Raw genomic sequence first — 115,343 nt, forward strand, 5'->3', positions numbered from 1 at the left:
TTAAGCACTCGCGACAAATCAACAAACGGCAATGCAATTTTACTACCAAACACATAAATAAAGACGAATAAAATCGTCCAACAAAATCGTTTCCCAACTTCTGATCGTTTTATCATGTTAATTTCAATAATTTTTCTTTCTCCGGACTTGCAGAATTAGATCTGACGAACTTAAGTTTAGCTCATTGGTAAACTAACTATTTCAAATTAAGAATAACGTATATTTAGTTTGCTGAAATATTCGACGATAATGTTTCTTTCACTACCTGATTATCTTCTTCCAAGCTAGAAACCACAAATACTTAGCCTTTCTCGTTGATAAAGGTCACTAGCTTTGCTTGAAGACTCTCTAACTTATGAACTAGATGAGCATCCCATTCTAAAATGGAGATTGAACAAATACAATATCCTCAAAAGAGACCCCGCTAGGATGCCATCCATACGAGAATTCAGATCTCTCCGTGGTTCATTCGTCTGATCATAAAAGTAGATGTCAAGCTCATTAACTCCAAACTATCGGACAATTTTTATAATATCGTTCTGGGCCATTAAAGCAATACTTTTGGAAGATTAACCGAAAAGATTTGTAAAATGGATTTTTATCTCTAGCCCCTTCTTTTTCTTCTACTTGTTTATTAAAAGTTATTGCAATTGAACCATTAGTCGATTTGCTAACTTAATAAGTTTCAGACCACTTGTTGGTCACCTTTACACAGAATTCCGAACGAGTTCATCCTCATTCATTATAACATATTCTCTATCTGATTTCGTATTTCGCATCCTCTCACTGGAGCTAACTCCTCCATTAAAAACCAGCAAAACTATGTTAGGTTTTGCTGGAACTTGGCAACGTGAAATGACATCATTTCCTCATTTATTTCTAGGGTTATTTTTCTTCTTTTTTCCGATGACCCAATGAAGTTAAACCTGCAAAGAGAGTGGTTAGCCCTGCAAGGTAAAGACCTTTTGAAGGACTCACTCCAGTCTCTGGAAGTGTTACTTTTGATTGACTGTCCTTTTGCGAAGAGAGCATAGACTCCGATGAGATCAAGGAAGTTGATGGATCTGTGAATTCTTTTTGAGAAGGCAAAGCACTTATTGATGCTAACCCACTTGTTGAGATTGAATGCGAAGATAGGCTTGATTGTGAACGACTTTCAGACAATGAAACAGTGACCGTTTGTGAAATCAAAACCGATTCAGATAAAGATTCTGAAGCGGTCTCACTGAGTAAAGTTGACGCTGCTTCTGACTCTGACGCGCTCACCGATTGAGTTTCTGATACAGACTCTGAAGATGACTCACTGAGTGAAGTTGACGCCGCTTCTGACTCTGATGCACTCACGGATTGGGTTTCTGATACAGATTCTGAAGCGGTCTCACTGAGTGAAGTTGACGCCGCTTCTGTTTCTGAAATACTCACGGATTGGAATTCTGAAACGGACTCTGAGGCGGACTCACTGAGTGAAGTTGACGCTTCTTCTGATTCTGAGGTGCTTACTGATTGGGTTTCTGATACAGAACCTGAAACAGACTCACTCAAGGAGATAGAGCTTTCTTCTGACTCTGACGCGCTCACGGATTGAGTTTCTGATACAGATTCTGAAACAGACTCACTCAAGGAAGTTGATGCCTCTTCTGACTCCGAAGTGCTTACTGATTGGGTTTCTGATACAGATTCTGAAGCGGACTCACTGAGTGAAGTTGACGATTCTTCTGACTCCGAGGTGCTTACTGATTGGGTTTCTGATACAGATTCTGAAACAGACTCACTCAAGGAAGTTGACGCTTCTTCTGATTCTGAAGTGCTTACAGATTGAGTTTCTGACGCAGACTCTGAAACCGATTCGCTCAAGGAGCTAGATGTTTCTTCAGACTCTGATGTGCTTACGGATTGAGTTTCTGACACAGACTCTGAAGATGACTCACTCAAGGAAATAGAGCTTTCTTCTGACTCTGAAGTGCTTACTGATTGGGTTTCTGATACAGATTCTGAAACAGACTCACTCAAGGAGATAGAGCTTTCTTCTGACCCTGATGCACTCACGGATTGGAATTCTGATACAGAACCTGAAACAGACTCACTCAAGGAGATAGAGGCTGCTTCTGACTCTGATGCACTCACGGATTGGGTTTCTGATACAGAACCTGAAACAGACTCACTCAAGGAAGTTGACGCTTCTTCTGATTCTGAAGTGCTTACTGATTGGGTTTCTGACACAGATTCTGAAACAGACTCACTCAGTGAAGTTGACGTCTCTTCTGATTCTGAAGTGCTTACTGATTGGGTTTCTGATACAGATTCTGAAACAGACTCACTCAGTGAAGTTGACGTCTCTTCTGATTCTGAAGTGCTCACGGATTGAGTTTCTGATACAGAACCTGAAACAGACTCACTCAAGGAAGTTGATGTCTCTTCTGACTCTGAGGTGCTTACTGATTGGGTTTCTGATATAGATTCTGAAACAGACTCACTCAAGGAAGTTGATGCCTCTTCTGACTCTGAAGTGCTTACTGATTGGGTTTCTGATACAGATTCTGAAACAGACTCACTCAGTGAAGTTGACGTTTCTTCTGACTCTGAGGTGCTTACTGATTGGGTTTCTGACACAGACTCTGAAGATGACTCACTCAAGGAAATAGAGCTTTCTTCTGACCCTGATGCACTCACGGATTGGAATTCTGATACAGAACCTGAAGCGGACTCACTCAGTGAAGTTGACGTTTCTTCTGACTCTGATGCACTCACCGATTGGGTTTCTGATACAGATTCTGAAATAGACTCACTCAAGGAAGTTGATGCCTCTTCTGACTCTGAAGTGCTTACTGATTGGGTTTCTGATACAGATTCTGAAACAGACTCACTCAGTGAAGTTGACGTTTCTTCTGACTCTGATGCACTCACGGATTGGAATTCTGATACAGAACCTTGAGCGGACTCACTGAGTGAAGTTGACGTTTCTTCTGACTCTGACGCACTCACGGATTGGAATTCTGATACAGATTCTGAAACAGACTCACTCAAGGAAGTTGATGCCTCTTCTGACTCTGAAGTGCTTACTGATTGGGTTTCTGATACAGATTCTGAAACAGACTCACTCAGTGAAGTTGACGTTTCTTCTGACTCTGATGCACTCACGGATTGGAATTCTGATACAGAACCTGAAGCGGACTCACTGAGTGAAGTTGACGATTCTTCTGATTCTGAAGTGCTCACGGATTGGGTTTCTGATACAGATTCTGAAGATGACTCACTCAAGGAAATAGAGCTTTCTTCTGACTCTGATGCACTCACTGATTGGAATTCTGAAACGGACTCTGAAAGCGATGAGGAGGCCTCTTCTGAAAAAGAGATTGATTCTTCTTCTGATTCGCTGATAGATACTGAATTAGAAAGACCGACACTTGCAGAGATAGCACTCGAGTTAGACAGTGAATCACTGAATCCCTCAGACAAACTCTTCAACTCAGATATTTCCTTTGACTCAGACCCCAATCTAGATGTACTTTCAACCTCTGACAGACTTGAAGAAACACTCAAAGAAAGTGAGCGAATTCGTGGATCTTCTGTCAAAGGAACAGTTACAGTATTTGTCGTATTATCTTTGAAAACAACTGTAACTTCTCCAGTTGCTGAAACTGAGTAGGACTTAAAATCCTTAGAAGATATGAGACGGGGATTCACAGCCTTAAACTTTTCCCACACTTGTTCTTTTTCTGCATCAGTCAATTGAGAGAGATCAGATACTTGCGTGTTTGACTTCACTGCAACAATTGGATTTCGAATCCCGTCATTTTGTGGCAATACTTTAATTCGGAAAGAACGGTCTATAAACTGGTTGTGAGCGTTGGTAAAACGAACTGTAATCGTATATGTTTTCCCGGGTTCCACAACCTCTGTATCTCCCACTTTCCCCTCAATCAGCATGGGAGCAAAGGGGGTTTTCAAAGTCGCATTCGGCACCAAGACACCATCTACCCGCTCACTATTTGGAGCATAACCCATAAAAGTTAGGATAACACCACCATTTCGCTCTCGGACAATATACTGGAGTCTCACTGGATCTGAATTATAGGCAGTGATGAGATGGTTATTTTCAGGTCCACTCATAACGAATGGGGCTCGCAACATTTGATCAGAGCCTATTGCATTCCCATTTCGAGGATCACGTTTTCCTGAAGTGGTACGTAGGACAAGATTGATCAGTCGGTTTCGGGCTGTCTTAGCTTGGTCAACTACTTGGTTTCCCTCAGCTGAAGGATTTGCTAATTGATGACGAATAGCATCCAAGGCCTGCTTCCCAAGGAACACAGTCTCCTTTCCATCTTCTAGAGCTTTAGCTTGGTCAATATACCTATAAATATCCTGTGCTAACTTATAGAGTCGTTCCTCTTGCTGATCCAATTGGATAAAAGAAGGTTCCGTTAAAACCAGTTCTGATAAAGAGGTTGAATTTATTGAAGTAGAAGCTTCTGAACTATCCATTGAAGTAATCTCAGAAACAGGGGTTCCTACTGATGAAGAGAAGCTTTCTTGACTTGTCAAGGAGTTGATTTTTTCACTAGTTAATGAATTGCCAGCAATCCCTATAACTAAGCTATCTTTTCCAATTAGACCTATTTCTGAATCCAACTCTGAGCCAAAGCTTTGTTTGTCTTCTTGATCCGCAAAAGTAGGTTGAGCAAGCGATACCGCTCCAAGCAGTGCACCTGTTGCAATCAGCCCCCTCGTGAGAGCCAATTGACTTGATCTGGAAAAGGACAAGGGCGGAGCTCCTTCTTTCCCTCTCCGTTGGAAGAAAGTAATATTTGAGCACGCAACACGCATCCAGTTTTTCCCAGTTTTGACTAATTTAAATCGTGTAATCCGCTCTCCCTTCCAAGACTTTCCATTCATCCTCTTAAATAACACATTTTTCTCCCTAAAAATTATTCTCTTTTGATTATACAGGATTATTGATCATTTTCAATATATTTGACTATTCTTTCATACTTAGTTTTCACTAGAAAAAAAGCAAATCTCTTTCGAGACTTGCTTTCACTTATTTTTAAATCCTAAGTTCATCTATATGACAGCAATGGAATGAGTTTGATAGATTAATTCTCATCCTTTTTCTTACGACGACCCAAGGCAGCAATACCTGCAAGAAGCGCAGATGCTCCTGCTGCAAACATACCTGTTGACGTTGCTGTTCCTGTTTCTGGAAGAATTCCTTCTGACCCTCTATATTTTTGGGAAGAGCTTGACGATTCAGATTGTGATCTAGTCTGACTCATTGACCCTAAATAAGAAGCTGACGTACTTGTTGACGTCGTTGTCGATTCAGAACTTGATGCACTTACTGAAGTCGTTGTCGATCTTGACACAGACTCTGAAACCGATTCGCTCAAGGAGCTAGATGTTTCTTCAGACTCTGATGTGCTCATGGATTGAGTTTCTGACACAGATTCTGAAACAGACTCACTGAGTGAAGTTGACGCTTCTTCTGATTCTGAAGTGCTTACGGATTGAGTTTCTGACACAGACTCTGAAACCGATTCGCTCAAGGAGCTAGATGTTTCTTCAGACTCTGATGTGCTCATGGATTGAGTTTCTGACACAGATTCTGAAACAGACTCACTCAAGGAAGTTGACGCTTCTTCTGATTCTGAAGTGCTTACGGATTGAGTTTCTGACACAGACTCTGAAACAGACTCACTCAAGGAAGTTGACGCTTCTTCTGATTCTGAAGTGCTTACGGATTGAGTTTCTGACACAGACTCTGAAACCGATTCGCTCAAGGAGCTAGATGTTTCTTCAGACTCTGATGTGCTCATGGATTGAGTTTCTGACACAGATTCTGAAACAGACTCACTGAGTGAAGTTGACGCTTCTTCTGACTCTGAGGTGCTTACTGATTGGGTTTCTGACACAGATTCTGAAACAGACTCACTGAGTGAAGTAGATGTTTCTTCAGACTCTGATGTGCTCATGGATTGAGTTTCTGACACAGATTCTGAAACAGACTCACTCAAGGAGCTAGATGTTTCTTCAGACTCTGATGTGCTCATGGATTGAGTTTCTGACACAGATTCTGAAACAGACTCACTGAGTGAAGTTGACGCTTCTTCTGACTCTGAGGTGCTTACTGATTGGGTTTCTGACACAGATTCTGAAACAGACTCACTGAGTGAAGTAGATGTTTCTTCAGACTCTGATGTGCTCATGGATTGAGTTTCTGACACAGATTCTGAAACAGACTCACTCAAGGAAGTTGACGCTTCTTCTGATTCTGAAGTGCTTACGGATTGAGTTTCTGACACAGACTCTGAAACCGATTCGCTCAAGGAGCTAGATGTTTCTTCAGACTCTGATGTGCTCATGGATTGAGTTTCTGACACAGATTCTGAAACAGACTCACTCAAGGAAGTTGACGCTTCTTCTGATTCTGAAGTGCTTACGGATTGAGTTTCTGACACAGACTCTGAAACAGACTCACTCAAGGAAGTTGACGCTTCTTCTGATTCTGAAGTGCTTACGGATTGAGTTTCTGACACAGACTCTGAAACCGATTCGCTCAAGGAGCTAGATGTTTCTTCAGACTCTGATGTGCTCATGGATTGGGTTTCTGATACAGACTCACTGAGTGAAGTTGACGTTTCTTCAGACTCTGATGTGCTCATGGATTGAGACTCTGAAACCGACTCGCTCAAGGAGCTAGATGTTTCTTCAGACTCTGATGCGCTCATGGATTGAGACTCTGAAACCGATTCACTCAAGGAGCTAGATGTTTCTTCTGATTCTGAAGTGCTCACGGATTGGGTTTCTGATACAGACTCACTGAGTGAAGTTGACGTTTCTTCAGACTCTGATGTGCTCATGGATTGAGACTCTGAAACGGACTCTGAGGCGGACTCACTGAGTGAAGTCGATGTTTCTTCAGACTCTGATGTACTCATGGATTGAGACTCTGAAACCGACTCTGAGGCGGACTCACTGAGTGAAGTCGATGTTTCTTCAGACTCTGATGTACTCATGGATTGAGACTCTGAAACCGACTCGCTCAAGGAGCTAGATGTTTCTTCAGACTCTGATGCGCTCATGGATTGAGACTCTGAAACCGATTCGCTCAAGGAGCTAGATGTTTCTTCAGACTCTGATGTGCTCATGGATTGGGATTCTGAAACCGATTCGCTCAAGGAGCTAGATGTTTCTTCAGACTCTGATGTGCTCATGGATTGAGACTCTGAAACCGACTCTGAGGCGGACTCACTCAAGGAAGTTGACGCTTCTTCTGACTCTGAAGTGCTCACGGATTGGGTTTCTGATACAGATTCTGAAGCGGACACACTGGTTGACTCAGACACTGAGACTGATTCGGACGTGCTTGTTGACTCAGATGTTGAAACTGATTCCGATACGCTTATTGACTCAGATGTTGAAACCGATTCCGATACACTTATTGACTCAGATGTTGAAACTGATTCCGATACACTTATTGACTCAGATGTTGAAACTGATTCCGATACACTTGTTGACTCAGATGTCGAAACTGATTCAGACGCACTTGTTGACTCAGATGTCGAAACTGATTCTGATTCGCTTGTTGACTCAGATGTTGAAACTGATTCCGATACACTTGTTGACTCAGATGTCGAAACTGATTCCGATACGCTTGTTGACTCAGATGTCGAAACTGATTCTGATTCGCTTGTTGACTCAGATGTCGAAACTGATTCCGATACGCTTGTTGACTCAGATGTCGAAACTGATTCTGATTCGCTTGTTGACTCAGATACTGAAACTGATTCTGATTCGCTTGTTGACTCAGATGTCGAAACTGATTCAGACGCACTTGTTGACTCAGATGTCGAAACTGATTCTGATTCGCTTGTTGACTCAGATGTTGAAACTGATTCCGATACACTTGTTGACTCAGATGTCGAAACTGATTCTGATTCGCTTGTTGACTCAGATGTTGAAACTGATTCCGATACACTTGTTGACTCAGATGTCGAAACTGATTCAGACTCACTTGTTGACTCAGATGTCGAAACTGATTCTGATTCGCTTGTTGACTCAGATGTTGAAACTGATTCAGACGCACTTGTTGACTCAGATGTCGAAACTGATTCTGATTCGCTTGTTGACTCAGACGCTGAGACTGATTCGGACGTGCTTGTTGACTCAGACGCTGAAACTGATTCTGATTCGCTTGTTGACTCAGATGTTGAAACTGATTCCGATACACTTGTTGACTCAGATGTCGAAACTGATTCAGACGCACTTGTTGACTCAGATGTCGAAACTGATTCTGATTCGCTTGTTGACTCAGATGTCGAAACTGATTCTGATTCGCTTGTTGACTCAGATGTCGAAACTGATTCCGATACGCTTGTTGACTCAGATGTCGAAACTGATTCTGATTCGCTTGTTGACTCAGATACTGAAACTGATTCTGATTCGCTTGTTGACTCAGACGCTGAGACTGATTCGGACGTGCTTGTTGACTCAGACGCTGAAACTGATTCTGATTCGCTTGTTGACTCAGATGTCGAAACTGATTCCGATTCGCTTGTTGACTCAGATACTGAAACTGAAACCGACTCACTCAAAGATGTAGAAGCCTCTTCCGACTCTGAGGTGCTCACGGATTGGGATTCTGAAACGGACTCTGAGGCGGACTCACTGAGTGAAGTCGATGCTTCTTCTGATTCTGAGGCGCTCATAGATTGGGAGTCAGATACTGAAACCGACTCACTCAAAGATGTAGAAGCCTCTTCCGACTCTGAGGTGCTCACGGATTGGGATTCTGAAACGGACTCTGAGGCGGACTCACTGAGTGAAGTTGATGCTTCTTCTGATTCTGAGGCGCTCATAGATTGGGAGTCAGATACTGAAATCGTCCCAATAACTACGCTATCTGCTTCAGCAAGAGCATCTTTGCCGAGTTCAGATGTTGTTGCCGTTTTAGCATCTGCTTCATCAGCTTGTGCTGCTGTCGTCACTACTGCACCCCCAAGAATCGCACCAGTTGCTAAGATCCCCTTCAACAAAGTCCGACTTGGAGTTGCTGTCGTTTCCTCAGAGACTTCTGCTACAACCAGTTCTTCAACCTGACCACGGACAACTTTAAAGAGGCCCAAATTGGAAGTTGCTGCACGAAGCCAGTTTTTTCCAGATTTGATTAATTTAAATCGAGTCACACGATCGGTTTCACGAAATGACCCATTAGAACGTTTAAAAAACATTTGTTCTCCTTATTATTCAGTTTAACATTAACATTATACATTATTATACCCTAGTTTTAAAATAATTTAATTTTAAAAATTCGAATTTATTAGTCAATTAGTTTTCATCTTTGATATGATTTATATTGATATTCTTATACTTGATGATTTTTCCATTAAAAAGATAAAATGGAACACCTGCTTGAACCACACTGTAAAAGTTAATTAATATGTTTCATGTAACTGCATGATTAGATCTTTCTTTTGTATTTTGAAAACAGAAATATTTTATGACTATGAAAAGACAGTCTATTACCTTGACCACTTGGTAAAAGCCGTTATGGGCTTTATTGGCTATTACGACAAAAAACAAATTAAGGTCAAGCTAAAAGGACTTAGTCCTGTACAACACAGAACTAAATCCTTTCCTAAAATTATTTGTCTAACTGTTTGAGCCCAGTACATTATTATGGAATTTTCTGATAATTATCTGATTTTTTCCAACATACTCTCAATATGTTGGATGGATTTTTCGCGTCCAAGCAAGTAGATGGTATCTGGCAATTCAGGACCATGCATTTCACCTGAAACGGCAATACGGATTGGCATAAAGAGGTTCTTACCTTTGATACCAGTTTCTTTTTGAACCGCTTTGATTTGTGGGAAGATATTTTCAGCCACAAACTCATCGTCTGACATGGCTTCAAGTTTTGCCTTGAAGGCTTCAAGAACAGTTGGAACGGTTTCACCAGCCATGACTTCTCGCTCAGCTTCCGTCAATTCTGGGAAGTCTGAGAAGAAGAGGTCCGTCAATGGAACGATTTCATCCACTGACTTCATTTGTGGTTTGTAGAGTTCCACCAATTTCTCAGCCTTGTCTGTCAAACGTCCTGCTGCTTCGAGGAATGGTTTTGCCAATTCAAAAATGGTCTCAAGATCTGCATTCTTGATATACTCATTGCTCATCCAGTCCATTTTCTTTTGGTCGAAGGCTGCTGGAGACTTGCTGAGACGGTTTTCATCAAAGAGTTTAATCAGTTCTTCGCGAGAGAAGATTTCGTCTTCCCCACCAGGGTTCCAACCAAGAAGAGCGATAAAGTTAAAGACTGCTTCTGGAAGGTAGCCTTTCTTCCGGTAATCTTCAATAAATTGAAGGGTATTAGTGTCGCGTTTAGACAACTTCTTACCAGTTTCAGAGTTGATGATTAAGGTCATGTGACCAAACTCTGGCGCTTCCCAACCAAGAGCTTCATAGACCATGAGCTGTTTTGGTGTGTTGGCAATGTGGTCATCTCCACGGATAACGTGAGAGATTTGCATATCGTGGTCATCGATGACAACGGCAAAGTTGTAGGTTGGATAACCATCTTTCTTTTGGATAACCCAGTCCCCACCGATATTGCCACCTTCGAATTCGATATCGCCTTTGACCATATCATGCCACTTGTAGATACCAGACTCATTCACTACCAAACGAACCGTCGGGATGATGCCCGCTGCTTCACGTTCTGCAACGTAAGCTGCTTTTTCTTCTTCGCTCATGCCAAGGTATTCGTTGATGTAGCGAGGTGTTTCACCGGTCGCTTCTTGACGTTCACGTTCTCTTGCCAACTCTTCTTCTGTAACATAAGATTTGTAGGCTTTTCCTTCGGCTAGCAATTGGTCAATGTATTTTTGATAGAGTTCCAAGCGCTCTGATTGGCGGTAGTTTTCATGCGTCTCTGGACTTTCGTCCCAGTCCATGCCCAACCAACGAAGGTTTTCAAGCTGTGAACGTTCTCCGTCTTCGACGTGACGCTTACGGTCCGTATCCTCGATACGGATAATAAAGGTTCCACCATGGTGGCGTGCATACAAGTAGTTAAACAATGCTGTACGGGCATTTCCGATGTGTAGTAGTCCTGTTGGACTTGGTGCATAACGCACACGAATATCTTTTGCCATATTTCTCTCCTCTTATCTTGTTCGCTATTTCTAGCTCATTTTTCAATCGTTCCTATTATACCACAAAGAGAGCAGGACTGAAATGAATAAGTGACCTTTCTAGTTTTTCTTCCTATATACATGAAAAAAGCCAGAACAAATGCTCTGACTGATATCCAATCTATTTGTATCTTAGTTGAGTCTTTCTTCCAATTCAAAGTCGATTGGCAGGGTTTGTAAAAAGTGCTCTAACTCACGTTCCCAGTAGAACCATTCGTGCTTACCTGGGCTGTGGGTATAGGTGACATCCAAACCTAACTTTTCTAGTTCCTTGACTTCAAAATTATTGGCCTCATAAAGGAAATCCTGCTCCCCACACCAGATCCAGAGTTTGGTCTTCTTATCTGAAAACTTCTTGGCAGCAGTCTCTAGCGAGTAGGGACTGGTCGTCCAATCCTCAATCTCTCCAAAGATCCCCTTCCAAAAAGCTGGTTGTTCCAAGTCATTGTTTTCAAAATCCCGATCGTGGAAACTCAGAGCACCGGAAAAACTAGCCGCATGGGAGAAACGATTTGTCTTGAGAGCCAAGAGCATTGATCCATAGCCACCCATGGATAGACCAGCAATAAAGGTCTTCTCCCGTTTCTTGGTCATATTAGGGAAGAAGCGAGAAAGAGTCTCTGGCAATTCCTCCGCAATAGCTGTGTAATAATTGTAGCCATACTGGGTGTCTGTGTAAAAGCCATTATTGGTATTAGGCAGGACCACGATCAGATTGGTATTTCGCAAAATGCGCTCCACATTGGTCCGCTTCAACCAAGAGTGGTGGTTGCCATTCATCCCGTGTAAGAGATAGAGAACCGGAATATCCGTATCCGCTGGATCTTCCACGCGCGATGCATCGGGATAAAGGACGGACACGCCCCACTCCATCTTCAAGGCTTCTGAATAATACTCAATCTGCATAACTGCCATTTGCTTCCCTCTTTCTACTGTTAAAAACACTCGGCAAGCCTCGGGCAGCCAAGCGTTTCCATTTCTTCTATTATTTCACTTCCATCACGACTGGTAGGATGGCTGGACGGCGTTTGGTTTGTTCAAATAAGAACTTAGACAAGTTGTCGCGTACCAAACCTTTTAACTCACCCCAGTCAAAGCTGTCTTGTGTCAAATAGTCTTCAACGCTTTGGTTGACCAATTCGCAACTTTCACGAAGAATATCCCGACTCTTCTTGACATAGACAAAACCACGGGTGTGCACGCGCGCTTTGGAAATAATCTTCTTCTCTTTGCGATTTACCGTGATCGCCACGATAAAGATCCCGTCTTCTGACAAGACCTTGCGGTCACGAAGGACAATATTGCCCACATCACCAATGGCATTCCCATCGATCATGACATCTCCAGCTGAGACGCTACCGGCAGGGACGAAGTCCCCCTTTTCGTACTCCATCACAGTTCCGCGTTTTGGAATAAAGATATTTTCAGGCAAGATACCAACTTCCATCGCTACCCGCGCATGGGCATCCAATTCGCGGTATTCCCCTTGGATCGGGAAGAGGTATTTAGGACGAAGAAGGTTGATCATCAACTGCAAGTCCCGTGCGTTTCCGTGACCAGATACGCGCAAGCTTGACGTGATCAATTTTACAATGCCACCTGCTTGGTAGATCATGTTTTCCACACGAGCCACCACAGCTTCTTTAGCAATAGATGGTGTTGTGACGACGTAGACCAAGTCCCCATCTTTGATTTCCACATAACGGTGACGGCCAATAGACATCTTGCGCAAACCGTTGATCGGCTCACCCATCCGGCCTGTTTCCAAAATGATCAATTCATGATCCTCAAAACGGCTCATTTCTTTTGGCTTGATCAAGAGTTTTTCGTTGGCAAGAGACAATTTGTTCAAGCGAATAGCTGTGCGGACGATGTTTTCCACATCAAACCCTGTCAAGACCACTCGACGGCCAGTCTCAGCTGCAGCATCAAAGACCTGCTGGATCCGAGAAAGGTTGCTGGCTACTGCCGCTACGATGACACGACCATCCCAGTCTGCGATCGTATCTAAGATGGCATCGCCTACTTCTTGCTCACTGGCAACTTGAATATTACTATCCGCATTGGCCGAATCACTCAAGAGAGCAAGGACGCCTTCGCGTCCAATCTCAGCTAGACGAGCAAAGTCTGTCGCATATGACTCGCTGGCAGTCTGGTCAAATTTAAAGTCTCCTGTATAGACGATATTGCCCTCAGGAGTGCCAATCACAATCCCGATACTTTCAGGGATCGAGTGAGTGGTTTGAAAGAAAGAGACGACGGCATCACCAAAATCAATCTCAGAATTCTGATCGATGACATGAAAGTCGTTGAATTTCTTCACACTGTCATTGCTTTTTACAAAGAGTTTAGCCAACTCAATGGTCAACTCGGTTCCGAATACAGGGACTTTCGCTTCCGCCAAAAGATAAGGCAAGGCCCCAATCGCATCTGCGTGACCATGGGTCAAGAAAACACCCGCAATGCGGTCCTTATTTTCAAATAGATAATCCATGTTGGGGATAACGACATCCACCCCAAGTTGCTCATTTTCTGGATACTTCAGACCTGCATCCAAGACAAAAATCGAATCGTTCACTTCGGCAACGTAGAGATTTTTCCCATTTTCTCGAACACCGCCAAGAGTGACTAATTTAATACTACTCACTGTTGTCTCCTTTAGTGTGATTATTTTAATACTTACGGTCCTTGGTCGCCCAAGTCGAATTACAGCTTTGCAAATACTTGCATATCTACTCTATTATACAATTTTTTTCTCTTTTTTTCAAAAAGCTTTCCACAGCAAAAAAGTCCTCTCATCTGAAGTAGATGAGAGGACTTCTAGGCGCCTATTTTTAGGGGGAAAAGACCCTAAAGATGGTAATCTCCCCGTTTATTTTCAATGATCCGCATGGCTGCCTTAATCACATGAAACTTGCCTAACAACTCCTCTAGGCGCTTACTATTTCGCTCGCTCAATTGGCCGTTCTTGACCGCTTGGGACAGGCGATAAAATTCATCCAAGTCCTCCCCAATGTTTTCAAACAGCTCTTTGGCTTCCTTGAGTCGGTAGCGATTGACTAGGTGGTTCACATCTTTTTTGAAGGAAGCGACATTGTTTTCGTGAATGTCCGTATAGGCTTCCTCTTCTTCCTTAGATTCTTGGTAATTAACCGCCTTAAAACAGGTGATAAACTCCCGACTTTTGATATTGCAGACAAAGATGACGCCATCACTGGCTACATAGGCTTCTGTGTTGGCGGGTTGAACCACATTACTATCATAAGGAGAGAGGGAGGAGAGGTGTTGGTTGATCCACTTATTCAAGTGCTGATCATCTACGCCAAAGCGCTCAAAAGCTCTTTGCCGAAAATGGTCCCGACAACTATATTCTTGCGCATACGACAATCCCATACTCTCACCTCCTCCTGAGTATCTTATAAAAATGGCCTCCAGTCTTACGGGACTAGAGGCCTGGTCTGCTTCACTGACTTGGTGCAATTAACCTTTTGGCTAACAAAACAATGTTTATGATGTTGATTTCATTTAATAGTATTTGTGTAAAATACCAGAGGTTTTCTTTGCTATCCTAAATCCAAATGATTAGTTTTCGACTGGACGCATTGAAGTTTGAAAACCTTTACAAAAAGCTTCTACCTACTATTTCCACGTTTTCTTATGTCTCCGGACAAACTAAGCAGGTTTGCCCGACCGTCCAACCGATCCGACACACACGACATGACTGCTCTTTTACGATAAGAGCATGAACAGATATCAGCAAAACAGGCCTAAAACGAAGTAACCTAAATTTTAACTCGATAAGGCATTGGTATCAATCCCTTCTTCATCTTTCTAACTATATTATACTCAGCTACCTAAGTAATTGCAAGCGATTTCAGCTGAAACTAGTTCCTATTTTATGCGGTTTTATAAATGATTTAAGGAAAAGAGGCTGGGACAAAAGTCCTAGCCTCTCAATTATTTTTGGATTGTCGAGCAAGACGCAGTGGTTGAGTGGGCTCTACTACGCTGATTTCACCAGCTTTTACAGCCCTACTCAACTGTGCGGAGGTGGGACGACGAAGCGCCATGAACAATATTGCTTCTGTCCTACTCCCTATTTTCACTTTGCATTTTACGGGCTTTGTATCTTAGTCTTTCTCAAACAATTGATAATAGTCTGCGATGGTCATTTGGGCTTTTTCTTCTTGATTGAGGTCTTGGACGATGTGTCCGTCTTTCATGACAATCAAACGATTTCCATATTTCAAAGCATCTTCCATATGGTGGGTGATCATAAGAGCTGTGAGGGCATCTTGTTTCACAAACTCATCCGTTAAGGTCATGAGCGCCTGACTGGTTTTTGGATCCAAGGCAGCAGTGTGTTCATCTAAAAGCAAGAGTTCTGGACGTTTCAGTGTCGCCATCAACAGGCTCAAGGCTTGTCGTTGCCCCCCTGATAGAAACTCAACGGCTGTGTCGATATGATGTTCCAAACCATTGCCGATCTTAGCAAGGACTGTTTGAAACTCTTCTTTATAGCTGGCTAAGTGACGCGGAATCAAGCCACGTTTTTCTCCGCGAAACTTCGCTACCAAGAGGTTTTCCGCAACCGTCATGCGAGGCGCTGTCCCCATTTTAGGATCTTGAAAGACCCGCGATAGGTACTTGGCTCTCTTTTCAGGAGAATAGTTGGTTACATCTTCCCCCAAAATATAAATCTTCCCACTGCTCACCGGAAGCGTCCCAGCAATGGTATTAAAGAGGGTTGATTTTCCGGCTCCATTGCCCCCCAAAATCGTGATAAAATCATGCTCTCGAATTTCCAAGGAGACATCATCCAGAATGACTTTTTCTTCGTTCATCCCATTGCTCACGGCTTTGGTTACATTTTTTAATTCTACAATTGCTGTCATTTACTGAGTTTCGCTCCTTTCATAATTTTTCCCTTAAAGGTTGGAATCATCAAGCAGATAGCTAAGATCAAAGCACTGAAGATTCGAATATAGCTGGTATTGATGCCAAGCGCAATCACGGCCCAAATCAAAAATTGGTAGGCGATCGATCCGATCGCAATACTGAGCAAGCGCTCTGTCAAAGTGACATTTGAAAAGAGCACCTCTCCAATAATGAGGCTGGCAAGCCCAATAACAATGACACCAATCCCACGTGAAGCATCCGCATAGCCTTCTTGCTGGGCCATCAGTGCACCAGAAAGAGCAATAATCCCATTTGAAATGACCAAGCCCATCAATTCCATCCGGTCGGTGTTGATCCCAAAGCTCTTGGCCATATCTGGATTGTCCCCTGTCGCAATATAGGCTTGACCCAAGCGTGTATCCAAGAAGAAGATCAAACCAAGGATCACAAGCGTTACGAAAATCAAGCCAATCAGAATCTCATTGAACCCACTGGCAAAAGGAAGAAATTCCTGAATTTTTTTATAGCCCAGAAGTCCCAAATTAGCCCGCTGCATGACAAAGAGAATGACCGAGTTACAAGATGTCATCACGAGGATCCCTGACAAGAGTGTCGGGATTCTCCCTTTTGTGTAGAGAAGGCCCGTCGCAAGTCCCGCCAAGCACCCTGCTCCAATAGCAGCCAGCGTTGCAAGGAGTGGATTGACCCCTTTGGTAATCAAGGTCACCGCCACCGCTCCTCCAAGCGGGAAGGACCCTTCTGTCGTCATATCTGGAAAATCTAGAATTCGGAACGTCATAAAGATTCCTAACCCTAAAATGGCCCAAATCAAACCTTGTGAAACAATTGAATTAATCATAGTTTCTCCCTTCGATAATAGTAGTTTAATTGTATCATAAATATGGAAGAGAACCTATAGGAAATTCACAATATTTCTTGGATCACCAGCTTTTTAAAAATAAAACGGAACCCTCCTGATTATATGGAGCAGGAGGGTTCTATAAGCTTTTATAATTATGCAAAAAAGAAACCTGTGTTTGTTTCACAAGTCTGGTCTTACTAGGGTAACTGACGACAATAAGGGTGTGAAGTACTATCACTCCAAACCCTACTGTATCCCAATTCAAAGTGGATTCATTCCCCTTGTTGCCGGCAGTTTGAAAGATCAAATTGCTTTACTAGTATACTGTTTTCTCTACTTCAAGTCAATGGAATTTTACTGAAACTAGTAACCGAATGAAATGAATATATAGAATTTTACTGAAACTTTTTCATCACATTTATGCATGTTTTTCTAAGTTTCCAATACCAAACAAAGAGGCCTTGCTCTTTCGAGCAAAGCCTCTTCCTGTTGGATCTAAAATTGTCACCTCATCATCAAGTTTGTCGATGTCACCTCAATTTTAGTCTTCGCGTTTTTTGCGTTTTACAAGTCCCGCAAGGCCAACCATACCAAGTGCAGCACCTAACAATGCAGCAGATGCTGATTGTTCTTCACCAGTTTCAGGAAGTGCTGGAGCTGGAGGAGTTGTAGGTGTTGGTGGCGTTGGTGGTGTTGGTGGTGTTGGTGGTGTTGGCGGTGTTGGCGGTGTTGTTGGTGGCGTTGTCGGCGGTGTATTCGGTGGTGTTGTTGGTGGTGTATTTGGCGGTGTTGTTGGCGGAATAACAGTGTTGTTAAACTCTGTATCTTCTGGCAACTGAGTAATAGCCGTCAATACTTTACCGTCTTTGTTAATCATAATACCCACAGTGGCAACCATCTTATCGTATTCGATGCTAGAATCTTTGCCACGGATTTCTTCTACATGGTAGAGATGAGTTCCTTCTTCACCACGTTTGAATTCAAGATTTGAGAAAGTGATCTTACCAGCCGCATCATTGGTTACGGTTTCGATCACATTTCCTTTTTCGTCCTTAAGAACGAAACTGAATTCACCAGCCTTCAATGCACGACCTTCCAATTTCTTAGTGAATTGGAATTGAACCTTAACTGGAATGTTGACTACACGTTTTTCAGTTGGTTTTTCTGGTTTTTCTACAGTCTTCTTAGTTGGATCGTATTGGTGTACGATTTGTGAAGCTGTATTTTCAATGTCCACACCATCTTGAGCAGATTGTATAATTTCTGCAGGAATTTCAAACTTGTAGTAACGTCCAAAGGCCAACTTAGTTGTGTCGATCACTTGTGTATTTTCTGCGTCTCCAAGTGACTTAGTCAAGTCTGCTTTAGATGTTGCAGTAATCACACCGTTTTCAACCTTGATATCAAACTTAGCTGTTACATCTTCTCCTGTTACAGAGTCGTATGCCTTAATATCAGCTCCGTTGACAGTCAAGTTCGCACTATCATATTTATCTGTAACACCAACAGATTGAATATTGTGTGCTTCAGTGAATTTAGTTGTATCCAACCATACTTGGTAGTATACTTTATCACCTTTCTTGAGTGTCTTCGTATTGATATTTTGAGCTTCGTTGTTATCAGTCTTATCAACGTAAGGATTTGCATTTGTGTCCGCAACCTTATCCTTCAACTCTTTATCATCGTCGAGAAGTTTCACACCTGTAAGATCGAATTTAGATTCGTTCAAGATGTATTTCTCTGGATTGAATTCTGGAGTTTCAGGTGGGCGAACAGTGTTATTGAATTCTTTGTCTGATGGATCCGTTACCTTAGTAAGGAGAGCTTTCGCTGTTCCATCATGAGAAACCTCAACTGTTACAACTGCTTTCATAGTGTCATAAGTAACGGTTGTATCAGTTCCTTTGACTTCTTCTACAGTGTAGTTGTAAGTTCCTTCTTGACCTTTCTTGAATTCAAGAGCTGAGAACTTAACGTTACCAGATGCATCGTTCTTCACAGTTTCAAGAGTCTTACCATCTTTATCCTTAAGAACAAAGCTGAATTCGTTAGCTTTAAGCTCACGGCCTTCCAAACGTTTCGTGAAGTTGAATTCTACTGAAACAGGGATGTTCACAACACGTTTTTCAGTTGGTTTGTTTGGTTTCTTCACTGTCTTGCTTGTTGGATCGTATTGGTGAACGATTTGAGCTGCAGTGTTTTCAATATCCGCACCACCCTTAACAGTATCTTTCACTGTTGCTGGGATGTCGAACTTGTAGTAACGTCCAAACGCAAACTTAGTTGTGTCGATCACTGGAGTATTTTCTGCATCTCCAAGTGACTTAGTCAAGTCCGCTTTAGAAGTTGCAGAGATCACACCGTTTTCAACCTTGATATCAAATTTAGCAGTCACATCTTCGCCTGTTACAGAGTCGTAAGCTTTGATGTTTGCAACATTGATGTCAAGTTTGTCTTCTTCGTAGTCATCAGTAACACCAACAGATTGGATGTTGTGCGCTTCAGTAAACTTAGTTGTATCCAACCATACTTGGTAAACAACCTTATCGCCACGTTTCACAGTCTTAGTATTGATGTTTGCTGCTTCATTATTGTCAGCCTTATCAGCGTAAGGATTTGCGTTTGTTTCCGCAACCTTGTCTGCCAATTCTTTATCATCATCAAGAAGTGATTTACCAGTAAGGTCGAATTTCTCAGCGTTCAAGATGTATTTCTCTGGGTTGAACTCTGGAGTTTCTGGAGGAGTCACCTTGTTGTTAAATTCTTTATCCGCAATGTCGCCAACTTTCGCGATCAGAACTTTAGCTTTTCCGTCGTGTGAAACTGTGACTGTTACATTCGCTTTCATAGTGTCGTATGTAACGGTTGCGTCTGTTCCTTTAACTTCTTCTACTGTGTAGTTGTGTACGCCTTCTTGACCTTTCTTGAACTCAAGTTTAGAGAACTTAACGTTACCATCTTTATCGTTCTTCACAGTTTCAAGAGTATTACCTTTTGAATCTTTAAGAACGAAGCTGAATTCATTGGCTTTAAGCTCACGACCTTCCATACGTTTAGTAAAGTTGAATTCTACTTCAACTGGAACGCTGTTGACACGTTTTTCAGTTGGTTTTTCAGGTTTTTCAACTTTCTTAGTAGTTGGGTTGTAGTAGTTAACAACTTGAGCCGCAGTATTTTCGATGTCTACTCCACCTGCAACGTCAGCTTTCACTGTAGCTGGGATATCAAACTTGTAGTAACGTCCGAATTCGAATTTATTTGTGTCAATCACTTGTGTGTTTTCCGCATCGCCAAGTGACTTCGTGAAGCCATCTTTAAGGGTTGCAGTAATCACACCGTTGTTCACAGCGATATCGAATTTAGCTGTTACATCCGCACCAGTCTTACCGTCATAAGCTTTGATTTCTGAACCATCAACATCAACTTTAGCCTCATCGTAGTCATCTGAGATTCCTACTGATTGGATATGGTCTTTGTTGTTTGCGTCAAATTTAGTTGTATCCAACCATACTTGGTAAACAAGTTTTTGACCTGGTTTAACTGATTTAGTGTTGATATTCGCTGCTTCGTTATTAGATGCATCGTCCGCATATGGGTTCGCATTGGTATCTGCGTACTTGTCTGCCAACTCTTTATCATCATCTAATAATGAAGTTCCAGTCAAATCAAATTCTTTTTCGTTTAGAACATATTTTTCTGGATTGAATTCTGGAGTTTCTGGAGGTGTTACACGGTTGTTAAATTCTTTATCCGCAATGTCGCCTACAGTCGCGATAAGTACTTTAGCTGTACCATCGTGTTTCACTGTGACTGTTACATTCGCTTTCATGGTGTCGTATGTAACGGTTGCGTCTGTGCCTTTAACTTCTTCTACTGTGTAGTTGTGAACGCCTTCTTGGCCTTTCTTGAACTCAAGTTTAGAGAACTTAACGTTACCATCTTTATCGTTCTTCACAGTTTCAACTTCTTTACCAGTTGAATCTTTAAGTACGAAGCTGAATTCGTTAGCTTTAAGCTCACGGCCTTCCAAGCGTTTAGTGAAGTTGAATCCTACCTCAACTGGTACGTTGTTTACACGTTTTTCAGTTGGTTTGCTTGGTTTTTCAACTTTCTTAGTTGTTGGGTTGTAGTAGTTGACTACTTGAGCCGCAGTGTTTTCAATGTCTACACCACCAGGTACATCAGCTTTCACTGTTGTTGGGATGTCGAACTTGTAGTAACGTCCGAATTCGAATTTAGTTGTGTCGATCACTTGTGTGTTTTCCGCATCGCCAAGTGACTTCGTGAAGCCAGCTTTCAAGTTCGCAGTGATCACACCGTTGTTCACAGTGATATCGAATTTATCTGTTACTTCTGCGCCTGTTACAGAGTCGTAAGCTTTGATGTCAGCTGCATTAAGATTTAATTTCGCTTCATCGTAGTTATCAGAGATTCCTACTGTTTGGATGTTGTCCTTGTTAGCTGCGTCGAATTTAGTTGTATCCAACCATACTTGGTAAACCAACTTGTCGCCACGTTTCACAGTCTTGGTATTCAAGTTTTCTGCTTCGTTGTTTGATGCATCGTCCGCATATGGGTTCGCATTGGTATCTGCGTACTTGTCTGCCAACTCTTTGTCATCATCAACGAGCTTATCACCAGTGATATCGTATTTCTCTTTAGAAACAACGTATTTCTCTGGTTGGAACTTAGGTTCTTCTGGTGGAGTTACTGTATTGTTGAACTCTTTATCAGCAATATCTCCGACCTTAGCAACTAAAGCTTTAGCTGTACCATCATGAGAAACAGTGACTGTTACAACAGCTTTCATATTGTCATATGTAACGGTTGAGTCTGTACCAGCAACTTCTACTACTTTGTAACGGTAAACTCCGATATCATTGTTTGTGTATTTAAGGCTAGTGAATTTAACCTTACCATCCTTATCATTGGTTGCTGTTTCAAGAACATTGAATTCATCATCGTCTAACAATTGGAAAGTAAACTCATTCGCTTTCAATTGACGACCAGCAAGAGCTTTCTTGAAGTCAAGTTCAATTTGAATTGGTACGTTGTTGACACGTTTTTCAGTTGGTTTGCTTGGTTTTTCAACTTTCTTAGTAGTTGGGTTGTAGTAGTTGACTACTTGAGCCGCAGTATTTTCGATGTCTACACCACCAGGTACATCAGCTTTCACTGTTGTTGGGATGTCGAACTTGTAGTAACGTCCGAAGGCAAATTTAGTTGTGTCGATGACTTGTGTGTTTTCTGCATCGCCAAGTGACTTCGTGAAGCCATCTTTAAGGGTTGCAGTGATCACACCGTTGTTCACAGTGATATCGAATTTATCTGTTACTTCTGCGCCTGTTACTGAGTCGTAAGCTTTGATCTTAGTAGAATCAAGATCCAACTTAGTTTCATCGTAGTCATCTGAGATTCCTACTGATTGGATGTTGTCCTTGTTAGCTGCGTCGAATTTAGTTGTATCCAACCATACTTGGTAAACTAATTTTGATCCACGTTCAACAGTCTTAGTATTTAAGTTTTCCACTTCATTATTGATGGTATTGTCCGCATATGGGTTCGCATTGGTATCTGCGTACTTGTCTGCTAACTCTTTATCATCATCAACGAGTTTGTCACCAGTGATATCGTATTTCTCTTTAGAAACAACGTATTTCTCTGGTTGGAACTTAGGTTCTTCTGGAGGTGTTACACGGTTGTTAAATTCTTTATCAGCAGCGTCTGTTACGTTGGCAACGATGGCTTTCGCTGTACCATCGTGTGAAACAACCACTTTAACAGTTGCAACCATTGTATCGTAGTTGACAGTTGCATCTGTACCAGGAGTTTCTTCAACTGTGTAGTTGTAAGTCTTACCAAGGTCATCGCGACCGAATTCAAGAGTCTTGAAGACGATCTTACCAGCAGCGTCATTCTTCACGCGTTCAACTTCAACGCCGTCTTTCTTCAATACGAATTCGAATTCGTTGGCCTGAAGTTCACGACCTTCCAAACGTTTCGTGAAGTTCATTTCCACTGGAACTGGAACGCTATTGACACGTTTTTGTGTTGGTTTTTCAGGCTTTTCAACCGTCTTGCTTACTGGGTTGTAAACATGAACGGTTTGGTTGGCTGTATTTTCAATATCAGCACCAGCTTTAACAGATTCTTTCACAGTTGCTGGGATATCAAATTTATAGTAACGTCCGAATTCGAACTTAGTGGTGTCGATAACAGGAGCATTGACTTTATCTTTGATAAATGCTTCTTTAGAAGTTGCAGTGATTGTACCGTTTTCAACTTTGATGTCGAATTTATTGGTTACTTCTGCACCAGTTACTGAATCATATGCTTTGATATCAGCTGCATTGACGTCCAATTTATCAGCGTCATATGTATCCGATACACCAACGTATTGGATGTTGTTTGCTTCAGTGAATTTAGTCGTATCTAGCCATACTTGGTAAACCAATTTAGAACCACGTTTAACTGTCTTAGTATTCAAGTTTTCTGGTTCATTGTTGGTTGTCTTGTCTACATATGGATCTGCATTTGTTTCAGTGTATTCATTTGTCAACTCATCGTCGTCGTTCATCAACTTGTTGCCAGTGATGTCATATTTCTCTTTAGAAACGACAAATTTTTCTGGTTGGAATTTAGGAGTTTCTGGAGGAGTGACTTTGTTGTTGAATTCAGTATCTTCTTGAGTGTCAGTTGATTCACCAGCAGCATTCTTACCGCCTGTTGAAGCAATGTCTGTAACAGTTGTTAAGGTATGACCATTCTTAGCAACTTTTACACGGACAAATGCTTTCATGGTATCGTATGTCATACCAAATTCTTTATCTGCATCAGCTGGGATAACTTCCTCAACAGAGTATGAGTGAGTACCAATTTTAGTATTGTCATATGACAATTCAGTAAAGGTCACATTTCCTTCTGCATCATTCTTAACTGTTTCAATAACCTTACCATCTTGATCTTTGAGAACAAAACTGAATTCACCAGCTTTTAACTTACGACCGGCTAATTTTTTAGTAAAGTCAAATCTTGTAACAACTGGAGCAACAACATAGTTGTTAAATTCTGTATCTGCCGGCATTGTAACATTAGCAGTCAGGATCCCTGTTGAAGCATTCTTGGTTACGTTCACTGTTACAACTGCATTCATATCATCGTAGTCGATGTTTCTATCTGTTCCAGCTACTTCACGTACAGTGTATGTGTGAGAACCTTCTTTATCGTATGAAATCGCATCAAATTGAATAGTTCCATCAGCCGCATTTTTCTTGGTTTGAATGATATTGCCATTTTCAAGCAATTCGAATGTGAAGGCATCCTTTGTAAGCTCTTTACCTTCCAATTTCTTAGTAAACTTGAATTGGGCTTGTGTAGCAGCAGGCGTGAAGGTGTTGTTGAACTCTGTATCTGAAGGAAGTGTGTTGGTTGCTTTCAGAACGTGACCCTCTTTCGTAACAGTGATCGTTACTTCAGCTTTCATCGTATCATATTGCATACCTGCTTCAGAACCTTGAACTTCTTCTACAGTATACTTGTGAGTACCAACTTGAGTATTATCAAAGGTCAAGTCATCAAAGGCAATAACACCTGCTTTGGTATTAGTCTTAGTTTGAAGGGTCTTACCATCTGAATCTTTCAATACAAATGTAAATTCGCCTTCTTTCAACTCACGCCCTGCAAGAGCCTTGCTGAAGTCAAACTTGGTCTTAACTGGAGCTACGACATAGTTGTTGAAGACTTTGTCATCAGCTTTTGAGGCAAATCCACCACTACCACTATATTTAACAGAAGCTTCTAAATCACCGTTAGAATTTTCAGTTACATTAACAGTCATCGTAACTGTCATTTCATCGTAATCGACGTTTGTATCTGAACCTGCAGTTTCAGTGATTGTGTATGTGTAAGTACCAACTTTGTTAAATGATAATTTGCTAAATGTAGCTTTACCGTCGGCTTTATTCGTTACAGTTTCTTCATAGGCAGGAAGTGATTTGTTTGATTGGTTTTCTTTAATCTTGAAGGTGAATTCACCGTCAACTAGCACCCGTCCTTCCAGTTGTTTTTCAACTTCTGGAGTGACTTCGACTGGTTTTTGTTTCACATAGTAGTAGATTGGTTGTTTATACGGTGTCAAAGAGTTGAGCAAGTCAACGTTGGTACCGATACCATTTACTCCACGAACCAATTGTTCGTTTGGAGAAAGGTGGCCGATATTATCTCCCAAGAATGGTACGAATACTGTTTTCTTAGGTGTATACCCAGCAGCTGTTTGGAAGTCAAATGGAACTTCTTTACCGTTTGGATAGTTTACACCTTTACTATCTGTGAAAGCAATTGTGTTAAGAGGTGATTTCTTAACAACTAAATCTTCTTTATTGTAATCACCTGGTTTAATAGGTTTAGTTTCCGCCAGCAACATATAGCCATCTGTGTCTAATGTACCATCAGAACGTTTACTTTGTTGTTTTGGATCTAGTAAGTAAACACGAACGACTACAGTTCCATCCTCATCTACGATTTCTTTGATCCGTTTAATTCCTGCACGCTCAGCGTCCATGAATTTGGTACCAACAGTATAAGGACGACTCACATAGCCTGATTGATCGTTTGCATCGGCTGTTTGATACAACTTGTAGCCAGCAAATTGACGTTCACCAGATGCTGTGAAGTTTTGTCCTTCCATAGCTTTAAGAGTATATCTAGCTAAGTCTACTTCATTACCATTTGGCACATAGTCTTGAACAGTCTTATCTGTTTTATTGGCGTTGAATGTTGGGTTATTTTCATCAACTACGCGATAGTAAGTTGTCTTTTCAACTGCTACTGGAATCTTGGCATTGGTATCTGTAATCGTACGGCCATTATAAGCAGGCTCTACAACGTTAATGATATCCGTTGATGTACGAGCAGCATAAACAGCATCGTATAATTTTTTCTCATCTGGAGTAAGATTGTGCCCAGGAGCTACTAAAGCTTGGATACTTGCTCCAACTTCATAACCCAATTGAATAAATGGTTGGTTCGTTTTACCAGGTCCAGCTCCTAAACCTTTATCGAAATCAACTTGCCAAGTTAATTCTCCATTAGAGGCTGCTTTGGTAGTTGTGAATTTCTGAATTCCGCTAGAAGCAGTAATCGTTCTGGTTTCTACTACATTGCCAGTGTTTTTATCGATCAATTCAACAGTCGTGTCTGTCGAAGCATCAAATCTCTTATACGCACGCGCATAGTAGTTTGTATGATACCGTTCGTTAAAGCGAGTAAGATCTACAATACTGTATGTATACCAATCTCCTTCTTTAGCTGAGTATCCAGCTGGTACAGATTGAGAGCTCACAGTTGCACCGTTCGCATCAAACATGCTTGGAGTTGCAGTTTCACCTGGTTTTAAATAGGTAGTCACTTCCACTGGAGTTCCATTATGATCATACACAGCACGACGGCTACGTCGGCTATGACTTGTTACCAAGGCTCCAGCGTTCGTCAAATCAGTTGCTGCACGATCAAGTGATGCACTACGCTCTTCAGCTGCTTCTCTATTTACCTGCACACCTCGCTCTGCACCAATGATCGGAGCTACTGGATTTACAGTAGCTGAAATAGCCGTAGGTGCTTCTGAGCTTTCACTTGCAGGTGATGTTTCTGAGTTTTCAACTCGCAGAGCGAGTGCAGTAGGTTGTGCTGGAGTAACCACTGGTGTGGAGACCAGCTTAGGGCTTGATTCTTTTTTCTTCTCGACAGGTTTGCTTGTTTCTAATGGTGCTGTCGACTTTGGAGCTTCTTCAGATTTTTTAGTTTCAGCTTTTTCTTCTTTTTTAGTCTCAGCTGGGACTTCCTTGTCTTCTGAAGCAGCTGATTTTTCAATCCCTTCAGCCTTTTCAGTTGATGGAGCTGGTGCTTCTGAAGTTGTAGCAGAATTAGAAAGGTCTACTTTTGGCGCTGGTGCTCCCTCACCATATGCCTTAGAAGCAACTGGTACTTCTGCTTGACTTGATTCTGTTGCAGCAGGTTGTGCTCCTGAAGTCGCCGTTCCTGCAGATTCAGAGGCTACTGTTGCCTCATCTGCTGATGCAGATTGAGCTCCTGCAGCAAAAAGTGCTGTTCCTAAAAGAACTGAACAAACCCCAACGCTATATTTTCGCAATGAAAAGCGCTGGCGCTTATTAAATATATCCTTCATTTATAGGATCTCCTTTTTCATATTTCATGATTCCATGATACCAGTAAAATTGTAACACCGTTGACATATAGAGTCAATCTGTTGAAAATAAATCGTAATATTCTTGTTAAAATGTTATTTTATTCCACTAATTTTTTAATGTTTTTTGCTAAATTGTCACATTTTTTCCTATTTGGTTCACTTTTTTTATACTATAAAAAAGAAGAGTACAGGAAACAAAGATCGTTCTCTCTTCCTATTCTCTTCTATATGATCATTTTACTTCTGAGATCAATCCGGTATCCACATCATACACAGCTCCTGAGATAACGACATCTTCTGGAATCAAAGGAGAAGCCTTGAGAAGCCTCATATCTTCACGGACACTCTCTTCAATATTTTGAAAGGGTAGGAAATCACGATCTCCCACATCTACTCCCAGTTCTTTCTTTAGATGCTGCCGGAAGCCTTCGTTCTCAAAGGTCTGAGCGCCACAGTCTGTATGGTGCAAAACTACAATTTCACGGGTCCCCATCTGCTGCTGAGAGATGACCAAAGACCGGATCATATCCTCTGTCACGCGCCCTCCAGCATTCCGCAAAATATGGGCATCTCCAAGAGCCAGACCTAGTGCAGGTGCCACGTGAAGGCGGGAATCCATACAGGTCACGATGGCGACTTGTGTTTTGGGCTTAATCGGAAGACGGAGGTCTCCATGTAGCGCCACATAAGCTTGGTTGGCTGTTAAAAAATTATCAAAATAAGACATGGTCTCTCCTTTATTCCTTTGAAATTCAAATCATCTATTATTTTACCATATCCGATCCTTTCTGTCAGGGGATACCTCCTGTCATCTGTCACATCTGAAAAAAAGTCTTAAACTTCCCGTTTAAGACTTTTCTACTATTAAAATACTTTCTTCAAGACTTCAGCTAGTGTACTCACACCGACCACCTGGATTCCTGATGGTGTCGTGATCCCCGTCAGAGAATTTTTCGGAACATAAATCTTGGTAAAACCAAGTTTAGCAGCTTCATTGATTCGTTGCTCGATCCGGTTGACCCGGCGAACTTCTCCTGTCAAGCCCAACTCTCCGACGAAACATTCCTGCGGGTTGGTTGGCTTGTCCTTGTAGCTCGAGGCAATGGCTACGGCTACTGCCAGGTCAATGGCAGGCTCATCCAATTTGACACCACCTGCTGATTTGAGGTAGGCATCCTGATTTTGGAGGAGCAAACCTGCACGTTTCTCCAAAACAGCCATAATCAAACTAGCCCGATTAAAATCAAGACCTGTCGTCGTCCGCTTGGCATTTCCAAACATAGTTGGTGTCACCAAGGCCTGTACTTCTGCAAGAATCGGACGAGTCCCCTCCATGGTCACTACGATTGACGAACCAGTGGCACCGTCTAAACGCTCTTCTAGGAAAACTTGACTCGGATTGAGCACCTCAACCAAGCCACTCGACTGCATCTCGAAGATCCCGATCTCATTGGTCGAGCCAAAGCGGTTCTTGACTGCTCTTAGAATCCGGAAGGTATGATGGCGTTCGCCCTCAAAGTAGAGCACCGTATCCACCATGTGTTCCAGCATCCGAGGACCCGCCAAGGTTCCTTCCTTGGTCACATGACCGACGATAAAGATGGCGATGTTATTGGTCTTGGCCAGTTGCATGAGCTCAGCCGTTACCTCACGCACCTGAGAAACCGATCCTTGTACCCCTGAAATCTCAGGAGACATAATGGTCTGGATCGAGTCAATGATGAGGAAGTTAGGCTGGATGCGCTCCACTTCTGCTCGCACGCTCTGCATATTAGTCTCAGCATAGAGATAAAACTCACTGTCGATATCTCCCAAGCGCTCTGCCCGAAGTTTGATCTGCTGGGCCGACTCCTCTCCACTAACGTAAAGAACTGTTCCCACTTGGGATAACTGGGTTGATACTTGAAGGAGCAGGGTCGATTTCCCAATCCCAGGATCTCCCCCAATGAGGACCAGACTTCCTGGGACGGCACCACCTCCAAGGACGCGGTTGAATTCTTCCATCTCCGTCTTGGTCCGGTGAACATTGATAGAGGTCACGTCCGCCAATTTCATGGGTTTGGTCTTTTCACCTGTCAAGGACACACGCGCATTTTTGACTTCTGCAACTTCGACTTCCTCCACAAAGGAAGACCAAGAACCACAGTTAGGACAGCGCCCTAGGTATTTGGGTGAATTGTAGGCACAATTTTGACAAATAAATGTCGTTTTTTTCTTTGCGATGATAAACCTCTTTCTAAATCTCTATCTCACACTCAATCACTTGGCAAAAATCAATCTTCTCGTCTGGTACAAATTGGCGCATGAGCATTCGATGAGTGACAACAACGACTGTCTGATAGTCTCGATACTTGCGCATAGATTTTAGAAACCGAGACCTCATTTCCTCAGCTGTCTCATATTGAACAGGAGAATTTGGGAGCAACTCCCCCTTGTTTTCTAAAAACAGACATCTAGCTGTTTCAAAGTTCTCTATACCTGTTTCATAAACCTGCCATTCATGCAATAATGGCTCTACCCTCAAAGGAAGGCCAGTAGCACAGGATACATAAAAAGCCGTTTCTAAAGCTCGCGTCACTGCAGAAGACACCAGGATATCAGCTGAGCCAAACAAAGGATTTTTGCAAAGTTCCTGAGCTTGTTGTCTTCCTTTCTCAGATAAGGGTGCCAAATCTATCCCGAATCCAGTATAGGAACGCTCCTCTAACTCACGGTAATCTGGCTCCCCATGACGGACAAAGATAATCTTCATCTTAGTGCCCTGTCGACCCAAATCCACCAGTCCGCACGCCATCCGCCTCATCTCCATCTGCAATTAAGAAAGGAGCAAAGACAGCCTGAACCACACGTTCGCCAACTTCAAGGACGACTTCCTGGTCAGTAATATTTTTCATCTGAGCAAAGATATGTCCTTCATTTCCTGGATTGCCGTAGTAGTCTCCATCGATAACCCCAACAGAATTGATCAAGACCAGGCCTTTTTTGCGAGGGTTAGAGGAACGGTCATAGAGATAGAGCACCTCAGTCGGTTGCATATAGGCCTTGACCCCAGTTGGGACTAGGACGATTTCCCCAGGAGCAATCACCGTGCGTTCTGCCACCTTTAAGTCGTAACCAGCTGCGTGGGCTGTCTCTCTTTTTGGCAGCAAGTCCTGATTGGTATAGCTTGATACAAGTTCAAATCCACGAATTTTTGTCATCTTCATTCCTCTTTTATCTAAATAGTTTCCATCTCTTCTATTATACCATCACTTTGCCCTAACGTCTCCTCAATTCTACTATTCGTAATTTTTAAATATTCTTTATGAAATTCAATAAAATTTCCTCTAAAATTATGGCAGTCAAAATATAATGATTAAAATCTGGAATTTATGATGAAATCCACCAATTTTTACTTGAAGTACCTCATAAATTTTGCTATAATTCCCTGTGTAGAGGATAGTTTTGTAATCAAAATATTTCGCTCTATTAGAAAATGATCCAATGGAGGTTGTGTCTCAACACTCAATTTTGATTGAAAACAGATATGGTATAAAGTATCCATATCATTAAAAGTAATCAGATATTGATGTTTAGGCACCTGTATTTTTATGAAAAGGGAAGATAAGATGAAGCAGAAAACTGGAAATATTAAAATTTTCTCATTTGTCCTTTGTTTAGTGGCCATGCTTTTCGCTTTAGGTCTAAATCGCACTTCAGCAGAAACTCCTGGAGTGACCGTTAGCGGAAAATTGGTCGATACGATCAAAAATATCAAAGTTACCAATAATGAAGGTGGCAACCTTGATTGGGAATTAGGACAATGGGCAACATTCCGTATCAATGCTGAGTTCGACTTGGCTGGTAAGGATGTCAAAGCAGGTGACACAACGGATATCACTGTTCCAGATGCTTTGATTATTACATCACAAAGCTTTGATATCAAAACTACTACTAAGCCTGAACAAGTCATCGCTCATGCAACCGTGGATAAGGATAATAAAAAGATTTCATTAACTTATACGGATTATGCGGAGAAACATTCAGATACACATGGTAATTTTTATTTCTATGCTCGTATCGACTTCAAGAAGCACCCTCAACAAGGAGAAATTCCGGTTGAAGTGACGGTTAACAACAAAACAACTATTGCGGGTAAAGTTACCTTTAAAGGTGTTGGTGATGGTGATCCAAACCTTTTAAAGAAAACAAGTTGGGTTCACTCAGATGACCCTAAGACTATTTCCTATACCATTTCTGTGAACCAACTAAAGCAAAATATTAAAGAGGTTACAGTAGAAGACACATTGCAATTTACCAATGCTTCTTACGTTAAAGATAGTTTTCGTGTGACAAAAGGTGAGATGTCTTATGTCGATGGTGAATGGCAATTTAATAATACTAAGGATGTAACCAATGAACATCCTGTAACTGTTGGTGAAAATGGTCAATCATTTGTTGTGAATCTTGGAGATATTAGTGAGACGGATCAATACCGTATTACGTATGATGTTCATTTAAATTACTCACCAGCTGATGGCGAAATTTTAAATAACCAAGCTACCTTAAAAGGGAAAGATATAGAAACTAAAGTAGCCCTCAACAAAGCTGCCGTTCAAATTGCTGGTGGTTCTGGTGTTGGTTATGTCTTTACCATTCATATTCATAAAGTAGATGATGCTAACCAACCACTTGCTGGAGCTAAATTTAAAGTGCTACGTCAAGCCAACAACCAAGTAATCGGTGAATATGTGACAGATAAAGATGGGAATATCACAGTCAATGGTCTTTTAAAAGATAAATATATCTTAACGGAAACTGAGGCCCCTACAGGTTATACGATCAAAATTGCTGAAACTGTCGTAAATGCTGAAGATTTTGGTGAGGACCATAAGGTCACGAAGACTATCATCAATCCAAAAGAGCAGACAACGACAACGACTACTACAACTACTACAACCGAAGAACCTACAACTACTTCAACCACTACAACTGAAGAGCCTACGACCACTTCAACTACAACGACCGAAGAACCTACAACTACTTCAACTACAACAACAACTGAAGAACCTACGACTACTTCAACTACAACAACAACTGAAGAACCTACGACCACTTCAACTACAACTACAACAACTGAAGAGCCTACAACCACTTCAACAACCACTACAACTGAAGAGCCTACAACTACTTCAACTACTACGACCGAAGAGCCTACGACTACTTCAACTACTACAACAACTGAAGAACCTACAACTACAACAACTACAACGACTGAAGAACCTACAACTACAACAACTACAACGACTCCAGAAAAACCAGAAGTACCAAGAGTACCAGGAGATGGAGAAGGTAAATGGCGTCCTCGTACTAAATCATCCACAACTACAACTCCAGAAACACCTACAAATAGTAGTGAAGAAACAACCACACCAGAAAATGGTAGAGGTCACAAAACACTTCTTCCAAGTACAGGTGAAGTTGTCGCAACTGGCCTTGTATTCTCAGGAGTACTTGTCTTATCAGGAGCCGTCATCCTGAAACGCAAGATTTCTAATAACTAATCAGTCACATTTGCGTATCATACAAAAAGGATAGCATCCAATTGGATGCTATCCTTTTTTGTATTTATAACAATCTTTGATACTTTCGCATATCCTATCGTCCTTCGTTACTTCTGCTTCGTCTCATTTGAATGACCAAGTAAGTAATTGAAACAATCGATAGTAACGCACCAAGAATGACTCCTTTTTGTCTAAAGACGAATTCGACCTTATGATTTCCTTTTGAGATCGGAAACGCTAAGAAAGCATTCCAAGCTTTTGACGTTTGAACAAATTTCCCATCCACTTTTACTTTCCATCCATCACTGTATGGAATTGAAGTCATCATATATTTACTATTGTCTGTAATGGATACCTTACCTACAATATGAGTATTTGAGAACTTCGTAACTTTTAATCCTTGTTTCTTCCGATTCTCCAATACTTGTTCAATTTGATCAACATCTGCACGATAAACGCCTGCGTTACTCATATCAATTTGATCTGTTCTAAATCTAAATTCAATAACAGTTTCCTTATTTTCTGTTTGATCTGTTAACTGCCAAATTTGTCTTTGCGTAAATGATTTATTATTTGTTAACCATTTACCATTGAGCAAGACAGAATAGTCTTGTTTATGTGTTAAAGACACAGGAGTGAAAAAGTAATAGGTATAATTTGTACGAGGAGTGATTCTATAGCGAATAATAGCTTCCTTTGAAGAATCCGCTCTCTTGTAGATAGCTTCCCCAGTTTCCTTATTGACCTTTTCTTCAATAACATTTTCTGTTTCAATTGCGTTAAATGCCAAAGGTTTAAAGTACTCAATCGTATCGTTTTTAGCTTTTTGATGCCCCTCCATTGAATTCAGAATAATATTTTGGTTGGCAAAAGCATTATTGACACCAAATTTAATATTTCTCACAAGAACATTTGTACCATATGCAAGCGGGAAAGATTTAGGATTTTTATAGACAACATAACGTTTATCTTCATAGACTTTTTCTGTGAAATAGCGTTTCAAATCGAATCGGTCCGTAAATCGATAAAAGTACATCTTATCTGGATTATCTTCCATCTCTTTTGGATCAAAATTTTTGACACTCATAAAGTAACGTACACCATATAAGGCATCTGTCAATGGGGTTCCATTTGAATACTGGGTTGACGCATTGACTCCAAGATCCCCCATAAAAGCAAAGTGGTCCATGGTGCTTCGTTCCAAACTCGAACTAAACGTACTCAAGCCTGGATAAGAAATCAACGAAGGTACTGTTCTAGAATAACCAAAATCCGAAGCAATTCGATAGAATTTTTGATCTGAATTTTCTTGAATATTATCTGTCACACGTTTGACTGATACAGTCGCATCTGAAAACTTATTAACATTATCATACCCTAGAGTAACTTGTGACAAGTAGGCATTATAACCAAACTCCAAAATCGATACAAGGGAAACAATCACCACAGCAAAACGGGATAGTTTGAAATTCAAGATGAGCAAGACAATCAAATAGGCGATCACTGTGAGACTGACTTGGGTGAGTAGATAACCTGCTTTCAGTAACAGAAAGGCAATCACTATAAAGACCGAAGTTACACCAATTAGAATCATCTTCTCACGCTGACTCTTCTGAGATTTTGTCCAATAGGCGTAAAAACCGAGGCCTCCTAGAACCACCAAAACCAAGAGAGGAAGAAACACATTTTTTGAGAAATAGTTCGTGATTGCTTCTGGTTGTACTTTAGCGATAAAGGTGTAGCTCTTCGATTGAATATAACATACAGAAAGAGCCAACCCGATTCCAATCCCAAGATTCGTCCATTTAGAGACAACTGGTCTTTCCTTCACTGCTTGGTAAGCCAGTAGTAACATGAAGAATGAGAACAACCAAGAAAAACGGAAGAAAAAGCCGGCTGGGTTTTGACCCATGTGCCAGATCTTACTTACAAACTCATTAACGAATGACGTCAAGAAGACAAGAGTAACAATCCCAGCAGCCCATTTCTTAACTTTGGAAACATTCTTAGAGAGGAAGTAGAAAATGAAGCCTAGAAAACCAAGTGCCCCAATATAGATATTTGGTAAGTTTGGTCCTGCAGACCAACCAGACGTCGTATCAAAACCACCAATGACCATCTTAGCAAGAATATCTAAGGGGTTGATTTGGAAAGCAAAAGAGAAGGTCATCCCTCCACCAATCTGTCCCTTACTTTCCAACAGGTTAAAGAAGACAGGTAGCAAAAGGACTGCTGCTGTTCCAATCCCGATAATCGAATAAATGACAGCTTGTAATAAAGGTGAGATATAATTTTTTAGTTTTGTCTTTAGATCACCTTCGACCATCAATCTAGGAGATACATAGAAACAGGCATACAAGGCAACAAAAATCGAAATCATGTAACCCATGTAAAATTGGAGTAAGACAGCTAGTCCCAAGACAAAGGAATAGCGATAGGGAGCTTCTCCGTCTAACAATTGTTCCAAGTACACAATCACAATTGGTAGCATGATCATGGCATCATAGAAAATGACATTCATCTGGTAGGAAACCAACATCCCTGACAAGGCATAAGCTGTCGAGAACAGTGGAACCATCCATTTTCTAGACTCCAAACCTTTGTAACGTTTGATCAAGAGGAATGCAAAGGATAGACCGATTGCCCCGTAGCGGAGCCAAATAGTAAGAAAGACTGCTGCTCCGAAATATTTGAGGGGCATTAGGATATAGATGAGGTTAAAGGGGCTCATTAGATAGTATCCAAGCACCCCAATCATATCTCCACCAAGAGACTTAGTGAAAGAATAACTCAAACTAGATAGGTCTCCCGTCAAGATCGCATTTTTTAGCAAGCCAAAGAAACTGATATATTGCTGACCAAAGTCAACAGCCATCAGACTCTTACTTCCAAACGGGTACATCCCCATGAAAGCCCAAACTACTAACATAATAGTCATTGGGGCTAACGCACTCAAGGCATAGAGAATTTTTTTGGGATTTTTCTTCAAAAACTCTTGCCAGCGCATAAACCAGATTAACATATTCTCTCCTTTATCCAATATTATTTTCTTTTGCTTGTTCGATATTGGTATCCTCAATGATAAAGTGAGGACGACGTTTTACCTCATAATAGATTTTTCCAATATATTCTCCAAGAATACCAATGAAAATCAATTGAACACCACTAAATAGAATGATGGCCGCAATGGTTGTAAAATAACCACTGACATAGTTACTTGCTGATAGTATGTATTTCATCAATTCAAAAACAAGATACAAAAGAGCAAGTCCTAAACAGATGAAACCAAATTGAATACAAACACGAAGGGGACGATCATTAAATGAAACAATCCCTTGAATAGCATAGTTCAATGATTTCTTAAAACCAAACTTACTTTTCCCTGCCTTGCGGATTTCGTTTTTATAAGGTATTACCTTCTCCTTGAATCCAATCCATTCATACAACCCTTTGTTGAAACGATTGTATTCGGGCATCGATACAAAGGCATTTATCGCTTTACGACTTAGCAATCTCAGCTCTGATTTTCCATCTGTCAGTTTAACGTCCATTGAACGGTTTGACAAGAAATAGAAGAGGCGTGCAAAGGTACTTCCAATATAGGACTCCCCCTCTCGCGTTCGTTGCCCACTGACAATATCATATCCTTCATTATATGCCTCTAAAAAGAGGGGAATCAGATAAGGTGGATGTTGGAGATCTCCATCCATAACCATGACAGCATCACCGCTCGCATATTTAAAACCAGCTAATATACCACTTTCACGGCCAAAATTACGACTAAATCGAATATATTTCACGCGTGGATTCTCTTTTGCAATGGCTGTAATTAGTTCATAGGTTTGGTCACTACTGCCATCATCGATATACAGAAGTTCATAGTCCGAGAGTTCCTTTCCCAGCATCTGTTCCAATTGTGCTGACATGGCTTCATGTGTCTGAGAAAGAACCAACTCCTCATTAAACAAAGTAATGAGTATCGAAAGTTTCATCTTTTCCTCCATTTCATTCCTTCCCAAAAAAGAGAGAGCTTTCGCTCTCTCCTTTATACGGAAACTCTTTTTTTATTATTTAGAGATTTTACGTTTTAATACTACTGCACCTGACAAGACAAGTACTCCTGAGAATACAAGGCCAGTTGCTACAACTTCACCAGTACTTGGAAGAAGTGATTTGCGACCTCCACCATTTTCTGGTGTGGTTGCTTCTTCACTACTATTTGTAGGTGTTTCTGGAGTTGTTGTTGTGGTTGATTTACGAGGACCAAAAGTACCATCTCCACCACCTGGGTATTCTGGAGTTGTAGTTGTATCATCTGGAGTTGGTACTTCTGGAGTTGTAGTTGTTGTTGTTGTTTCTTCAGAAGTTACTGTAGTAGCTTCAGTTGTTACTGTAGTTTCTTCTGTTGTTTCAGAAGTTTCTCCTGTAGTAGCTTCAGTTGTTACTGTAGTTTCTTCTGGAGTTGTAGTAGTCGTTGGCGCTTCTGTTGTTGTTGTAGTTGTGGTTGGCGCTTCAGTCGTTGTTGTAGTTGTGGTTGGCGCTTCTGTTGTTGTTGTGGTTGTTGTTGGTTCTTCTGTTGTTGTAGTAGTTGTAGTTGTTGTTGGTTCTTCAGTTGTTGTTGTAGTTGTGGTTGTTGTTGGTTCTTCTGTTGTTGTAGTAGTTGTAGTTGTTGTTGGTTCTTCAGTTGTTGTTGTAGTTGTGGTTGTTGTTGGTTCTTCTGTTGTTGTTGTAGTTGTAGTTGTTGTTGGTTCTTCAGTTGTTGTTGTAGTTGTGGTTGTTGTTGGTTCTTCTGTTGTTGTAGTTGTGGTTGTTGTTGGCTCTTCAGTCGTTGTTGTAGTTGTGGTTGTTGTTGGCTCTTCAGTCGTTGTTGTAGTTGTGGTTGTTGTTGGCTCTTCAGTCGTTGTTGTAGTTGTAGTTGTTGTTGGCTCTTCAGTCGTTGTTGTAGTGGTTGTTGTTGGTTCTTCTGTTGTTGTTGTAGTTGTGGTTGTTGTTGGTTCTTCTGTTGTTGTTGTAGTTGTGGTTGTTGTTGGTTCTTCTGTTGTTGTTGTAGTTGTAGTTGTTGTTGGTTCTTCTGTTGTTGTTGTAGTTGTGGTTGTTGTTGGTTCTTCTGTTGTTGTTGTAGTTGTGGTTGTTGTTGGCTCTTCTGTTGTTGTAGTTGTGGTTGTTGTAGTGGTTGTGGTTGTTGTTGTAGTTGTTTTTTGGTCTGTAATAGTTTTAGCAACTGGAGCTTTTGGTGTTGTGAATTCACCAGCTTCAACTACAGTATCAGCTGCCAACTCATAACCTTCTGGAGCTTGGATTTCTTTGATGATGTATTTATCACGCAAGATGTTCTTAACAGTGAATTCACCATTAGCATCTGATTCAAACTCACCAATGATATCTTGGTTAGTTTCACGGATAACTTGGAATTTCGCACCTTTAAGTGGAGCACCGTTTTCGCCTACTTTTTTCACTTTAATGCTAAATTCGTAACCGATACCAGCACCACCAGCGATTTGGATGTTGACTCCATTTTTTGAAGGAGGAGCTTGGAACCCGTCACCTGAAAGTTGCGCTTCATTTTTAATTCTTTCCCCATCAACAGCAGTATAGTTTACATCAGCAACATACTCTACTGAGAAGTGATCAGTTTTACCAATGTTACCCAAGTTGATAGTGAATGAAGTATCTGTTGCATTTATTGTATAGTTAGAAGTAACATCTTGTTGGTTTTTAAGTTCCCATTTACCGCCAGCGTATTCCCAAGTACCTTTGAGGATTCTGAAACTTCCTTTACGGTAAGTAATTCCTTTTGATTGAAGTGTATCTGTAAGAACCGCATTTCTGATTTCCATATTTGTTCTGTTAATAGCAATACGGTAACCTAATTCTTTATTGTTGTTACCAGTCCAACCTGATTTAAGGGCTGGGTAAGTTTTACCATCGCCGATAACTTTACTTTCTACCTCACCAGTGAATTTTACATCACCGTTAACAGTAACCTTAACTGGTGCTTTACCATCGTTAGGGAATTTATCTTTGTTAACTGCTGCGTAGAAGAAGAATGAACCTGAAACGTCATTTTTCGTTTCAACGAATTTTGTGAATGTCAAGACAATCTTACCAGTTTTTGCGTCAACTACTGCATCGGCAATCTTTTTACCAGTGATTGTGTCGTTGATTTCAAAATTCTGAGACTTGATGTCGATAGGTGCAGAAATTGTAACTTCTGTCGTATCACCTGCTTTGACACCTTTTCCTTCTAACGCAAATTTTGCGTTAAGACGGAAAGTATCATAGCGGTCGAGTGGCTCTGTTAACTCGCCACCACTGGCATTTTGGATCTTGACCTCCGTGATGACGTCAACATTTTTGGACGTGGCTGCACTTACGTTGGTCGTAAATACGCCGAAAGAAATTATCAATAATGAGAAAATCATTGATAAACTAGCCGCTAACTTTTTCATATTTCCTTTACCTCCTCGGTTTTTCTAATTAGCTTCTCTAAATATAGCACAACATAGTAGAAATAGCAATAGTTCTATTCAATATTTTTTACATTTTTGTGTTAATTTTTTAAAGCGGGCCATTTTCTTGAGAAATACCATCTTTTTCACCTATTTTTCCTTACTTTTATTTTTTGAACAACTGCAATTAATTCAGATTCTCTTGTAACTGTTATGCATCATTCGGATCAACTTTCTTCTATTATAATGATCATGCTTATTTTAATCATTCATGCTTGAACCAGACGTGCGGATACCTTTCGGAGATTTAAGCATCCTTTTATGCTAGCAGCAATGAGCACCTTCCTAACCCTACTGGTCCGCTCTATTCTTCTGATCAAAAAAAACGCACACATCATAAATGTGTGCGCCTTTATAATAGAAGACTTTTAGTCTCAGTCGATGAATGACTTCTCGTTTCTCTTAGAAATTCAACTCTAGCAGAACGGTTTTTAAAGCCTTACTTTACTTCTTTTTCTAACACCAGGACATCCTTGCTAGATAGAGAGCTTTCTTGATAGCCAGCCTCTTTGTAAAGTTTAAGAGTTGCTGTTTCAGAGTAGCCATGTTTTTCATCTTGCATTTCTCTAGGTACGACGACATAGTCAATTTTTGGATCAAGTGCTTTGTTGTTGTGATAGAAGATATCGTACAATTCTTGGTGTTTTCGTAGACCTGGGGTATATCCTCCTGCTGCTAACACAGAAGCATCTGCTGGTATTGAATCCAAAGTGGACTGAAGACCATCAAAATGATCTTTCCGATCATGATAATACTTCATCTCAAAGTTCCAGTTTCGAGTGAAACTATAGAGGATTGTCCCTGAGAAAACTAGGGAAGCAGCAACAAGAGCAAGCAAGACTTTCTCTCCAACCACTCGATGCCTGCTCAATTGGTCTACCGCAAGGATAGCCATGATAAATAGGAGCGTACCCGATCCATAGCTATATTGGAAACCGATGTCAAACTGATATTGCCAGTCCGTCAGTAGGTTGACTGCCAATAAAGGAATCAGGAGGAAGTAGGTAGAGAAACGTCTTTGAACGAGGGGTAGAAAACCTAAAGGGAATAAGATTAAAAAGATATATCCCATTTTCTTGCCCGTGAAAAGACTTCCGATAATATAGAGTGGATTTAGGAAGATATTTTTCAACACCATCGGCAAGCCGTGCTCCCCTTCCAATAATAAGTGTCCGTAACGCGAAACCATGGCTCCTTCACCATATTTAGCTAGAAGGAACAAAGCAAGGCTAAAGTAGAGGACTGGCAAAGCAAGGGTTCCTGCATAGAGCCATTTTTTGAAGGTGGCCGACAAGGTGAAACGTTTTTGGAAAGCAAAATAGAGTCCTAATGCCAGAACGTAGAGTGTCGCGTCCTCTTTGACAAATAGAATCAACAAGACAAATAGAATGGATCTCCAACGCCACTCAGAGATAAGGGCATAGAATAGCCATAAAATCAACGGCGGCAAGAAACAGTTCTCATGCAGGTGGTAAGCACCACTCGTGGTCATTACCGGAGTAAGGAAGAAGAGAGCGATAATGAAAGGATTGAGAAGTTTTGGTAGCTGTAATTTCTTCAAAATGAGGCATAGAGGGATAACAGCTGAGAAGACAATGAGGACTTGCATCACTTCCAAAGTTTCTACATAAGGGAATAACATGTAGAAGGGAAGAATGAGATAATAAATTGGAGAAATGTGGACTGCCATATGTGATAAGGCCTTATCTCTCTCAAGTGTCGTAATCTGAGTAAAGTCCGTTTTCATTCTTTCAAACATCTGGGAAAATATTCCAATGTCGAATGTCGATACTGAATTTGCCTTTACTTTGTAGTACATTACAGCAGACAAGTAGAGGACGTAACAGAGCCCACCAATCAAGGCGACAAGGGTGAGGCGTTTCACCCACACCGCATTGATCTTTTCCACTGCCAATCTATTAATCAACAAACCGATGAGAATGGCAATAAAAACAGAAACTAAGACCGGCCAAATCAACATTGAGAATTTTGATTCAGCAATGTTAAATGAGTGAATCCCTAGGGCATCGTTTTTAAAATCGCTACTCGCTTGGATCAGCAACTTAGGAAATGATAACAAAAGCCCCAAGGGGTAGATCATCGCAAGCCTTACTTTTTCCAAATGGAAGAGTAAGAACAAGGCCACTGATATCATTACCAAGCCCAAAGATAGGAAAAAGGTTGGACTTTTGAGAATGGCCATAAACAAGATTAAAGCTGACAGGATGATATTAGCCTGCCGGATATTTAAAAACTTTTTATATTCAAGAAGGAACCATAGGATTAGGTAACTAACCACCAATCCAATCACTGTAGTAGTGACTCCTACTGCTCCTAACTTAAGAAATAATACTTCAGTCGAAAATCGAAGTAGATTGACTAAAACAACGACTAAATAAGATCCTAATAGTAACCATAGATAATTTATGTTTACGAAATTTTTTATTTTTTTCATTTAAACCTCCCGTAATTACAAAATATTTTACCACAAATTAGTGAGTTTGCCTACCTGAATATAATTGGAGGAGATAAAATTTCCGAGTAGATTATTTTCTTTTAAAATGATTTATAAACCTAATTCTTACCAAATAAGTTTCTATAATCAGATAAAATCGCTTCTTTCACCTCCATGATGAATCCTGTATCACCATCATTAACCACCACTGAGGTAATGACATCATAGAAATTAGTGGAGAATCTTACAATCATTACGACATAGTCACGGGCACTCGCGTTGATATTGTGAAAAGGGAGGAACTCTCAATTTCCAACGTTAACTCCCAGTTCCTTTTTTAGATATTGACGAAATCCTTTGTTTTCAAAGGTTTGAGCTCTACAACCTGTGTAGTGCAAGACCACGATTTCTAGAGTCCCCATCTGTTGCCGAGAGATGACCAAGGATCCAATCATCCCCTCTGTTACGCGCCAGCCGCATAAACTCTACCATTTTGAAAGCAATTCCTGAATGGGATAGATTGATACAAGTTCGAATCCACGAATTTCAGTCATCCTCATTTCTTTTTTCATTACGAGTGATAAACATACAAAAAGCTCCTGGAACAAGGAGCCTTTTACTGAAAAATATATGGAAAATAGTAAACTTTAGCAACTAAAGGTGGGAGATCTTTGTTGATGAGTGTAGTTTGCGTATTTCTCCTAAAAAAACCTAAAGATCTTACAATTCTTGCAAGAGATAGCGAAACAGTTCTAAATTCCCTTTTTCTTCATTGACCAAATATTCTGGATGCCACTGCAAGCCCATAATCCGATGACCGTCTACTGCTTCAATGGCTTCGATAGTCTGATCGCGTGGATCAAAGGCGGTCGCACGGAAATTTGGCGCGAGATCCTTGATACTTTGACGGTGCACGGAATTGATCCGACTGGCCTGTCCAAAGAGTTGCTCCACCACACTACCTTTTTTAGTCTGGATAGAATGAGAAGTCCCAAACGGAAGTCCTTGCCAATGCCCTTCAATCTCTTGGTTGAGTGTCCCTCCAAAAGCTACATTGATCAACTGAACTCCACGGCAAATTCCTAGAACCGGTTTGTTTTGGCGTACTGCTTCCTTCAGTAGGGCTAGCTCAAATTGATCGCGTTCGATATTGTAATCATCGCTCTCGATGGTTTTTTCTTCGCCATAGAGGCTAGGATCGACATTTTGGCCACCACTTAAGATCAATTTGTCAATCGTTTCAACATAGTCCTTAACCAAGGAAGGATCTCCCATCGGAATAACCATAGGAAGCCCACCTGCTTGACGGATCCCTTCTGCAAATTGACTAGACACGGAGGAATGAAGGTTTTTCCCTTCCGGGTCCACCGGACAGAGATTAGCAGATACTCCAACAATTGTTCTACACATATTCATTTCTCCTTCATTTTAATTACTACTTATCTTACCACCCATTCATGATCATGTCTAATATGTATTTTTTAAAACCGTGATAGATTTTATTTATCACCCTCACCTTCCTCACAAAACAATTGATGATCATACAAGTTTTTTTACCTATATTATGTTAAAATAGAGAGGAAAATAGAATCGTCCTTCAAGGCACACATTAGGCCGTTTCGAAGGTGCAAGCGCTAGATTCCTAGCCTTGTTGAAAAAATAGACATAGAAATGGAAGATACAATGGAAAAACAAACCGTTGCAGTATTGGGTCCTGGTTCATGGGGAACAGCCCTTTCACAAGTCCTCAATGATAACGGCCATGAAGTCCGTCTCTGGGGAAATATCCAAGAACAAATAGATGAAATCAATACCGCTCATACCAATCAACGCTATTTCAAAGACATCGTTATTAGCGAAGAGATTACTGCTACGACCGATCTGAAAGCAGCTTTGGACGGTGTGGATGCTATCCTTTTTGTCGTTCCTACCAAGGTGACCCGCTTGGTCGCAAAACAAGTCGCCGAAACACTGGATCACCCTGTCACAGTCATGCACGCTTCTAAAGGGCTCGAGCCTGGTACACACGATCGGATTTCTCAAATCCTTGAAGAAGAAATTCCTGCTTCTCTTCGCAGTGAAGTAGTGGTCGTTTCTGGACCGAGTCACGCAGAGGAGACCATCATACGGGACATCACCCTCATTACAGCAGCTTCAAAAGATTTAGAAGCTGCACGCTATGTTCAAGAACTCTTTAGCAATCACTACTTCCGTCTCTATACCAATACAGATGTTATCGGAGTGGAAACTGCTGGGGCCTTGAAGAATATCATCGCAGTCGGTGCTGGAGCCTTGCACGGTCTTGGTTATGGTGACAATGCCAAAGCAGCCATCATCACACGCGGTCTTGCTGAAATCACGCGTCTTGGCGTTAAGCTCGGAGCTAGCCCATTGACCTATAGCGGTTTGTCTGGAGTCGGTGACTTGATCGTTACCGGAACTTCTGTTCACTCTCGCAACTGGCGAGCCGGGGATGCTCTCGGACGTGGCGAAAAATTGGAAGATATTGAGGCCAACATGGGCATGATCATTGAAGGGATCTCTACGACCAAAGTCGCCCATGAGCTGGCCCAAGAATTGGATGTCTATATGCCGATTACACAGGCCATTTACCAAGTCATCTACGAAGGAAAAGATATCCGCGAAGCTATCCACCACATGATGAGCAACGAATTTAAAGAAGAAAACGAGTGGAAATAAGTCAACCACCCTATCATCAATCCTACCTTTTAGAAAGGAAACTATATGACTAAAGTTAGAAAAGCAGTCATTCCTGCGGCTGGTTTGGGGACACGCTTCCTCCCAGCTACCAAAGCTTTGGCAAAGGAAATGTTGCCAATCGTTGACAAACCTACGATCCAATTCATCGTTGAGGAAGCCCTTAAATCCGGTATTGAAGACATTCTCGTTGTCACTGGTAAATCAAAACGTTCGATCGAAGACCACTTCGACTCAAACTTCGAACTAGAGTATAACCTGAAGGAAAAAGGGAAAGATGATCTTTTAAAACTGGTCGATGAAACTACTGGGATGCGTCTCCACTTCATTCGTCAAAAACATCCTCGTGGACTTGGAGATGCAGTTTTACAAGCTAAAGCTTTTGTTGGAAATGAACCATTCGTCGTGATGCTTGGAGATGACCTCATGGATATCACGGATGATAGAGCCACCACTCTCACCAAGCAATTGATGAATGACTATGACGACACACATGCTTCAACCATTGCAGTCATGAAAGTTCCTCATGAAGATGTTTCTGCTTACGGAGTGATCGCCCCTCAAGGAGAAGGCATCAACGGGCTATACAGTGTTGAAACTTTTGTTGAAAAGCCAGCACCTGAGGAGGCACCGAGCGATCTTGCTATCATCGGGCGTTACCTCTTGACGCCTGAGATCTTTGATATTCTTGAAAATCAAGAACCAGGCGCTGGAAACGAAATTCAATTGACGGATGCGATTGACACCCTCAATAAAACACAACGCGTCTTCGCCCGCGAATTTAAGGGACAGCGCTACGATGTTGGAGACAAGTTTGGCTTTATGAAAACCTCGATCGATTATGCCTTGAAACACCCTCAAGTCAAAAATGATCTTAAACAATATATTATCGAACTCGGAAAAAAATTAGAAGCAGAAAAAACTGTAGACTAATAAAAGGAAGAGAGATTTCATTCTCACTTCCTTTTTTTGTTGCATGTTATAAACTGAATCGTTTAATGGTTTCTACGTTTTTTAATGTTGTATCCAAATCCAAAAAGTGTCAACAGAACTCCGCCTACCATCGTCGCGATTGAAATACTTTGTCCGGTGGATGGCAATTTCTTATCATTTTTCTTTTCTTCAATTTTTGCTGCAGACTTATAAACTACACCATAAGTTGAAAAATGAGAGGTTGTAAATGTTACGGCTGACTTATCTTCATTTAGTTGGAATTGGAAGGATTCTAATTGGCCATTTTCACCGATACCATAAACTGCTTCTACTTCTTTTTGGCTATTTACTGGAATTGTCACAACAGTTGGACTAATTTGATGTATTGGATTGTTTTGGTTCGATAATTGAATATTATATGCCTCGTACTCTTTATCGGCTAGTGCTTTGATATCTTTCAAAACTTCAACAAGGAGACTATAACCACCTTGAGCAAAATCAGGGTTTTGCAAGACGATACCTGTTGCCTGGTCTACCAAAATATATGAATTGGTTGGTAAAACTGGGCGACCAACGGTACTTACGCTATTACTGTTTGTAGGAACAATAGTAGTTGTATTATTTGGTGTTGTTCCTTCCTGGCTTGCCTCGGTACTTGGCTCTGTGCTTGCTGTCGTTTCTTCCTGACTTGCCTCAGTACTTGACTCTGTGCTTGATGTTGTTTCTTCCTGGCTTGCCTCAGTACTTGGCTCTGTGCTTGATGTTGTTTCTTCCTGGCTTGCCTCAGTACTTGGCTCTGTGCTTGATGTCGTTTCTTCCTTGCTTAACTCAGTACTTGGCTCTGTGCTTGCTGTCGTTTCTTCCTTGCTTGACTCAGTACTTGGCTCTGTGCTTGATGTTGTTTCTTCCTGGCTTGACTCAGTACTTGGCTCTGTGCTTGATGTTGTTTCTTCCTTGCTTGACTCAGTACTTGGCTCTGTGCTTGATGTTGTTTCTTCCTGGCTTGACTCAGTACTTGGCTCTGTGCTTGATGTCGTTTCTTCCTGGCTTGACTCAGTACTTGGCTCTGTGCTTGATGTTGTTTCTTCCTTGCTTGCCTCAGTACTTGACTCAGTTGGATCCTTGTAGTCGTCTGGTAAAGATGCACGATATGGATCATCTGTACGACCTGCTTCTTTAAGAGTTGCAGATAATTCAGACTCATATTGCTTGAATTGTTTGAAGAGACGTTCAGAGCGAGCTAAAGCATCCTCAGTTACCTGATCTTCAGTCGCTTTTGCAGCAGCTTCATCAGCTTTCAAGGTCGCATATTTGCTATCACTAACCTTCTGTTCAATGATCAATTGTTCTTCGAGAGCTTTCCAGTGATTTTGAATCGATTTCCCAAAGAGATCTTGATTATTGATGGCCATTTGGTCAATGTGCCAAACTGTCCAATACCATGAATTCGGATCATAGGTAGCAGTTTGAGGTTTGAAAGCCTTATAGGTATCTTTTACATTTCCATAGAATGGAACATAAGGAGTGTTTCGAGATGGTCCCATACCAAGCCATACAGTTCCACCAAATGATTTTGGAAGGTTTGGATTGATTTGATAGACATGGGCATCGATGACGTTTTCGTTTCCTAAAGCATACTTATATTGGTCTTTCCGAACAGTATCGTTGCTACCATCGTCACCTTGTTTCTTAACACCGATTTGATCATCTGGTACAAAGCGTCCATTCAAGTGTTCAAAACGGTTCCGTTGCAAGGCAAAAGCATCTTCTAAGGTATATTTTTTATTTGGATCGGTTGGTGTGCGGAAGAGTTCGTATTCATCATCTTCATAAGTTACTTTTGCATTTGGGTCCAAAAGAGTGATTCCTGCATAAGTACGTGAACGGTCACCTTCGGCATATTTTTCTGGCCCATAAGATTTAGCAATATGAAAGTTCCCATCTTTATCGGTCTTGTAGTTTCCAGATTCTTTGGCTACTTTTTCGACATCTTTCGAAGCGATCACATTTTCCTTGTCATTCAAATCAACATGACCAAGGTAGTAGGTATTTGCGAAGACAGCATATTTGTCTTCTGGGACTTTTACCGCTACATATTGGTGACCGGAAAGAATTTCCATATACCAGGTTTCATTTTGGTCTGCAAAAACGACAACATTTCCTTCTGCTGACCCTTTTTCTTCAATAACTTTAGCTAAAAATTCAACCCCTTCACGAGCAGACTTAACACGTGGTAATACCACGTCCAACATAGCAGCTTCTGGAATCCCATTTTCTGTTAATGGGTCAGTCTTCAAGACTTTTTTGTTTGGAATTGCTGTAACAGTTGAGGTCATAGAGACGCCGGCTTCGTTAAATCCGTGTTCACCAAAAGCACCATTACTACCATCTCCACGAGCAGAGTCATAAGTTGCTGTATATTTCATTTCACTAGTAGCATGTGGATAGGTAAAACCATTGGATTCATCTTCCAGTTGGTCCCCTTCCTTATAATTCTTCGCACCAACAACCACATAGTTCTTGTTGTGCTTGCCACCATTTGGATAGTAAGGGTAGTCTTCTGTCCGACCAAAGAGAGTGGTACCATCCTTAGTCAATTGCCGACCAATGATAAAACCACAACAGGCTTGAACAGCTTGAACTGGTAGGAGCAAAAACGTCATTGCTACCAACGAAAGTTTAAACAACCATTTTTTCATGGCAAATCTCCTTTTTGAATGTCCCTTTTATAAAAAGGGACTACTCCTTATTTTTTATACTCCTAGTCTACCTCTTTTTATTTATTTTTGCAAACGCTTACCAGACTTGTTTTTATTCTATTTTTTCCTAAATTATCTTTCTATTCACTCATTTCTATGAAAATTATATATATTTATTGAGATTTCAAACAATTTTCTGTTAGTTTACGATTGCGCTACATTTTTTAGGAAAAAAGGGAGGCTGGGACAAAAGTCCTAGCCTCTCAATTATTTTTGGATTGTCGAGCAAGACGCAGTGGTTGAGTGGGCTCTACTACGCTGATTTCATCAGCTTTTACAGCCCTACTCAACTTGTGCGGAGGTGGGACGACGAAATCGAATTCTAACGAATTACCGATTTCTGTCCCACTCTCTCTTAAAATAGATTCAAGATTTTACCTAAGAAATAAAGCAAAAGTAAGAGATAAGATAGGGCTGCACTCATCTGATAGGTTCGGTTCATAAAGCGAGCTTCCCCTCTTACTGGAAAGACATAAGCCAACATCACCCCAGCTACTAAGCCACCGATGTGCCCCGCCATACTGATTCTTGGCATGAAGCTAAAGATCAGATTGACCAGAATCAAGCTGGTATAGGACTGACTCAAATGGCGAATATAAGGACTTTGGACAATAAAGCGCAAAGCACCAATGGTCCCAAAAAGTCCAAAGAGGGCTGTAGAAGCACCTGCTGCAATCACATCTGGCGTAAAAATCGCTACAAAGACATTGCCCATCATGCCTGATAAGAGATAAATAGATAAGAAAGCCTTCGATCCAAAGAGATCTTCTGCCAAACGTCCCAAGTAATAGAGGGTGATCATATTGAGCACAAAATGTTCTAGGCCAATATGAACAAAAGTAGCTGTCACTATTCGCCATAACTGGCTAGGATCAGCTCTCACAACCTCTCCAATAATACCACCGCTATAGTAAATAGCAGCACTTGTTTGGTAGTTGGCTCCAAATCGGATAAACATGGAAAGAAAGACTGCCGTTGTCACTAACAATAAGAGGCTAGTCACAGGATAACGACGATCAAAAAGTAACTTCATAGACTAGCACCTCCTGAACTGCCTGATCAAAAGCATCTGGTTGGAACTCCTTCTGCTGGATGGAATAAATCGTACTAACCGTTTTTCCATCAAAATCTGCTAAATAACGATCGTAATAGCCACCACCATAGCCAATTCTGTAGCCTTTTGATTGGAAGACCAAGCCCGGTACATGAATCAGATCAATCTCTGACTGATCCACAAGCTTCTCCGTTTCATTGGGCTCCAGCAAACCAAAGCCTGTCTTTTCCAAAATATTAGGATCGTATTCCACAAATACCATCCGTCCGTGTGGATAGGTACGGGGAACACAGACGCGTTTTCCAAGTTGAAGAGCGGCTTGAATCAAGCTAGCTGTGGAAACTTCATGCTCAAAGGACAGATAGGTCGCAAGGGTCTTTGCCTCCTGAAAGGCTGGAAGCTCCAAGAGGCGTTGAGTAAGCTGTTCATCTGCTTGAGTTTTCACGGATTTTGGCAGCTGTTTCATGGCTGCTATGGTTTCTTTTCGTAGTGTTTTCTTCATTCCCTACTCCTTTTGTCTAGCTTTCATTGTACCATTTTTTATGAAACATCCGAACATTTTGCACACGAGAACATAAAAATTCAACTCCAGACGGAGTTGAATCAATTCCTTATTGGTTGGCCTTCATTTTCAAAAATTTACCAATGTTTTCCACAGCAAAGGGAAGGGCAGCCTCATTTGGGCTCATCTTCGGATGGTGCAGGGCATAAGGGGTATCAATCCCCAACCAGAACATGACGCCAGGAACCTTGCTCAAGAGAAAGCCAAAATCTTCTCCTGTCATCGCTGGCAGGATATCAATCAGGTGTACGTCTTCCTCAGCTGTGAAAAAGTCCATGAGTTCTTTAGCCAATTCTGGTTGGTTTTCCACAGGCAAGTAACCTCCTTGCTTGAGTTCCAGATCCAATTTTACATCAAAAGCAGCTGCTACCCCTTCTGCGATGGCTTTGACTCGTTTTTGAGTCAGAAGGTTCATCTCCATGGTCAAGGTCCGGATGGTCCCATGAAGGAAGGCGGTCTCAGCAATCACATTATTGGTGGTTCCTGCATGCATGGAACCAAAAGTGACCACTGCCCCTTCAATCGGATCGACATTTCGACTCACAACCGATTGGACTTGGGTAATGAAGTAAGAGGCTGCTACTAGCGCATCATTGGCTTCATGTGGAAAGGCGGCATGCCCTCCCTTTCCTGTAAAGGTAATCTTGACTTCACAGGTTCCTGCAAAAAGGGTACCGGTATTGGTCGCAATGTCTCCCACTTTCAAATCAGGGCGTACATGCAGACCATAGAATTCATCAGGGATCCAGTCGCCAAAAGCATTGTCCTTATACATGAGCATCCCACCAGCCTCATTTTCTTCAGCTGGTTGGAAGAGAAAGAGTAGGTTATTTTTTGGTTGCACTTGAACCAGTTGATCCAAAAGCCCAAGGGCCGTCGTCATGTGCATATCATGACCACAAGCATGCATCCGTCCTTCATGCTTAGACGTAAAATCAAGGCCCGTTTGTTCCACAATCGGTAAGCCATCGATATCCGTCCGCCAACCAATAGTTTTTTCGGGTGCAGACCCATGGAGATAAACTAGGATCCCGGTCCGCCAAGTCCGTTGCTCAACAAAATCCTTGCCCGCTGTGATCTCTGCGATTCGCTCTAAGAGGTAGGTTTGGGTTTCAAATTCTTCCAATCCAATTTCAGGGATTTGGTGCAAATCACGTCTGATTTTAATTAAGTCCAATGCCATAGTTGTCTTCTTTCTATTAGAATAGAGGCCTTACGGCCTCTTAGATTAGATACAAAATTATCTTTCGAGACTTTCCTTAGGAGATTACGGACGTCAGCGAACTTCTTCAAAGTTCCATGACTAATTTTTGAGCCTACAGTCTCAAAAATTCCGAACGCCTGAAGCTACTGAGCTGCAGGCGTTTTTATCACAGCGGAAAGTCTCCTTTGTATGCTCAATCGGCTTGTAAAGTAAGTAATTATTTCAATTTTATTTCTGAGCTTATGCGCTTATCACGCAGTAAAAAATAGTTTACTTAAAAGATTAGAAGCCCATTTTCTATCTATTTATTTTTTATTACAAGTTACGCAAAGCGTCTTCCAAGGCTGTTTTTTGTTGTGTTTTTTCGTCAATTTCCTTGATGACGCGAGCTGGAACACCAGCTACAACCACATTTTCAGGGACATCTTGAGTAACGATCGCTCCAGCGGCAACGACTGAACCATTACCAACTTGAACCCCCTCAATCACAACTGCATTGGCACCAACCAAGACATTATCACCAATCCGAACAGGCTCAGCAGAAGCTGGCTCAATGACACCCGCAAGAACGGCCCCCGCACCGATGTGGCTATTTTTACCAACTGTTGCACGACCACCAAGGATAGCCCCCATATCAATCATGGTTCCTGCACCGATTTCAGCGCCAATATTGATGACAGCCCCCATCATCACAACAGCATTGTCTTCGATGGTCACTTGGTCACGGATAATGGCACCTGGTTCGATACGCGCATTCAGGTAGCGCTTATCCAGCAATGGGACAGCTGAATTACGGCCATCTTGTTCTACCACATAATCCTTGTTCTCTGTCAAGTTGGCAAGAAGGGGCTCGATATCTTTCCAGTCACCGAACATAACATTGCCAAGCTTGGTAACAGAAGCGGGAACAGCTGTTGCCAATTCCCCTTCAAAAGTTACTTTCACATTAGTTTTCTTTTCTGCATTTCCAATAAAAGCGATAATTTCTTGTGCAGACATTTTTTGTGCCGTCATAAGATTCTCCATTCATTTCAATTAAAGGTATCCATATTATACCACAATCCTAGGGAGATGAACACTTAAGGCGATGCGGAGGGAGATGAACACTTAAGGCGATGCGGAGGTAGCTGGATCTTCCAGACAGGTCATTTCACTGATGGTCCGATGACTTCCAAAGTGAATCGTAACTTAACGCGCATCAGAAAGTTCATAGTAAAAGATTAAGAAGAACTCTGAGCTCATCATGTGTGACCAGGAAACACGGTTGGGAATTCCGACTGTATTCACAAGATCTGAATAGCTCGTTCCTATTTTAATATTGGAAAAATCCTCTCTATTTAAACCGCCATTTTTATTGGCTAATCGTTCACTGTTTAAGTTCTCAACATCAAGAGAAGATAAACGATTTCCGATGGCATTTAAATTCAAAACTGTTACGGAAGAGGGACAGGTTTTCATCCTATCAGACAGGGAGTCCCATACATTTTTTCTCGGCCCTTGAACTCTTGTTTCTCTCAATGAAACTAGATCAAATCGAGTAGGTTCGACCCTGGTGGACCGAAGCTTCCTTGATATTCATCCCTCGATCTGCCAATGATTTCTCCCTTCTTATACCAACACCAATTTCTTACCTTTTTTCTTCAATTCCATCACTACTTCTGCCTGGCTTGGTATTTGGTAAGTGGCTAGAAAACCTTCTTCTCCATCCAGCAATTCCCCCCAGACTAAGCGTTGTGGAGTTCCCAATTTATTGATTAGATGGGCTAATTCTGTACCTTTATTTTCTTTTTCAGTAGTGATTTCTTTCTCACTGCTTGCCTTCTCGTTTGCATCCAACAAATTCGTCGCATCTACCATCGTCAAGCGATACCCCTGATCTTTCTCTTGTTCAAACCACAAGGTCACACTTTTCTTCCCATGAACTGTTTGCTTAGCTGCATAAGTCAAGACGAGAATGGTTTTATCCCCTTTAGCTGTCTTTGTATAGCGAACTTTTTGAGCTTTTCCCCATTCCGTCACAACAGTTTCCAAGCGTGTTCCCAGTTGCTGACTCTGCTTAAGACGGACTTTCAAATTCGCCACAGCTTCGATGGTCCATTTAAACTGCTTGATTTCTTGTTCCTTGCTGACCAAATTCTGGTAATCCTTTGGCTGGAAATGAGTAAGCGTTTGGTCTTCCTTGGTATCGGTTCCCTGCTCTTGCACCTGGATCCTTGCAATCGCAAGTAACAACCCTAAAACAAAACACAAAAACGGTAGCAAGAGTTCTTTTCGATTCTTTTTCATCCACTCGATCATTTGCTTCACCCCTTCTTCGTCAAACGATACTGACCACTCTGGTCACGTTCAAAGGTCAAAGAGACCAGTCCATCTGTCACCTGATAAGACAAGGCTAAGACTTGCTTGTCCTTTGTAGAGGTCAAACTAAGAGAATTGGGAAGTCCTGATTTGTTCAAGACTTCTTCTACTGACGTTCCCTTTTCCTTTTTTCCATCCAAAGGCTTATAGTCAGTAAAATCTGCCAATTTTAAATTCTTTTTGCTCTGATAGTGAGCCGACTTGGGCGCAAAGCCTTGAATCGAGCTCACATAGAAGGCATCACCCTGCTTCTGAAATTCTATGGTATAGGGATAGAGCCCCTTCACAGGAGTCCCATAACCTAGCTGGACTTGCGCTCCAAAACTCGTATCTTCTTGTGTAAAACTCGCTGCTTTTCCAAATTTTTTAACGAATGCAGATAAAGTCACCCAACTATTTTGTGTCTTTCCTTCTTCCCTTCCAAGCTCCAATGACAGCAAGTCTTCCAACGTCGGGTCTTTGGAAGAAGAAGCAACAAATCGCTGGCTGTCTTCTTGCATTCGAGATAGGCTCAGCAAACGGTCTTTTGGTAAGGTTTTAACCGGATGAATCATAAACACCAAGCAAGCCCCAACGACAAAAGCTAACAAAGCATTTGCAGCTTTTTGTAGGATCCGCTTATGATTTTCTATCCACTGTTTCATTTCTTCCATCCTTTATGCTCTTTCTATTCAAACTCCTTCTATTGTATAGAAAATTAGGGTATTTGTCTTGTCTTATCCGAATTATCCGAAAGAAAGAGGCGCTTGCCTCTTTCTTTTATTCATTAATTTAGTAGCTGTCTTTACTGCTCAAAAGGAAATCTCCATTTGCTTGTCGAATAAAGGTTAAGTCCACATAGTCCCCGTTTTTCTTTTGGAAGTCCATGACCATTTCCACCTTGTCTGAATCATCAGATGAACGAATGCTCATAGCAACACCATCACTGTATTTTCCCAAAAGTTCTTTGTAAGAAGTCCCCCCAGTACCGGTTTCACTATCTCCAACTTTGAATCCATCTGCAAAGTTATCCTCAACCGTAAGATTTTTCCCAAATTGATTAAATTCAAATTTGACAAGCTGTAATTCTTTTCCTTTCTTAGAATAGGTCGCTTTGACCTCTTTATTATATGAGTTATCATCCCAGAATAATTTCAATTCTCCGTTATCAAATTGAACAGAGCTAGCTTTCCCATAAGCATCGACTGTTCCCTCAGGAGTCTCGCCATCATCCTTTCCAGTCAAAAACTGAAGCTGCTCGATATCAGATTGTTTCCAGTTGAAATCTGCTTCCGCACCATCTGCGGTCAATTGATCCAAATCGATATTGGAAGAAGAACCAGAACGGTAGCCTGACCAAGAAGCCTGTTTTCCTGACAAAGAGGTGCTAGGTCTGGCATGACCAATCAAATAGCCACTGACTCCACCGATAAGGAGCCCCACTAATATCCCAAGAGCAAAACGAATAGCCTTCTTGTCTGCAGTATCCATCGGTTTTCCAACAGGAGAAAAAGGAACTTGTGGAATAGGTGTTTCAGGAACAGGTACTGTTTGCGGACCAACTTGTCCAGCTACCATGTTTTGAGGAGCTTGAGGCGCAGGCTGGAATGGAGGAGTAGGTTGGTGGACAGCAATTACATCTGGATTTTCTCCTACAGTCGCTTCATCTGCTTTTGGATGCTCCATAGTTTCTGATATAGCTGGCTCGTTTGCTTCTTCTTTCATTGCTTTCGTCTCCGTCACTGAAAGGCCACTAGCTTCTGGGACTACCAAGTCTTCGGCTTCTTCTTTTGGAACAAAGGCTGGCGCAGCCACATCAAAATGCGGTATCCCATCCACCAGATTGTCGTTTATAAATTTTTCTTGATCTTTCTCTGACATTTCAGGCTCTCCTTTTTATTCTTCTCTTCTACTATAACATAAAACTAACCTAAGACCAACTCCAATCTATATGGACCAAAAAAACGACCTCTTGCGAGATCGTTTTGTCTATTGATTAAAGACGAGCGTTGAGTTCTGCTCCAAGTTCTTCAAATCCTGGTTTACCAAGAAGAGCAAACATATTTTTCTTGTAGGCTTCAACACCTGGTTGGTCAAATGGGTTGATCGCGTTCAAGTAACCTGAAAGGGCGATGGCCAATTCGAAGAAGTAGATGGCATAACCAAGAGTGAAGGCATCTTGCTCAGGAAGAATCACGTACATGTTTGGCACGTCACCGTCAGTATGGGCAAGGAGAACTCCGTCAGTTGCTTTTTTGTTTACGAAGTCAACGTCTTTTCCTTGAAGGTAACCAAGTCCGTCAAGGTCTTCTTCCAAGGTAGGGATGATCACGTTCTTACGTGGTTTGTCAACGCGGACAACTGTTTCAAACATGATACGAGTTCCTTCTTGGATAAATTGACCCAATGAGTGCAAGTCAGTTGAGAAGTTAGCTGAAGTTGGGTAAATACCTTTTTGGTCTTTCCCTTCTGACTCACCAGCCAATTGTTTCCACCATTCTGAGAAGTATTGAAGAGATGGTTCGTAGTTGACCAAGATTTCAGTTGCATAACCTTTACGGTAAAGGATGTTACGAACAGCTGCATATTGGTAAGCTTCATTTTCAGAAAGTTTGTCTGAAGTGTATTCTTTACGGGCTGCATTCGCACCTTCCATAAGGGCTTTGATATCAGCACCTGATGCAGCAATTGGAAGCAATCCAACTGGTGTCAAGACTGAGAAGCGTCCACCGATATCATCTGGAACTACAAATGTTTCCCAACCATTGGCATCTGCTTCCACTTTTACAGCACCTTTGGCACGGTCAGTTGTCGCATAGATCCGTTTGTTGGCTTCTTCTTGACCATATTTCTTCACCAAGAGTTCTTTGAAGACACGGAAAGCGATGGCTGGTTCAGTTGTTGTACCAGATTTAGAAATCACGTTGACTGAGAAGTCTTTGTCTGAAACATACTCTACCAAGTCAGCAAGGTAAGTAGATGAGATTGAATTTCCAGCATAAAGGATTTGTGGAGCTTTGCGTTCTTCTTTTGTTTGCAAGTTTGCAAAGTGGTGGTTCAAGAAGTCAATAGCAGCTTTCGCTCCAAGGTATGATCCACCGATACCGATAACGACCAAAACATCGCTGTCTGATTTGATTTGTTCAGCAGCTTTCAAGATGCGGTCAAATTCTTCACGGTCATAATTTTCAGGAAGGTCCAACCAACCTAGGAAGTCACTACCAGCACCTGTTCCTTTACGGATCAATTCATCAGCTGCAGTCACTTGTGGTTGCATATATTCCACTTCATGTGGGGCAACAAATTTACCCAAAACTTTTGAGTAGTCAAATTTAATATGAGACATGTTATTCCTCCAATATTTCTTCTCCTCTATGATATCGCTTTACAGGGATTTAATCAAGGGAAACCATCCTATAAAACGTTTTCATTTGCTAATTTTTTTATTTTCACAAATCAAGCAACGACGCAATAGCAATCGTTTGCATATTTGCACTATTTTTGGCTGGAAAATTCAAAAAGAAGCTTCTCACGAAACTCTATTTTTTCTCTTTTATTCTTTGAATATAAACGTAATTTCTACATGACTCTGGTGAGTGATAGCCCTCACGTCGCTTCGCTCCTCAGGATCAATATCTCTAAGCTCGGTTGCGCCTTATAGGCTAATTTCATGTTACGCTATAGCCCTCACGTCGCTTCGCTCCTCAGGATCAATATCTCTAAGTTCGGTTGCGCCTTACAGGCTAATTTCATGTTACGCTATAGCCCTCACGTCGCTTTGCTCCTCAGGATCAATATCTCTAAACTCATCTGCGACTTCCAGGCTAATTTCATGTTACGCTATAGTCCTCACGTCGCTTTGCTCCTCAGGATCAATATCTCTAAGTTCGGTTGCGCCTTACTGGCTAATTTCATTTTACGCTATAGCCCTCACGTCGCTTCGCTCCTCAGGATCAATATCTCTAAGCTCGGTTTCGCCTTACAGGCTAATTTCATTTTACGCTATAGCCCTCACGTCGCTTCGCTCCTCAGGATCAATATCTCTAAGTTCGGTTGCGCCTTACTGGCTAATTTCATTTTACGCTATAGCCCTCACGTCGCTTCGCTCCTCAGGATCAATATCTCTAAGCTCGGTTTCGCCTTACAGGCTTACCTCACTAAGAGCTATAGAAAAAAGAGCACACAGTTCACTTCGCTTAGGGCTGCTGGATTCCTCCCCTGACCCGCTTCACGCAGAACTGTTGCTCCGATAGGTATTATATCATAATTTGTTCGATTTGCAAAGGTCCGGTTTTTATTCTTGTGTTTCGGCCTTGGCTGCGAGTTTGGCTTGTTTTTTTCGTTCTCGACCTTGGCGGAAGAAGGTCTGCATGATGGCTGCACATTCTGCTTCCAAGATTCCTGTTTCTACTTCGACTCGGTGATTGAGGCGTTCATCTGCCAAAATGTCGTAGAGACTACCTGCTCCACCGAACTTCTGATTGGTCGCCCCGTAAATCACCTGGGGAATCCGAGCTAGACCAATGGCACCACTACACATGACACAGGGCTCAATCGTGACAAAAAGCGTCGTATCCAGCAGGCGCCAGCTATTTTCACGCTGATTGGCCTCCTCGATCGCCATGATTTCCGCATGCATGACCGCCCGCTGCAGCTCCTCACGCGCATTATGTCCACGCCCGATAATCTGACCATCCTTGACCAAGACACAGCCAATCGGTATTTCATCATTGGCGAGGGCAATCTCCGCCTCCTTCAGGGCTTCCCTCATAAACATCGCTTTTTCCTCTATCGTGTAGTCCATCTCTTCCTTCTTCCTTTTAGTTTCTTTGTTCATTATACCATAGGCAGCTTACGACTCACAAAAAAAGCCGCCGATTGGGCGACTCTTATGGGAGATTATTATGAAAAAGTTTAGGAGGTTTAAACAAAGTTAGGAGGTCTTTGTTTATGCTTCTAGTATAGCTGGCCTATCTTAAATAAAGCTTAAGTTCTCTGAGTATTGATGATTTTGGAAATATCACCACTTAGAATCTCAAAAATATCTGACAAATTGCTGGCTTACTACTATCCGCTTTGTCGCAGAACCAACTATTGTGGCATCGCTCATCCTTTACGTAACTCAAGGATTTGGTCATAGCGCTCTTCTTCATCAATATGATGGGCTATTTCTAGTACCGTGATCGGCAAAGAAAAGATTAGGTCTCTAACCAGACGACTATTTTTTTCGTCCAAAGCTGATGTCACTTCGTCCGCTAATAAAATATCCTTCTCGCGTAAGAGAAAACGAGCCAACTCTAATCTGACACGCTGACCTCCTGAAATGTTTTCACCATTATTATGAATTTCTACATTCAAAATATCCTGAAATTCATCTATTAAGCCAACTTGGTCCAATACCTCCAATAATTCATGGTCCTGAAAAGGCTGACCAAAAGTTAGATTATAGCGGATAGTATCGTTAAACAGGAAGGGATGCTGGCTAATTAAACCGATATTCCCTTGGAAATGACTCGTTATTTGATTTCCATCATACTGAACGAAAATGTCACCCTCATCACATACTTCTTCTCCTAAAATCAAGCGAAAAAGAGTCGTCTTTCCAGACCCGCTCGGTCCTTTGATTAAGACCTTCTGACCTACTGAAATCGTCGCCGTCAAATCAGAAAAAAGCTGACGTTCAGCAAAACTTTTTGAAATATGATTTAAGCGCAACGATTCGAGATTTTCAACAAATTGATCCTTTGTCTCTTCGAAATCAGGTTCTTCCTCGATAATCTTAAACAGGCGGTTCGCAGTCGGCAAGGCACCTTGGAGATTGGCTGCACTGTACATCAGAGTTTGGATCGGTTCTACCAGCATCCCCGCAGCAACATACATAGAGATGAGGCTTGTAATAGAAATAGAATTTCCCTGTAAACTCAAATAAAAGCCTAAAGCAAGAGGAACAACCTGACTAAAAAAGACCATAAATCCATTAAAGAAAAAAATAATATTATGTGTGAAACAAAATCTTTGGATGGCTTTTTGATATTCTCCGTTTAAATCATTCACGCGCTCTTCATTCAGCCTCATGGCCTGATTAATCCGTAAGGTTTGGCTGCCTTGCATACTATCCGAGACAAGCCCATGTAATTTCGTTCTAAGCTTGGACCAGCTGTCTCCCGAATCTTGTAAACGACGATTCATGATGAACTGAGGAATAGGTCTCATAATCGTAAAAATGACAAAAATAAGTCCTAAGAGAAAATTTTGTGAAACAATATAAATGGCTGTAACAAGGGCGACAAATCCCCAACTCACCATAACATTTATATTTTCCAAATAATTATCGCCCACATATTCCATATCTTGAGTTAGCAGACTAACTTTTTCATCATTGGAAAATTTAGGATTCAATATGACTTTCTTAAATAAAAGGGCACGGACACTTTTGTTGATTTCTCTTCGGAATATATTGTGCGAATAGTTTGAAAACAGCATCAGACTATAAATAACAAGATAGACAGACAAACCAAATAAAACAAAATTGAGAATTTTTCCATAAGAAAGGCCGTCTTGATCTAACTTCAAGGCCTTCGTTAAAATCAGAGGTTGCGCCAACACCAAACCACTATTCACAATACGCCCTAAAAAAATAGGAAAAAGATACTTCTTATCAATGTACTTATAAATATTTCTCATAATTATCATCCATCAAAATAGAGGGCTAGCACAACCCTCTTCTCTAATTTATTTAAATGTGTGACTTAACCTACAGTAAATATACACCGATAGAAATATTAAATCAAGCAATATTCAGCAGATTAGAAAAGTTCCAACTTTTAATATTTTGGAAAAGGTTATCCTATAAAAGCTGCAATTTCGCCAACTTCTTGAGCAATATAGGTGGCGCCGGCTTCTTCCAATTCTTCCCTGCTTCCAAAGCCATAAAGGACACCGATAGAATCAAGCTTTTGCGCTTGAGCGCCAAGCACATCGTGCTCCCTGTCTCCAATCATGATGGTATGCGCCAAATCTGTAATCCCATTTTGCTCCAAGGCATACTGGATAACATCGCTTTTTTTACTACGTTTTCTATCCATGGTCGCACCAGCGACAAAGTCAAAATAATCATACAAACCAAAGTGTTTGAGAATTTGAATGGAAAATTCTTCAGGCTTTGACGTAGCTACAATCAACTGTTTGCCAGCCTGCTTGAGAGAAGCCAGCAAGTCAGGAACGCCTAGATAGACCTCATTTTCATAAAGGCCTTTTTCGGAAAAATACTCATGATAGTAGTCAATGGCCTTTAAACATTCTTCCTTAGAAAATCCATAAAAGCGCTCAAAAGACTCCTGCAAGGGCGGACCGATGAAAACTCTCAATGCTTTCTTGTCTGGCACTTGAATCCCATATTTTCCTAAGGCATAGGCCACCGAGTTGGTAATCCCTAGTTCTGAATTGGTCAAGGTGCCGTCTAGGTCAAATAAAATCGTTTGATACATTTTTTCCTCTTTCTGCTTTCAAAAAGAGGCTGGGACAAAAGTCCTAGCCTCTCAATTGTCTTTGGATTGTCGAGCAAGACGCAGTGGTTGAGTGGGCTCTACTACGCTGATTTCATCAGCTTTTACAGCCCTACTCAACTGTGCGGAGGTGGGACGATGAAATCGAATTCTAACGAATGACCGATTTCTGTCCCACTCTCTTATCTTCATTTGCTTATAAACTAGACCACACACTTTCAAGGATATTGGTTTGGTCACGATCTGGTCCGACTGAGAAGGTTGAAATGCGCACACCAACTAATTCACCGACACGGCGGACATAGTTGCGGGCATTTTCTGGAAGCTCATCCAAGTGGCGGACACCTGTGATGTCTTCTGACCAGCCTGGTAATTCTTCATAGATTGGTTTGCAACGTTTGAGTTGCTCCAAGCTTGCTGGGTAGTGGTCGATGCGTTCCCCATCCAAGTCGTAGGCTACACAGATTTTCACTGTATCCAAGCCGGACAGAACGTCGATCGAGTTCAAGCTAAGGTTGGTAATTCCTGACACGCGACGGCTATGGCGCATGACAACTGAGTCAAACCAACCAACACGACGAGGACGACCGGTTGTTGTCCCATACTCATGGCCGACTTCACGGATCCGATCACCCACTTCATCGAAGAGTTCCGTAGGGAATGGGCCATCACCAACACGGCTAGTGTAGGCTTTACATACACCGACAACCTTGTCGATCTTGCTTGGGCCGACACCTGATCCGATGGTCACCCCACCTGCGACTGGGTTTGAAGAGGTTACAAATGGATAGGTTCCTTGGTCGATATCCAACATAACCCCTTGGGCTCCTTCAAAGAGCACGCGCTTGCCGTTATCCAAAGCATCGTTCAAGATAACAGAAGTATCGGTTACATATTGTTTGATTTGTTGACCATATTCATAGTATTCTTCAAAGATATCGTCAAATGACAGAGCCTCTGCATCATAGAGTTTGGTAAATTGACGGTTCTTTTCTTCCAAGTTGATGCGAAGACGTTCTGCGAAGACTTCGCGATCCAAGAGATCCGCAATCCGGATTCCCACACGAGCTGCTTTGTCCATGTAGGCTGGGCCAATCCCTTTAATCGTAGTCCCAATTTTGTTGTCTCCTTTAGATTCTTCTTGGAGACGGTCCAATTCAATATGGTAAGGGAGGATGACATGGGCACGGTCAGAGATTCGAAGGCTGTCCGTTGATACTCCTTCGTCATGGAGATAAGCTAACTCTTTAACCAACGATTTAGGGTTGATCACCACGCCGTTTCCGATGACAGAGATCTTTTCAGGGAAGAAGATACCAGAAGGAATCAAGTGCAACTTGAACTTTTTGCCGTCGATTACGATGGTGTGCCCGGCATTGTCCCCACCTTGGTAGCGAGCAATGACTTCTGCATTGGCTGATAGGAAGTCTGTAATCTTCCCTTTTCCTTCATCACCCCATTGGGTTCCTACTACAACAACTGATGTCATAATTCTTTTTCATATACCATAGATAGTATGCTATCTATGCCTTTCTTCAAACTAAGGGCAGGAGTCTCACCTGCAAGTTTGTCTTACACTCTATTATAAGCAATTTTTAATGTTTTTTCAAGATCCACTCGGCTATCGTTTATTTTTCTCCTTTCTTTTTAAACCAACTTCTCTATGAAACTCGTCTTTTACTTGGAAATTGCTTCTTTCTAGAAATAACGTTCGGAATTTTCTTTTCTTCTCGTCCTTCTTCTGAAACGACTGATTTTCAGAATTCTCCTTGTCCCCACTTTGCTTGATTTGTGCTAAAATAGTAGGTATGGACAAAATTATTAAAACTATCTCAGAAAGTGGTGCTTTTCGTGCCTATGTACTAGACAGTACAGAAACTGTACGAACAGCCCAAGAAAAACATCATACACAAGCTAGCTCCACGGTCGCACTTGGCCGTACCCTCATTGCCAGCCAAATCTTGGCGGCAAACGAGAAAGGAGATACTAAAATTACGGTCAAAGTCCTTGGAACTAGCTCACTCGGAGCCATCATCACTGTGGCAGATACCAAGGGAAATGTTAAAGGCTACGTGCAAAATCCTGGAGTGGATATTAAAAAGACTGCGACTGGTGAAGTTCTGGTGGGACCATTTGTCGGAAACGGAGAATTCTTGGTTATCACAGATTATGGTACGGGAAATCCTTATAACTCCATGACCCCTCTTGTAACCGGTGAAATCGGAGAAGACCTGGCCTTTTATCTGACGGAAAGCCAACAAACACCATCTGCAGTTGGACTCAATGTTCTTTTGGATGACGAAGATAAGGTTAAAGTGGCTGGTGGCTTCTTGCTCCAGGTCTTGCCCAATGCTAAGGAAGAAGAAATTGCGCGCTTTGAAAAACGTATCCAAGAAATGCCTGCCATCTCCACACTTTTGGAATCTGAAGACCATATTGAAGCTCTTCTTGCCGCTATCTATGGGGATGAACCTTTCAAACGTCTCTCTGAAGAAGAACTTCGCTTCCAGTGCGACTGTAGCCGTGAGCGTTTCTTGAACGCTTTAGCAAGTCTGCCAGCTAGTGATCTAAAAGAGATGAAAGATGAAGATCACGGTGCAGAGATTACCTGCCAATTTTGCCAAACCCACTACCACTTTGACGAAAATGACTTGGAGGAACTCATTCGTGACAAATCTTAATACGCCATTTATGATCGGGGATGTCGAAATCCCTAACCGTACTGTCCTAGCCCCAATGGCTGGAGTAACCAACTCGGCTTTCCGGACCATTGCAAAAGAACTGGGAGCAGGGCTCGTTGTGATGGAAATGGTCTCTGACAAGGGAATCCAGTACAACAATGAAAAGACACTGCATATGCTCCATATCGATGAAGGCGAAAATCCTGTATCGATCCAACTCTTTGGAAGCGACGAAGACAGCCTCGCACGCGCAGCTGAATTTATCCAAGAAAATACCAAGACCGATATCGTCGATATCAACATGGGCTGCCCGGTAAATAAAATCGTAAAAAACGAGGCCGGTGCTATGTGGCTCAAGGATCCAGATAAGATTTACTCCATCATCAACAAGGTTCAGTCTGTCCTTGATATCCCTCTGACTGTCAAAATGCGGACAGGTTGGTCGGACCCTTCTCTAGCAGTGGAGAATGCTCTCGCTGCTGAAGCCGCAGGTGTCTCTGCCCTCGCCATGCATGGACGAACTCGGGAGCAAATGTATACGGGGCATGCGGATCTTGAGACCCTTCACAAGGTTGCACAGGCCCTAACTAAGATTCCATTTATCGCAAACGGAGATATCCGTACAGTTCAAGACGCCAAACAACGGATCGAAGAAGTCGGTGCCGATGCTGTCATGATTGGTCGCGCTGCTATGGGCAATCCTTATCTCTTCAACCAAATCAATCACTACTTTGAAACAGGAGAAATCCTGCCTGATTTGACCTTCGAAGACAAGATGAAGATTGCTTACGAACACTTGAAACGCTTGATCGATCTCAAAGGTGAGCACATTGCCGTTCGTGAATTCCGTGGCCTTGCCCCTCACTACCTCCGTGGTACCTCAGGTGCAGCCAAACTCCGTGGAGCCATCTCCCAAGCCAGCACCCTGGCAGAGATTGAAGAACTCTTACAATTAAACGCATAGACATACAACAAGAGGCTGGACATAAAGTGTCCAGCCTCTTATATATGATAGTTATAACTGCAAGACGCAGTGGTTGAGTGGGCTCTACTACACTGATTTCATCAGCTTTTACAGCCCTACTCAACTGTGCGGAGGTGGGACGACGAAATCGAATTCTAACGAATGACCGATTTCTGTCCCACTCTCTATTTTTATAAATTCTCTGTTTGCAGTCCGAGTTGTTTGACTCTAGCGGTGTAGTAAGTCATGATCAAAAAGAGGTTGGCTGTGATCAGCCAGATGGACCATTGGTGGATGAAATGCATGAGGATGGCCACGCTAATCGCTCCCGCGACAAAACTTCCAACGACAATCCCGTAATTCATGGCCTGACGCCGATACTCGACCAAATCCCCTTCCCCGCGAATGATTCGGTACAAAGCCGTCAGCATCTTGCGATAATTTCCGGAAGTCATAAAGATCACATAAGGGTGATTTTCGATCAAGCTCCCTGTAAAGGTCAACATCATCATTCCCGTTCCAAAAGCTATAAAGGGAACTTCTACAGGTGGTATGACAGACACCAAGGGAATCAGAAGTGTCACCACAAACAAAGGAATCAACATCTTGGTTCGCCAAAAGGCTGTCTTGCGATATTCTTTGATATGGAGGGCAACTACAAAGCCGATGGAAAAGAATAAAATAGATGAAAAACGCATGATGGTATTTTCGACACGGGGATCGTGCCAATCAGCGATGAGAAGCAGTAGGTTCCCAGTTTGGGTCGCGACTAAACTTCGGTAGTGCATATGGCAAAAGACATCTAGACCTCCACCGATAAAACCAAGTAGAGCTCCCATCAGTCGTGTATTTTGTGGTAAGATGATTTTTTCTTCCATAGTCGTATCCCTTTTGATTTCAATTATTTTTATTATACCACTTTGCACACAAGTGGAGCAGGAAAAATCAAAAAAGCCCTCCATTTACTATAAGTAAAGGAGGACTGGTAGAATAACCCCCTACTCAATCTACTGCTTTAAGCGATAGGTCTTGCGTGGTTTTTTCTTAGGAACCCGCTTGACGCCCACTTCTTCGACGAATTCTCCGAATTTCACGAGGAAGTTATTGCTAACGATGGGACGTCCCGGATTGATCAGATTGACCAATTCGGTTGCTTCATAAACGGTGAAAGGCTCTTCTAACAGATAGAGGAAGGTTGGATTCCAGTCCAAACGCCCCTGAATCCGCTTGATCGATTCTTGAATAATCTGGTAGTGGTCAAAGGCAAAATCAGAAGCAACTAAAGGTTCTCCACCGAGCAAACACTGGGACTTTTTGAAATCGACATCGAGAAAAATGACTTCCTTGGCATCGTCACCCGCATGGGCTAAGTCTACTGCTTCTGCTGGCAGGTAGACCAGATGGGCGATGGTAATGACCCAGCCTCTGGGGTCCCGCCCAGGGGTAGAAACCGTCAAGAGTTGCTCCACCTTATTAACTGGAAGATCGAGCCCGACTTCTTCTTTCACTTCTCGAATGCAAGCATGGGTCGCATCTTCATTCTTGTTCACAAAGCCCCCCACCAAGGCCAGGCGGTGTTGATAAGGGTGGGCCTTGCGGCGAATGGCTAAGAGCTTGAGCTTGTCTTCAACAAAACAGTAAGCCACCATGTCCGCTGTGACACTTGGAGTCTCATAAGTCGGTAAGTCTTGCTCCTTGTACCACTTGAGAAAGTCTGCTTCACTTGCGACCGTCTCAAAATACTCTTTCTCCGTCATTCCTGCTGGAATCAAGAGATTGGTCATTTAGGCCACCTCCTTCTTGAGGGCTTTGGTCCATTGGTACCAGCCCACTAAACTATTGAGCGTGTAAACCCAGTACATCCCTTGAATGTGAAGGCTCTGATCCCACCAGAGATAGATACTAAAGACGTTGGTCGCAATCCAGAAGATCCATTGCTCCCGGTAAAGGCGGGTCATCAGGAGCTGGCCAACCCCATTAGTCGCATCGGTAATACTATCACGGAAAGGGCGAGCGCTATGGATGCTCTGATACGCGAAGCCCATACCGATCCAAATCACAGCACACAAGGCTAAGTAGCGCATCCACTCAATCAAGTTCAATTTCTTGGCTTCAAAGTGAGATTCTTCGGCCTTACCTTGATCATTAATCCGATTAGAGAGCCAGACATAGAGACCGATCGGTTGCATGATGAAGAAATAAAGAGTTGTCAGAACTTCCCCGTAGAAGTTTTTATTGAGGGCTAAAACGAGGTAGATAGCGGAATTCACTGCTCCAAAGAGGTAGTTACTGGCACGTCCTTCGGCAACCAGGATAACACAGACAATGCCTGTCCAAGAGGCAAACAATCCTAGCCAATCATGCTGTCCTGTACGATTGGTCCATTCTAAGAGGAAGGGAACGCTGGAAAGAAGCAGGAGATAAATCCATTGAAAGGCTGTGCGCCCTACAAAAAGGTCCTTCCATAGGAGTTTCATAATATTGACAAAGCCTTGCTTTTTCGCTTCTCGGTGAACATTTCTAAAGTCTTGGATAAAGGTTGTGAATTTTTCAGATAGATTTTTCATAAGCTGCTCCTTAGTCGGCTTGGTAAATGGCATCGATAACGTTCTTGGCTTCTTCGTAGTTGCCGAGGTAGTCTGATGCGAGGAAAGTGGTTGGAATGTTTCCTAGGTACTGCTGGCGCAATTGGTCTAGGTAATTTGAAAAGCTGGTGCGGATCTCTTCATCGGCCATGGTCATGTCTCGGAATCCATCATTGACATAAGAACCGATCGGCTGTACAAATAGGATCAAATCCCATTTTTCTTTGGACAGAATACTGACAAAGAGGTTGTCAAAGGTATCAGTCATGCTGGTATCCTGGCCTTCGACTTCCATATAGTAGTCGTAGTATCCCTTGGTCACCAGGGAATTGGTATCTGCGATGACAAGGCCTCGATTGGCACTACTATCGATGAGCTTGGATGTTTGATCATACTGTCCTAAGAGGAGGTAATAGTAATCTTTTGGTGTGAGCTCATCATCCCGAACATTGTTCTTGATCTGGTATTCACGGGCATACTCAAGACTAACAGGCGCATCGTAAAAGCGAGCCAAGTCCTTTGCAAGGGTTGTTTTCCCGTTGCTGGCACTCCCCATGATCAAGACTTTTTTCGTGAACTGGCGTCGGAAGGGCTGAGCGATGTATTTCCAGTATTTGCTTGGATTTTCCCGGATCATGGTAGCAGAAATCCCGAAGCGACGCTCCTCTAAGTGAACTTCAAATCCTCTCGCTTCCAACTCTTCCCTGTAAGCTTTCTCCCCTACATAAAAGATCAACTCTTCTGTCTCTGTTTGATACTGGATGGTGTCAAGGGCTGTTTGTAACCAAGGTTCCCAACCCAAGGGATAACGAGGAAGTTCCGTCTCATCTAGCTTATAGACTTGAGTCAATTCATCATTTGAGAAGGCCTCACGAATATACCGGAAACGTTTTTGTAAGGTCAAGCCCACTTCTTCGCCTCGGTCCCCTTCATAACCAGATACGATGACACGAACACGATCACACTGACGCTTGGCCCGTTGGATCAGGTCAATATGCCCTTGATGAAGAGGAGCAAAGGTTCCAAAAACCAGGGCAATTCTTTCTTTTTTCATACGAACTCCTTTTTATAATTTTTTATAAATAGATTTTCTTTATGTTTTTATTATAAACTATATTTTATATCTGTCAATAGTTTTTTATAAAAAAATATATTTTTCTTTAAACCAATAAAAAAAGATCTGAAAAGATAAGATGACCCTTTCAAATCTTTCGAATATTATTCACGAGTGAGGGAGTGGCTGACACCGTCTTTAAGAACCGTCACACTGGATACAGAGCCATCTTTTCCAACTACAATATCCAGAGTCGCTGCAGAGCCATCTCCTGCCGAGAGATTAGCATGGTAATGGCCGTCATCCAAGGTATAGTTATAACCGCTGACGCCATAAGCTACGGGTTGACCCCCAGGCAGTTGGATAGTCACTTGACCACCTTTGCCAATAGTCACACCTGTGTCGCGTTTGTCAGACCAATTCCCTCTGCGCGGAGAAGTCCCCTCGCCACGGAATAGACCCCTTGTATTGGGCATTCTCCGTAGCAGAGGATTGTTGCTTAGCATAGGTATGACCTTCTTCTAGGCTTGGCAATTTTCCCTTAGCTGTTTTTGCTGGAGCAGCTACATCTTTTGTTTCCGATGCTCCTGGTGTCTCTGCTTTTGCTGGAGCAGGAGTTTGACTAGCTGCATCCCGGTTGGTCTTGCTACCAACGCTATGGTTTTCTTCTGATTTGCTATCAGAGGACGAAGAGGCAATCGGATCCTTACTAGTAATTACTTTTTTCTTAGAAGAGGAGCTGGTTTGTTTGACTTGACTGGTCTTTGAACTGCTCGCTTCTGAAGTTTTTTCTTCTTTATTCCCGCCACAAGCCCCTAGGAAAAGAGTAGCTGTCAGGGCCAGGGCTGCTAAGGAAATGATTTTTTTGTTTTTCATAACAGAACCTCTATTTGTAATATTTGTAATATTTTGTAACACTATTGTAACACTGCTATGTGAGGCTGTCAATAGTTTCTCAAATAAAAAAGTGAAAGTTGTAAGAAGTTTTAGGTAAGTTCCTACACTTTAGCAGAAAATAAGTCGGACAAACTGTCCAGCTTTTCTTATTTATACACTTCTTGATAGAATTCGATTTTATCCCCTTTTTTGACGGTGGTTTCAGTGGCACCTTTTGGAGCCATTTCACCATTGATCTTGTACATCCAGTAAAGGCCTTTGGATTCATCTTGGCTGTGACCGTCAATCGAGGTGATCAGGCCATTTTTTTCTTCAATCTTGTAGTTGGCTTTGAGCACTTTCATAAGGTTGCTCTCTTCTGCCACTTTCAAGGTTTTTGATTGCGCTTTCTGACCTTCTGGCGTCACACTAATCGTAATCGAAATTTCGTTTTTCTTGGCAACTTCTTTGCTAGAAGCAGTTGTTTGATTGTTTGTACTATGAGACGGAGCGCAACTCGCTAAAAGAAGAGCTGCAAGTAAGGTCATCAAGCTAGAAATGGTTTTTTTCAACATAAAATCTCCTAAAGATTTGATAGATAATGGGATAGAAAATGATCGTCGATAGAGCATGGGCAAGGTTAAAACTAAAACCATTGACCAAAGCATAGGTCCACCAAGGAATATGGTACATCAAGGCATAAACACTATCGATCAAGACCCCATAAGCAAAGGACAGTAGGCCCACAAAAAGGACCTGAAGGACAAAAGGCAACCACTTGTAACTGATGCGCCAAATGACCATCAAACAGCCAAAGGCGACAATCTGAAAGAACACAATCAGGCTCATCCCCAGGAAAAAGGCGGAGACAGACATGGTGATCATCATCACAAGAAAAGCAAAGCTATACCCTTCAAACATCACCAATAGAAAAAAGATGGCCGAAATAGGTTGGACATTTGGAAAAGGGGCAAAAGCCTGACGTAGAGCGACACAAAGGGCCGCCAAAAGCGAAATACGGGTTAATCGCTGAAGCGTCATGACGTCCTCCTAGACAATCTCAAACTTGATCGTTCCAGCTGTCGTTCCAACCTTGATCGTTTGCCCTTCTTGGGCTTGCCCTTTCAGCAATAGCTCTGCTAGTTGATCCTCCACTTCGGTCTGCAAGACACGACGGAGTGGGCGAGCTCCCATTTCTGGATCGTACCCTTTGGTTGCTAGCAACTTGAGCGCTGAAGGCTGGAATTTGAGGGTCATGCCTTGTTCAGCCAAGGTCGCGATGAGCGGTTTGACCATGACTTTCACCACCTGCTGCATGTCCTCGCTTGAGAGACTATGGAAGACCACCTTTTCATCAATCCGGTTGATAAACTCTGGACGATAGGTCTTCTTCAACTCTTCAAACATGCGTTTTTCCATATTGGCTTGGTCAAAGCGAATATCTTTGGCACCAAAGCCAACGGTCTTATCATCCCGAAGGGCTGTTGCTCCCAGGTTTGAGGTCATGATGATAATGGTATTGGAGAAGTCAATCTTCCGGCCTTTGCTATCGGTTAAGACTCCGTCATCCAAGACTTGCAAAAGGACATTGAAAATATCTGGGTGGGCTTTTTCCACCTCATCAAATAAGAGAACTGAATATGGTTTGTTGCGGACTTTCTCGGTCAACTCGCCTCCTTCTTCGTAGCCCACATAGCCTGGAGGAGCTCCGTTGAGGCGACTGGCCGCGAATTTTTCCATGTACTCACTCATATCAAAACGGATGAGGGCCGATTCATCATCAAACAGAACTTCCGCCAAAGCTTTGGCTAACTCTGTTTTTCCGACACCGGTAGGTCCTAGGAACATGAAAGAACCGATCGGACGTTTATTGCTACGGATACCTGATTGATTGCGTCGAATAGCCCGACTGATACTTGAAACGGCTTGGTCTTGACCAATCACGCGCTTGTGCAATTCTGCTTCTAAGTTTAGGTACTTCTTGGCATCGGTTTGGGTCAGTTTTTGAGTTGGAATACCAGATAATTGGCTCAAGGTCACCAAGACATCTTGGTCAGTGACTTCTTTTTTGTAGACAATGGGAGCGGCCTCTACTTCTAAGAGCTGGGCTGCTTTCTTCCACTTGCCATCCATCAAGGCCCGATCCAAGGCGGTCAACTCTTCTTTTACGTGACCATTGGAATCTCGGTTTTGTACAGTAGCTGCCGCTTCATCCAAGAGATCAATGGCTGAATCTGGCAATTGACGGCTGGTCAAATAGCGGTGGGCATATTTGACAGCTGTTTCGATCGCTTCATCGGTAATGGTCACATGATGGTGGTCCTGGTAGGTCTCTTTCAAGCCTTGGAGAATTTGGATGCTATCTGCAACACTTGGCTCTTCAATGGTGACTTTCGCAAAACGCCGAGAAAGGGCTGCATCTTTTTCGATATGCTTTTGGTACTCATCTTGTGTCGTTGCTCCAACTGTACGCAAGGTTCCTCGTGCCAGGGCTGGTTTTAGAATATTGGCTGCGTCTAAGGTCGAATCAATACCGGATCCTGACCCCATAATGGTATGCAGTTCATCGATAAAGAGAATCACGTGACCGTCTTCTTCGATGTCCTGGATGATATTGTTCATCCGTTCTTCAAAGTCCCCACGGAAGCGCGTCCCTGCAACGACATTCATGAGATCCAATTCAAGAACACGCATCTGTGCGATTTCAGCTGGAACATTGCCACTAGCGACCCGCTGGGCCAGACCTAATGCAAGGGCGGTTTTTCCGACCCCTGCCTCTCCCACCAATACAGGATTGTTCTTCGTCTTGCGGCTGAGGATTTGGATCATGCGTGAAATCTCTGCATCCCGACCAATCACAGGCTCAAGCTGGCCTGCACGCGCCATTTCCGTCAAATCACGGGTATAATCTTCAAGACCTCCACTGGTGCTTGGGGGCATGCCCATCATATTTCCCATGGTTTGGCGGTTAGGATTTTGGGCCCGATAAAGGCTCCGAATGGCTTTGATATCATTCTTGTCCCAGCCTGCCTTGTCTTCTAAATTCTTGCGAAGAGAGGCAATAGGAACTCCCTTGTCTTGCTCTGTAAAGGCAAAGCCGGCAAACTCCATGACTTGGCTCGCTAAGGTCCCACGGTCTGCTAGAAGAGAGAGGAGCACATGCTCTGTTCCCAAGGTCTTGGCATGAAGAACCTGGGCAATCTCCCTTGCGTGCTTCATAATGGCTTCCATCCGATAAGAAAATGGGAAGATTTCATACCGATTGTCGCTTTGAAAAGCTTGGCCTGTGATATGCTCCGCTGCATCCTGAAACTCATCGATCTGCATAGGATAATCGTTCAGTACAGAACCTGCCACGCTATAGGGATTATTGGCCATAGCCGTCAAGAGATGCCAAGTATCTAAGGTGTTCCCCTGATAGTGCCCTGCTAGTATTTGGGCCGCTTCTATACTTTCTAACAGTGCTGTTGAATAGTTCATCTAGTCGGTATTTCCTTTTCTATCTACTTGTTGAATGATTTTTTTCAGCATCGTTGCTCGTAGGATGAGAGCATCTCGACCTAGGACCTCATCGGAAGTTGTCGCAAGCAAGAGCTGAGTCTCACGTTTTGTCAATAATTTTTCTTCATAGAGCATCTGGAGGATATCATTAAAGACCTGCTGGCTGATGGCCTCTCCAATATTGGCTGCCAAGCCTTGGAGCATCTGATGGTGATCTGAAAACTGGACCTTGCCAATGCGGATATAGCCACCCCCACCGCGCTTACTTTCTACAATATACCCTCGGCTTTCGGTAAAGCGGGTCTTAATGACATAGTTAATCTGACTGGGTACAACCTGAAAGACATCGGCTAACTCACTTCTTTTGAGCTCTGCCATGCCAGCTTGAGCCAGCAAGGCCTTGATATAAGCTTCAATGCTATCAGATGTGTTCTTATTTGCCATGATGCTCCTTTCTGACTTGTTTTTTTCTAGATGGATGCTCTGCTCTTTGGTCCATAAAAAATGGCCTTGGAGTGTTCCTTCTCATCATTGACCTTATTTGACTATTATACAATTTTTACGGCTGTAAATAAAGCAAAGACTCTATGGAAATAGGAATCTCTTAAGGAAAGGAGAAAAATAAGGGAGTAGGAAAGAACTCCTAAAATTGAAAACGGTTGAAAAAGTTCCCAAAACCTTTTCAATTTTCCCACCCTACATAACTTCAACAGTCTGAGAGACTGTTGAAGATTGAGAATGAAGAAAATATTGTTTCCGCCACCATAGGTCGTCTTTGGAACTTGGAAGGTGTACATAAACTTAGGAAACTTGCTTCGCAAGCCCTATCTGCCACCTCATAAGCAGTACTTTGAGCACTCAATCATTGCGTCATACAGTTATTTCTATCAAACAGTGAAGGCTGGACAGTTTTTGTCCAGCCTTCACTATCATGCATTTTCGGTTCTTGGTCATCCACTGCTTTGCGATTTTTTGGCAGCTAGTCCTCGTTCATCACTTGGACTGTCAGATCTGGAATAAAACCGACCAGGCTTCCCTGATCTGGATGCAACAATTTGACCTTAAAGTCATAGACATCGTTCGCTTTTCCAACAAAATCAAGAGTTGGGACTTGGACGGTTTTTTCCGTTTCGCCGTCTGCGAACTCAAGGGTGACGTTGGTATCTTTGTAGACCTTGCCATGAACCCCTGTTCCTGGTTCTGTGATCAATTTAAGACTGGCACTTCCTTTATAGCCACCTTTTCTCTTGACGACGATTTGCGCTGGGTCGCCTTTTTTAACATCTAGGGTTGGCTGAACAAACTCAAAGAGACCCTTTTCTTGGTTATTGAGGGCATAAATCCCTTCCGTTGCGATCGCATCTCCCTTGCTATTGACCAAGGTCAAGGTGTGAGATCCTGCTGCCAAGTCCGGTGTTTCATAGACCTTTTGGCTACGTTTGCGGGTTGGGCTTTGGGTATTGACCATCGCTAGCTTTTGGCCATCGACATAGATATCCATTTCCCCATGACCAGGGTCGACGGTTGCGACCACATAGGCCTTGGTGCCCTCAAACTGATAGGTTACGGAAGCTCCCTTTTCCTTGGTCCACATAGAGGTGCCTCGAACGCCTTCTCCCTCTTCATTCCATTGGCCATTGGCCCGCTCAGCTGTCCGGTCAGAATAATAGGTCAAACCAAGCGGATAGCCATCGGTTTCTTCAATGCTAGCTGGCGTCTTATAGACAGAGACTCCGTTCAAGATTGGAGTAGCTTGGGCATCGGTGATGGACACCCGGATATAGCGACTATCAACCGGTTGCCCTTTGATCAAACGGCGGTATCCTACGGTTGAGCCAGCCCCATAAGGAACCCATTGGCCATTCACTGCCACATCAATGGTGAAAGCAGAAATCCGTTGGCCTTTCTCGATCGTTTCCTTGAGCTCTACCACATCAAAGTGTTGCTCTTTCCCAAGATCGAGGACAAAAGAACCGTTCTTGGCATCATCAGCGGGGGCCCAACTGGTCTTTTCATCGCCATCTGTCAAACTGCTGGCCTTGTAGAGCGGATTGCATCGTGTCGATTCAGCTTCGACCAAAGCTCCTGCCGCATAGTCCACACTGTAGAGTTGGTCCAAGGTCTGACGGAATTCTTTCAAACGGGTCACATCGGCATCCGCAAATTTCCCATCTTGATTGGGTGGAATATTGAGCAAAAGCGGGGTTCCACGGCCGACCGATTTGAAGTAAATGTCCATCAATTCGCGCAAGGACTTAGGCTCTTGATTGTCATGGTAGAACCAGCCGGAGCGAATAGAGACATCGGCTTCTCCCACTGAGTATTGCTTCCCTTCCGGATCCCCGTGATTGAGGTAGCTATTAGATGGATTGTTGCGGATCTTATCTGGATTGACCTTTTGCCAAACCGGATCTCCGGCAATCCCCTTTTCATTTCCAATCCAACGAACATTGGTCGGCTCAGCAGAGAAGATAGCAATATCCCCTTGGGCCTTGCGAATGGCCTCAAACCACTTGTCAAAGGTATAGGTGACTTTTTGAGCCCCATCGCCACGCGCTCCATCCATCCAGACTTCTACGAACTTACCCTTGTTCCCATATTTTGGATCTTCAAGGATTTCCTTAAGCTGGTTGAGATAGTATTCGTTGTATTGGTCCTCTGTATCCACATGGTAGAGTGGGCTGTGAGCATCCCAAGGCGAGAGGTAGACCCCCATGCCCATGTCATACTTGCTGGCAGAAGCAGAAACCTCGGCTAGGACATCACCTTTTCCATCCTTCCAACCACTTTTGGCAATGGTATGGTCGGTGTATTTGGAAGGGTACAAGAGGAAGCCATCGTGGTGCTTGACAACCATGATCGTCCGTTTAAAGCCAGTATCCTTCAGGATTTTGATCCACTGATCGGTATCCAGATGCTCTGGATAAAAATAATAAGGATCTTCTTGCCCATCTCCCCACTCACGATCGTAGTAAGTATTCATCCCAAAGTGGATGAAAGCCGCTAGTTCTTCGCGGTGGTATTGCATTTGGGCCTTGCTTGGAAGCGGTCCGTAATCCGCAATCTCAGACTCCTCATCTAGAGAAGCGACTGGTTGGGTTGCTTCTGTCCCTTGGCCAACTGTGCGATTTTCTTTCTCACTAGTAGCTGGTGAGGGCTGTTCTGATTCTTCTTGGTGCTCGTTCATAGTTTTCTCCTCCTTTCCTTGATGATCGACATCGCTCGTTTCAACCCGTTCTTCACGTGGTTCACTATTCTCAGCTTATTCCTCTGCGTAACTGGTAGTGACACCTAAAAAACAAGTCGCTACGACTACCGAGCAGACGCCTACTGAGAGTTTACGAATGCCAATCTTATCAAATAATCTTTTTCTCATATTCTATTCCTTTATGTCACCAGGTAAAGAGGGTGGGGCTTCCCCATCCTCCTTCTTTTACCTGTGAACTTTTCACCGTTTTTTGCTAGTTTCTCTAGCTGTTTTACTTGGCCTTATTGGCTCTTTTTTTCTGATCGTCCAGCACAGCACTGGCAAGGCCCGCCGCTAGGATTCCAGCAACGAGGCTTGCGACACTTTCTTCCGTTCCCGTATTTGGTAATCTACCTTCGGAAACTGGAGCAGCTGAAACTGCTGGTGTTTGAGCTGTTTTCTCGACTTCCTTCCCTACTGCATCCGTCCCTTCCTGGCGTACCGCTTTGACCTCAAGAGATGTTTGAGGAGTTGCGGTAGCTACTGGTCCTTCTGAGACATGAGGACGCTCTGGGTCCGGAAGCGGTTGTGGATCTGGTTGTGGCTCTGGCTGTGGCTCTGGTTGTGGAGTGTCTGGAAGTACTTCTTTTGTGCCCACCTCTGTGATTTCTGCCACTGGATCTAGCTCTACAAAGGCATCCAGTTCCTTCCGGCTTTCCACACCATTTTCTTGAGAGACTTCCACCAAGCGCAATTTGCGGCCTTTTTGACCTTCTTGAACCACACGTTTCTCACCTTTTGGAAGTTCCACATTTGGACGTTCTAAGCGTTCAAAGTCCATCTCTTCTGGCTCAATCACCAACTCTGGTTTGGTATGGACCAGATTCTTAACTCCTTCTTCAGGAATGGCCGAGCCTGTAGGTGCTTTTGCGGATAGAGAAAGTTGATATACTTTTTCAAGCTTGCCATCTTCTGAGACAACCTTGACAAGAACCGGAGCATTGGCACTTTTAGCATCGATGACCGTAACGGCTGTTCCATTCTTGCCTTGTGCTGAAACGATTGGATGGTCTCCCTCATACTCTAGATGATAATCTGTCACATCCGGTTTAAAACCTTCTAGGTCTTTGCCATTCACTTGGATCGTGACATCAGTTGTTGCCTGGGCCTCTTCTGTTGGGGCATAGGCACTCAATTCAACGATTCCAATTCCTTTTAGATGTTCATCACGGACCATTCTTAAACGGATGGCTTTGGTTCTGGTTTCGTTGAAGCTGAGGTTAGAGATATAACCAGGTTCAAAGGCATAATCCAAACTATACGGGATTTCTTCCCAGTTAGAGGCCTGGTTAAATGGATGATCTGGAAGATTTTTCAGATTGCCATAATCATCTGGGACATCAAAGTCTGGACCAATGTAGCGTTCAAGAACCGTTTTCGTTGGCAGACCTGTTTCCTGATCTGCAAAAAAGTCGACCGCTACTTTATTGACCAAGCGCTCTGTTACTTGACCATTTTTCTTGAAGATGAGACCAGCAAACACTTCTGTTTGATCCGGCTCTCTCTTCCAGTTGGTCCAACGGTAGTACTCGTTGTAGCCACCATCATTGATGTAATCGATATAGTCGATTTGATTTGGATCGAGATCGTTTGTTTCACTAGCAAATGCTCTGGTATCCTCTGCATTGTAGTCACGGTTCACAGATAGGATTTCTCCTGTCTTTTCGGACACACGGAGGGTCAGCTGAGCTGTCAAATCATAGCCGAGGACTTTTCCTTCTAACGTGAAGCTGCCTTCATGAGAAAGTGCATCAGCTGGGATAGCCTGCCAGTCCACCGTAAGTTCCTTGCGTTCGTAACCTGTGTCCCCTTTGAAGTAGACACCTATGGTAGATGGTAGAACCAGATCTTGACCGACTTTCACAAAGCGGCTACCTGCTTCCACTGCTACTGGAGCAGCTTGTTTCAGTTTTTCTGCATCGCTTGTGAGATGGAGGCGGTATTCTTGTAAGATGGTGCCGTCTTCCGCTTTATGGATGACACGGATTGGCTCCCCTTCATGGACGCTTGGGACAACCGTTGCAAGGCCGTGATGGCTGGCTGTCGCTTCCACTTGTGGATAAGCCCGATCACGCGCATCGATGTAGTAATCGGTCACACTTGGGTTGACACCTGGCAATACATCGCCATTGACGCGAATGGTCACCTGGCTCTTTTCTTCTGCCGCAACCTTATTGGCAAAGATCTGAATCTCTGAAATAGAGCTTCCACGTTTGCCTTCTGGCGTCTTCATACGGATACGAACAGCATAGGTGTAGACTTTATCAAAACTGAAATGATTCATCTTACCAGCTGCTACCGGTTCTTCAACGGTTAGGTTGCTGACTTCTTTCCAGTTAGCTGGATTGTTAAATGGATGGTCTGTTTCGTCTTTAACACGATTTGGATTGTTTGGAACCGTTGGGATTTGTTCCCCTGTATAGTACTCAATCACATACTCACTTGGAGCGCCAACGCCGTGGTCTTCATGGAAACCAACATGGAGGTTGTCCACTGCTCGCTTAGTCAAGATACCAGAATCCCCAAACAAGATACCGACAGAATCTTCCGCATTATCACGGCCCCAGTTGGTCCAACGGTTAGCTGGAGCATCGGTAAAGGAGATGACCTTATCATTGACCTTAGCAACTGGATCCGCATCGTTAGAGTCACTTGCAAAGGCGAGTGGCAAGACTGATCCTGTCCATTGCTCTGCTACATTGGCTCCCTTGACTGTGGTGCTAGAAACACGAATATGAAGACGGGTTGGAAGGTTGGTTCCTTCTACACGACCGGCTAGGACAACTTCTCCTTCTTGGGCCAAGAGTTGCGGATCGACCGCATCCCAGGCCACCTTGGCAGCATAGGTCTTGCCATTGGAGTGATAAGTCCGCACGCTTTCTGGAAGGGCTGGTTTTTCACCAACTGGCGTTGTCGTGCTGACTTCTTCTACAGCGATAATGCCTTCAACCGTTACTTGAGCTTGGGCTTCTTTTTCCACACCCTCTACATGACCTGTGACTGTAAAGCTATGATAATCCTTGACTTGATCTGCGGTTACGGCATCCCAGGTCACACGTTTTTCTTTCGGGAATCCCTTATCATACTCGACCAAGACGGTCTCTGGAAGAGCTGGCAAAACGTTTCGATCGGTGCTGATCCGTACAGGACGCACCTTGACAACTGTCTTTTCTTCTGGATTTGGCGTGATGGTAAAGGTTAATTCCCCTGTTTGTCCTTGGAAGCTAGCTTGTAAATGAATCAATCCTGCTTCCCGTAGTTCCAAACCTTTCTTGCTTGCGACCGCTTTTCCTTGACTACCAGCTCTTGTCTTCACATCGATTTGATCTGCTTTGAAACTTGCCTGGCTACCATCTTGGTAATGGGCAATGACTTCAAGTGGTACCGTTTGGTCTTCCTTGAGTTCCTGTCCTTCTGGCAGACGCAATTCTAGGCGCTGGATCTGTGGACTTTCTTCTTGGAATTGGACAGCATAGGTCTGGACAGCTCCCGTATCCTGAGCAGTCACAAAGATTTGAGCCTTCAAACCATTTTCACGGCTAGCTTGTAGGACCGTCACTTGGGCATTTTCTGCACTTGCTGTGACTTGACCAGGCTCTTGCCCATAAGCCAGCGGACGGAAAATAGTATGATTGCCACTACCAAATTTTGGAAGGGCTACCCCATCTAGCTGCACAGTTGGTTTCTTAGCCTTGCTGACTATTCCACCTGCAACTACTAGCGTCGCTTGGACGGCTTCCCCATTGCCTAGGAGACCTGTCGCCTTCAAGCGAGCACCTGGTGTGGACAACTGATCTTCTTGACCAGCTTCCAAGGTCCATTGATCAACTTCATAGCTAACTGTTCGGCCATCTGTGAAGACCAATTGCACAGTCTTATCCACTGTCGCTAGATCTGCTCCCTGTGGGATTTGTTTGATAACTGGAAGGACTTGCTCCACACCGATCACATCGACCAGAGCTTCGACCGTCCGTCCTTGAACATGACCTGTCACCCGGACTTGGCCAGCACGACTATAGTCTGCTGCATCCCATTCAACGGCTTCTTCTTGGGCCTTGCCATCACTATAAACAACAGATACGTGACTTGGAAGTTCAGGATTTTGTCCCAAGTACACTTGAGTTCGAACCGGTTCGACTCCCAAGACAGAGCGTTCTTCCTGGTCCTTCTTACCAGTAAAGAGGCTGACTTGGTCTGACTGCAAGCGGTCTGAGTCTGCATACAGGGTAAAGGCACCTGCTTGCTCAGTCGATTTGACAATGACAACCCCTTTGCCGTTAAAGGCCCGACGTTGCCATGAGCCATCTTCCTGCGCTTTGTAGCGTTCCCGGCTGGCTTGTTCCCCATTATCGACACCGACAATTTGACCTTGTCCATGCAGATGGAAATGCACCAAGTTATTGGCAGTTGGGACCACACGACCTTCTTCATCAACGATTTCGTAGGTAATATAGCTCAAATCCTTACCGTCCGCTGCAATCGCGTGTTCTTCTTTCAACAAACGAACACCCGCAGGCTTGCCGGCTGTTTCGACTTGATCTTTCGCGATCACTTCTCCTGCTTCGTTGCGCGCAATAGCTTCCACTTTGCCGGGTACATAAGGGACCAACCACTCTAGATAGAGTTCATCCGGATTTGCCCCTTCTTGGTAGGTCCGGCCATCAGCTGTGGTCTTCTTGGTAAAGGTCTTGACTCCTTGTGATTCCCCATTGACAATCAGTTCCACACTGTGGGCATTGGAGAAGGTTCGAACAGGGATCCGTCCTTCTTCATCCATGACACGATTGGCTAATTCTGGATTGTCCCAGTTCCAATGTGGTAAGAGATGGACCATTGGATGTTTCTCGGCCGATACCCATTGACTTTGGTAAAGGTAAAAATCATTCTTCGGAAGGCCGGCAGTATCGACAATACCAAAATAAGAACTTTTCACAGGTGTGTCATTTTGGTTGTGCCATGGGGTTGGCTCACCGATATAGTCGGTACCTGTCCAGATAAATTGACCTGCATAGCCGGCATGATCGCGGTCAAAGGTCCAAGAGGCTGTCGCTGTCCGACCCCAACCAACCCGGTCATTGCCGTAGTCTGATTGTTCATAGTGGCGATCTTCTTGGTTGCTTCCGACCCATTCTCTTTCAGGGTGGTAGTAAGAGCCCCGTGTCCGCGTTGCAGAAGAGGTTTCAGAACCATAAATGAGCCAGTTTGGATGTTTAGCGCGTAGGCTTTCATAGTTGGCCTCTGAATAGTTAAATCCAACCGCATCGAGCTCTGCTGCTACTTTTTCATGGCCTCCTGAGCCATCGCCAAAGCGGAATTTATCAGCTCCCATGGTGACATAGCGGGTTGCATCCACGTCTTTGATGGTCTTGACCAACCGACGAACAGTTGCGACAGATTTGTCTGATCCATCTGCTTCACCGACTTCGTTACCGATTGACCACATCACAATAGAAGGATTGTTCTTACCCCGCTCTACCATGGTCCGTAGATCGTAATCTGACCAAGTATCGCCTTTACGAGCTTCTGGGTGTGTTGCATCCTTTTCAAAGAATCGACCGTAATCGTATTGCTTCTTGCCACCATACCAGGTATCAAAGGCTTCTTCTTGGACCATCAAGCCCAACTCAGCCGCAATTTGCAGAGTTTGTTCACTGGCTGGGTTGTGGGTCGTCCGGATGGCATTGACCCCCATGTCCTTCATCTGTTTGAGACGGCGGTATTCAGCCTTGTAATTTTCCTCAGCTCCAAGTGCCCCGTGGTCATGGTGAAGGGAAACACCGTGGAATTTCGTAGCCGCTCCGTTAAGGAAGAAGCCACCTTCTGGTGTCCAGTTGAGATAGCGATAACCAAAGCGTTCCTTTTGCACATCGACCAATTGCGAATCCCGATAGACCCGTGTATACAAAGTATAAAGGGCTGGGTTATTTGTTTTGACATCCCAGAGGGTTGGTTTTTCAACATGCAGGGTATGAGACAGGTTGATCTCTTGACCTGCTAGAACAGCTTGTGCTTCACTGCGTGTTTTTTCGCTCACCACTTGGCCATTTTGATCGACAATTTCATATTCCGCATAAATACTATGGGCTTGATCATCCTGGTTGACAATGCGACTCTTCACCACTGTATCTACTGCCCCATTTTGCTGTTTTTCCAACTGAGGGGTCGTAATCGTAGTCCCATACTGCGCTAAATGAACCTTGTCCGTTACACTCAGCTTAACATCCCGGTAAATCCCGCTACCAGAATACCAACGGCTACTTGGTTGTTGATTGACCACATGAACGGCGATGGTATTCTCGCTTCCATCCGCATTCAAATAAGAAGTAATATCATAAGAAAAGGCATTGTAGCCATTTGGATAATGACCGACGAATTGTCCGTTTACATAGACTTTGGAATCCATGTAAACCCCGCCAAATTCCAAGCGGACCTTCTTATCTAGATCTTTGTCGTCCAAACGGAAGGTCTTTCGATACCAAGCATCCCCTCCGTTTAATTGCCCCCCTTCATTTTGAGCAGGAGAGTTGTGATCGAAATCAAAGAAAATAGACCAATCATGAGGAAGATCTAATTTTTTCCAATCCTTGACATCCACTTGACGCCCTTCTGCACCAGGAGCTGCATTTAATTTAAAATACCAATCTTTATTAAAATCACGTTCTCGATCTTGCACAATATCCTCCGCTACACGATTTTGATCTGGAGCAGCTGTTGCTTCCGTTCCTGTAGCACGCTCAGATGAAGTAGAAACAGGCTGGCCTTCGCCTTGAGGCGCTGGCTTTTCCTCAGCTCTGGTAGGGGTGATGACAGCTGGAGCTTCTGAAACCCTTGCACCAGCTCCAGGAACTTCCGCTTCTGAATTTTCCGTCACAACACTTGGTGTCTCAATCGAAGTCGGTTCACTTTCGAGGGCTGGCTTTTCTTCCGCATGGACCCTTGAAAGACCCAAGGCAGAAATCCCAATCACAACAGAACAAGCTCCAACTGAGAGCTTACGAATACTAAAAACAGGACGCTTTTCAAAAAAAGACTTTCCCATAAAAACCTCCTCTTAGGATTAACCATTCAATTTGTAAGCGCTTTCTTATGCCTGCGAACGCTTACAGAAAATCACATATTAACTATACCAAAAAAATAGGAGCGATAGGCCTCGATTTCGCTCCAACTATAGTTAGATTAAGAACTCCTTTAATTAGTGGAAATCTCCTACGAAGCAAAAAAATAGAAGCCAACGGCTTCTATTTTTTTTATGATCTTATAATCCTGGTTCTTGACCAAGTTCAGCAGCCACCATCCAAATGTTCTTTTCAAGTTCTGCTTTAGCCCCAACAAAGATATCGTTGGTTACATCGTCGCCTTCAGCGTCAGTAACATCCAAAGCTTTTTGGTAAAGGCCGTCAAGGTAATGGAAGATTTCAAGAACACGAGTCAAGCTTTCTTCTACATTTTTTGTAAATGTTCCACGGCGTTCTTCAATATTGCTGTGTTCCAAAAATTCAGTCATGCTAGAATATGGCGCACCACCAAGAGTGATCAAGCGTTCGCTCACTTCATCCAAGGTTGCATCCAAGCTGTCCATGTATTCGTCCATTTTTGGATGCCATACCATAAAGCCACGTCCACGCATGTACCAGTGTACTTGGTGAAGAGCAATGTGAGCCACGTAGAGATCTGCTACCACTTGGTTCAAGAGGGCTTTTGTTTCTGGAAGAGTTTCTTTATTAGAAGGCGCAAAAGTTGCTACATCAGTAGCTGCTTCATGTTTCATAGTTGTCATGTTATTTCTCCTTTTTATAATGATTCTAATTAACTATGTCTTTATTATATGCTTCCTCCATCAGAAAGTCAAGATAAAAGATTTAAAAAGATCATTCCAAAGCTGGAATTGTTGCCAATTGAAAGAAGATACGATAGAATAAAGAAGACTAATCGAAAGGCATTACCAATGAAATATATATTTACCTTCCTGATCTCTATGGTTCCCCTCGTTGAGTTGCGTGGAGCCATCCCTTTTGCCATTGCAAATGGCATTCCCTTATGGACAGCACTCCTGATCGGAGTGATCGGAAATCTTCTCCCCGTCCCTCTGATCTTCTTTTTCGCCCGCCATATTCTCACCTGGGGCGCAAAAAAACCAGTCTTCGGAGGTTTTTTTAGCTGGTGTCTAAATAAGGGGCATAGAGGCGGACAAAAATTAGAGAAAGCTGCGGGAGATAAAGGTATTTTCTGGGCCTTGTTGCTTTTCGTTGGAATTCCTCTTCCCGGAACTGGAGCCTGGACTGGTGCCCTTGCTGCTTCCATCCTTGACTGGGACTTCAAACGCAGTAGTCTTGCTGTCATGCTAGGGGTAATCCTAGCCGGCCTCATCATGGGAACCCTTTCCCTACTTTTAGGAATCGATACCTTCGCACATTAACCAAAAGACTGAAGCAACGGCTTCAGTTTTTACTTACAAAAAAGAAGTTTCCGTTCCTCTAAGAGTATAGACAAACTGTTTTTTTCAAATCTAATAAATTCTATAAAACAAAAAAATTTATTTATTAGAATTACTCAGTCATCTACTAAAACTTTCCGCTGTGAGAAAAGTGCTAGAAACTATCATGTTTCTAGCACTCGGGAGTTTTGGAAGTAAAACAGTTCGGGGAACTGTTTTAGCATGAGCCTAAAATTTGAAAAGCGAATGGATTCAAAACGAATTGAACACGGGCTGCGGATCGTGTCAAAAAGATAAGTCTTCCTAGAATCTAAAGATTCTGCATCAAACTTCCTATTTTGACTTTATCCGCGAACGCCCTTTGTATCTTAATTTAGTCATGGAACTTCTTTGAAGTTCGCTTACGTCCGTACTCACCTAAGGAAAGTTATTTAGATGAATTTATCTTACAAAAAAGAGGTTTCCTTCGAAACCTCTTTTTTTATTCTTAGTTGTTAAGAGCTGCTGCCATTGTAGCTGCAACTTCTGCTTCAAAGTCATTTGAAGCTTTTTCAATACCTTCACCAACTTCAAAACGAACGAATTCGATAACTGAAGCATTTACTGATTCAAGGTAAGCTTCCACTGTCTTGCTGTCATCCATGATGTACACTTGTGCAAGAAGAGTGTAGGCTTGGTCAACCTTCGTGTTGTCCAAGAAGAAGCGATCCATTTTACCTGGGATGATTTTATCCCAGATTTTTTCTGGTTTACCTTCAGCTGCCAATTCCGCTTTGATATCTTCTTCAGCTTGAGCAACTACTTCATCAGTCAATTGTGCTTTTGAACCGAATTTCAAGTGTGGAAGAGCTGGTTTACCAACCATTGCACGGCTTTCGTTGTCTTGGTCGATGACGTGGTTCAATTGTGCCAATTCATCTTTCACGAATTGCTCATCCAATTCTTTATATGAAAGAACAGTTGGTTTCATTGCAGCGATGTGCATTGAAATTTGTTTAGCAAGTGCCTCGTCTCCACCTTCGATCACAGAGATAACACCGATACGTCCACCGTTGTGTTGGTATGCACCGAAGTGTTGTGCATCTGTTTTTTCAAGCAAAGCAAAACGACGGAATGAAATCTTTTCACCGATTGTAGCTGTTGCAGATACGTATGCAGCTTCAAGAGTTTCACCTGAAGGCATTGTCAAAGCAAGAGCTTCTTCGTTGTTAGCTGGTTTACCTTCAGCGATCACTTTCGCTGTTGCATTTACCAATTCAACGAATTGAGCGTTTTTCGCAACGAAGTCAGTTTCAGCATTCACTTCAACAACTGCTGCAACGTTACCATTGACATAAACACCAGTCAAACCTTCAGCGGCAACACGGTCAGCTTTTTTAGCTGCTTTAGCCATACCTTTTTCGCGAAGCAATTCGATCGCTTTTTCGATATCACCTTCAACTTCAACCAATGCTTTTTTAGCGTCCATGACACCAGCACCAGATTTTTCACGCAATTCTTTTACAAGCTTAGCTGTAATTTCTGCCATTTTTGTTCTCCTATATTTTTTTAATAAAATAAGAGGGTAGGGCTGAGCCCTGCCCTCTTAGGTTTCGTTACGTATTGAATAGAATTAAGCGTTGTCGCCTTCTACAACTTCAACGATTTCTTCGATTGAATCAGCTTGACCTTCAGTAGCTACCAATTCAGCTTCTACTGTTGCAACACTGTCTTCACCTTGACGACCTTCGATAACAGCATCAGCCATTTTCGCAGTGATCAATTTAACAGCGCGGATAGCGTCATCGTTCGCTGGGATGATAACATCGATATCATCTGGGTCAGTGTTTGTGTCGACCATCGCAACAACTGGGATACCCAATTTTTTAGCTTCTTTAACAGCGATTTGTTCTTTATGTGGATCCACAACGTACATTACGTCTGGGATACGGGGCATATCTTCGATACCGCCCAAGAATTTTTCAAGACGAGCGCGTTGTTTGTTCAACAATGCAACTTCTTTCTTAGGAAGAACTTCGAAAGTCCCATCTTCTTCCATGCGTTTGATTTCTTTCAAACGAGCGATACGTTTTTGGATTGTTCCCCAGTTAGTAAGGGTACCACCCAACCAACGGTGGTTGATGAAGTATTGACCTGCACGAACAGCTTCTTCTGCAACAGCATCAGCAGCTTGTTTCTTAGTACCTACGAACAAGATCACTGCATCATTTGCAGCAGCATCACGCATGAAGTCGTATGCTTGGTCTGCATATTTTACAGTTTGTTGCAAGTCGATAACGTGGATTCCGTTACGTTCTGTGAAGATGTATTTAGCCATCTTAGGGTTCCAGCGACGAGTTTGGTGACCAAAGTGTACACCAGCCTCAAGAAGTTGTTTCATTGAAATTACTGCCATGAGTATTTCTCCTTTTTTGTTTTTTTCTCCTCTCTCAGACGTCAACTTGCAACACAACCACAAGGGCAACGGTGCCACAATGGATCCGAGATGAGTATTTGCTGTCTTAGACAACTCTATAAGTATAGCAGAAATCACTAGAATTCGCAAGTTATTTGAGAGATTTTTTCACTATTCTCGATCTACAATAATTTGAAGCAAAAAGTTTTTCTTGACCTATCTTGGTTTTTAGGTTACAATATTATATGTTATGGCGGTATAGCCAAGTGGTAAGGCACGGCTCTGCAAAAGCTTGATCGTCGGTTCAAATCCGTCTACCGCCTTGATAATAAAATTTTTTATCATCTTTTATCTTTTAAAAATTCCCCTAGCAATAGGGGTTTTTTGTTGCACTTCGGGTTCTTTCCTAATGATGGATTTTCTAAAACTCTCCTTTTCTATGCCAAGCACACCTTAAAAAATCCTAACAAATACTCTAATAAACCAAGGTTCCCCTCAAAATGATAAAATCGTAATTGTCCTATCTGCTGCAACTATCAAGTACTTAAAAGTTATTTCCGATCTGAAATAACATCGAAGAAATGAACCCTCCAAGTTTTTCTTGGAGGGTTCTCGCTTTCTTACAATTCAGCAATTTGGTTCAAGTTTACTTCTGCAACCGTATCGTTACCGAACATAGAAATGACCATTTTCACCTTGTTGTTATCAATTTCAGTGATCTTACCAGTATAGTCTGTGAAAGCACCGTCGATGATGCGAACTGTATCGCCCACCTTGACATCCAAATCAAACTCTTGAACGGTTTGACCCATAGAGAGCAAGATGTCATGATTTCTTCTTCCAACAATGGAGTTGGTTTTGAACGGTTCCCGTGGGATCCAACGAAACCAGTAACGTTCGGTGTATTCCGAACAACAAACCAAGCTTCATCTGTCATGACCATTTCTACCAAGACATAACCTGGGAAGCGGTTTTCTTCGATTTCTTTTGTTTTACCGTTTTTCTCAACTTGTACGGTTTGAGTCGGAATCTCTACGCGCAAGATGTTTTCTAACATATTGTAAGTTTGCGCACGTTGCAAAAGATTCTCTTTTACCTTGTTTTCATATCCTGAGTAGGTTTGTAATACAAACCAGCCTTTATCAAAACTGTCCATTTGGGCATCCTTTCTTTCTGTTTAGCCTGCTCGAGCTTTTGTGAACACACTAAAAAAAGCCTCTTGGCTTTCCTTTTCCTAGCTTCATTATACCACATTTTGCAGGAATGCAAAGAGGTTTGCTGATTTATTTTTTAGAAAAGAGCACAAAAGTGGGAGTGCGAAAGAATTCCAAGAAATTTAAAGAGGTTGAAGAGGTTGAAAAGCGAACAAAGACTTAGGATACTTGCTTCGCAAGTTTTATCCGCCACCTCAAAGCAGTGCTTTGAGCAATCAGCCACTGCGTCTTGTAGTTATTCCTATCAAACATCAAAGGCTGGACAGTTTTTGCCCAGCCTCATGGCTTCTTTTCTTAAAAGAAATTGATCATGTGCAATAGGCCACGTGCAATGACTTTGTCGAATAAATAAATCAATGCAACAAAGAAAGCGGTGTACTCAATCACTGAGATAAAGTTTTTCCATCTTTCCTTGCGATTTGGCCAAGTTGTATTTTTTAGTAAGACGAAAATATCTTTAATGAATTTCACAACTCTCTCCTATCGTGTTTCTTTATGGATGGTATATTTGCTGCAATGTTTGCAGAATTTATTAACTTCTAAACGTGTTGGTTTTGGCGTCCCACTCAACTTAATGGAGTAATTGCGTGACCCACAAACCGTACACGCTAGACTTGCTTTTTTTAATGCCATAACGCCTCCGTTCACCTCATTATAGCAAGTTTTCCACGTTTTGACAAGGACAGAAAACCTTCTGTCAAGAAAAAAGTAAATCTAAAGCGTTATCACTCAGGTTTTCACTTCATTTTTGGTAAAATAAAATAAAAGGAGACGAATATGAAAAGTGATAACCTAAAAGAAAGTAGAAATATCGAAGACCGTCGAGGGCAAAGCTACTCCCAGTCTTCCGGTAACAGTAACCTTGGCGGGGGCATTTTACAAATTTTGCTATCGCCCGGAAGCTTCAAGAGTAAAATCATCATCATCCTTCTCATGGTTCTTCTAGGAGGGGGAGCTAGCCTTGGGGGTCTCTTTGGAAATGGGACTTCTTCTCAGCCTTACCAGTCCACCCAAGTCACGCGCACCAACAAGACCCATGTAGACGATGCAGATGCCCAGTTCGTCAGCAAAGTCCTTGGGACAACAGAAGATCATTGGCACAAGGTCTTTCAAGCCGAAGGACGGACCTACCAAGAGCCTAAGCTAGTCTTCTATACCGGACGGACAAAGACAGGCTGTGGGGTTGGGCAAGCATCGGCTGGTCCCTTCTACTGTCCAACCGACAAGAAAATTTATTTGGACATGAGCTTCTATAAGGAATTGACAACTAAATACAAGGCCAGCGGGGACTTTGCCATGGCCTACGTCATCGCCCACGAAGTCGGCCACCACGTACAAAATGAGCTGGGAATCCTTGGCAAATACCATCGTATGCAGCAAGGACTTTCTGAAAAGGAACGAAATGCCATCAGCGTTCGCATCGAGCTGCAAGCCGACTATCTAGCAGGTGTCTGGGCCCGTTCCATTCAAGACCGAAACCTTCTAGATATCGGTGATATCGAAGAAGCCATGAATGCGGCCCATGCGGTCGGTGACGACACTCTCCAGGAGCAAGCTTACGGCTACTCGGTGCCAGATAGCTTTACCCACGGGACCTCAGAGCAACGCATGCGCTGGTTCAAACGGGGCTACCAGTACGGAGATTTGCAACACGGCGATACCTTTAGCTTGTCAGATAGTGAACTTTAAATACAAAACGATTCAGAAGAAGTTCTGAATCGTTTTTTTGATTAGAAACCAAGCCAGCCTTTGAAGGTATCCCAAGCGTTTTTCGCTTTTCCTGGGATATCGGCTTCGTCGATTGCTTTTTTCGCATCATCGACCATATTCGATGCCTTCTCTTTGACATCCTCAAAGAAACCTTTGTCTTCTTTGCTATCTGTTTCTGTCGTTTCTTCTCCGACTGGCGCAATACCATTTTCAGCATAGGAGTTCTTCACCGAGTCAAACTGAGTACCGTCTGTATAAGGCAGGACACTGCTTGCGACATTACGAAAGATCTCCGACGCCGTCCCAGCACTACTATCGGTTAGGTAATGACCTTCATCGGTCGTTGGGAAACCAAGCCATTGACTGATGACAACATCTGGCGTGTAGCCGATTACCCATTGGTCTCCAGAGAGATCCTTGTTAAAGCTGGTCTCTGTCGTACCAGTTTTCCCTGCCATAGTATAACCATATGGTGCAGCGTTGACCCCTGTACCATTACTGAAGGTCCCCAGCATCATATTGGTCATCTTATCCGTTGTGGATCCACTAAGCACCCGTGTTGATTTCTGACTGTGACTCTTGACCACTTGTCCACTTGCATTTTCAATCTTGGTAATGAGATGGGCATCATTCATGACCCCACCATTGGCGAAGGTCCCATAAGCTTGTGCCATCTGCATTGGATTGGTTGTCACACCGGCTCCCAAGGCAACGGCAAGCGACTTGTCCACCTTGTCCATGTTGAGCCCGAATTTTTTCCCGTATTCAAAGACCGTATCGAGACCCAATTCATTCGCCGTTGCTACGGCTGGAAGGTTAAGGGATTCTGCCAAAGCCTGGTACATCGGTACCGTTGGGCTCGACTGGATCCCCGCATAGTTATTAACCTCATAGCTTCCATATTGGGTGGTACTATTGTCCAATTCCTTATTGGTCGACCAACCTTCAGCAACAGCTGGGCTATAGACGACTAAAGGTTTGATGGTTGATCCCGGACTACGGGCAGCCTGGGTAGCGTAGTTGTAGGTACGGAAACCTGGATTTTGATCGCTTCCGACACGCCCTACGAGAGCCCGAACCCCTCCGGTTTTAGGATCGAGGGCGACACTACCAGATTCTGCGCGCGTGCCGTCTTCCGCTACTGGGAAGAGGGCCGTATTGTCATAGATCACCTGCATGCTTGCTTGGTAATTCTGATCCAGCTCGGTGTAGATCCGGTAGCCATTTTTGACAATGTCTTCTTCGGTCAAGCCGTATTTATTGACCGCTTCATTGATAACCGCATCAAAATAGGATGGGTAGCGGTAATCCTCCGACTTGCCTTCATAGGCATCGACCAGCTGGCCATGGATATCGACAGCAGCAGACTGATCAGCTGTTTTCTGGTCAATATAGCCAGCTGCCACCATATTTTGGAGGACAGTATTGCGGCGATTGGTCGCATTCTCTACCGAATAGAGCGGATTATAGATTTCAGGCCCCTTGAGCATACCGGCGAGTACCGCGGACTGATCCAGGCTTAATTGACTAGCTGAAACCCCAAAATACTTCTTGGAAGCATCCTCAATTCCCCAAACCCCATTTCCAAAATAGGCATTGTTGAGGTACATGGTGAGGATCTCTTTTTTACTGTATTTCTTATTGATTTCAAGCGCTAGGAAGAATTCCTTGGCCTTGCGTTCCACCGTCTGATCCTGAGACAGATAAGCATTCTTGGCTAGCTGCTGGGTGATAGTCGAACCACCACCTGAGCGACCCAGGGTCAAAATCGCTAAGAAGAAGCGACCATAGTTGATCCCGTTATTCTTGTAAAAGCTCCGGTCCTCTGTTGCGACCACGGCATTTTGCAGATTCTCACTAATGGCATCGAGTTCGACATAGGTTCCTTTTTGCCCGGTCAAACTTCCCGCCTGGTCCCCATTCTTATCATAGATAATGGTGGTCGCCTTCAGTGCACTCTGCAAATCCTTGACGTTGGTCGTCTTAGCGAGGTAGAAGAGATAGCCCCCTGTCAAGAGGCTAAAGCCTAGCCCAATGATCAGGAGAATCTTGGTCAAATGGAAGCGGCGCCAAAAACGACGGAAGGGGTGCTGAGAGAGGGGCTTGCTTTTGTGCTTGCCTGAGCGACTATAGGTTGGCTCTACTGTCTCTTCCTGTAGTTCTGTTTCTGGCACTTCTTCTGCCACCGCTTTTGGGGGATGATCCTTTCTAAAAAAAGTGATCAGGTTTTCAAATAATTCTTTTATTCTATTCATATCTGTTATTTTAACACCTTATCCTTGTCCTAGCAAGAAAAGATCGCTCATTCCCTTCTCCCATTTAGTTTTCTTTAAGCTTAGATTTTGCTACAATAGGGTCATGAACTATCAATTTACCATCCCACAATCCTTTCCCCAGATGACTGTGAAAGAGCTGCTTGAGGACTACTTCCTCATTCCCCGTAAGATCCGGCATTTTTTACGAACCAAGAAGCACGTCTTGGTCAATGGCGAGACCATCAACTGGCAGAGCCCCGTTCAAAAAGGAGACCAGATCCAGCTGATCTTTGACACAGATGATTACCCTGAAAAAGAGCTCCCAGCCGGAGATCCGAGTCTGGTTGAAGAACTCTATCAGGATGAGCATGTCATCATCGTTAATAAGCCTGAAGGCATGAAAACCCATGCCAATGAGCCGACAGAAATTGCTCTTCTCAACCATGTTTCCAGCTATGTTGGATCCACCTGCTACGTCGTGCACCGCCTAGACAAGGAAACCAGCGGGGCGATTTTATTTGCCAAAAATCCTTTTATCCTGCCCATTCTCAACCGCATTTTGGAAGATAAAAACATCCAACGCGAGTACTGGGCCTTGATCCAAGGTAGCTTAGCACAAAAAACCATCGTCTACAAGGATAAAATCGGACGCGATCGCCACGATCGGCGCAAGCGCCTGGTCGATCCACGCAAGGGGCAGTATGCAGAAACCCAGGTGACGCAACTGAAAAAAATCGGGCGAAACAGCCTGGTCAAATGCCAGCTCAAGACGGGGCGTACCCATCAGATCCGGGTTCATCTATCCCATCATGGGCACCCGATTGTCGGGGATCCTCTCTATAACCCTGCACGCGGAGAACGACTCATGCTCCATGCTCACCGCTTGACCTTTACCAATCCATTAACCCTTGAAACCATCCAAGTCGAAGCCCCTTCCAAGAGTTTTGAAGAAGGGTTGAAAGATTGAAAAAAAGAAGCCATAGGGCTTCTTTGGAGAATGTAAACAAACCGTTGTTATAGACAATCTAATAACTTCCATTAAGACAAAAAATTTTATTGCTTAGAGTTATTCAATCATCTTCTGAAACTTTCCGCCGTGAGAAAAGTGCTAGAAACAATAGTGTTTCTAGCACTCGGAATTATTGAGACCTTAGGCTCAATAATTAGTCATGGAACTTCTTTGAAGTTCGCTGACGTCCGTACTCACCTAAGGAAAGTTTTTAGAATGACTTTGTCTTCATTCAAAAAAGAAGCCACAGGCTTCTTTTTTTATTATTGATAGCGAGGGGTTGCAAATCCACGAATATTGCCATGGCCGATCCGGTAGGTATTGCGACGGACTTGGTTGTTGGAGTTTCCTTCAATGGTATGAATGATCCCATTTGAGACGCTTTCGACAATTCCGATGTGATCCGCAAAGCCGTTATTTGGCTGGCTATTTTGATCCCAGTTAAAGGTGATGATATCCCCTGCTTTTGGTGTAGAGGCACCATTTTCATTCCAAATGCCCAAGCGTTTGAAGATCTGAATGTGACGTTCAACTCCACATTCACGACCAATCAAACCGCTCAAACCTTCCCGCTGGAAGACTGTTGTGACAAAGATATCACACCAATCATCGGTCGTTTTCACTGCATACCCCACTGGAAGTGGTTTGACACTGTTATAATCATTAACCAATTGATGGTGAGTCGGTACCGCCACGAACGCCAACTAGACTAGTCACGCCCGTAAGACACGGTCCCGTTGCCCATTCGGCACACGAGGACTAAAAGCAGTTTGATCTGCTGTTACACGAGGATGGAGGGCTGTTTGACCAAGGTTAAATCCTTCAACACCACCATCGACATAATCTACATAGACGTGAGTGGTGTAGTTTCCCTGTTGATACTGGTGATTGGCTGTAGAAACTTGCACTTCTGTGTGCATACCAGAAGGTGCTGTTGCATACCAGAAAAGATTTTCTTGATGTGCTTTAGACCAGACAGCAACACGGATATTCTTAATCCGGCGTCCCTGAGGCGCTTGATCCACCGTTACCGTATAGGTTCCAGCACCAGAATTAACATTCTTGATCCCTGTTTGTGTCTTTGTCTTAGCATTTCGGAATTCGACTTCTGTAGTCGTTGTTCCAACACCCACACGAGAGCCATCATTTTGGATGTAGTAGAGGTGGATATGGTACTTACCAGTAGAGTTCTTATGATCGCTCGCTTTGATGGATACCTTGTAGTCTCCATTTGATTGGCGAGTCGCTTCATACCAGCGAATATCGTCTTGACCGTCCTTATCAGACCAAGTTGGGACTTGGACTGTTCGCACACCTTTAGGGCTGTAGACATCCTTAATGATGACGTCAAAAGTCCCCGTATCCTTGTTGTTGTTTTGAATAATAAGATTGCCAGTTGGACGAGATTGATTTTTGAAATCAATAAAGGCTTTTTTGACAAACTTGTTTTGACCCTTGGCATCCACATAGAAAACTTGCGCTTCATACTTGCCATCGGCATTTTCGTGATCACTAGCTTTCGCAGTCACTGTGTAGGAACCATCTGCTTGGCGAGTCGGAGTGTACCAGACAATGTCTTTCATGCCATTCGCATGAGACCAGAATGGAATCTTCACTTCCTTATAGCCATCGAAACCTTGAAGATTCTTGGCAGTAATCGTGAAGGTGCCCTCTTTTTCTGATTTTTTTATGGTCAAATCAGCAGATGGTTTGGGAGCTGTATAATCAACAAAGGCCTTTTTCACAAACTTGTTTCGACCTTGGGCGTCCACATAGAAGACTTGCGCCTCATACTTGCCATCAGCGTTTTCGTGGTCATTTGCTTTCGCAGTTACAGTGTATGAACCATCTGCTTGACGCGTCGGAGTGTACCAGACAATGTCTTTCATACCATTGGCATGAGACCAGAATGGAATCTTCACTTCTTTATAACCATCGAATCCTTGGAGATTCTTAGCGGTGATTGTGAAGGTACCCTCTTTTTCTGATTTCGTAATGATCAGATCAGCAGATGGTTTGGGAGCTGTATAATCAATAAAGGCCTTTTTCACAAACTTGTTTTGACCTTGAGCATCTACATAGAAAACTTGCGCCTCGTACTTGCCATCAGCATTTTCGTGAGCACTCGCTTTAGCTGTTACGGTATATGAACCATCTGCTTGACGAGTCGGAGTGTACCAGACAATGTCTTTCATGCCATTGGCATGAGACCAGAATGGAATCTTCACTTCTTTATAACCATCGAATCCTTGGAGATTCTTAGCTGTGATAGTAAAAGTACCTTCTTCTGACTCTGATTTTTTAATATTCAAATCTGCAGAAACCGGAGAATCCTGTTGAGGGACACTCTCATTTCTCGCTTCTACCACCCGTGCCCGTGCGCCATAGGGAGCGCGACTAGCTCCCACAGCAGGTGCTGGATTCTCTGATACAACCTTGTCGCTAGTTCCCTTATCAAAAGACGGGTTATTGCCAACAGTCGGTGTGACAGGTGCTGTCTCTGTTACAACAGATTTTTCTGTCTGAACTGCTTGATCAGTTTTCACCCCATCGGTTGCAATATTCTGAGTTTCTGATACCGTTGTTGTTTTCAAAACGACAGCTGAAGTATTTTCTGAGGTTTGATCGGCTGCGACTTGCTCATCTGCCTTGACCTGTTGTGTCGAAAAGGCTAATAAAACCGCTGCCCCAGCATAAACAATAAGATCTTTCTTTTTCATTTAACTTCCCTTACATTTTTTTATACGGATTCTACCCACATAGTAGTATTATAGCACAAATCGCCAGATCACGAAACAACTTCATTAGAAGATTTTATCCTGTTTTTAAAGAAAACAGAAGGCCAGATTGGCCTTCTGATTAGCTTATGCAAAAATAGAGAAGAAAGGTGCTCCGAGCTTGTTATCCATTGGGTCTTTACTCTTAATAGAGTGGAGATAATTGATCGAATACCAGCCGTTGTTGCCACTATTATATGGATCACGGACATAGGTTCTACCATTATCATAGCCATGCAAGACCAACTCATGGGTATAAGGATCACTGGTGAATTGGCTATTGCCTACCGCAGCAAGTACATGCTTGCCAGCCATGAGGGCTTCTGCAATACCTCCAGCTCCATTAACCAATTGGCTCTTCAAGCCCCAGTCACGAGTGGCAGCTACAATCCCATCAGAATCTGTTCCTGCTTCACCTTTGTTGAATGAATCAGTATTGTTGTAGAGATAATCAGCTACTGTTGTTGGCAAAATAGTTCTACCAAGGATATCTGTGAAAGTCATAGCAAGAGAGGTTGGTACACAACCTGACTGATCGACATTGCTCACACCGTAATATTTCCCAGCCCAACGAGGATCCCGTTGAGAATAATAGGTTGTTCGTGGATTCACCTTTTGATTTCGTGGAGACAAGGCAGTTTGACCGAGGTTAAAGCCTTCAACTCCCCCATCTTTGTAGTCCACATAGACGTGAGTAGTAAAGTTGCCTGCTTCATTACCGTGATTATTAGCAGAGACTGTGATCTCTGTGTGCATACCTGTCGGCGTTGCAGAATACCAGTAAAGATTTTCTTGATGAGCTTTAGACCAAGCGGCGACACGAATGTTCTTAATCTGACGCCCCTGAGGGGCTTGATCTACAGCTACTGTATAAGTCCCGTTCGTTGCATTGACATTCTTGATAGAAACTTGCGTCTTGGTCATGGCATTTCGGAACTCCACGTCTGTAGTCGTGGTACCAATACCAATCCGAGAACCATCATTTTGAATGTAGTAAAGGTGAACATGGTACTTACCAGTAGAGTTCTTGTGATCGCTCGCTTTGATGGATACCTTATAATCTCCGTTCGCTTGACGAGTCGCTTCGTACCAGCGGAGATCATCCTGTCCATCCTTATCCGACCAAGTAGGGACTTGAACAGTCCGTACGCCTTTAGGACTATAGACATCCTTGATGACGACGTCAAAAGTACCCGTATCCTTATTGTTGTTTTGGATCAAGAGAGTGCCGGTTGGACGAGATTGATTTTTGTAATCAATAAAGGCTTTCTTGACAAACTTGTTTTGGCCTTGAGCATCCACATAGAAGACCTGCGCTTCGTACTGACCATCAGCATTTTCGTGGTCACTGGCTTTGGCTGTTACGGTATAAGAACCATCTGCTTGACGAGTCGGAGTGTACCAGATAATGTCTTTCATCCCATTGGCTTGAGACCAGAATGGAATCTTCACTTCTTTGTAGCCATCGAAACCTTGAAGGTTCTTAGCCGTGATGGTGAAGGTACCATCTTTTTCTGATTTTGTAATGATCAGATCAGCAGATGGTTTAGAAGCTGTGTAATCGATAAAGGCCTTTTTCACAAACTTGTTTTTGCCTTGAGCATCTACATAGAAGACCTGTGCTTCGTACTTGCCATCGGTATTTTCGTGGTCACTGGCTTTGGCTGTTACGGTATATGAACCGTCTGCTTGACGAATCGGAGTGTACCAGATGATATCCTTCATCCCATTGGCATGAGACCAGAATGGAATCTTCACTTCTTTGTAGCCTTCGAAACCTTGAAGATTTTTAGCCGTAATGGTAAAGGTACCGTCTTTTTCTGATTTTACAATAGTCAGATCCGCTGCAACAGCGTTGGCCAGTTTTGTCGCTGTATAATCGGTAAAAGCCTTTTTCACAAATTTGTTTTGACCTTGGGCATCTACATAGAAGACTTGCGCTTCGTACTTGCCATCAGCATTTTCATGATCACTGGCTTTGGCTGTTACGGTATAAGAACCATCTGCTTGACGAGTCGGAGTGTACCAGATAATGTCTTTCATCCCATTGGCTTGAGACCAGAATGGAATCTTCACTTCTTTGTAGCCATCGAAACCTTGAAGGTTCTTAGCCGTGATGGTGAAGGTACCGTTTTTTTCTGATTTTACAATAGTCAGATCCGCTGAAACCGGAGTCTGATTTTTCTTTCCAATGGCTACTGTCGTCGTTGTTCCACCCACACCCGTCAATTGTCCATTATTCTGAACATAGTACAGGTGGACATTGTAAAGACCGGTTGAGTTTTTATGGTCCGCTGCTTTTACATTGACGGTATAGGTCCCGTTTGCTTGACGGTTGGCTGTATACCAAACAAGGTCATCTTGACCACCTGTTTCTGACCAGATTGGGACAGAAACTGTTCGAACTCCATTTGGCGCCTTAACATTTGAGATGACAACGTCAAAGCGTCCCGCCATGGTATCGTTATTGACAATGTTAATTTTCCCACTTAAGCTACCTTCTGTCGGGTCTGCGGCAGGTTTTGCGTTCGCTGTGAAGCGACCTGTATAGTCCACACTGTGGTCAAATAGGTGTTTTCCTGGAAGCAATTCCGCTTGAGAAGTGAACTGCCACGCGCCAGCTTTCCCATTGTAACGCAAGCTTTTCGCATCGTTTACAGACAGTTTTGGAGAAGGGTATTGGGCAACCCAGAAATTCTGAAGACCAAATTGAGCGGTGTTGACAGGACCTTTCTTGCGAAGGTTGTTTTCATCCAACCAGCTAGCACTTGTGTAGAACATCAAGTTAGTGTAGCCATTTTTACGCATTTCGTCAGCCCAGGCTTGGGTGTTGCGGTTAATGTTTGGCTGCATCTTGGCATCCTCAAAGTCATTGACCATGAGGGTATTCTTTGGCAAACTCAAACGTTGTGCAGCTGCAATATAGAACCGCGCTTCTGCACGCGCTGCTTCCTCAGAAGTATAGCGTGAGAAGTGGTAGGTCGATACTTGTAGACCCGCAGCTTGTGCATTACGAATTTGGTTCTCCGCATTTGGGTTCTTGTACCAAGTGTCTTCTGTCAATTTGACAACGACACCGCCCACGCCTTTATTAGCTAGGGTACGGTAGTCTCCAATACTAATGTCTCCGTTATGGCTACTCACATCAACGAATGATTTTGGCTGAACCGCCACATCTGTTGAACGACCAGCTGGAGCGTGAGCGCCTGTGTTAAAGAAGGTCGTGCTTCCTGAATCAGACGGAAGAGGAGTTTCTTCTTTCTCAGTAGTCGATGCATCTGTAGCCTTTTCTACAGATGGGGTCCCACTTTCTGAAGCTGCGGCCTTGCTCACAGGTGCCACAGCTGGTTCGGTCACATTTGCTGGTGCTGCATAGTTGCTTGCGACAGGTGCTACTGACTTTTCAGCAACGGCTACTTCTGGCGCTTTTTCAGCTTGGACTTGGTTGCCTTCAGTAGTAGTGGCCTCATTTGAAACCAGCTCATCTGCACTGACTCCCTGAGCAGATACAGCCATCAAGACTGCCGCTCCGGCATAAAAAATAAGATCTTTCTTTTTCATATAAACTTCCCTTTATACAAATTTTATACGTTAATCATTTTACCACACGGTTTCAGCGATGAAAAGTTTCATAAGGTAATTTTTTAAAATTAGTGATATTTTTTTGAAAAACTAAAAAAGAAGTCCGTCTGACTTCTTTTGATCTTATGATAAATGTTTTAAGGCTGTCTTTAAGTAGTGACCATCTCTGATTTCCTGACCAACACGCTTGGCATTGTCCACCAAGGTTTGGTAATCAGCGTCTGAAAGATTGTCGATTGTCTCCTTCAAATCATGGAGCGACTCTACTGCAATCCCACAGCCCTTCTCAAGCACAAAATGAGACAAGGCTGACTGTTTCCAAACCACAAGTGGGAATCCTGAGGCCAAGTACAGTGATGCTTTATGAGAGTTGTTATAGCGAAGGTACTCGCCAAAGACACCACTACAGGTTTCAGCACTATCACCATCCCAGACAAGTCCAAAACCACCCTCAAGGGCCGCAGGAAGCTTATCCGGTAGAAAGGAACCAAAGTAAGTTTCATTCTCTAAAGCTCTACTCTCATCAAAACCAACACCATAGAGATTATAGGCAGGTTCTGCAGGAAGAGCATAGAGATAACCAGCTTTTTCTTGTGCCAAATTACCAGCCACAATAATTGGCTGATTCTTAGTTAGACCAGTCTTCTCTTGGAAATTTGGAATCAAATAGTCGAAAATGCCAAGGCTAACAATCTTATCTTCCGCTATCCCTTTATCCACCAAGATAGATTTCATAACTGGATTGTGAGCGATGATCCCATCAGCTGCTTTGAGAAAACTTGCTTCTTGAAGGTACATCCGAATTCTGTGTTTTAAAGGCAGTGAAGTCATGTTGGCATGGCGAAGCACTTCTAGGTCATGAATCAAAAGATAGACTTTAATCCCTCTTATTTGCGCTTTTTTGACCAAATGGGTGGAGAAAAAGCTATGGTGAAGCATTGGAAACTGGATCAACAACTCATCTCCTTGCTTTAGTTGATCCAAGGCTTGTCCAAAAGCTTTTGCCTTATGGCGTTGAGCCGCAAGGGTACTCATCTGATACCAATTGTCGACGGAAAGGACCAAGGGATGATAGCCTTCTTCTTTCACAATACTTTCTACGTCATTGCGTGCTTTATTTCCCGCGTTCTTTGCGTTGACATCATGCAGGAATTCTTCTTTTAAGTAGTATTTCATAGATTATGGTTTCTTTCAATCAAACTCATTTGCTACGACTTCCAAAGCTCGCTCAATAACCACGTGCATGTCGTAGTATTTGTAGTCCGCCAAACGTCCACAGAAGATAACCTTATCATTTTTGGCTGCTTCTTCTTGGTACTTAGCAAACATGGCGTTGTTCTTTTCATCATTGATTGGGTAGTATGGTTCATCCCCACGTTTCCAATCAGCTGGGTATTCACGTGTGATAACTGTCTTAGGTTGTGTACCATACTCGAAGTGCTTGTGCTCAATGATCCGAGTATAAGAAATCTCACGCTCTGTGTAGTTGACCACCGCATTCCCTTGATGGTTTTCCTCATCCAAGACTTCGTGTTCAAAACGCAGGCTACGGTACTCCAACTCACCGTGTTTGTAGTCAAAGTACTGGTCAATCATTCCTGTAAAGACAACTTTATCAGCTGAAGCTTCAAGCTCTTCACGATTGGCAAAGAAATCAACCCCAAGTTCTACTTCTACATCACCCAGCATGTTTTCAATGATGACGTTGTAACCACCGATTGGAATTCCTTGGTAACGGTCATTAAAGTAGTTGTTATCAAAGGTCAAACGAACTGGGAGACGTTTGATGATAAATGGTGGAAGGTCTGTTGCAGAACGTCCCCATTGTTTTTCTGTATAGCCCTTGATCAATTTTTCATAGATATCTGGACCGATCAACTTGATGGCTTGTTCTTCCAGGTTTTTTGGCTCAACATCTTTCATATCAGCCGTTTGATCAGCAATCTTGTCCTTGACTTCTTGAGGAGTCTTGGTTCCCCACATAGCGTAGAAGGTATTCATGTTAAAGGGAAGATTGTAAAGACTGCCCTTATAGTTAGCTACTGGTGAGTTGATATAGTTGTTGAATTCAGCGAACTGGTTGACATAGTCCCACACTTTTTTGTTAGACGTATGGAAAATGTGGGCACCATACTTGTGAACATTGATACCTTCAACCTCTTCACAGTAGATATTCCCACCGATGTGATCCCGCTTGTCAATCACTTTTACTTTTTTACCACGTTTTGTAGCTTCATGTGCGAAGATGGCTCCAGACAAACCAGCACCAACAATCAGATAATCGTACATAGTAGACTCCATTATTTTTCTATTTTAAAATATATCTAAACTCTTAGCCGTTTCGTTAGACTCGTAGCTATAGATTAGACCTTCAAATTCCCCCAATTTCCTCACTATAAGAGAGAGAATTGACCGGCTTTTTCTTGACAACTTCTGTTGCAAAGAGTGTGAACATAAAGATGTTATAAGTCGGTACAAACCAAAATGCTTCAATCATACAGTTAATCGCAATGAGGGACAAAATTGCAACAAATAAATAACGTCCCTTCTTGAATTCATATTTTGAAACAATGACATAAATACCGACTAATAAAGCAACCGGTACGATACCATATGTAAATAGCATCTGAACATAAGACGAATCGACATAATTATAATTGAGGACAGACTCCGTGCTTCCTCCGGATCCGATAAACTGAACCCCTCTTGTTCCAAACCAATTCAAAGGGTATAAATTAAAAGCATTTTTACCTAAGGCTAACCGACCAGTGATGAATTGATTAATTTGGACATAAAGTGGAGATGACCAAGAGAAATGATAGGTTAAATAGATCATTCCGGTTGAAAAAAGGATGACCGAATAGGGTAATAAATGATACAACTTCAGTTTTTTCTCTTTTGTTAAATAGAAAAAGAGAAAAACTAAGACCGAAACCAAAAGCGAGACCGCATTCATACGAGCATCACAGAACTTCATAATAAATAAAGCTAAGAGCACGCCACTCAGAGATCGTAAGCCAATATATCGATCTTTTAGCAAATAGGAGATCGCAACATAGAGGTAGAAACAATGGGCAGCGAAATCTGTTGGATAGATAAAACCAAATGAATTACGGATAACGGCACCGCGACTATATTGTAAATTGGGGACAACCTTTAACAGTGACAATAGAAATACCGTAAGAACAATCGTACCTGCAACAAATACGTAACTCTTTAAAATAACTTTCCTATCTGCATTAACCAGCAAAACCATTAAGAGAGAATAAACTAAAAAATTTAATTTATCTGTCTTAAAATAAACCATGACCGCTACCAACAATAACATAGTAGATAAAATGAGATAATGATAGGGAATCGTAATTTTGTTAAAAAAACGAAGCAACAATAGAGCTACAACCACTATGAGCGAGCTAGCACCAACATGCAAAAAGCCCTTATTTAACATCGTAGTGGATATTGTATTGAAGAAGATCACAATCGAGACGACAACAGCAACTAGTAGATCGTCAAATTTCATTTTTATCATCAATTTACCTGATAAAGAATTTTTAAAGAGAACTTCGTTTTATCCAGATTTGAATGCCTGCTTAGGAAGCGCCTTCGCTATAACATTCCCATCTGAACATCATTGTTGACCTAAAAATTCATATCCTTCCTTTCTACTCTCTACTATTTATTTAAAAATTGTTGTTTTAATTCTTTCACATCTACCACTCTCAGAGATAGGATAGCGATCAGATAAATGATCCCACCAAGCACCGCATACACGAGTACATTCAGGGTAGGGGTGAAATGTAGAAACGGTTTTACAAGTTGCAAGAGGCCATACATCAGAGCAGATGCGAACATAATTTTTGTCATCGCACCGATAATTGGAACTTCCTTGAGGTAATGACGGGTATAGTAGAGTTGAATCAGCCATACTAAGGATTCTGTTAAGACGGATACAATGGCTGCGCCAATAAAACCAAAATGGGGTAAGAAGAGCAGGTTCAACCCGACACTGACGATAGCAGGAATCGTGGTGGACAGCATAAATTCTTTGTTCTTATCATGCGGGATGAGAATTTGAATCCCCATGATATTGGTCCATCCGATGAAGAACATACGGAAGATCATGATAGCGATGGCATAGCGAGCATCTTGGAAATCCTTCCCTAAGAAGAATCGAACAAAGTCATCGTTTACAATCAGCATGCCGGCAATAATCGGGAAAATGACCAAATTATAGATCAAAAAGGACATTTGGTGCATCTTATTGACAGCCTTGTGATCTCCTGAAGCCAAAAGACTCGCCACGCGCGGAAGCATGACACTTCCTAAAGACGTCACAAGGGTCAGCAAAATATTAACCAATTTCAAGGCCTGATCATAAATCCCCACATCCTTTGTAGAGGCGAGAGCCCCCAGCATGGTTCGATCCAAGGTGACATAGAGGGAAATGGCAATCTGCGGTAAAAAGAGCAGAATGACCGGTTTTAAGTGCACCCGTGCATAAGCCAAATCAAAATGGGCTTTCCCAATGAACTCCCGAGCAGGTAGCCACATACTCAGCTGACCTAAGAGCTCAAAGATGGTGAGTAAGAATACATAGAGATACAAATCATTGGCAGATTTGACAAACAAGAAGATGGAGATGACTCCAACCAGTTTGACCGTGATATTCCGAACCGTAATCTTACGGAAGTCCTCTAACCCCTGAAAGAGCCAGGAGATGTCGAGCCCCTTTGAAACCAAACTGAGCCCTAAGATATAGGCCACAGGGTTTTGCATGGAAGGAAGCGCCAAGCACAGCAAGACATAAAGCAGGATGGACACAAAGGTCGCTCCTAACTGAAGGGTATAAATCCCCCAGAAATTCTTTTGGATGTCTTTGCGGTGTCCTGAGATCTCCTTGGTTCCGTAGTTAGCCACTCCTAGCGTCGCCAAAAGGATAAAATAGGTGACGATGGAGTTGAAATAGCCATAGGTCCCTAAGTCATTTGAACTAAAGACCCGTGTCACATAAGGGGTGGTGATAATCGGCAAGATAATCACCAGCAACTGGTAGGAGAGATTATAGGCGTAATTTTTTAGCACTTTCATGATTGGCTACAATCCCCACTTAAAGACCGTTTTAAACGGTGTGATCAAATCTGTCGCAAAAGCTCGGTGAATATCTGGAATGGTTTGAACTTCTCCATCAACGTGAATAATGTTTTTCAAACGGCTTTGGACCCGACGATTAGCCAGCATCTCTACAGCCCGCTCGAAATCTTCACGACCTGAGCGAGAAGACCCTACAAAGGTCAATCCCTTTTCAAGAACATCTCTTGTATTAACTGCGACCCGGTTATCACTAACCCCCATCAACATCACGGTTCCTTGAGGCTTGATATGATCGATAATGTCATTGATGGCTGGTTCACTTCCTTGGCCACCAGTACACTCAAAGGCGTGATCAAACCGTTGATCGTCTGTCAACTCGCTGGTTAAAATGGCCTGATGGATAAAATTAAACAATTGCAGTTTATCACTGTTGCGCCCTACGACTGTAATCTTCAACTCTGGGTAAAGATAGTGCAAAGAAGTCGCAACCACATATGAAAGACTCCCATCTCCTAAAATCAAAACAGACTCTCTTCGTTGATGGGCAATGAGATCAAAGCGATGAATGGCATGCATGGCAACACTACTAAATTCCGCTAAGGCTGTCACAGGGCCCCGAACTTCCTCTGGATAAGCCACTACACGATCCAGTGGCAAGGCAACGACTTCTTGCATAAAACCATTAAAGCCACTAGACAAGAAGTGCGTCCCCTCCAAATAATTTTCAAAGAATACACCCTCTGTTTGATGAGGAGGTTGATTGGGAACCATAGCCACAATCTGTCCTGGTTGATAGGTTCCCGTAGGATCCGCTACCACGATACCAGACGACTCATGGATCAGGGCCATGGGTAATTTCTTTTTAAGCACCTTAGGATCCCGTTTCCCTTGATAGTAACGTTGGTCCGCATGACAAATAGCCATGTAATAAGGGCGTATTAACACCTTGTCTCCACGGCTCATGTCTTCTTCTTGGTATTTGATGGTAATATTTTTCGGCTGGGTCAGCTGAAAGATTTGGTTCAACATATTAATTGTCCTCAATCATACCGCGTGCAATTTTCAAATCTGTAATCGTCGTAATTTTAATATTGGAATATTCCCCTTTAGCAAGAGCAACTTTTTTACCATTGATGACAAAGATCTTGCAGGCATCTGTCAAGACTTCTTTTTGTTGGTCACTTAAATCATGATACAAGGCAAGAAAGTCTTTCATTTTGAAGGTTTGAGGGGTTTGACCCTGATAGAGATATTGGCGCTCTGGGATATCCGTGATAAAGGTATTATCCAAGCTTTGAACAATGGTATCGGTCGCTTCGACCACTGTATCTACAACATCATGGTTCTTGGCCAGTTCAATGTTTTCTTGGATAGTTTTTAGGCTAACAAAAGGACGAACCGAATCATGGGTGACGATAATGTCCTCATCTGTCAAAGGCTGCACCTCATCGATAGCCAGGATGATATTTTCGATGGTAGAGTTGCGGTCACTTCCTCCCTCTACAACCAAGATCCGGTCCTTATAAGAAGACAAGTACTTGTCTACCAGATCTTCCGTATAGGTCACCCAGTCCGGATGAATCCCCAATACAATCTTTTGAATCTCATGGACCAATAAGAACTTCTCAACCGTGTGGATTAAAATAGGACGTCCACCCAAATCCAAAAATTGTTTGGGCATATCCGTAATCCCCATCCGTGAGCCTGTTCCTCCTGCTAAAATCCCTGCATAAATCATCCTAAACCTCCTGATGTTGTCTCTTTTTCCTTCTCTAGAACATGGCTATTTAGCAATCTAGCCTAGTTTTGCTCTCACCTTTTGATACAAATGTGGAGAAAGGAGCAAAAGAAGGTATTTGAGTTTATTTTTTCTTGTAATATGTAAATTGATTAGAATATCTTTCCAATAGCGACGATACTCTTTGCGAATTTTGTTAACCTGATCATACATATGAGAACCCAGCATAGCATGGACCACATGCAAGCCATTAAAGACATAGCGGGCATTGACCGCTTTTTTCATTTCCGGATCATCAGGATAGTCTCTCTCGACATAGGCTCTGTTCCATTCCATGGCCTTGTAGAAATCCAAGAGCCGATCGCTATACTTCGAATTGACTGTACTACCCGCTCTTCGATAGTATTTATAAAGATTAAGATTGCTTACAGCAATCTCCTTACAAGCTGCAATATGCTCATAGGCAATGGCCAAATCTTCATAAATCATTCCTTCTGGATAGGGATGTTGGAGTAAGATCTCTTTCTTGTAGAGTTTTCCTCCTGAATGAGTCCCAACGTGGTGACCATAGAACATTTCTATCAGAGCTGTATGGCGGTCTAATTTCCTAGCGCTCTTTTCATTTAGATCTCCTGAAAAATCTTTGTCCTCATAACTTCTGACTTCAATGACCGGGGTCGATACGAGGTCAACATTATACTGGTCTTTCAATCCCATTAAATATTCAACAGTTCTACGATCATAATAATCATCTGAATCTAGAAGCATGATCCAATCAGCTGTTGCCACTCTTACACCGTTGTTGCGGGCATAAGATATTCCCCCATTTTGAAGATGGAGCACTCGAATACGGTCATCTTCCTGAGCATACTGGTCACAAATTTCTCCTGAACGATCGGTTGATCCATCATCGACCAGGATGATTTCAATATTTGAATAGGTCTGTTGTCTAAGACTACCGACACTATACTGTAAATACTCCTCGACATTATAGACCGGTATGACAATCGAAACCTTTTCCATTATGCTAATCCCTTCATGATAATTTCTACAATCTGTTGACAAGCTGTTCCATCCCCATAAGGATTACTTGCCTGGCTCATCTTCTCGTATTCATCTTGGTCTTCCAGAAGGAGCTTGAAGTTGCGATAGATGTTTTCTTCTTCTGTTCCGACCAATTTCAAAGTCCCTGCAGCCACACCTTCTGGACGCTCTGTCGTATCACGCATGACAAGGACAGGTTTTCCTAAGGAAGGCGCTTCTTCTTGGACGCCACCTGAGTCCGTCAAGATCATATAGCTTTGGTTCATGAAATTATGAAAATCAATCACTTCCAAGGGCTCAATGATTTTCATTCGCTCATTCTCTCCAAAAATCTTGCTAGCCAATTCTCTGACCTTTGGATTTTTGTGGATGGGATAGACCACCTTTACATCTTCAAACTCATCCAAAATCCGGTTGACCGCACGGAACATGTGCTCCATAGGTTCTCCAAGGTTTTCGCGACGGTGGGCCGTCAACATGATGAGCTTGCTCCCTTTTGCCCACTCCAATATAGGGTGGTCGTAGTCTTCTTTTACCGTTGTTTTTAAGGCATCAATAACAGTATTTCCTGTAACGAAAATATTGGTCCGTCCTTCTTTTTGAAGATTCTCTTTTGAAACCTGGGTTGGAGCAAAATTGTAATCTGCCACTATGGAAGTAGCTTGACGGTTAAACTCTTCAGGATATGGGCTTTGAAGATTGTAAGTCCGAAGACCTGCTTCCACATGCCCCACTTTGATGCCCATATAAAAGGCCGCCAAAGCTGTTGCAAAGGTGGTTGTGGTATCCCCATGGACGAGGACAATATCAGGTTTTTCCTCTTCTAATACCGGTTGGATTTTTTCCAAGATAGAGGTCGTAATGGTAAATAATGTTTGATTGGCCTTCATAATGCCTAGATTATAGTCTGGAACAACACGAAAAACGTCTAACACTTGGTCCAGCATTTCCTTGTGCTGCCCCGTTACACAGACTACGGTTTCAATGGTATCGTGTTGTTTGAGTTCATTGACCAAAGGACACATTTTAATGGCTTCTGGACGCGTCCCAAACACCAACATTACTTTTTTCATTTTGAACCCTTCCTCATGAATTGGTAAAAGTTGCGATAGTTGTCTAAAAAGATCGGATAGCTATACTTGCTTTCATAATCTCTCTTTGCTTGAGCAGCTAAAGAGGCTCTTTTCTCAGGATCCCCTGCTAATTGTTTAATTGCTTGAGCTAAGGCTTGCGGATCCTCAGCTGGGACGAGGAGCCCATTCTCAGAATTCACTACTTCGTTCACACCTGGAATATCTGTTGCAATCATGGTTTTGCCGTTCATAAAGGCCTCGATTGCAACCAATCCAAATCCTTCAAAAATCGATGGAAGAACACAAAAGTCAAAGCTATTGATACACTCTACCACGTCGCTCCGATAACCTAAAAAATGAATTCTTTCTTCCAAATCCAGCTCCTTGGTTTGATTTATCAAATCATTTTTCAATTCTCCATCACCGATAAGAAACAAGGATACACTTGGATTTGTCACTAGTGACATAGCTTCGATCAGATAGGGTAACCCTTTTTGTTCGGACAGGCGAGCGATACATCCTATTTTGATACCGTCACACTGAGTAATTTCATTTACTGTATGCTCACTTTGTTTCATTTTTACTCCATTATAAATCACAATAGAGTTTTTTGACCTCACATCATTAAGGATATTTTCCTGGACAGCTTGACTGACAGCAACCGTTCGAGCCTTTCCTAGGGCGAATTTATAAAGTGGTAATTTATCCTTGAAAACATTATGAGCTGTATAGACATGGAGCAAGTTCGGATGGCGCATCTGCAGCAAACGAATATAGAAAGCAGCCATCCGGTGATGGGTGTGGACAAGAGTAATCTCATTTTCTTTGATGATCTTGGAGAGACTAGCAAGGATCTTGAGCACCGTAGCTGGCTGTTTGCTATCGATGTCTAGAATCCGATGGTGTTGAATCCCATTCTCTGCTAGTTTTTCTTCCCACAATCCACCAGTTGATGCGACATGAACCTGATCAAATTCATCCTTGAGGTCTGTCGCCAACTGATAGACAATACGTTCCGCTCCACCGATATCCATGGTCCGCGAAATGTGAAGAATATTATTTTTTTGCTTTCCGTTTTTCATGTACTACTCTCTTAATAAAAGTGGCATTTCCTACAAAATAACGCTTAAAGAGCCGTTTGGGTTCGTTGGCCACACGGAACAACCATTCCAGATTGGCTTTTTGCATCCACATAGGTGCCCGCTTGATATGACCTGAGAGGACATCAAAGCTTCCTCCCACTCCCATAAAGACAGAATTGACGCCATTGTCCATAAACTTCTGGATCAAGTACTCCTTTTTAGGAGAGGTGATGCCGACAAAGACAAAATCTGGCTTCTTCTCACGAATATCTTCTTGAATAGCCTCCTCCTCTTCAGCAGAGAAATAGCCATTGCGATGGCCCACTACTCGGAGATTCTGATAATCCTTTTTAAAGATAGTTAGCATATCTGTCAATACTTCCTCTTTTGCACCGAAGAAGTAGACAGAGTAGCCTTTTTCATTGGCTAAATGGAGCAATTCCTGCATCAAATCAATGCCTGCCACGCGCTCTGGCACAGCATAACCCAAATAGCGCGCTGCGAGAACAACAGAAGCACCATCTGCATTAATGATTTCAGATTCATTGACAATCTTCTTGATGGCCTCATCTGTCGCACATTGATTGAGCTTATCTGCGTTGACTCCCATCAAATGGAGTGGTTTTTTATCTCGTACAAATTCTTCTGTAGCAGCAACGGTTTCTGCCATTGTTAAAGGGTCAATTCTGACCCCCATCATCGTAAAACTTTTCAAGCTTATTCTCCCCACGTGGATTCAAAGTGACCTTTTTGCTCTGATTCTTCTGGCAACTTCATATAATCGCCATAGATCTTTGTCAGATAAGCATCCGGATCAGCATGACCACTGATTTTAATAGTTTCAAAATCAAGGAGTTGTGGCTCCCCAAATACCTCTTTGTAGGCCAATTCTCTCTCGCGATAGGATCCTAAGACATTTCCCACGAGATCACTTGTCTCAAAGTCATATTTTTTAATCGTATTTTGTAACTTTTGATTGATTTTTTCAGTATTTAGTAATTTGTCTAGGTGAAGGATCTTAGAAACCTTCACAATTGAATTTTCAAAGAAACCTCGGTCGCGATTGTGCAATCGATTGATGACAGATATTTTGGAAAGGGCACGGTAATACTTAATTTTATTGGTGTGCAAGAAATAGTGGAAGCCATCTGATGGGTAACCATCTAAAGGAAACACATCGATAAAAGGACTACACACAACCCCACCAAATTCAATTTGAAGCGAGGTATCCATGATGGATGTATTGCCTAAATTATCATCATGGATTCTCAAGATGACATTGCTCGGTAATTCATTTTGGCAAATTTCCAGAAACTTTTCATAGTCTTTTCTAGGCATGCCCAAATCCATATCATCATCCCAAGGGATAAAGCCCTTGTGACGAATAGCTCCCAATAAAGTGCCCCCTAAAGCATAGTATCGAAGATTGTGTTTTGTGCAAATCTCAATATACTTTTCTAATAAGGATAGTTCTCCTAATTGAATCTGTCTAACTTTACTCACAGCCTACTTCGCTCCTTCTTTTCTAAGTACAACCTTCACGGTCTTGAGCAGGATCTGAATATCTCTCCAGATCGTCCAATCATCCATGTATGCAACGTCGAGTTTGACCACTTCGTCAAAGTCTGTAATCTCACTGCGTCCGCTCACTTGCCAAAGGCCTGTAATCCCTGGCTTGAAACTGAGTCTACGTTTTTGGGCTGGCGTATAGTCTTGGTATTCATCTACCGTTGGAGGACGAGTTCCGACTAGACTCATGTCACCGATCAGAACATTGTAAAATTGTGGCAATTCATCAAGACTGGTCTTACGGATAAAGCGTCCGATCGGTGTTACCCGTGGATCGTTTTCCATCTTAAACATCCCACCTGTCATGGTGTTTTGCGCCATCAGATCTTTTTTAATCTCTTCGGCATCCACGCGCATGGAGCGGAATTTATAGAAGTTAAAATACCGTCCGTTCTTTCCGACCCGCTTCTGTACAAAGAAGGCAGGACCGCCATCTTTGCGGATTAGAGGGACCAAAACGATACTCACTAGTCCACAAATCAAGAGGCCAAAGAAAGCTCCTGCAATGTCCAAGAGACGTTTGGCAAATACGTGGCTCGGTTTGTAAAAATTGGTTGAGAAAGTTACGACGCTTAGTCCCCCGACTTCTCGAACCCGTTTATTGCCTAAGGAAGCGAAGTTAAAGGCATTGAGATTGACCGACACATCGATCCCCATACTCTCAAACTCCGAGACGAAGTCACTTATATTATAGTCCTCACTTGGCAGATTGATAAAGACTTCATCCACCACTTCCTTGGTCACAAAGTTCATCATTTGATCCGGCTGCACCACCCTGACACCTGAATGAGCAAAATCCGTATTGTCCATGACAGTGACACCGATTAGATCTCCATGATAGAGGTTGGGTGAATGCAAGATATCAAATACTTTTTCCATCCGACTGGTCGCTGTGATCAAGAAGATCTTTCTCGAACTTTTCCGCCGTGGTGAAACAGATTTCCGGTATCTCTTAAGCAAGAGATCCATGGCATAGACGGCAAAGGTATTAAAAAGAAAGAAGTAGATCATCCCCCGTCGAGAGATAGAAAAGACCCCATCGAGCATAAAAGAGGTAAAGGTGATCCCAACAGCGAAAAATACATTGTATTTCAAGACCTGAAAGAGCTCATCTAGGTAACCCCTACTGTAAAAACGATAGGAGACATTGCTAATGTAAAAGGCTACAAAGTGCAAAAGATAGAGCACCGCGATCGTCTGTGGCGTGTATTCTGCATTCTTAAAAAAGCTCACAATGTAAGCTGAAAATAGGACAGCCAAACTTTGAAAGAGAACAATCGTTAATTTTTCCAGTTCAATTCTTTCTTCTCCCATTTTCCCTCGATCCTATTCTTTACTTTTTCCCATATTCCCCGTAAGATCCATATCCACCATACGAACCATACTCGGTAGCTTTAATGTTAAATTTATTGAGCACTACTCCTAAGAAAGGGGTGCCTGTTTGTTCTAATTGTTCCTTCGCCTTTTGGACAGCCTTGCGTCCATTGGCACCAGATTCCGTGATCAAGACGGTTCCATCACAGCGTTGAGCGATAATCGCCGCATCGATCACGATTCCGATTGGAGGTGTATCGACAATGATGTAGTCAAAATGCTCACGTAGGGCATCCATCATCACGGTGAAGTTCTTACTTTGCAAGAGACCCGTTGGGTTTGGCGCGACCTGTCCAGATTCGATGATATCCAAATTTGGAAAATCAGTAGGATATAAAATTTGGTTCAATTGGCTACGACCAGATAAGAAGTCAGTCAATCCTTGGATCTTATCACGGCTACGGAAAACCCCTGTCATGACAGAGTTCCGGATATCGCAGTCGACTAAGAGAGTCTTATAACCCGCACGCGCAAAGGCAACGGCCAAGTTGGTTGAAGTGGTTGATTTTCCTTCGTTTTCTTGAACAGATGAGACAGCGATGACTTTCAGATTCACACCACTCAATTGGATATTCGTCGCAAGAGCATTGAAATACTCCTCTGCCTTATGGATTTCTTGTAGTTTATTTTTTGAAATTTCTAATGTATTCATGCGTTCCTCGGTCTACAATTTCTTAATATCTGGCACAATACCAAGTAAGGTGAAGCCCATCAATTCTTCGATATCCTCTGGTCTCTTGACACGATCGTCCAAGACTTCTACTACGACCATGAGAACCACCATCAAGCCAGCTCCAGCAATAAAGCCAAGAAGGACATTGCGTCGGATATTTGGTGAAGAAGGTGATTGAGGCACTTCTGCTTCATCCAAAGTCGTAACATCTGACACCTTGGTCACAGAGATGATCTTTGCTGCTACATTTCGAAGGCCATTGGCAATGCGGGTACTTCTTTTGGATCTCCATCCTTAGCCGTGATGGAAAGGATACGAGTATCTGTCGGAACGGATACACTGATCTTTTTCGACAGCTCAGCTGGTGTCAGATCGAGTTTCAATTCTTCGATGGCTTGACTCAATACATTTTGAGAAAGGATGATCTCACGGTAGTCTTTAACCAAGTAAGAACCCGCCTGCAAATCCGAGTTTGTCAAGGCATTGTTGTCTTGGTTTTGACGACTGACCACATAGATCCGGCTAGTACTTTGGTATTCTTTCTTGGCTAAAAAGGCACTATAGCCAAATGCTGCGATGGCAAAGACAAGAGCGACCAAAACGATTGAGAACTTGCGTTTCCATAGGGTCTTCAGCATAGAGAAAACATCAATTTCCACTGCTTGATTTTCTTGATTGTTCATTTCCTAATTACTCCTTCGTGTGGATCTCTCCACCTGTTTCATGGTTAGATTAATTCATCCGCTAACAAGAGTTCTTGATTGCTGACAAAGAGAGCTTGTGCTCTTTGTTCTCCGTATTCTTCCTTGATCAAGCGATAGGCTTCTGCCATATAAGGCGGTCGTTTATCTACATTGTGCATATCACTGGCAACAAAGTGTACCAAGTCTTTTTCTAAGAAGTACCGAGCTCGTTTTTTGAGTTGTTTTTGTTCATCCCCAAAGAGGCGAGGCTTGAGAACACTAGAACTATTGATCTGCATGTAGCAGCCCATGTTAATCATCTCTTGCACGCGCTCCTCATTTTTCTCCAAGCACTTGTAGCGCTCGATATGGGCCACCACTGGTGTCACACCTAGATGGAGCAAGCGGTCCAAAGCGGTATGAATCTCCTTGTAAGGTGTTCCCATGCTGAATTCGATCAGAGCAAAGCGCGTATCTGCCAAACGTGGAATGATCTTTTCTTCCAGTTTTTTCAAGACATCATTGGTAAAGTAGATCTCTGCCCCATAATGAATCGTTAAATCTGGCGCGACCTCTGCCGCAATTTTTTTCACTTCTTGAAAATTTTCAGAAATCTTTTCTTCGGGAGTTTCAAACATCCCCTTGCGGCGATGAGAAGTGGAGATAATGGTCCGTACCCCTTGGCGATAGCTTTCTTCCAATAAGGCACGCGTATCTTCTCTTGTCTTTGGTCCATCATCCACATCAAAGACGATGTGCGAGTGGATATCAATCATTTTTCTTTTCCTTCCATTACTTTTTGAATGGTTTCCTTAGCCTTGGTCAAGCTGGCTTGATCCAACTCCATGACATAGAGGTTGTAACCAGGCATGGCATAAGATGGTAAGTTGGTGCGTCCTTGACCGGTGATCGCTTGAGAAGTCACCTCATAAGAGCCACCCGTTTCTAGCTGGGTATTGATCAAGTTCATCATAGTCGGCAACTGCATGTTGGTTTGGACAGAATTTTGGAGATTTCCGATAATCTCATTGTAGTTGCTTAAAACCTTAGTAGAGGTCAACTTTTTGATAATAGCTGCAATGACTTTTTCTTGGTTTTTCCCACGGTCATTGTCGCCACCTTGAAGAGAGTAGCGTTCGCGAACAAAACCGAGGGCTTGCTCCGAATTCAAATGGACCTTGCCAACTGGGAAATGGAACTTGCCATGAAGGCTCGTGAATTCCTGGTCATTTTCCACATCGATTCCCCCTAGAAGGTCAATCAACTTGAGGAAGGAGGTGAAATTGAGACGAACGTAGTAGTTGAGCTTGATATCATAGAGATTCTCAAGGGTATGGATAGAAGCATCCACTCCGTAGATCCCCGCATGGGTCAACTTATCATTTTGGTTATTACCACCATCTGCAATCGGTACATAGGCATCCCGTGGTGTCGTTGTTAATAGGACTTGCTTGGTCTTCCGATTGACCGTCATGATGATATTGACATCTGAACGAGAAACCGAGGTTACCGGACCATAGGTATCGATCCCGCTGACATAGATGTTAAAGACATCCGCATTGGCAGACACCTTGCTCGTCGCTGCCACTTCTTTTCGGATCTTGTAGGAATAGATTTTCTTCAACTTCTTCGCATAGTCTGCATCTTCTGCGGCAATGGTATCCTCAAAGGTACTGTTGAGGACCATAGCAGAGGCATTCCCTTCCTGCAGTCTCTTATAGGCATCTAGATAAGTCGGTGCATCCACTACAGAAATTTCCTGACCCTTGGTCTTTTTGATGTTATCCAAGAGGGCAGTAAGATTGGCTTCGTTATTGTTGCCCTTTGGTGCCACCACTTCCTTGATTTCTTTGATATCTTTGATGTCACTGTCTTTCTTGACATAGACAGCCATCTCAAACTCTGTATAGTTAGAGTGGCCATTGACATTACTGGTCAGATTCAAAAGCTGTTGACTAGCAAACAAAACTCCTGAACTAGCCAATAAGCCGACAAG

The 115,343-nt window shown here is 42.8% G+C and carries 73 protein-coding genes, 1 tRNA gene, 1 other RNA gene and 7 pseudogenes (2 of these 82 cut by a window edge); 11 read left to right on the forward strand and 71 right to left on the reverse strand.

Annotation, left to right across the window (positions count from 1 at the left end; all coding sequences use genetic code 11):
• From secY2 to AB4X21_RS09240, 3 genes are all read right to left on the reverse strand, one after another.
• Nucleotides 1-116 carry the start of an accessory Sec system protein translocase subunit SecY2 gene (secY2, locus tag AB4X21_RS09230; RefSeq protein WP_003012481.1) on the reverse strand. 1,099 nt of this gene lie to the left of the window's left edge, so the window shows 116 of its 1,215 coding nt (coding positions 1-116); it begins with the start codon at nt 114-116; its stop codon lies off the left edge, out of view.
• A gap of 769 nt (nt 117-885) precedes the next feature.
• A complete protein-coding gene (locus AB4X21_RS09235) occupies nt 886-4,896 on the reverse strand; it encodes an LPXTG cell wall anchor domain-containing protein (protein WP_369087888.1) in 4,011 nt (1,336 codons plus the stop codon).
• A gap of 200 nt (nt 4,897-5,096) precedes the next feature.
• The gene (locus tag AB4X21_RS09240) at nt 5,097-7,346 is read right to left on the reverse strand and encodes an LPXTG cell wall anchor domain-containing protein (RefSeq protein WP_369088381.1); all 2,250 of its coding nucleotides are present in this window, start codon (nt 7,344-7,346) and stop codon (nt 5,097-5,099) included.
• A 16-nt stretch (nt 7,347-7,362) separates the two neighbouring features.
• On the opposite strand from AB4X21_RS09240, the gene AB4X21_RS09245 reads away from it, so the two are divergent.
• Nucleotides 7,363-9,099 (forward strand): hypothetical protein, encoded by a 1,737-nt coding sequence (locus AB4X21_RS09245; protein ID WP_369088386.1) that lies wholly within the window; start codon nt 7,363-7,365, stop codon nt 9,097-9,099.
• Here the strand turns inward: AB4X21_RS09245 and AB4X21_RS09250 are convergent.
• Nucleotides 9,045-9,230: pseudogene (locus AB4X21_RS09250) on the reverse strand (KxYKxGKxW signal peptide domain-containing protein); the annotation flags it as partial. The gene AB4X21_RS09245 and the pseudogene AB4X21_RS09250 sit on opposite strands and share 55 nt — an antisense overlap.
• A 220-nt stretch (nt 9,231-9,450) precedes the next feature.
• Between AB4X21_RS09250 and AB4X21_RS09255 the strand changes: the two are divergent.
• A pseudogene (locus AB4X21_RS09255) lies at nt 9,451-9,663 on the forward strand (IS3 family transposase); the annotation flags it as partial.
• A 32-nt stretch (nt 9,664-9,695) separates the two neighbouring features.
• Here AB4X21_RS09255 and gltX read toward each other — a convergent pair.
• The 11 genes from gltX to AB4X21_RS09310 all read right to left on the reverse strand — a co-directional run bounded on the left by gltX (nt 9,696) and on the right by AB4X21_RS09310 (nt 30,357).
• On the reverse strand, nt 9,696-11,153 hold the full coding sequence (gene gltX / locus AB4X21_RS09260; RefSeq protein WP_369087889.1) for a glutamate--tRNA ligase: 1,458 nt from the start codon (nt 11,151-11,153) through the stop codon (nt 9,696-9,698).
• A 171-nt stretch (nt 11,154-11,324) separates the two neighbouring features.
• A complete protein-coding gene (locus AB4X21_RS09265) occupies nt 11,325-12,107 on the reverse strand; it encodes an alpha/beta hydrolase family protein (protein ID WP_155128208.1) in 783 nt (260 codons plus the stop codon).
• A 70-nt stretch (nt 12,108-12,177) separates the two neighbouring features.
• Nucleotides 12,178-13,839, reverse strand: a complete 1,662-nt coding sequence (locus AB4X21_RS09270; RefSeq protein WP_270300115.1) for a ribonuclease J — start codon at nt 13,837-13,839, stop codon at nt 12,178-12,180.
• Nucleotides 13,840-14,042: 203 nt separating this feature from the next.
• Nucleotides 14,043-14,585: a hypothetical protein gene (locus AB4X21_RS09275; RefSeq protein ID WP_369087890.1), complete on the reverse strand. Its 543-nt coding sequence runs from the start codon at nt 14,583-14,585 to the stop codon at nt 14,043-14,045.
• 737 nt (nt 14,586-15,322) lie between these two features.
• Nucleotides 15,323-16,087 carry an ABC transporter ATP-binding protein gene (locus AB4X21_RS09280; protein ID WP_151379422.1) on the reverse strand — a complete coding sequence of 255 codons (765 nt, stop codon included), beginning with the start codon at nt 16,085-16,087 and terminating at the stop codon, nt 15,323-15,325.
• Nucleotides 16,084-16,950: an ABC transporter permease gene (locus AB4X21_RS09285; protein ID WP_003008955.1), complete on the reverse strand. Its 867-nt coding sequence runs from the start codon at nt 16,948-16,950 to the stop codon at nt 16,084-16,086. The genes AB4X21_RS09280 and AB4X21_RS09285 overlap by 4 nt, the downstream gene beginning before the upstream one ends.
• Before the next feature lie 544 nt (nt 16,951-17,494).
• Nucleotides 17,495-27,136 (reverse strand): SspB-related isopeptide-forming adhesin, encoded by a 9,642-nt coding sequence (locus AB4X21_RS09290; protein ID WP_369087891.1) that lies wholly within the window; start codon nt 27,134-27,136, stop codon nt 17,495-17,497.
• 253 nt (nt 27,137-27,389) lie between these two features.
• Nucleotides 27,390-27,884, reverse strand: coding sequence for a carbonic anhydrase (locus AB4X21_RS09295; RefSeq protein ID WP_003012833.1), 495 nt, complete (start codon nt 27,882-27,884; stop codon nt 27,390-27,392).
• 137 nt (nt 27,885-28,021) lie between these two features.
• The gene (radA, locus tag AB4X21_RS09300) at nt 28,022-29,383 is read right to left on the reverse strand and encodes a DNA repair protein RadA (protein WP_369088382.1); all 1,362 of its coding nucleotides are present in this window, start codon (nt 29,381-29,383) and stop codon (nt 28,022-28,024) included.
• A 10-nt stretch (nt 29,384-29,393) separates the two neighbouring features.
• The gene (locus AB4X21_RS09305; protein ID WP_320911123.1) at nt 29,394-29,951 is read right to left on the reverse strand and encodes a histidine phosphatase family protein; all 558 of its coding nucleotides are present in this window, start codon (nt 29,949-29,951) and stop codon (nt 29,394-29,396) included.
• Entirely contained in the window at nt 29,911-30,357 is a 447-nt protein-coding gene (locus tag AB4X21_RS09310; RefSeq protein WP_037608433.1) for a dUTP diphosphatase, read from the reverse strand. Before AB4X21_RS09310 ends, AB4X21_RS09305 begins: the two co-directional genes overlap by 41 nt.
• Before the next feature lie 408 nt (nt 30,358-30,765).
• Between AB4X21_RS09310 and AB4X21_RS09315 the strand changes: the two genes are divergently transcribed.
• Nucleotides 30,766-32,700: an Ig-like domain-containing protein gene (locus AB4X21_RS09315; protein WP_369087892.1), complete on the forward strand. Its 1,935-nt coding sequence runs from the start codon at nt 30,766-30,768 to the stop codon at nt 32,698-32,700.
• 94 nt (nt 32,701-32,794) lie between these two features.
• Here the strand turns inward: AB4X21_RS09315 and AB4X21_RS09320 are convergent, their stop codons facing one another.
• From AB4X21_RS09320 to AB4X21_RS09345, 6 genes are all read right to left on the reverse strand, one after another.
• The gene (locus tag AB4X21_RS09320) at nt 32,795-35,722 is read right to left on the reverse strand and encodes a YfhO family protein (RefSeq protein WP_369087893.1); all 2,928 of its coding nucleotides are present in this window, start codon (nt 35,720-35,722) and stop codon (nt 32,795-32,797) included.
• Between the two features lie 10 nt (nt 35,723-35,732).
• Entirely contained in the window at nt 35,733-36,692 is a 960-nt protein-coding gene (locus tag AB4X21_RS09325; RefSeq protein ID WP_369087894.1) for a glycosyltransferase family 2 protein, read from the reverse strand.
• A 75-nt stretch (nt 36,693-36,767) separates the two neighbouring features.
• Nucleotides 36,768-39,149: an Ig-like domain-containing protein gene (locus tag AB4X21_RS09330; protein WP_369087895.1), complete on the reverse strand. Its 2,382-nt coding sequence runs from the start codon at nt 39,147-39,149 to the stop codon at nt 36,768-36,770.
• A 499-nt stretch (nt 39,150-39,648) separates the two neighbouring features.
• Nucleotides 39,649-41,664, reverse strand: a complete 2,016-nt coding sequence (locus AB4X21_RS09335; RefSeq protein ID WP_369087896.1) for a DUF2079 domain-containing protein — start codon at nt 41,662-41,664, stop codon at nt 39,649-39,651.
• 305 nt (nt 41,665-41,969) lie between these two features.
• Nucleotides 41,970-42,119 (reverse strand): hypothetical protein, encoded by a 150-nt coding sequence (locus AB4X21_RS09340; protein ID WP_369087897.1) that lies wholly within the window; start codon nt 42,117-42,119, stop codon nt 41,970-41,972.
• Between the two features lie 265 nt (nt 42,120-42,384).
• On the reverse strand, nt 42,385-43,074 hold the full coding sequence (locus tag AB4X21_RS09345) for a gamma-glutamyl-gamma-aminobutyrate hydrolase family protein (protein ID WP_369087898.1): 690 nt from the start codon (nt 43,072-43,074) through the stop codon (nt 42,385-42,387).
• A gap of 273 nt (nt 43,075-43,347) precedes the next feature.
• Here AB4X21_RS09345 and AB4X21_RS09350 point away from each other — a divergent pair, with 273 nt between their 5' ends.
• Both AB4X21_RS09350 and galU read left to right on the forward strand, forming a co-directional pair.
• Nucleotides 43,348-44,364 (forward strand): NAD(P)H-dependent glycerol-3-phosphate dehydrogenase, encoded by a 1,017-nt coding sequence (locus AB4X21_RS09350; protein WP_151379461.1) that lies wholly within the window; start codon nt 43,348-43,350, stop codon nt 44,362-44,364.
• Nucleotides 44,365-44,409: 45 nt separating this feature from the next.
• A complete protein-coding gene (gene galU, locus AB4X21_RS09355) occupies nt 44,410-45,315 on the forward strand; it encodes a UTP--glucose-1-phosphate uridylyltransferase GalU (RefSeq protein ID WP_003012906.1) in 906 nt (301 codons plus the stop codon).
• A gap of 62 nt (nt 45,316-45,377) precedes the next feature.
• On the opposite strand, the gene AB4X21_RS09360 is transcribed toward galU, so the two are convergent.
• The 14 genes from AB4X21_RS09360 to AB4X21_RS09425 form a co-directional block, all read right to left on the reverse strand.
• Nucleotides 45,378-48,014 carry a C69 family dipeptidase gene (locus AB4X21_RS09360; RefSeq protein WP_369087899.1) on the reverse strand — a complete coding sequence of 879 codons (2,637 nt, stop codon included), beginning with the start codon at nt 48,012-48,014 and terminating at the stop codon, nt 45,378-45,380.
• A 415-nt stretch (nt 48,015-48,429) separates the two neighbouring features.
• Nucleotides 48,430-49,107, reverse strand: a complete 678-nt coding sequence (locus tag AB4X21_RS09365) for a rhomboid family intramembrane serine protease (protein ID WP_369087900.1) — start codon at nt 49,105-49,107, stop codon at nt 48,430-48,432.
• Nucleotides 49,091-49,630, reverse strand: a complete 540-nt coding sequence (locus AB4X21_RS09370) for a 5-formyltetrahydrofolate cyclo-ligase (protein WP_369087901.1) — start codon at nt 49,628-49,630, stop codon at nt 49,091-49,093. Before AB4X21_RS09370 ends, AB4X21_RS09365 begins: the two co-directional genes overlap by 17 nt.
• Nucleotides 49,631-49,739: 109 nt before the next feature.
• Nucleotides 49,740-50,873 carry an N-acetyldiaminopimelate deacetylase gene (locus AB4X21_RS09375; RefSeq protein WP_369087902.1) on the reverse strand — a complete coding sequence of 378 codons (1,134 nt, stop codon included), beginning with the start codon at nt 50,871-50,873 and terminating at the stop codon, nt 49,740-49,742.
• Nucleotides 50,874-51,209: 336 nt separating this feature from the next.
• Nucleotides 51,210-51,908, reverse strand: coding sequence for a 2,3,4,5-tetrahydropyridine-2,6-dicarboxylate N-acetyltransferase (gene dapD, locus AB4X21_RS09380; protein WP_369087903.1), 699 nt, complete (start codon nt 51,906-51,908; stop codon nt 51,210-51,212).
• 594 nt (nt 51,909-52,502) lie between these two features.
• A complete protein-coding gene (locus AB4X21_RS09385; RefSeq protein WP_369087904.1) occupies nt 52,503-53,192 on the reverse strand; it encodes a hypothetical protein in 690 nt (229 codons plus the stop codon).
• Nucleotides 53,193-53,197: 5 nt separating this feature from the next.
• Nucleotides 53,198-53,905: a hypothetical protein gene (locus AB4X21_RS09390; protein WP_369087905.1), complete on the reverse strand. Its 708-nt coding sequence runs from the start codon at nt 53,903-53,905 to the stop codon at nt 53,198-53,200.
• A 118-nt stretch (nt 53,906-54,023) separates the two neighbouring features.
• Complete coding sequence (locus tag AB4X21_RS09395; protein ID WP_369087906.1) at nt 54,024-55,112, reverse strand: hypothetical protein; 1,089 nt, start codon at nt 55,110-55,112, stop codon at nt 54,024-54,026.
• Between the two features lie 115 nt (nt 55,113-55,227).
• Nucleotides 55,228-56,577 carry a glucose-6-phosphate isomerase gene (locus AB4X21_RS09400; RefSeq protein WP_369087907.1) on the reverse strand — a complete coding sequence of 450 codons (1,350 nt, stop codon included), beginning with the start codon at nt 56,575-56,577 and terminating at the stop codon, nt 55,228-55,230.
• 813 nt (nt 56,578-57,390) lie between these two features.
• Nucleotides 57,391-57,486, reverse strand: an RNA gene (gene ffs / locus AB4X21_RS09405) — signal recognition particle sRNA small type.
• A 39-nt stretch (nt 57,487-57,525) separates the two neighbouring features.
• Nucleotides 57,526-58,035, reverse strand: coding sequence for a tRNA adenosine(34) deaminase TadA (gene tadA / locus AB4X21_RS09410; RefSeq protein ID WP_003016809.1), 510 nt, complete (start codon nt 58,033-58,035; stop codon nt 57,526-57,528).
• A 302-nt stretch (nt 58,036-58,337) separates the two neighbouring features.
• A complete protein-coding gene (locus AB4X21_RS09415; protein WP_369087908.1) occupies nt 58,338-59,915 on the reverse strand; it encodes an ATP-binding cassette domain-containing protein in 1,578 nt (525 codons plus the stop codon).
• Nucleotides 59,916-60,073: 158 nt separating this feature from the next.
• Nucleotides 60,074-60,718 carry an HAD family hydrolase gene (locus AB4X21_RS09420; protein ID WP_003002091.1) on the reverse strand — a complete coding sequence of 215 codons (645 nt, stop codon included), beginning with the start codon at nt 60,716-60,718 and terminating at the stop codon, nt 60,074-60,076.
• A gap of 214 nt (nt 60,719-60,932) precedes the next feature.
• Nucleotides 60,933-62,225, reverse strand: a complete 1,293-nt coding sequence (locus AB4X21_RS09425; protein ID WP_369087909.1) for an adenylosuccinate synthase — start codon at nt 62,223-62,225, stop codon at nt 60,933-60,935.
• A 319-nt stretch (nt 62,226-62,544) separates the two neighbouring features.
• Between AB4X21_RS09425 and hslO the strand changes: the two genes are divergently transcribed.
• Nucleotides 62,545-63,417 (forward strand): Hsp33 family molecular chaperone HslO, encoded by an 873-nt coding sequence (gene hslO / locus AB4X21_RS09430; protein WP_014714025.1) that lies wholly within the window; start codon nt 62,545-62,547, stop codon nt 63,415-63,417.
• Nucleotides 63,404-64,381 carry a tRNA dihydrouridine synthase DusB gene (dusB, locus tag AB4X21_RS09435; RefSeq protein ID WP_049515988.1) on the forward strand — a complete coding sequence of 326 codons (978 nt, stop codon included), beginning with the start codon at nt 63,404-63,406 and terminating at the stop codon, nt 64,379-64,381. The genes hslO and dusB overlap by 14 nt, the downstream gene beginning before the upstream one ends.
• Nucleotides 64,382-64,572: 191 nt before the next feature.
• Here dusB and AB4X21_RS09440 read toward each other — a convergent pair whose 3' ends face one another.
• The 12 genes and pseudogenes from AB4X21_RS09440 to AB4X21_RS09495 form a co-directional block, all read right to left on the reverse strand.
• Nucleotides 64,573-65,259 carry a YoaK family protein gene (locus tag AB4X21_RS09440; RefSeq protein ID WP_369087910.1) on the reverse strand — a complete coding sequence of 229 codons (687 nt, stop codon included), beginning with the start codon at nt 65,257-65,259 and terminating at the stop codon, nt 64,573-64,575.
• 129 nt (nt 65,260-65,388) lie between these two features.
• Nucleotides 65,389-66,165 (reverse strand): NUDIX domain-containing protein, encoded by a 777-nt coding sequence (locus AB4X21_RS09445; protein ID WP_369087911.1) that lies wholly within the window; start codon nt 66,163-66,165, stop codon nt 65,389-65,391.
• Entirely contained in the window at nt 66,166-66,948 is a 783-nt protein-coding gene (gene pnuC / locus AB4X21_RS09450; RefSeq protein ID WP_369087912.1) for a nicotinamide riboside transporter PnuC, read from the reverse strand.
• A 10-nt stretch (nt 66,949-66,958) separates the two neighbouring features.
• On the reverse strand, nt 66,959-68,020 hold the full coding sequence (locus AB4X21_RS09455; protein WP_369087913.1) for an AAA family ATPase: 1,062 nt from the start codon (nt 68,018-68,020) through the stop codon (nt 66,959-66,961).
• Between the two features lie 164 nt (nt 68,021-68,184).
• Nucleotides 68,185-68,896: pseudogene (locus tag AB4X21_RS09460) on the reverse strand (hypothetical protein).
• Nucleotides 68,897-69,063: 167 nt separating this feature from the next.
• Nucleotides 69,064-69,471, reverse strand: coding sequence for a DUF4430 domain-containing protein (locus tag AB4X21_RS09465; RefSeq protein ID WP_155172713.1), 408 nt, complete (start codon nt 69,469-69,471; stop codon nt 69,064-69,066).
• A complete protein-coding gene (locus AB4X21_RS09470) occupies nt 69,449-69,937 on the reverse strand; it encodes an ECF transporter S component (protein ID WP_155172714.1) in 489 nt (162 codons plus the stop codon). Before AB4X21_RS09470 ends, AB4X21_RS09465 begins: the two co-directional genes overlap by 23 nt.
• Nucleotides 69,938-69,946: 9 nt before the next feature.
• On the reverse strand, nt 69,947-72,376 hold the full coding sequence (locus AB4X21_RS09475) for an ATP-dependent Clp protease ATP-binding subunit (protein WP_155172716.1): 2,430 nt from the start codon (nt 72,374-72,376) through the stop codon (nt 69,947-69,949).
• Complete coding sequence (locus AB4X21_RS09480; RefSeq protein ID WP_155172718.1) at nt 72,377-72,841, reverse strand: CtsR family transcriptional regulator; 465 nt, start codon at nt 72,839-72,841, stop codon at nt 72,377-72,379.
• Between the two features lie 472 nt (nt 72,842-73,313).
• Nucleotides 73,314-75,773, reverse strand: a pseudogene (locus tag AB4X21_RS09485) (alpha-L-fucosidase); the annotation flags it as partial.
• A gap of 103 nt (nt 75,774-75,876) precedes the next feature.
• Nucleotides 75,877-82,683: an Ig-like domain-containing protein gene (locus AB4X21_RS09490; protein WP_369087914.1), complete on the reverse strand. Its 6,807-nt coding sequence runs from the start codon at nt 82,681-82,683 to the stop codon at nt 75,877-75,879.
• A 216-nt stretch (nt 82,684-82,899) separates the two neighbouring features.
• On the reverse strand, nt 82,900-83,421 hold the full coding sequence (locus AB4X21_RS09495) for a DNA starvation/stationary phase protection protein (protein WP_003001978.1): 522 nt from the start codon (nt 83,419-83,421) through the stop codon (nt 82,900-82,902).
• A gap of 168 nt (nt 83,422-83,589) precedes the next feature.
• Between AB4X21_RS09495 and AB4X21_RS09500 the strand changes: the two genes are divergently transcribed.
• On the forward strand, nt 83,590-84,060 hold the full coding sequence (locus AB4X21_RS09500; RefSeq protein WP_369087915.1) for a COG2426 family protein: 471 nt from the start codon (nt 83,590-83,592) through the stop codon (nt 84,058-84,060).
• 505 nt (nt 84,061-84,565) lie between these two features.
• On the opposite strand, the gene tsf is transcribed toward AB4X21_RS09500, so the two are convergent.
• On the reverse strand, nt 84,566-85,606 hold the full coding sequence (tsf, locus tag AB4X21_RS09505; protein ID WP_003001949.1) for a translation elongation factor Ts: 1,041 nt from the start codon (nt 85,604-85,606) through the stop codon (nt 84,566-84,568).
• 84 nt (nt 85,607-85,690) lie between these two features.
• Complete coding sequence (gene rpsB / locus AB4X21_RS09510) at nt 85,691-86,473, reverse strand: 30S ribosomal protein S2 (protein WP_340281207.1); 783 nt, start codon at nt 86,471-86,473, stop codon at nt 85,691-85,693.
• 252 nt (nt 86,474-86,725) lie between these two features.
• Here rpsB and AB4X21_RS09515 point away from each other — a divergent pair.
• A tRNA-Cys gene (locus AB4X21_RS09515) sits at nt 86,726-86,796 on the forward strand.
• A 297-nt stretch (nt 86,797-87,093) separates the two neighbouring features.
• Here AB4X21_RS09515 and nusG read toward each other — a convergent pair.
• The 3 genes and pseudogenes from nusG to rpmG all read right to left on the reverse strand — a co-directional run bounded on the left by nusG (nt 87,094) and on the right by rpmG (nt 88,320).
• Nucleotides 87,094-87,629: pseudogene (gene nusG / locus AB4X21_RS09520) on the reverse strand (transcription termination/antitermination protein NusG).
• 352 nt (nt 87,630-87,981) lie between these two features.
• Complete coding sequence (secE, locus tag AB4X21_RS09525) at nt 87,982-88,158, reverse strand: preprotein translocase subunit SecE (RefSeq protein WP_369087916.1); 177 nt, start codon at nt 88,156-88,158, stop codon at nt 87,982-87,984.
• Nucleotides 88,159-88,167: 9 nt separating this feature from the next.
• On the reverse strand, nt 88,168-88,320 hold the full coding sequence (rpmG, locus tag AB4X21_RS09530) for a 50S ribosomal protein L33 (protein ID WP_003009043.1): 153 nt from the start codon (nt 88,318-88,320) through the stop codon (nt 88,168-88,170).
• 144 nt (nt 88,321-88,464) lie between these two features.
• Here rpmG and AB4X21_RS09535 point away from each other — a divergent pair, with 144 nt between their 5' ends.
• Nucleotides 88,465-89,376, forward strand: a complete 912-nt coding sequence (locus AB4X21_RS09535; RefSeq protein WP_151379258.1) for a neutral zinc metallopeptidase — start codon at nt 88,465-88,467, stop codon at nt 89,374-89,376.
• 41 nt (nt 89,377-89,417) lie between these two features.
• Here the strand turns inward: AB4X21_RS09535 and pbp2a are convergent, their stop codons facing one another.
• Nucleotides 89,418-91,652, reverse strand: a complete 2,235-nt coding sequence (gene pbp2a / locus AB4X21_RS09540; protein WP_151379257.1) for a penicillin-binding protein PBP2A — start codon at nt 91,650-91,652, stop codon at nt 89,418-89,420.
• 103 nt (nt 91,653-91,755) lie between these two features.
• Between pbp2a and AB4X21_RS09545 the strand changes: the two genes are divergently transcribed.
• On the forward strand, nt 91,756-92,619 hold the full coding sequence (locus AB4X21_RS09545) for an RluA family pseudouridine synthase (RefSeq protein WP_320911101.1): 864 nt from the start codon (nt 91,756-91,758) through the stop codon (nt 92,617-92,619).
• A gap of 305 nt (nt 92,620-92,924) precedes the next feature.
• Here the strand turns inward: AB4X21_RS09545 and AB4X21_RS09550 are convergent.
• From AB4X21_RS09550 to AB4X21_RS09635, 18 genes and pseudogenes are all read right to left on the reverse strand, one after another.
• Nucleotides 92,925-95,381, reverse strand: a pseudogene (locus AB4X21_RS09550) (GBS Bsp-like repeat-containing protein).
• A 144-nt stretch (nt 95,382-95,525) separates the two neighbouring features.
• Complete coding sequence (locus AB4X21_RS09555; protein WP_369087917.1) at nt 95,526-98,999, reverse strand: GBS Bsp-like repeat-containing protein; 3,474 nt, start codon at nt 98,997-98,999, stop codon at nt 95,526-95,528.
• Nucleotides 99,000-99,143: 144 nt separating this feature from the next.
• Entirely contained in the window at nt 99,144-100,196 is a 1,053-nt protein-coding gene (locus AB4X21_RS09560) for a sugar transferase (protein WP_151379256.1), read from the reverse strand.
• A 15-nt stretch (nt 100,197-100,211) separates the two neighbouring features.
• Complete coding sequence (gene glf, locus AB4X21_RS09565) at nt 100,212-101,309, reverse strand: UDP-galactopyranose mutase (RefSeq protein WP_320911099.1); 1,098 nt, start codon at nt 101,307-101,309, stop codon at nt 100,212-100,214.
• Nucleotides 101,310-101,391: 82 nt separating this feature from the next.
• On the reverse strand, nt 101,392-102,549 hold the full coding sequence (locus AB4X21_RS09570; RefSeq protein WP_369087918.1) for a polysaccharide polymerase: 1,158 nt from the start codon (nt 102,547-102,549) through the stop codon (nt 101,392-101,394).
• Between the two features lie 143 nt (nt 102,550-102,692).
• Entirely contained in the window at nt 102,693-104,108 is a 1,416-nt protein-coding gene (locus tag AB4X21_RS09575; protein ID WP_369087919.1) for a flippase, read from the reverse strand.
• 6 nt (nt 104,109-104,114) lie between these two features.
• Nucleotides 104,115-105,140, reverse strand: coding sequence for a zinc-binding dehydrogenase (locus tag AB4X21_RS09580; RefSeq protein WP_023919850.1), 1,026 nt, complete (start codon nt 105,138-105,140; stop codon nt 104,115-104,117).
• 1 nt (nt 105,141) lies between these two features.
• Nucleotides 105,142-105,849, reverse strand: a complete 708-nt coding sequence (locus AB4X21_RS09585; RefSeq protein WP_320911097.1) for a 2-C-methyl-D-erythritol 4-phosphate cytidylyltransferase — start codon at nt 105,847-105,849, stop codon at nt 105,142-105,144.
• A gap of 57 nt (nt 105,850-105,906) precedes the next feature.
• The gene (locus AB4X21_RS09590) at nt 105,907-106,872 is read right to left on the reverse strand and encodes a glycosyltransferase family 2 protein (protein WP_320911096.1); all 966 of its coding nucleotides are present in this window, start codon (nt 106,870-106,872) and stop codon (nt 105,907-105,909) included.
• Entirely contained in the window at nt 106,872-107,966 is a 1,095-nt protein-coding gene (gene wecB, locus AB4X21_RS09595; RefSeq protein ID WP_320911095.1) for a non-hydrolyzing UDP-N-acetylglucosamine 2-epimerase, read from the reverse strand. Before wecB ends, AB4X21_RS09590 begins: the two co-directional genes overlap by 1 nt.
• The gene (locus tag AB4X21_RS09600) at nt 107,963-109,048 is read right to left on the reverse strand and encodes a glycosyltransferase family 4 protein (protein ID WP_320911094.1); all 1,086 of its coding nucleotides are present in this window, start codon (nt 109,046-109,048) and stop codon (nt 107,963-107,965) included. Before AB4X21_RS09600 ends, wecB begins: the two co-directional genes overlap by 4 nt.
• Nucleotides 109,023-109,745, reverse strand: coding sequence for a WecB/TagA/CpsF family glycosyltransferase (locus AB4X21_RS09605; protein ID WP_369088383.1), 723 nt, complete (start codon nt 109,743-109,745; stop codon nt 109,023-109,025). The genes AB4X21_RS09600 and AB4X21_RS09605 overlap by 26 nt, the downstream gene beginning before the upstream one ends.
• 20 nt (nt 109,746-109,765) lie before the next feature.
• Complete coding sequence (locus AB4X21_RS09610) at nt 109,766-110,551, reverse strand: phosphorylcholine transferase LicD (protein ID WP_023919863.1); 786 nt, start codon at nt 110,549-110,551, stop codon at nt 109,766-109,768.
• 3 nt (nt 110,552-110,554) lie between these two features.
• On the reverse strand, nt 110,555-111,931 hold the full coding sequence (locus AB4X21_RS09615; RefSeq protein WP_003012763.1) for a sugar transferase: 1,377 nt from the start codon (nt 111,929-111,931) through the stop codon (nt 110,555-110,557).
• 19 nt (nt 111,932-111,950) lie between these two features.
• Complete coding sequence (locus AB4X21_RS09620; protein WP_003002149.1) at nt 111,951-112,643, reverse strand: tyrosine-protein kinase; 693 nt, start codon at nt 112,641-112,643, stop codon at nt 111,951-111,953.
• Between the two features lie 12 nt (nt 112,644-112,655).
• Nucleotides 112,656-113,347 (reverse strand): annotated as a pseudogene (locus AB4X21_RS09625) (Wzz/FepE/Etk N-terminal domain-containing protein).
• Nucleotides 113,348-113,391: 44 nt separating this feature from the next.
• Nucleotides 113,392-114,123, reverse strand: a complete 732-nt coding sequence (gene cps4B, locus AB4X21_RS09630; protein ID WP_003012712.1) for a capsular polysaccharide biosynthesis protein Cps4B — start codon at nt 114,121-114,123, stop codon at nt 113,392-113,394.
• A protein-coding gene (locus AB4X21_RS09635; RefSeq protein ID WP_369087920.1) for an LCP family protein crosses the window boundary here: on the reverse strand, nt 114,120-115,343 show its 3' portion. 246 nt of this gene lie beyond the right edge of the window; 1,224 of the gene's 1,470 nt are visible here — the last part of the coding sequence; its start codon lies off the right edge, out of view — the gene reads right to left on this strand; the stop codon is at nt 114,120-114,122. The genes cps4B and AB4X21_RS09635 overlap by 4 nt, the downstream gene beginning before the upstream one ends.

The organism is Streptococcus sp. CP1998, assembly GCF_041026655.1.
In the GTDB taxonomy this organism is placed as follows: Bacteria; Bacillota; Bacilli; order Lactobacillales; family Streptococcaceae; genus Streptococcus; species Streptococcus dentalis.

Coding starts and splice junctions, on each gene's coding strand:
- AB4X21_RS09330 (WP_369087895.1), bottom strand. CDS start 39,149: ATGAAAAAGTTAGCGGCTAGTTTATCAATGATTTTCTCATTATTGATA.
- AB4X21_RS09580 (WP_023919850.1), bottom strand. CDS start 105,140: ATGTTGAACCAAATCTTTCAGCTGACCCAGCCGAAAAATATTACCATC.
- AB4X21_RS09320 (WP_369087893.1), bottom strand. CDS start 35,722: ATGTTAATCTGGTTTATGCGCTGGCAAGAGTTTTTGAAGAAAAATCCC.
- AB4X21_RS09400 (WP_369087907.1), bottom strand. CDS start 56,577: ATGTCTCATATTAAATTTGACTACTCAAAAGTTTTGGGTAAATTTGTT.
- AB4X21_RS09425 (WP_369087909.1), bottom strand. CDS start 62,225: ATGACATCAGTTGTTGTAGTAGGAACCCAATGGGGTGATGAAGGAAAA.
- AB4X21_RS09290 (WP_369087891.1), bottom strand. CDS start 27,136: ATGAAGGATATATTTAATAAGCGCCAGCGCTTTTCATTGCGAAAATAT.
- AB4X21_RS09415 (WP_369087908.1), bottom strand. CDS start 59,915: ATGAGAAATATTTATAAGTACATTGATAAGAAGTATCTTTTTCCTATT.
- AB4X21_RS09340 (WP_369087897.1), bottom strand. CDS start 42,119: ATGATTGGATCCTTGGTCATCTCTCGGCAACAGATGGGGACTCTAGAA.
- wecB (WP_320911095.1), bottom strand. CDS start 107,966: ATGAAAAAAGTAATGTTGGTGTTTGGGACGCGTCCAGAAGCCATTAAA.
- AB4X21_RS09325 (WP_369087894.1), bottom strand. CDS start 36,692: ATGAAACTTTCGATACTCATTACTTTGTTTAATGAGGAGTTGGTTCTT.
- pnuC (WP_369087912.1), bottom strand. CDS start 66,948: ATGAAAAATCTATCTGAAAAATTCACAACCTTTATCCAAGACTTTAGA.
- AB4X21_RS09600 (WP_320911094.1), bottom strand. CDS start 109,048: ATGAAAAACGGAAAGCAAAAAAATAATATTCTTCACATTTCGCGGACC.
- AB4X21_RS09390 (WP_369087905.1), bottom strand. CDS start 53,905: ATGGAAGAAATGAAACAGTGGATAGAAAATCATAAGCGGATCCTACAA.
- AB4X21_RS09615 (WP_003012763.1), bottom strand. CDS start 111,931: ATGGGAGAAGAAAGAATTGAACTGGAAAAATTAACGATTGTTCTCTTT.
- AB4X21_RS09495 (WP_003001978.1), bottom strand. CDS start 83,421: ATGACAACTATGAAACATGAAGCAGCTACTGATGTAGCAACTTTTGCG.
- AB4X21_RS09490 (WP_369087914.1), bottom strand. CDS start 82,683: ATGGGAAAGTCTTTTTTTGAAAAGCGTCCTGTTTTTAGTATTCGTAAG.
- AB4X21_RS09420 (WP_003002091.1), bottom strand. CDS start 60,718: ATGTATCAAACGATTTTATTTGACCTAGACGGCACCTTGACCAATTCA.
- AB4X21_RS09305 (WP_320911123.1), bottom strand. CDS start 29,951: ATGGCGTGCGGACTGGTGGATTTGGGTCGACAGGGCACTAAGATGAAG.
- AB4X21_RS09445 (WP_369087911.1), bottom strand. CDS start 66,165: ATGACCAATCTCTTGATTCCAGCAGGAATGACGGAGAAAGAGTATTTT.
- hslO (WP_014714025.1), top strand. CDS start 62,545: ATGGACAAAATTATTAAAACTATCTCAGAAAGTGGTGCTTTTCGTGCC.
- tadA (WP_003016809.1), bottom strand. CDS start 58,035: ATGGACTACACGATAGAGGAAAAAGCGATGTTTATGAGGGAAGCCCTG.
- AB4X21_RS09375 (WP_369087902.1), bottom strand. CDS start 50,873: ATGGCATTGGACTTAATTAAAATCAGACGTGATTTGCACCAAATCCCT.
- AB4X21_RS09365 (WP_369087900.1), bottom strand. CDS start 49,107: ATGAAGTTACTTTTTGATCGTCGTTATCCTGTGACTAGCCTCTTATTG.
- gltX (WP_369087889.1), bottom strand. CDS start 11,153: ATGGCAAAAGATATTCGTGTGCGTTATGCACCAAGTCCAACAGGACTA.
- glf (WP_320911099.1), bottom strand. CDS start 101,309: ATGTACGATTATCTGATTGTTGGTGCTGGTTTGTCTGGAGCCATCTTC.
- rpsB (WP_340281207.1), bottom strand. CDS start 86,473: ATGGCAGTAATTTCAATGAAACAACTTCTTGAGGCTGGTGTACACTTT.
- pbp2a (WP_151379257.1), bottom strand. CDS start 91,652: ATGAATAGAATAAAAGAATTATTTGAAAACCTGATCACTTTTTTTAGA.
- AB4X21_RS09280 (WP_151379422.1), bottom strand. CDS start 16,087: ATGACAGCAATTGTAGAATTAAAAAATGTAACCAAAGCCGTGAGCAAT.
- AB4X21_RS09350 (WP_151379461.1), top strand. CDS start 43,348: ATGGAAAAACAAACCGTTGCAGTATTGGGTCCTGGTTCATGGGGAACA.
- dapD (WP_369087903.1), bottom strand. CDS start 51,908: ATGACGGCACAAAAAATGTCTGCACAAGAAATTATCGCTTTTATTGGA.
- tsf (WP_003001949.1), bottom strand. CDS start 85,606: ATGGCAGAAATTACAGCTAAGCTTGTAAAAGAATTGCGTGAAAAATCT.
- AB4X21_RS09370 (WP_369087901.1), bottom strand. CDS start 49,630: ATGAAGAAAACACTACGAAAAGAAACCATAGCAGCCATGAAACAGCTG.
- AB4X21_RS09545 (WP_320911101.1), top strand. CDS start 91,756: ATGAACTATCAATTTACCATCCCACAATCCTTTCCCCAGATGACTGTG.
- AB4X21_RS09440 (WP_369087910.1), bottom strand. CDS start 65,259: ATGGAAGAAAAAATCATCTTACCACAAAATACACGACTGATGGGAGCT.
- AB4X21_RS09265 (WP_155128208.1), bottom strand. CDS start 12,107: ATGGCAGTTATGCAGATTGAGTATTATTCAGAAGCCTTGAAGATGGAG.
- AB4X21_RS09605 (WP_369088383.1), bottom strand. CDS start 109,745: ATGGGGGTCAGAATTGACCCTTTAACAATGGCAGAAACCGTTGCTGCT.
- AB4X21_RS09275 (WP_369087890.1), bottom strand. CDS start 14,585: ATGGGATTGTCGTATGCGCAAGAATATAGTTGTCGGGACCATTTTCGG.
- cps4B (WP_003012712.1), bottom strand. CDS start 114,123: ATGATTGATATCCACTCGCACATCGTCTTTGATGTGGATGATGGACCA.
- AB4X21_RS09590 (WP_320911096.1), bottom strand. CDS start 106,872: ATGGAAAAGGTTTCGATTGTCATACCGGTCTATAATGTCGAGGAGTAT.
- AB4X21_RS09555 (WP_369087917.1), bottom strand. CDS start 98,999: ATGAAAAAGAAAGATCTTATTTTTTATGCCGGAGCGGCAGTCTTGATG.
- AB4X21_RS09285 (WP_003008955.1), bottom strand. CDS start 16,950: ATGATTAATTCAATTGTTTCACAAGGTTTGATTTGGGCCATTTTAGGG.
- galU (WP_003012906.1), top strand. CDS start 44,410: ATGACTAAAGTTAGAAAAGCAGTCATTCCTGCGGCTGGTTTGGGGACA.
- AB4X21_RS09575 (WP_369087919.1), bottom strand. CDS start 104,108: ATGAAAGTGCTAAAAAATTACGCCTATAATCTCTCCTACCAGTTGCTG.
- AB4X21_RS09385 (WP_369087904.1), bottom strand. CDS start 53,192: ATGATCGAGTGGATGAAAAAGAATCGAAAAGAACTCTTGCTACCGTTT.
- AB4X21_RS09235 (WP_369087888.1), bottom strand. CDS start 4,896: ATGAATGGAAAGTCTTGGAAGGGAGAGCGGATTACACGATTTAAATTA.
- AB4X21_RS09465 (WP_155172713.1), bottom strand. CDS start 69,471: ATGTTGAAAAAAACCATTTCTAGCTTGATGACCTTACTTGCAGCTCTT.
- AB4X21_RS09560 (WP_151379256.1), bottom strand. CDS start 100,196: ATGAAATACTACTTAAAAGAAGAATTCCTGCATGATGTCAACGCAAAG.
- AB4X21_RS09500 (WP_369087915.1), top strand. CDS start 83,590: ATGAAATATATATTTACCTTCCTGATCTCTATGGTTCCCCTCGTTGAG.
- AB4X21_RS09360 (WP_369087899.1), bottom strand. CDS start 48,014: ATGAAAAAATGGTTGTTTAAACTTTCGTTGGTAGCAATGACGTTTTTG.
- AB4X21_RS09480 (WP_155172718.1), bottom strand. CDS start 72,841: ATGGCAAATAAGAACACATCTGATAGCATTGAAGCTTATATCAAGGCC.
- AB4X21_RS09585 (WP_320911097.1), bottom strand. CDS start 105,849: ATGATTTATGCAGGGATTTTAGCAGGAGGAACAGGCTCACGGATGGGG.
- AB4X21_RS09295 (WP_003012833.1), bottom strand. CDS start 27,884: ATGTCTTATTTTGATAATTTTTTAACAGCCAACCAAGCTTATGTGGCG.
- AB4X21_RS09470 (WP_155172714.1), bottom strand. CDS start 69,937: ATGACGCTTCAGCGATTAACCCGTATTTCGCTTTTGGCGGCCCTTTGT.
- AB4X21_RS09620 (WP_003002149.1), bottom strand. CDS start 112,643: ATGAATACATTAGAAATTTCAAAAAATAAACTACAAGAAATCCATAAG.
- AB4X21_RS09535 (WP_151379258.1), top strand. CDS start 88,465: ATGAAAAGTGATAACCTAAAAGAAAGTAGAAATATCGAAGACCGTCGA.
- AB4X21_RS09570 (WP_369087918.1), bottom strand. CDS start 102,549: ATGATAAAAATGAAATTTGACGATCTACTAGTTGCTGTTGTCGTCTCG.
- AB4X21_RS09315 (WP_369087892.1), top strand. CDS start 30,766: ATGAAGCAGAAAACTGGAAATATTAAAATTTTCTCATTTGTCCTTTGT.
- AB4X21_RS09310 (WP_037608433.1), bottom strand. CDS start 30,357: ATGACAAAAATTCGTGGATTTGAACTTGTATCAAGCTATACCAATCAG.
- AB4X21_RS09345 (WP_369087898.1), bottom strand. CDS start 43,074: ATGTGTAGAACAATTGTTGGAGTATCTGCTAATCTCTGTCCGGTGGAC.
- AB4X21_RS09395 (WP_369087906.1), bottom strand. CDS start 55,112: ATGTCAGAGAAAGATCAAGAAAAATTTATAAACGACAATCTGGTGGAT.
- AB4X21_RS09335 (WP_369087896.1), bottom strand. CDS start 41,664: ATGAAAAAAATAAAAAATTTCGTAAACATAAATTATCTATGGTTACTA.
- AB4X21_RS09475 (WP_155172716.1), bottom strand. CDS start 72,376: ATGAACTATTCAACAGCACTGTTAGAAAGTATAGAAGCGGCCCAAATA.
- rpmG (WP_003009043.1), bottom strand. CDS start 88,320: ATGGCATTAAAAAAAGCAAGTCTAGCGTGTACGGTTTGTGGGTCACGC.
- AB4X21_RS09455 (WP_369087913.1), bottom strand. CDS start 68,020: ATGAAAAAAGAAAGAATTGCCCTGGTTTTTGGAACCTTTGCTCCTCTT.